At 57.9% G+C, this 113706-nt stretch carries 106 protein-coding genes and 1 pseudogene (2 of these 107 cut by a window edge); 58 read left to right on the plus strand and 49 right to left on the minus strand.

Annotated features, from left to right (window positions below; all coding sequences use genetic code 11):
• A protein-coding gene (locus CMQ96_RS18655; RefSeq protein WP_024358339.1) for an amino acid ABC transporter permease/ATP-binding protein crosses the window boundary here: on the minus strand, positions 1–634 show its 5' portion. 887 nt of this gene lie to the left of the window's left edge; 634 of the gene's 1521 nt are visible here — the first part of the coding sequence; its start codon is at positions 632–634; its stop codon lies beyond the left edge, outside the window.
• A 486-nt stretch (positions 635–1120) separates the two neighbouring features.
• Between CMQ96_RS18655 and CMQ96_RS18660 the strand changes: the two genes are divergently transcribed.
• The 6 genes from CMQ96_RS18660 to CMQ96_RS18685 all read left to right on the plus strand — a co-directional run bounded on the left by CMQ96_RS18660 (position 1121) and on the right by CMQ96_RS18685 (position 6597).
• The gene (locus CMQ96_RS18660; protein WP_004139133.1) at positions 1121–2038 is read left to right on the plus strand and encodes a LysR family transcriptional regulator; all 918 of its coding nucleotides are present in this window, start codon (positions 1121–1123) and stop codon (positions 2036–2038) included.
• A gap of 169 nt (positions 2039–2207) precedes the next feature.
• Positions 2208–3467, plus strand: coding sequence for an NAD(P)/FAD-dependent oxidoreductase (locus CMQ96_RS18665; RefSeq protein ID WP_098067140.1), 1260 nt, complete (start codon positions 2208–2210; stop codon positions 3465–3467).
• Between the two features lie 23 nt (positions 3468–3490).
• A complete protein-coding gene (locus CMQ96_RS18670; protein WP_004139129.1) occupies positions 3491–3925 on the plus strand; it encodes a RidA family protein in 435 nt (144 codons plus the stop codon).
• Positions 3922–4596, plus strand: coding sequence for a DUF1028 domain-containing protein (locus CMQ96_RS18675; protein ID WP_049090308.1), 675 nt, complete (start codon positions 3922–3924; stop codon positions 4594–4596). The genes CMQ96_RS18670 and CMQ96_RS18675 overlap by 4 nt, the downstream gene beginning before the upstream one ends.
• Positions 4589–5758 carry an acetylornithine deacetylase gene (gene argE, locus CMQ96_RS18680; protein ID WP_049090309.1) on the plus strand — a complete coding sequence of 390 codons (1170 nt, stop codon included), beginning with the start codon at positions 4589–4591 and terminating at the stop codon, positions 5756–5758. The genes CMQ96_RS18675 and argE overlap by 8 nt, the downstream gene beginning before the upstream one ends.
• A 23-nt stretch (positions 5759–5781) precedes the next feature.
• Entirely contained in the window at positions 5782–6597 is an 816-nt protein-coding gene (locus CMQ96_RS18685; protein WP_098067141.1) for a phytanoyl-CoA dioxygenase family protein, read from the plus strand.
• A gap of 159 nt (positions 6598–6756) precedes the next feature.
• On the opposite strand, the gene CMQ96_RS18695 is transcribed toward CMQ96_RS18685, so the two are convergent.
• The 6 genes and pseudogenes from CMQ96_RS18695 to CMQ96_RS18720 form a co-directional block, all read right to left on the minus strand.
• On the minus strand, positions 6757–7293 hold the full coding sequence (locus tag CMQ96_RS18695) for a dihydrofolate reductase family protein (RefSeq protein WP_098067142.1): 537 nt from the start codon (positions 7291–7293) through the stop codon (positions 6757–6759).
• 72 nt (positions 7294–7365) lie between these two features.
• A complete protein-coding gene (gene asd, locus CMQ96_RS18700; RefSeq protein ID WP_098067143.1) occupies positions 7366–8484 on the minus strand; it encodes an aspartate-semialdehyde dehydrogenase in 1119 nt (372 codons plus the stop codon).
• A gap of 125 nt (positions 8485–8609) precedes the next feature.
• Positions 8610–9120 (minus strand): annotated as a pseudogene (locus CMQ96_RS18705) (hypothetical protein).
• A 71-nt stretch (positions 9121–9191) separates the two neighbouring features.
• Positions 9192–10115 (minus strand): HlyD family secretion protein, encoded by a 924-nt coding sequence (locus CMQ96_RS18710; RefSeq protein ID WP_098067144.1) that lies wholly within the window; start codon positions 10113–10115, stop codon positions 9192–9194.
• Positions 10112–10327, minus strand: a complete 216-nt coding sequence (locus CMQ96_RS18715; protein WP_004121021.1) for a DUF1656 domain-containing protein — start codon at positions 10325–10327, stop codon at positions 10112–10114. The genes CMQ96_RS18710 and CMQ96_RS18715 overlap by 4 nt, the downstream gene beginning before the upstream one ends.
• Positions 10317–12356, minus strand: a complete 2040-nt coding sequence (locus tag CMQ96_RS18720) for an FUSC family protein (RefSeq protein ID WP_098067145.1) — start codon at positions 12354–12356, stop codon at positions 10317–10319. The genes CMQ96_RS18715 and CMQ96_RS18720 overlap by 11 nt, the downstream gene beginning before the upstream one ends.
• 77 nt (positions 12357–12433) lie before the next feature.
• Here CMQ96_RS18720 and CMQ96_RS18725 point away from each other — a divergent pair, with 77 nt between their 5' ends.
• Complete coding sequence (locus CMQ96_RS18725; protein WP_049087392.1) at positions 12434–13255, plus strand: helix-turn-helix domain-containing protein; 822 nt, start codon at positions 12434–12436, stop codon at positions 13253–13255.
• Positions 13256–13312: 57 nt separating this feature from the next.
• Here the strand turns inward: CMQ96_RS18725 and CMQ96_RS18730 are convergent, their stop codons facing one another.
• Positions 13313–13708 carry a helix-turn-helix domain-containing protein gene (locus CMQ96_RS18730; RefSeq protein ID WP_024358325.1) on the minus strand — a complete coding sequence of 132 codons (396 nt, stop codon included), beginning with the start codon at positions 13706–13708 and terminating at the stop codon, positions 13313–13315.
• Positions 13709–14042: 334 nt separating this feature from the next.
• Here CMQ96_RS18730 and CMQ96_RS18735 point away from each other — a divergent pair, with 334 nt between their 5' ends.
• Both CMQ96_RS18735 and oqxB read left to right on the plus strand, forming a co-directional pair.
• Positions 14043–15218 carry an efflux RND transporter periplasmic adaptor subunit gene (locus CMQ96_RS18735; protein WP_049086395.1) on the plus strand — a complete coding sequence of 392 codons (1176 nt, stop codon included), beginning with the start codon at positions 14043–14045 and terminating at the stop codon, positions 15216–15218.
• Positions 15219–15241: 23 nt separating this feature from the next.
• Positions 15242–18394 carry a multidrug efflux RND transporter permease subunit OqxB gene (gene oqxB / locus CMQ96_RS18740; protein WP_098067146.1) on the plus strand — a complete coding sequence of 1051 codons (3153 nt, stop codon included), beginning with the start codon at positions 15242–15244 and terminating at the stop codon, positions 18392–18394.
• 64 nt (positions 18395–18458) lie between these two features.
• Here the strand turns inward: oqxB and CMQ96_RS18745 are convergent, their stop codons facing one another.
• Positions 18459–18938, minus strand: coding sequence for an Rrf2 family transcriptional regulator (locus CMQ96_RS18745; protein WP_004121015.1), 480 nt, complete (start codon positions 18936–18938; stop codon positions 18459–18461).
• Between the two features lie 239 nt (positions 18939–19177).
• Positions 19178–20047, minus strand: a complete 870-nt coding sequence (locus CMQ96_RS18750) for a LysR family transcriptional regulator (RefSeq protein WP_049131852.1) — start codon at positions 20045–20047, stop codon at positions 19178–19180.
• Positions 20048–20158: 111 nt separating this feature from the next.
• On the opposite strand from CMQ96_RS18750, the gene CMQ96_RS18755 reads away from it, so the two are divergent.
• Positions 20159–21595, plus strand: a complete 1437-nt coding sequence (locus CMQ96_RS18755; RefSeq protein ID WP_098067147.1) for an MFS transporter — start codon at positions 20159–20161, stop codon at positions 21593–21595.
• A 55-nt stretch (positions 21596–21650) separates the two neighbouring features.
• Here the strand turns inward: CMQ96_RS18755 and gap (CMQ96_RS18760) are convergent, their stop codons facing one another.
• The 3 genes from gap (CMQ96_RS18760) to CMQ96_RS18770 form a co-directional block, all read right to left on the minus strand.
• A complete protein-coding gene (gene gap, locus CMQ96_RS18760; protein WP_004139087.1) occupies positions 21651–22661 on the minus strand; it encodes a type I glyceraldehyde-3-phosphate dehydrogenase in 1011 nt (336 codons plus the stop codon).
• A 78-nt stretch (positions 22662–22739) separates the two neighbouring features.
• Positions 22740–23720 carry a GlxA family transcriptional regulator gene (locus CMQ96_RS18765; protein ID WP_004139086.1) on the minus strand — a complete coding sequence of 327 codons (981 nt, stop codon included), beginning with the start codon at positions 23718–23720 and terminating at the stop codon, positions 22740–22742.
• A gap of 195 nt (positions 23721–23915) precedes the next feature.
• A complete protein-coding gene (locus tag CMQ96_RS18770) occupies positions 23916–25412 on the minus strand; it encodes a PLP-dependent aminotransferase family protein (RefSeq protein WP_098067148.1) in 1497 nt (498 codons plus the stop codon).
• Between the two features lie 38 nt (positions 25413–25450).
• On the opposite strand from CMQ96_RS18770, the gene CMQ96_RS18775 reads away from it, so the two are divergent.
• The gene (locus CMQ96_RS18775; protein ID WP_004139077.1) at positions 25451–26218 is read left to right on the plus strand and encodes an arylamine N-acetyltransferase; all 768 of its coding nucleotides are present in this window, start codon (positions 25451–25453) and stop codon (positions 26216–26218) included.
• A 583-nt stretch (positions 26219–26801) separates the two neighbouring features.
• A complete protein-coding gene (locus CMQ96_RS18780; protein WP_064371723.1) occupies positions 26802–27770 on the plus strand; it encodes a hypothetical protein in 969 nt (322 codons plus the stop codon).
• A 265-nt stretch (positions 27771–28035) separates the two neighbouring features.
• On the opposite strand, the gene CMQ96_RS18785 is transcribed toward CMQ96_RS18780, so the two are convergent.
• On the minus strand, positions 28036–28836 hold the full coding sequence (locus CMQ96_RS18785; protein WP_098067149.1) for a hypothetical protein: 801 nt from the start codon (positions 28834–28836) through the stop codon (positions 28036–28038).
• Positions 28837–29194: 358 nt separating this feature from the next.
• Between CMQ96_RS18785 and CMQ96_RS18790 the strand changes: the two genes are divergently transcribed.
• The gene (locus CMQ96_RS18790) at positions 29195–30889 is read left to right on the plus strand and encodes a thiamine pyrophosphate-binding protein (RefSeq protein WP_064410631.1); all 1695 of its coding nucleotides are present in this window, start codon (positions 29195–29197) and stop codon (positions 30887–30889) included.
• Here the strand turns inward: CMQ96_RS18790 and CMQ96_RS18795 are convergent.
• Both CMQ96_RS18795 and CMQ96_RS18800 read right to left on the minus strand, forming a co-directional pair.
• On the minus strand, positions 30886–31806 hold the full coding sequence (locus CMQ96_RS18795) for a LysR family transcriptional regulator (RefSeq protein ID WP_098067150.1): 921 nt from the start codon (positions 31804–31806) through the stop codon (positions 30886–30888). The two genes, CMQ96_RS18790 and CMQ96_RS18795, sit on opposite strands and share 4 nt — an antisense overlap.
• A 415-nt stretch (positions 31807–32221) precedes the next feature.
• Positions 32222–33133, minus strand: a complete 912-nt coding sequence (locus CMQ96_RS18800) for a LysR family transcriptional regulator (protein WP_049090318.1) — start codon at positions 33131–33133, stop codon at positions 32222–32224.
• A 96-nt stretch (positions 33134–33229) separates the two neighbouring features.
• On the opposite strand from CMQ96_RS18800, the gene CMQ96_RS18805 reads away from it, so the two are divergent.
• Entirely contained in the window at positions 33230–34219 is a 990-nt protein-coding gene (locus tag CMQ96_RS18805) for an NAD-dependent epimerase/dehydratase family protein (protein ID WP_098067151.1), read from the plus strand.
• Between the two features lie 137 nt (positions 34220–34356).
• Here CMQ96_RS18805 and CMQ96_RS18810 read toward each other — a convergent pair whose 3' ends face one another.
• The 3 genes from CMQ96_RS18810 to CMQ96_RS18820 all read right to left on the minus strand — a co-directional run bounded on the left by CMQ96_RS18810 (position 34357) and on the right by CMQ96_RS18820 (position 36232).
• Positions 34357–34977, minus strand: a complete 621-nt coding sequence (locus CMQ96_RS18810) for a histidine phosphatase family protein (protein WP_071830716.1) — start codon at positions 34975–34977, stop codon at positions 34357–34359.
• Positions 34978–35253: 276 nt separating this feature from the next.
• A complete protein-coding gene (locus CMQ96_RS18815) occupies positions 35254–35649 on the minus strand; it encodes a VOC family protein (RefSeq protein WP_098067152.1) in 396 nt (131 codons plus the stop codon).
• Positions 35650–35797: 148 nt separating this feature from the next.
• Positions 35798–36232 (minus strand): helix-turn-helix domain-containing protein, encoded by a 435-nt coding sequence (locus CMQ96_RS18820; protein ID WP_024358313.1) that lies wholly within the window; start codon positions 36230–36232, stop codon positions 35798–35800.
• 128 nt (positions 36233–36360) lie between these two features.
• Here CMQ96_RS18820 and CMQ96_RS18825 point away from each other — a divergent pair, with 128 nt between their 5' ends.
• Complete coding sequence (locus CMQ96_RS18825; protein WP_098067153.1) at positions 36361–37272, plus strand: NmrA/HSCARG family protein; 912 nt, start codon at positions 36361–36363, stop codon at positions 37270–37272.
• Positions 37273–37498: 226 nt separating this feature from the next.
• Here CMQ96_RS18825 and gstA read toward each other — a convergent pair whose 3' ends face one another.
• A complete protein-coding gene (gene gstA, locus CMQ96_RS18830) occupies positions 37499–38104 on the minus strand; it encodes a glutathione transferase GstA (protein WP_098067154.1) in 606 nt (201 codons plus the stop codon).
• Between the two features lie 120 nt (positions 38105–38224).
• On the opposite strand from gstA, the gene CMQ96_RS18835 reads away from it, so the two are divergent.
• Positions 38225–39100 (plus strand): LysR family transcriptional regulator, encoded by an 876-nt coding sequence (locus tag CMQ96_RS18835; protein ID WP_049085177.1) that lies wholly within the window; start codon positions 38225–38227, stop codon positions 39098–39100.
• Between the two features lie 47 nt (positions 39101–39147).
• On the opposite strand, the gene CMQ96_RS18840 is transcribed toward CMQ96_RS18835, so the two are convergent.
• The 4 genes from CMQ96_RS18840 to paaZ form a co-directional block, all read right to left on the minus strand.
• Positions 39148–39375, minus strand: coding sequence for a DUF1272 domain-containing protein (locus CMQ96_RS18840; RefSeq protein WP_071830717.1), 228 nt, complete (start codon positions 39373–39375; stop codon positions 39148–39150).
• Between the two features lie 231 nt (positions 39376–39606).
• A complete protein-coding gene (locus CMQ96_RS18845; RefSeq protein ID WP_004139027.1) occupies positions 39607–39939 on the minus strand; it encodes a cupin domain-containing protein in 333 nt (110 codons plus the stop codon).
• A 175-nt stretch (positions 39940–40114) separates the two neighbouring features.
• Positions 40115–42373 carry a primary-amine oxidase gene (gene tynA, locus CMQ96_RS18850; protein ID WP_098067155.1) on the minus strand — a complete coding sequence of 753 codons (2259 nt, stop codon included), beginning with the start codon at positions 42371–42373 and terminating at the stop codon, positions 40115–40117.
• A 190-nt stretch (positions 42374–42563) separates the two neighbouring features.
• Entirely contained in the window at positions 42564–44609 is a 2046-nt protein-coding gene (paaZ, locus tag CMQ96_RS18855; RefSeq protein ID WP_049133931.1) for a phenylacetic acid degradation bifunctional protein PaaZ, read from the minus strand.
• A gap of 286 nt (positions 44610–44895) precedes the next feature.
• Here paaZ and paaA point away from each other — a divergent pair, with 286 nt between their 5' ends.
• The 14 genes from paaA (at position 44896) to CMQ96_RS18925 (ending at position 56654) form a co-directional block, all read left to right on the plus strand.
• Entirely contained in the window at positions 44896–45825 is a 930-nt protein-coding gene (paaA, locus tag CMQ96_RS18860; protein ID WP_004139023.1) for a 1,2-phenylacetyl-CoA epoxidase subunit PaaA, read from the plus strand.
• Positions 45826–45836: 11 nt separating this feature from the next.
• Positions 45837–46124 (plus strand): 1,2-phenylacetyl-CoA epoxidase subunit PaaB, encoded by a 288-nt coding sequence (gene paaB / locus CMQ96_RS18865; protein ID WP_024358308.1) that lies wholly within the window; start codon positions 45837–45839, stop codon positions 46122–46124.
• Positions 46125–46131: 7 nt separating this feature from the next.
• Entirely contained in the window at positions 46132–46887 is a 756-nt protein-coding gene (gene paaC / locus CMQ96_RS18870; RefSeq protein ID WP_064410634.1) for a 1,2-phenylacetyl-CoA epoxidase subunit PaaC, read from the plus strand.
• Between the two features lie 12 nt (positions 46888–46899).
• Positions 46900–47397, plus strand: a complete 498-nt coding sequence (gene paaD, locus CMQ96_RS18875) for a 1,2-phenylacetyl-CoA epoxidase subunit PaaD (RefSeq protein ID WP_024358306.1) — start codon at positions 46900–46902, stop codon at positions 47395–47397.
• Positions 47398–47404: 7 nt separating this feature from the next.
• Positions 47405–48475, plus strand: coding sequence for a 1,2-phenylacetyl-CoA epoxidase subunit PaaE (paaE, locus tag CMQ96_RS18880; protein WP_098067156.1), 1071 nt, complete (start codon positions 47405–47407; stop codon positions 48473–48475).
• Entirely contained in the window at positions 48472–49239 is a 768-nt protein-coding gene (gene paaF / locus CMQ96_RS18885; RefSeq protein WP_004139016.1) for a 2,3-dehydroadipyl-CoA hydratase PaaF, read from the plus strand. Before paaE ends, paaF begins: the two co-directional genes overlap by 4 nt.
• A 2-nt stretch (positions 49240–49241) precedes the next feature.
• The gene (gene paaG / locus CMQ96_RS18890; RefSeq protein WP_004139014.1) at positions 49242–50030 is read left to right on the plus strand and encodes a 2-(1,2-epoxy-1,2-dihydrophenyl)acetyl-CoA isomerase PaaG; all 789 of its coding nucleotides are present in this window, start codon (positions 49242–49244) and stop codon (positions 50028–50030) included.
• A gap of 3 nt (positions 50031–50033) precedes the next feature.
• Positions 50034–51455: a 3-hydroxyacyl-CoA dehydrogenase gene (locus CMQ96_RS18895; protein WP_098067157.1), complete on the plus strand. Its 1422-nt coding sequence runs from the start codon at positions 50034–50036 to the stop codon at positions 51453–51455.
• On the plus strand, positions 51445–51867 hold the full coding sequence (gene paaI / locus CMQ96_RS18900) for a hydroxyphenylacetyl-CoA thioesterase PaaI (protein ID WP_098067158.1): 423 nt from the start codon (positions 51445–51447) through the stop codon (positions 51865–51867). The genes CMQ96_RS18895 and paaI overlap by 11 nt, the downstream gene beginning before the upstream one ends.
• Complete coding sequence (gene pcaF, locus CMQ96_RS18905) at positions 51867–53072, plus strand: 3-oxoadipyl-CoA thiolase (RefSeq protein ID WP_024358301.1); 1206 nt, start codon at positions 51867–51869, stop codon at positions 53070–53072. The genes paaI and pcaF overlap by 1 nt, the downstream gene beginning before the upstream one ends.
• 28 nt (positions 53073–53100) lie before the next feature.
• Positions 53101–54417, plus strand: a complete 1317-nt coding sequence (gene paaK / locus CMQ96_RS18910; RefSeq protein WP_098067159.1) for a phenylacetate--CoA ligase PaaK — start codon at positions 53101–53103, stop codon at positions 54415–54417.
• A 285-nt stretch (positions 54418–54702) separates the two neighbouring features.
• Positions 54703–55629 carry a phenylacetic acid degradation operon negative regulatory protein PaaX gene (gene paaX / locus CMQ96_RS18915; protein WP_176518993.1) on the plus strand — a complete coding sequence of 309 codons (927 nt, stop codon included), beginning with the start codon at positions 54703–54705 and terminating at the stop codon, positions 55627–55629.
• Positions 55630–55638: 9 nt separating this feature from the next.
• On the plus strand, positions 55639–56235 hold the full coding sequence (gene paaY / locus CMQ96_RS18920; RefSeq protein ID WP_049131065.1) for a phenylacetic acid degradation protein PaaY: 597 nt from the start codon (positions 55639–55641) through the stop codon (positions 56233–56235).
• Between the two features lie 8 nt (positions 56236–56243).
• Positions 56244–56654: a GFA family protein gene (locus CMQ96_RS18925; protein WP_098067161.1), complete on the plus strand. Its 411-nt coding sequence runs from the start codon at positions 56244–56246 to the stop codon at positions 56652–56654.
• 35 nt (positions 56655–56689) lie between these two features.
• Here the strand turns inward: CMQ96_RS18925 and azoR are convergent, their stop codons facing one another.
• Positions 56690–57295 (minus strand): FMN-dependent NADH-azoreductase, encoded by a 606-nt coding sequence (gene azoR, locus CMQ96_RS18930; protein WP_004120936.1) that lies wholly within the window; start codon positions 57293–57295, stop codon positions 56690–56692.
• 204 nt (positions 57296–57499) lie between these two features.
• Between azoR and hrpA the strand changes: the two genes are divergently transcribed.
• Positions 57500–61402 (plus strand): ATP-dependent RNA helicase HrpA, encoded by a 3903-nt coding sequence (gene hrpA, locus CMQ96_RS18935; protein WP_098067162.1) that lies wholly within the window; start codon positions 57500–57502, stop codon positions 61400–61402.
• A 48-nt stretch (positions 61403–61450) separates the two neighbouring features.
• On the opposite strand, the gene CMQ96_RS18940 is transcribed toward hrpA, so the two are convergent.
• The 6 genes from CMQ96_RS18940 to CMQ96_RS18965 all read right to left on the minus strand — a co-directional run bounded on the left by CMQ96_RS18940 (position 61451) and on the right by CMQ96_RS18965 (position 68142).
• The gene (locus tag CMQ96_RS18940) at positions 61451–62110 is read right to left on the minus strand and encodes an O-methyltransferase (RefSeq protein ID WP_024358296.1); all 660 of its coding nucleotides are present in this window, start codon (positions 62108–62110) and stop codon (positions 61451–61453) included.
• A 15-nt stretch (positions 62111–62125) separates the two neighbouring features.
• Positions 62126–63505 carry an efflux transporter outer membrane subunit gene (locus CMQ96_RS18945; RefSeq protein ID WP_024358295.1) on the minus strand — a complete coding sequence of 460 codons (1380 nt, stop codon included), beginning with the start codon at positions 63503–63505 and terminating at the stop codon, positions 62126–62128.
• Entirely contained in the window at positions 63502–64587 is a 1086-nt protein-coding gene (locus CMQ96_RS18950; RefSeq protein WP_004138997.1) for an HlyD family secretion protein, read from the minus strand. The genes CMQ96_RS18945 and CMQ96_RS18950 overlap by 4 nt, the downstream gene beginning before the upstream one ends.
• A 19-nt stretch (positions 64588–64606) precedes the next feature.
• Positions 64607–66259 carry an MFS transporter gene (locus tag CMQ96_RS18955; protein ID WP_024358294.1) on the minus strand — a complete coding sequence of 551 codons (1653 nt, stop codon included), beginning with the start codon at positions 66257–66259 and terminating at the stop codon, positions 64607–64609.
• The gene (locus CMQ96_RS18960; RefSeq protein ID WP_004138995.1) at positions 66259–66690 is read right to left on the minus strand and encodes a MarR family winged helix-turn-helix transcriptional regulator; all 432 of its coding nucleotides are present in this window, start codon (positions 66688–66690) and stop codon (positions 66259–66261) included. Before CMQ96_RS18960 ends, CMQ96_RS18955 begins: the two co-directional genes overlap by 1 nt.
• Before the next feature lie 177 nt (positions 66691–66867).
• Positions 66868–68142, minus strand: coding sequence for a Glu/Leu/Phe/Val dehydrogenase (locus tag CMQ96_RS18965; protein ID WP_004120918.1), 1275 nt, complete (start codon positions 68140–68142; stop codon positions 66868–66870).
• A gap of 410 nt (positions 68143–68552) precedes the next feature.
• On the opposite strand from CMQ96_RS18965, the gene CMQ96_RS18975 reads away from it, so the two are divergent.
• A complete protein-coding gene (locus tag CMQ96_RS18975; RefSeq protein ID WP_098067163.1) occupies positions 68553–69344 on the plus strand; it encodes a YdcF family protein in 792 nt (263 codons plus the stop codon).
• A 276-nt stretch (positions 69345–69620) separates the two neighbouring features.
• Positions 69621–71060: an aldehyde dehydrogenase gene (gene aldA / locus CMQ96_RS18980; protein ID WP_098067164.1), complete on the plus strand. Its 1440-nt coding sequence runs from the start codon at positions 69621–69623 to the stop codon at positions 71058–71060.
• Positions 71061–71523: 463 nt separating this feature from the next.
• Here the strand turns inward: aldA and gap (CMQ96_RS18985) are convergent, their stop codons facing one another.
• Together gap (CMQ96_RS18985) and CMQ96_RS18990 are read right to left on the minus strand one after the other, a co-directional pair.
• Positions 71524–72522 carry a type I glyceraldehyde-3-phosphate dehydrogenase gene (gene gap / locus CMQ96_RS18985; RefSeq protein WP_098067165.1) on the minus strand — a complete coding sequence of 333 codons (999 nt, stop codon included), beginning with the start codon at positions 72520–72522 and terminating at the stop codon, positions 71524–71526.
• A gap of 243 nt (positions 72523–72765) precedes the next feature.
• Positions 72766–73260, minus strand: a complete 495-nt coding sequence (locus CMQ96_RS18990) for a GNAT family N-acetyltransferase (protein ID WP_098067166.1) — start codon at positions 73258–73260, stop codon at positions 72766–72768.
• Between the two features lie 89 nt (positions 73261–73349).
• Between CMQ96_RS18990 and CMQ96_RS18995 the strand changes: the two genes are divergently transcribed.
• A complete protein-coding gene (locus CMQ96_RS18995) occupies positions 73350–74273 on the plus strand; it encodes a LysR family transcriptional regulator (protein WP_165775020.1) in 924 nt (307 codons plus the stop codon).
• Positions 74274–74405: 132 nt separating this feature from the next.
• A complete protein-coding gene (locus tag CMQ96_RS19000; RefSeq protein WP_098067167.1) occupies positions 74406–75377 on the plus strand; it encodes a diguanylate cyclase in 972 nt (323 codons plus the stop codon).
• Between the two features lie 66 nt (positions 75378–75443).
• On the opposite strand, the gene ydfZ is transcribed toward CMQ96_RS19000, so the two are convergent.
• Positions 75444–75647 carry a putative selenium delivery protein YdfZ gene (ydfZ, locus tag CMQ96_RS19005; RefSeq protein WP_004138983.1) on the minus strand — a complete coding sequence of 68 codons (204 nt, stop codon included), beginning with the start codon at positions 75645–75647 and terminating at the stop codon, positions 75444–75446.
• A 279-nt stretch (positions 75648–75926) separates the two neighbouring features.
• Here ydfZ and CMQ96_RS19010 point away from each other — a divergent pair, with 279 nt between their 5' ends.
• Complete coding sequence (locus CMQ96_RS19010; RefSeq protein WP_004138981.1) at positions 75927–76124, plus strand: hypothetical protein; 198 nt, start codon at positions 75927–75929, stop codon at positions 76122–76124.
• A 132-nt stretch (positions 76125–76256) separates the two neighbouring features.
• Here CMQ96_RS19010 and CMQ96_RS28685 read toward each other — a convergent pair whose 3' ends face one another.
• The gene (locus CMQ96_RS28685) at positions 76257–76421 is read right to left on the minus strand and encodes a hypothetical protein (RefSeq protein WP_004138979.1); all 165 of its coding nucleotides are present in this window, start codon (positions 76419–76421) and stop codon (positions 76257–76259) included.
• Positions 76422–76442: 21 nt separating this feature from the next.
• A complete protein-coding gene (locus CMQ96_RS19015) occupies positions 76443–76685 on the minus strand; it encodes a DinI-like family protein (protein WP_004120890.1) in 243 nt (80 codons plus the stop codon).
• Between the two features lie 225 nt (positions 76686–76910).
• Here CMQ96_RS19015 and cybB point away from each other — a divergent pair, with 225 nt between their 5' ends.
• The 3 genes from cybB to CMQ96_RS19030 all read left to right on the plus strand — a co-directional run bounded on the left by cybB (position 76911) and on the right by CMQ96_RS19030 (position 79024).
• On the plus strand, positions 76911–77438 hold the full coding sequence (cybB, locus tag CMQ96_RS19020) for a cytochrome b561 (RefSeq protein ID WP_004138977.1): 528 nt from the start codon (positions 76911–76913) through the stop codon (positions 77436–77438).
• 169 nt (positions 77439–77607) lie between these two features.
• Positions 77608–77883, plus strand: a complete 276-nt coding sequence (locus CMQ96_RS19025; RefSeq protein WP_004101746.1) for a metal/formaldehyde-sensitive transcriptional repressor — start codon at positions 77608–77610, stop codon at positions 77881–77883.
• Between the two features lie 22 nt (positions 77884–77905).
• On the plus strand, positions 77906–79024 hold the full coding sequence (locus CMQ96_RS19030; RefSeq protein WP_024358286.1) for an S-(hydroxymethyl)glutathione dehydrogenase/class III alcohol dehydrogenase: 1119 nt from the start codon (positions 77906–77908) through the stop codon (positions 79022–79024).
• Positions 79025–79075: 51 nt separating this feature from the next.
• Here CMQ96_RS19030 and CMQ96_RS19035 read toward each other — a convergent pair whose 3' ends face one another.
• The 5 genes from CMQ96_RS19035 to pcaH form a co-directional block, all read right to left on the minus strand.
• Positions 79076–79354, minus strand: a complete 279-nt coding sequence (locus CMQ96_RS19035) for a hypothetical protein (protein WP_064342604.1) — start codon at positions 79352–79354, stop codon at positions 79076–79078.
• Positions 79355–79526: 172 nt separating this feature from the next.
• Positions 79527–81899, minus strand: coding sequence for a glucose/quinate/shikimate family membrane-bound PQQ-dependent dehydrogenase (locus CMQ96_RS19040; protein WP_024358285.1), 2373 nt, complete (start codon positions 81897–81899; stop codon positions 79527–79529).
• Positions 81900–82191: 292 nt separating this feature from the next.
• A complete protein-coding gene (locus CMQ96_RS19050; RefSeq protein ID WP_004138972.1) occupies positions 82192–83115 on the minus strand; it encodes a LysR substrate-binding domain-containing protein in 924 nt (307 codons plus the stop codon).
• Positions 83116–83287: 172 nt separating this feature from the next.
• Positions 83288–83908 carry a protocatechuate 3,4-dioxygenase subunit alpha gene (gene pcaG, locus CMQ96_RS19055; protein ID WP_064342605.1) on the minus strand — a complete coding sequence of 207 codons (621 nt, stop codon included), beginning with the start codon at positions 83906–83908 and terminating at the stop codon, positions 83288–83290.
• Complete coding sequence (gene pcaH / locus CMQ96_RS19060) at positions 83905–84645, minus strand: protocatechuate 3,4-dioxygenase subunit beta (RefSeq protein ID WP_004850552.1); 741 nt, start codon at positions 84643–84645, stop codon at positions 83905–83907. The genes pcaG and pcaH overlap by 4 nt, the downstream gene beginning before the upstream one ends.
• A gap of 239 nt (positions 84646–84884) precedes the next feature.
• On the opposite strand from pcaH, the gene CMQ96_RS19065 reads away from it, so the two are divergent.
• From CMQ96_RS19065 to rimL, 5 genes are all read left to right on the plus strand, one after another.
• Positions 84885–86228: a VOC family protein gene (locus CMQ96_RS19065; RefSeq protein WP_049090336.1), complete on the plus strand. Its 1344-nt coding sequence runs from the start codon at positions 84885–84887 to the stop codon at positions 86226–86228.
• A gap of 42 nt (positions 86229–86270) precedes the next feature.
• Positions 86271–87779 (plus strand): carboxylesterase/lipase family protein, encoded by a 1509-nt coding sequence (locus tag CMQ96_RS19070; protein WP_024358282.1) that lies wholly within the window; start codon positions 86271–86273, stop codon positions 87777–87779.
• Positions 87780–87951: 172 nt separating this feature from the next.
• On the plus strand, positions 87952–88575 hold the full coding sequence (gene ycaC / locus CMQ96_RS19075; RefSeq protein WP_004138968.1) for an isochorismate family cysteine hydrolase YcaC: 624 nt from the start codon (positions 87952–87954) through the stop codon (positions 88573–88575).
• Positions 88576–88845: 270 nt separating this feature from the next.
• Positions 88846–90501, plus strand: a complete 1656-nt coding sequence (locus CMQ96_RS19080; RefSeq protein ID WP_049086041.1) for a glucan biosynthesis protein D — start codon at positions 88846–88848, stop codon at positions 90499–90501.
• A gap of 75 nt (positions 90502–90576) precedes the next feature.
• Positions 90577–91161 (plus strand): 50S ribosomal protein L7/L12-serine acetyltransferase, encoded by a 585-nt coding sequence (rimL, locus tag CMQ96_RS19085; protein WP_004138964.1) that lies wholly within the window; start codon positions 90577–90579, stop codon positions 91159–91161.
• Positions 91162–91256: 95 nt separating this feature from the next.
• Here the strand turns inward: rimL and ydcK are convergent, their stop codons facing one another.
• A complete protein-coding gene (ydcK, locus tag CMQ96_RS19090) occupies positions 91257–92237 on the minus strand; it encodes a YdcK family protein (protein ID WP_004138962.1) in 981 nt (326 codons plus the stop codon).
• Between the two features lie 110 nt (positions 92238–92347).
• Here ydcK and tehA point away from each other — a divergent pair, with 110 nt between their 5' ends.
• Positions 92348–93346, plus strand: coding sequence for a dicarboxylate transporter/tellurite-resistance protein TehA (tehA, locus tag CMQ96_RS19095; protein ID WP_082237206.1), 999 nt, complete (start codon positions 92348–92350; stop codon positions 93344–93346).
• Between the two features lie 2 nt (positions 93347–93348).
• Positions 93349–93945 carry a tellurite resistance methyltransferase TehB gene (gene tehB, locus CMQ96_RS19100; RefSeq protein ID WP_004138955.1) on the plus strand — a complete coding sequence of 199 codons (597 nt, stop codon included), beginning with the start codon at positions 93349–93351 and terminating at the stop codon, positions 93943–93945.
• On the opposite strand, the gene pepT is transcribed toward tehB, so the two are convergent.
• Positions 93942–95171: a peptidase T gene (gene pepT, locus CMQ96_RS19105; RefSeq protein WP_004138953.1), complete on the minus strand. Its 1230-nt coding sequence runs from the start codon at positions 95169–95171 to the stop codon at positions 93942–93944. The two genes, tehB and pepT, sit on opposite strands and share 4 nt — an antisense overlap.
• A gap of 113 nt (positions 95172–95284) precedes the next feature.
• On the opposite strand from pepT, the gene CMQ96_RS19110 reads away from it, so the two are divergent.
• Positions 95285–96877, plus strand: a complete 1593-nt coding sequence (locus CMQ96_RS19110) for an ABC transporter substrate-binding protein (protein WP_176518994.1) — start codon at positions 95285–95287, stop codon at positions 96875–96877.
• Positions 96878–97015: 138 nt separating this feature from the next.
• Positions 97016–97684, plus strand: coding sequence for a DUF3313 domain-containing protein (locus tag CMQ96_RS19115; RefSeq protein ID WP_024358276.1), 669 nt, complete (start codon positions 97016–97018; stop codon positions 97682–97684).
• Between the two features lie 88 nt (positions 97685–97772).
• On the opposite strand, the gene CMQ96_RS19120 is transcribed toward CMQ96_RS19115, so the two are convergent.
• Positions 97773–98681 (minus strand): DMT family transporter, encoded by a 909-nt coding sequence (locus tag CMQ96_RS19120; protein ID WP_098067168.1) that lies wholly within the window; start codon positions 98679–98681, stop codon positions 97773–97775.
• Positions 98682–98864: 183 nt separating this feature from the next.
• Between CMQ96_RS19120 and CMQ96_RS19125 the strand changes: the two genes are divergently transcribed.
• Positions 98865–99731, plus strand: a complete 867-nt coding sequence (locus tag CMQ96_RS19125; RefSeq protein ID WP_064371734.1) for a helix-turn-helix domain-containing protein — start codon at positions 98865–98867, stop codon at positions 99729–99731.
• Here CMQ96_RS19125 and CMQ96_RS19130 read toward each other — a convergent pair.
• A complete protein-coding gene (locus CMQ96_RS19130) occupies positions 99711–100877 on the minus strand; it encodes a benzoate/H(+) symporter BenE family transporter (protein WP_098067169.1) in 1167 nt (388 codons plus the stop codon). The genes CMQ96_RS19125 and CMQ96_RS19130 overlap by 21 nt on opposite strands.
• A 192-nt stretch (positions 100878–101069) precedes the next feature.
• Here CMQ96_RS19130 and CMQ96_RS19135 point away from each other — a divergent pair, with 192 nt between their 5' ends.
• The 3 genes from CMQ96_RS19135 to CMQ96_RS19145 all read left to right on the plus strand — a co-directional run bounded on the left by CMQ96_RS19135 (position 101070) and on the right by CMQ96_RS19145 (position 104339).
• Positions 101070–101495 carry a GNAT family N-acetyltransferase gene (locus CMQ96_RS19135; RefSeq protein WP_004138943.1) on the plus strand — a complete coding sequence of 142 codons (426 nt, stop codon included), beginning with the start codon at positions 101070–101072 and terminating at the stop codon, positions 101493–101495.
• 94 nt (positions 101496–101589) lie between these two features.
• Positions 101590–102126, plus strand: a complete 537-nt coding sequence (locus CMQ96_RS19140; RefSeq protein WP_049085274.1) for a helix-turn-helix domain-containing protein — start codon at positions 101590–101592, stop codon at positions 102124–102126.
• 248 nt (positions 102127–102374) lie between these two features.
• Entirely contained in the window at positions 102375–104339 is a 1965-nt protein-coding gene (locus tag CMQ96_RS19145; protein WP_098067170.1) for a U32 family peptidase, read from the plus strand.
• An 11-nt stretch (positions 104340–104350) separates the two neighbouring features.
• Here the strand turns inward: CMQ96_RS19145 and CMQ96_RS19150 are convergent, their stop codons facing one another.
• The 4 genes from CMQ96_RS19150 to CMQ96_RS19165 form a co-directional block, all read right to left on the minus strand.
• A complete protein-coding gene (locus tag CMQ96_RS19150; protein ID WP_004138937.1) occupies positions 104351–104584 on the minus strand; it encodes a DUF2554 family protein in 234 nt (77 codons plus the stop codon).
• Positions 104585–104752: 168 nt separating this feature from the next.
• Positions 104753–104878, minus strand: coding sequence for a DUF2474 domain-containing protein (locus CMQ96_RS19155; protein WP_064510575.1), 126 nt, complete (start codon positions 104876–104878; stop codon positions 104753–104755).
• The gene (cydB, locus tag CMQ96_RS19160; protein WP_024358272.1) at positions 104878–105888 is read right to left on the minus strand and encodes a cytochrome d ubiquinol oxidase subunit II; all 1011 of its coding nucleotides are present in this window, start codon (positions 105886–105888) and stop codon (positions 104878–104880) included. The genes CMQ96_RS19155 and cydB overlap by 1 nt, the downstream gene beginning before the upstream one ends.
• Complete coding sequence (locus CMQ96_RS19165; protein ID WP_098067171.1) at positions 105888–107285, minus strand: cytochrome ubiquinol oxidase subunit I; 1398 nt, start codon at positions 107283–107285, stop codon at positions 105888–105890. The genes cydB and CMQ96_RS19165 overlap by 1 nt, the downstream gene beginning before the upstream one ends.
• Before the next feature lie 323 nt (positions 107286–107608).
• Between CMQ96_RS19165 and CMQ96_RS19170 the strand changes: the two genes are divergently transcribed.
• The 6 genes from CMQ96_RS19170 to patD all read left to right on the plus strand — a co-directional run.
• Positions 107609–109021: a PLP-dependent aminotransferase family protein gene (locus CMQ96_RS19170; protein WP_049087246.1), complete on the plus strand. Its 1413-nt coding sequence runs from the start codon at positions 107609–107611 to the stop codon at positions 109019–109021.
• Between the two features lie 365 nt (positions 109022–109386).
• Positions 109387–110532: a putative ABC transporter substrate-binding protein YdcS gene (gene ydcS, locus CMQ96_RS19175; RefSeq protein ID WP_098067172.1), complete on the plus strand. Its 1146-nt coding sequence runs from the start codon at positions 109387–109389 to the stop codon at positions 110530–110532.
• Between the two features lie 19 nt (positions 110533–110551).
• The gene (locus tag CMQ96_RS19180; RefSeq protein ID WP_064342614.1) at positions 110552–111562 is read left to right on the plus strand and encodes an ABC transporter ATP-binding protein; all 1011 of its coding nucleotides are present in this window, start codon (positions 110552–110554) and stop codon (positions 111560–111562) included.
• Position 111563: 1 nt separating this feature from the next.
• Entirely contained in the window at positions 111564–112493 is a 930-nt protein-coding gene (locus CMQ96_RS19185; protein WP_004120810.1) for an ABC transporter permease, read from the plus strand.
• Positions 112483–113289: an ABC transporter permease gene (locus CMQ96_RS19190; RefSeq protein WP_004138923.1), complete on the plus strand. Its 807-nt coding sequence runs from the start codon at positions 112483–112485 to the stop codon at positions 113287–113289. The genes CMQ96_RS19185 and CMQ96_RS19190 overlap by 11 nt, the downstream gene beginning before the upstream one ends.
• A 22-nt stretch (positions 113290–113311) precedes the next feature.
• Positions 113312–113706, plus strand: the beginning of a protein-coding gene (patD, locus tag CMQ96_RS19195) for an aminobutyraldehyde dehydrogenase (RefSeq protein WP_049087248.1). 1033 nt of this gene lie beyond the right edge of the window; 395 of the gene's 1428 nt are visible here — the first part of the coding sequence; the start codon lies at positions 113312–113314; its stop codon lies off the right edge, out of view.

A 113706-nucleotide genomic window follows, 5' to 3' on the forward strand; every position in this document is an offset into this window, starting at 1 on the left:
GGAAATCAAACACCGTGACGATCAGGATGTAGTAAAACGCCACCGCCGCCATGGTCTCCATGACGAGGAAATTCTGCGAATAGAGGCGCTGGCCGACCATTAAGATCTCGGTCAGGGAGATAACCGACACCAGCGAGCTGAGCTTGACGATGGCGATATACTCATTGGCCAGCGCCGGTAGGGCGACGCGCAGCGCCTGCGGGATCACCACGCGCCACTGGGTACCGGCATAGCGCAACCCGAGCGCGCGGGCGGCTTCGCTCTGTCCTTTCGGAATCGACAGCAGCCCGCCGCGATGAATTTCAGCAATATAGGCGGCTTCGCTCAGCACCATCGCCAGCAGCCCGGCCCAGAACGGGTCGTTCAGCACCGGCGCGAAGGAGGGCAGCGCCTGCGGCATGTTGTAGACAAAAATCAGCAGCACCAGCAGCGGCATGCTGCGAAACAGCCAGATATAGAGGCGGGCAGGCGCGTTAAACAGCTTGCGCGGCGACTGTTTGGCCAGCGCCAGAATAAATCCCAGCACAATGCTGAAAGCCCAGGTCAGCAAACTTAATTTGATGACGGTCCAGGTGGCCTGCCAGAAATCGACATCGCTGAGCAGGCTTAACATATAGTTCCAGTTAAACGTCATGGGCTATTTCACTCGCCATAATTAACGGAAATTAAGGCGATTCCCCTGTTCTAAAATGGGGAGCCGCCGGCGTTCATCTTGCCCTGACACTATGCTGGCACTGTTCGACCGGTGGCAATTAGTAAATTTTTGGTCTTTAAGTTTAAAAAAACTATACAGCTATATTAACCCCAAGGAATTTAACGCAATTAATGAGAAACAGCATTGAAACAACTTAAAAACAATCGCCGTTATTTTTAAACCTGATTTTTGGCACAACGGTAATTTGTGCAATATTGGGGCGTGCCGCGGGCAAATAAGGTGCAGGGCGTTGCTTTATGGTGCAAAACGCGAAATCAGGCAAAAAAGAGGGCGGGTAATTAAATAGAGGCGGCGGTTATTTGCCGACGATATACAGCGCAAACGGTATGGCACGATGCTTGCAGGCTGCTTATTGTAAAACTAAGCCCGTTCGCAATAAGACAATATTTTATCAATGGTGACGCGATGAACCGATTTACCCTCAAACAGCTTAAGTATTTCGTGACGGTGGTGGAAACGGAGAGTATCGCCGAGGCTTCCCGCCAGCTGCATATTGCCCAACCGTCGATCTCCATTGCCATCAAAAACCTGGAAAGCACCTTCGACCAGCAGCTGTTTATTCGCCACCACGCGCAGGGTGTATCCCTGACCTCAAGCGGACGGCGCTTCTACGATAAAGCTAAAGAGCTGCTGCGGCTGTCGTACGAGTTTGAGCAGAACTCGCGGGCGGATAAAGAGCTGGTATCCGGGACGATTTCCGTCGGCTGCTTTGAATCCGTGGCGCCGCTGTATATGCCAAAACTGGTGGCGGGATTTAAAAAAATGTATCCCGAAATCACTCTCCAGCTCTACGACGGCGAACAACATGAGCTGATGCACGGCCTGCATCGCGGGCGTTTCGATCTGGCGCTGGTCTACGATCTGGAACTGGGTCATTCCATTCATAAAGAGCTGCTGAACGCTCCGCACAAGCCCTATGCTTTACTGCCTGCCTCTCATCCGCTGGCGCAGAAAAAAAGCGTCACGCTGCAAGAGTTAAGTCGTGAGCCGATGATTTTGCTCGATGCGGTTCCCAGCAAAAACTATTTTGTCTCAATATTTAAAGAGAAAGGTTATCACCCGGAAGTGGCCTACAGTTCACCCTCTATTGAAATGGTGCGCTGTATGGTCGGGCAGGGATTAGGCTTTTCGGTCCTCGTGACTCGTCCGCTATGCGATATGACCTATGACGGTGAAAAGCTGGTGCAGCTGGATATTGCCGACGAGATGCCCGCGTCGACATTAATTATGGCGCACCTTGCCAATAATGAACCCACGCGTCCGACGCAGCTGTTTATGGATTATTGCCGCAGCATAGAATTAACGCCCCATCAGCACGCGTAATGTAATTAACGCGGCCGCAAGCGTTATTTTCCCGCTGCGTTATCCAGCCTCGTAAATTTCTATTCAGACGATCGTTTTATAATAATTTACCATTTCATCACACTTACTTAACCTGAGTTCTGTCAATCCCGGCGGATAAGCCGGACAACCGTGCTTGAAGGACACAGACATGACAGAGCAGATTACAGAGATCGATACCCTGGTGGTGGGCGCGGGGCAGGCGGGCGTCGCGATGAGCGAGCATCTGACGCATCACGGCATTCCCCACCTGGTGCTGGAAAAAAAGCGCATCGCTGAGGCCTGGCGCAGCGGCCGCTGGGATTCGCTGGTGGCCAACGGCCCGGCCTGGCACGATCGGTTTCCCGGCATGACCTTTCCCGGCTGCGACGCCGACAGCTTTGTCGCCAAAGAGCAGATTGCCGACTACTTCGCCGCGTATGCCAAAACCTTTAATGCACCGATCAAAACCGGCGTTGAGGTCTTTAGCGCAGAGCGCTTAAACGGCCGTCCGGGGTTTCGCGTGGAAACCTCGCTGGGCGTGATTGAGGCGCAGCGTATTGTCGCCGCCACCGGGCCGTTCCAGCGCCCGGTGATACCGGCCATCGCGCCGCAGGATAGCGCAGTGGAGCAAATCCATTCCGCGCACTATTTCAACCCGCAGCAGCTTGCGGAAGGCGGCGTGCTGGTGGTTGGTGCGGGATCGTCCGGCGTACAAATCGCCGAAGAACTCCGCCGGGCGGGGCGCGCGGTGTGGCTCTCCGTCGGCGCCCACGATCGCCCGCCGCGCCGCTACCGCCAGCGCGATTTTTGCTGGTGGCTGGGGGTATTAGGCTTGTGGGACGCGGCGGCCAACCAGCCCGGTAAAGAGCACGTGACGATTGCGGTTAGCGGCGCGCGCGGCGGTCATACCGTTGACTTTCGCCAGCTGGCGCACCAGGGGATTACCCTGGTCGGGCAAACGCACGGCTTTACCGAGGGTAAGGCGGTGTTTCGCGACGATCTGGCGGACAACATTCGTCTCGGCGACGCTTCCTATCTGGCGCTGCTCGACGCTGCGGATGAGTACATTGCCCGCAACGGACTGATCCTGCCGGAAGAGCCGGAAGCGCGCTTCTTCCTGCCTGACCCCGATTGCCTGACCCAGCCGCTCCCCGAACTCGACCTGGCAAAAGCGGGCGTGCGCAACATTATCTGGGCCACCGGCTACACCACCGATTACCGCTGGCTGAAGGTTAACGCCTTTAATGAACAGCAGCGCCCGCAGCATCATCGCGGCGTTTCCAGCGAACCGGGCGTCTATTTCCTTGGCCTGCCTTGGCTCTCCCGCCGTGGCTCAACCTTTATCTGGGGCGTCTGGCACGATGCGAAATATATTGCCGATCAGATTGCCATTCAGCGCCAGTATCAACGCTACCAACCTTCCTGCTAACGCCTGATTTGAGGACGCGACCTATGCCAACCCATACCCGTATTCGGATGTTTAACACCAAAGAAACCTATCCCAATCAGACGCTCAATAACGATCTGTGCCAGGCGGTGCGCGCGGGAAATACCGTGTACGTTCGCGGCCAGGTGGGTACCGATTTTGACGGTAATTTGATCGGCCTGGGCGACCCGCGCGCCCAGGCGGAACAGGCGATGAAGAACGTTAAACAGCTGCTGGAAGAGGCCGGCAGCGATCTGACGCATATCGTGAAAACGACGACCTATCTGATCGACCCGCGCTACCGCGAACCGGTGTACCAGGAAGTGGGGAAATGGCTCAAAGGCGTGTTTCCCATTTCGACCGGCGTGGTGGTGTCGGCCCTCGCGCAGCCGCAGTGGCTGATGGAAATTGACGTCACGGCGGTGATCCCTGACGACTGGCATGCGCAGGAGGCACCATGACCCTTTCAATTTCCGCCCTGTGCCCGGAGTCGGGTCAACTGGGCATTGCGATTAGCTCATCCAGCATTGCGGTCGGCGCCCGCTGCCCGTGGCTGCTGGCGGGCGTTGGCGCGGTGTCCAGCCAGAACATCACGCTGCCCGCGCTCGGACCGCAGATCCTTGCCGGGCTTGAGGCGGGGCTCACGCCGCAGCAGGCCCTGACGCAGGCGCTGGGCGAAGACCGGTTTAGCGATTATCGCCAGGTGGCGGTCATCGACGCCAGCGGCGAGAGCGCCGTGTTCAGCGGCGAACATACGCTCGGCATCGGGCGAGTGGCGCAGGGTGAGAACTGCGTGGCGGCGGGGAATATGCTGGCCAGCCCGCAGGTGATTACCGCCATGACGACGGCGTTCGAAGCCGCCACCGGCGAACTGGCCAGCCGCCTGATTGCGGCTCTGCAGGCGGGCATCGATGCGGGCGGCGAAGCCGGGCCGGAGCACTCGGCGGCGCTGAAAGTGGTGGAGGATTACGCCTGGCCGGTGGTGGATTTACGCGTCGACTGGGCTGAGGATCGCCCGGTAGCGGCGCTGGAAGCGCTGTGGCTGGCCTATGAACCGCAGATGGAAGCGTACATCACCCGCGCGCTGGACCCGCGCGAAGCGCCGACCTACGGAGTGCCGGGCGATGAGTAACCGCCTGCGTGAGATCCTCGGGCAGCTGCTGGCGTTTGATACCACCAGCCGCGAGTCGAATCTGGCGCTGATTGCCTGGATCGGCGACTTTCTGCGCGCGCGCGGCGTGACGTCGCAGCTGTTTTATGACGACGAAGGGCGCAAGGCGAACCTCTATGCCCGCCTTGGGCCATCCGGCCCCGGCGGGGTGATGCTCTCCGGTCATACTGACGTGGTGCCGGTGGATGGCCAGGCGTGGACGGTGCCGCCGTTCGCCCTTACCGAACGCGACGGGCGCTACTACGGTCGCGGCAGCGCGGATATGAAAGGATTTATCGCCTGCGTGCTGGCGTCGCTGGAGGCGTTTCTGGCTGCGCCGCTGCGGATGCCGCTGCATCTGGCATTCTCTTATGATGAGGAAGTTGGCTGTCTGGGCGTGCGCAGCCTGGTGGATTTTCTCCGCGCCTCCGCCGAGAAACCGGCGCTGTGTATTATCGGCGAGCCGACCGATATGCGCCCAGTCTATGGGCATAAAGGCAAGCTCGCGGTGCGCTGTCGCGTGGAAGGCCACGCCTGCCATTCGGCCTACGCCCCGCAAGGGGTTAACGCGATTAGCTACGCGGCGAAGCTGATTTACCGGCTGGATGCGCTGGGCGAAAGCTTTTCGCAGCACCTGGACCGCCGGTTCTCGCCGCCGTCAGGCACGCTGCAGGTGGGGACGATCCGCGGCGGCGAGGCGCTGAATATCGTTCCGCAATCCTGCTGGTTCGACTTTGAAATTCGCTATTTACCCGGTACCCGTCCGCAGGTGGTCACCGACGCCCTGGGCGATTATGCCCGCGAGCAGCTGCTTCCGGCGATGCGCAAGGTGGCGCAGTGCAGCGACATTCATTTCCAGACGCTGAGCCACTATCCAGGTCTGCTGAGCGACCCGCAGTCAGCGTTCGCCCGCTGGCTGGCGCAGTGGTGCGGCAGCGATGATTTCACCACCGTCGCCTACGGCACCGAAGGCGGCCTGTTTGACGAGGCGGGCGTCGCGACGCTTATCTGCGGGCCGGGCAGCATGGCGCAGGGCCATAGGGCGGACGAATATATCAGCATCCCACAGACGGAACGCTGTCTGGCCATGCTGGATAACCTTTGCGCCTGGATGCGCGCCGATCCCTCCGATTCACTTCGCTGATTTATCAACACAGGATGGCGACTATGCAAAACCCGAATTCCTCGCTTATTGATCAACAGACCGTCGACCGCTGGCAGACCGACGGCGTCGTGCTACTCAAAGGCGTGTTCACGCCGTGGATAGACAGCCTGTCGCGCGGCGTCGCCGCGCTGATGGCGAACCCCAGCGAATATGGCCATGCGCGAACGGTAATCCCGGAAGACGGTTCGGCGCCGTTTTTTCAGGACTATTGCAACTGGCAACGAATCCCGGAATTTCGCGATTTCGTTTTTCAGTCGCCGGCGGCGGAGATCGCCGCGGTGCTGATGGGGTCGCAGACGGCGAAGTTTTTCCACGAGCACACGCTGGTGAAACAGCCCGGCGGCAGTACGGTGACGCCATGGCACCACGATCAGCCCTATTACTGCGTGGAAGGGCGGCAGAACGTGAGCCTGTGGATCCCGCTCGATCCGGTAGCGGAGGAGATTTCGCTGCGCTGCATTCGCGGTTCCCATCGCTGGGACGATGAGTTCAGCCCAACGCGGTTTAACGGTTCAAAGCTCTATTCCCACTCGCGTTTTAAAGAGCTGCCGGATATCGATGCCCATCAGGAGGATTACGATATCGTTAGCTGGGCGCTGGAACCGGGCGATGCAGTCGCTTTTCATTTCCGCACGCTGCATGGCGCCAGGGGTAATTCAAGCACCCGCGCGCGGCGGGTATTTTCCGCCCGTTGGGTAGGGGATGATGCGACATTCGCCGACCGCGGCGGCGTGACCTCGCCGCCGTTTCCGGGGCTTAAGCTTCGCGACGGAGAGCCGCTTGTCGCCGATGAGTTTCCGCTGGTCTGGCCGCGGTAGCGGGCCCAGACCACGTTGCGGATAGCGGTTTTCACTCACTGACCGAGGGGATTGAAGCCCATTCCCTCTTTTATTTTTTCAACATTCGCTCTGGGTGTCAGTTTTTCTATTAAAGTCACTGCCAGATTGAGAGCGGTCGCCGCTATGTTGATATACAGTTTATGACGTCAGCCGATAGTGCGACTGCACCAGTCCCGAAGGAAAGCTACGGCTTGATAACAGAGTCAAATCGATATCCCTGGTCAGGGAACCGAACAGCGGTTTTCCCGAACCGAGCAGGACAGGAACGGTAGTGATAATCATATCGGCGACCAGCCCTTCGCGCAGGAACGACTGTATTACCTGCCCGCCATCCAGATAGACGCGATGCGCGTTCTGTACCGTCAGGTCAGCAAGCACTTCCCCTGGCGTGCGGCTTGAGAACTGCACTTTGTCCTTCAACGCCTCGGGCACGGCGGTCGCGGTTAGCTGTCGGGAGAGAACCAGCACGGGGCGATCGTAAGGCCACTGGTCAAAGGTCAGCGCCTTCTCATAGCTGCCCCGACCCATAACGATCCAATCTTTGTCCGCGATGAATGCGGCATAGCCGTGATCTTCTGTCGGGTCATCGCGCTGCAACAGCCAGTCGATATCGTCATCCTGTCGGGCGATATAACCATCAAGACTGACCGCGATAAAAACATGTGTGGTGACCATCAAGTGCTCCGTATACAGCTTGTATTTATGCCGTTGAGTTTAGGGGGAGGTGTGTTGTCCACATAATATGATTCACGCTTTGCCAGACAGAATATTCAACATGCGGCGCAATGGTTCCGCTGCTCCCCACAATAGCTGATCGCCGACCGTCAGGACCGAGTAGATAGGTTCATTGTTTAGCGACATTTTCTTGTAACGGCCAATACCAACCTTAAGCGAACCGCTGATATAGGCTGGTGTCAGGGTACTGACACTCTCTTCCTTGTTATTGGGCACATAGTTAACCCAGGGGTGGGAATTCATCACTAATTCTGCAAATTCCTCTTCGTTGACTTCACGCTTGAGCTTAAGGGTTATAGCAGCGCTGTGGCAGCGGATCACGCCGACGCGTATGCATAAGCCGTTTACCGGGATCGTACCGGGAGACAGGCCTAAAATTTTGTTGGTTTCAGCCTCACCTTTCCATTCTTCACGGCTGTTGCCATCCCCTAAATCGCTGTCAATCCAGGGAATGATGCTGCCCATCAAAGGTGCACCGAAGTTCTGGGTCGGCATATCAGCGCTGTTAATCAATTCACTGACCTTATTAACTAACGGGAGCACTGAACCTGAGGATGCCAGCTCATCCGGAGATAAATGGCGGCTTATGTAAGCACTTTGCGCAATGAGTTCCCGTACATACTGTGCACCAGCACCCGATGCGGACTGGTAGGTCATCACACTCATCCATTCGATCAAGTCAGCCTTTATCAACCCAGCCAGCCCCATAAGACTCAGCGTAATGGAACAGTTGCCGCCGACAAAAAGTTTAATACCTTCTTTAATTGCACGATCGATATTGTTGCGGTTGACGGGGTCGAGAATAATGCAGGCTTTCTCATCCATCCGCAGCGCTGAGGCCGCGTCAATCCAGTAGCCTCCCCAGCCATGGTTAAGCAAATCAGGGTATATTGCTTTGGTATAATCCCCACCCTGGCAGGTTATGATGATGTCCATTTCGGCCAGCGCACTCACGGAATTAGCATCTTTAAGTGTGTAGCTGACGCCATCAATGACAGGGCCGGCGGCTCCCGCACTGGAGGTGCTGAAAAAATGCGCTGATATATTGTCGAAGTCGTTCTCTTCGATCATTCGCTGTAGCAAAACAGAACCGACCATTCCTCGCCAACCTACAATGCCAACCTGCTTCATTTGCTTAACCTTAATTACGTTATTAAAATGTTAATTTTCTTCGAAACACGTTATATCTCATCTCAAATTAAAGGTCATTACGAATAACATCCGATTTCGTCATTATTAAAATGTTTCATATAGCATCAGCGATTTTTATCTCTTTCACAGCTAAAAATCACTTCCGGAATAAGGAGAACATCAGCATGGCTGAAGTAGAAGTCTTTATTGCTGATATGTCTCGGTGCTGCGAAATGCTCAGGGCATACCACATCCGATTCCGGCACCGCGAACTGCACTTTTTGGTGTGCAGTGACATCGAATGGAAACACTTTCGTATAGATCTCCGTCGAGCTGATCGACTTCTGTCTCTGCAGGCTCAGCGGCGGCTGCAGCAACAGTTTCATTCAGTCAGGTGCGGACGTTCCGGTCGGTGATTTCCCCTCCGTTGTGCCTGCTTTTTCCGTGTGGTGTTTCAGCGTGGTCAGCTGAACAAAAGGACAGGGCGGCGCCCGTGAAACAGCGCCTGCGCTCCGTTAATCCGGGCGCCGGTGTTCCAGAGCGTGGCCAGAAGTATCTTACGATGAAGATCCGGCACGTAGTGGTGCAGAGCGCTGACTGTCGGCACCTGGGTAGTTCATCTTGCACTATGGCTATCTGCGTTGCCCGGCTGCCCGTGGAAGTGACTGAAGAAGTGAAGGCAGCCTCCGCCGCGCTGTCCGAACGCATCATGGGTGGATAGCCTGATCCACGTAGCCCGATCCTCCGCTATGTCCGCCGTCAGGGCTTTCAGGCACAATGGAAACGCTGGCGGATAACCCTGCCACTAGCTCAATCCCCTCTGGTATCTTATCTAGCTGGATACGGACGGGGACACGCTGCGCAAGCCGCACCCAGCTGAAGGTGGGATTGACATCCGGCAGTCCCAGCCCGCCCGTCTCGTCATTGTTATCGTCGATCCCCCGGCCGATACTCTCCACATGCCCGGTAATGAGCGGGTCAAACCCCATCAGCGAAATGCGCGCGGCGCTGCCGATGCGAATATGACGCAGCTTGGTCTCTTCAAAATAGCCCACCACCCAGAAACTGTGCGCATCGACCACGGCGACTTTTGTCTCTCCCGCCGTGGCGTAATCGCCGGGGCGAAGCCGAAGATGCGTGACGTAGCCGGCAACCGGTGCGCGCACCGTCGCATGGGATAAATTCAGCTGCGCCAGTTCCAGCGCCGCCAGCGCCCCCTGGTAATTGGCCGCCGCGACGCGCGCTGCGCTGCCTGTTTGCTGGATGTCCTCGCTGGAAATGACCCCTTTGATAAGGGCGCGTCGCCTGGCCGCATCCTGGCGCATCACCATCTCATGACGCTTTGCCTCGACGTCGGCCTGCGCGCTGAGCACCGCCAGCTTTAGCCAGCGCGGGTCGATGGCGTAAAGTACATCGCCACGGTTAACCCACTGATTATCCCGCACCGCTACGCTGGTTACCGGCCCGGAAACGTCCGGCGCAATCTGCACCACATCTGCCCGAACGCGGCCATCGCGCGTCCAGGGCGTCTGCGCATACTGTTTCCAGAAAATAAACGCCACGAAAGCCGCCACCGCCACTGCGATTAACGTCAGCGCGTAACGGCCGAGCAAAGAGAGTAAAGATTTCATGCGAATAACCCCAGTGTGGTCAGGCCCTGCAACAGCAGGAAAAAGGTCACGATATAGGTTGAGACATCAAGCAGCGGGCGTAAGGGCAGGCGGCGGTACAGCCTGCTGACAGAGAAAAGCGGCACGAGTAACAGCGTACAGACCAGGGCAATGAGCGCGGTCAGCAGCAGTCCGGGGATAAAAACCCCTCCGATATTGATGTCATTGATCATGCGTCGGTTCCTCGTTCTGCGCCCGTAACGCGCAGTGCAGATCGACCAGCCTGTCGACAAACTGGCGTGAATGTTCATCCGTCGCGGGCAAGCAGCGCTCCGTCATGGCGGCAATGCGCTCGCGTAAGGCTTCGGTCTCCGTTGTGCGGGTAAGAGGATAAAGCACCTCGTGGATATCGCTGCCGGCGGGCGTTTCGCAGCGGCGCAGGCGCATTACGCAGAGGCCAAGGCGCAGAAAGCGCAGCAGGTGTTCAAGCGCCCGCGCGGATGACCGCCCGCTGCGCGGCAAGCGCGGCAGCAGCAAGGCGGCCCGGTCGATCATCAGATTGGTCCAGCGCGTTTCATCGCCTCTAAACGCGTCGTTCACGCTGCGGCGAATATCGCGTTGGCACAGTTTCAGCAGACGGTTTATCGCCGCGTCCGCCTGCACGGTTTGCAGCAGACTCATGCCGATAACCGCAAAGCCGGTCGCCAAAAACAGGGCGATCGCGGTGTTGGCCGCCTCGGCAAAGTCGCCGCTGTAGCGCGCGCCCAGCTCGCAGAGCACAGGTAGCGTCAGGGTGATCCCCATCGCCATAAAGGTGGTGGGGGGCCGCGCCTGTAGCGATCCGGCAAGCAGATAGGCCGGGGCAAGCACCGCCGCCAGTACGGGGAAGTCGCTGAGCGGAGGAAGCAGGGCGAAGCTATAGAGCAGGCTTATTACGACGCCCCAGAAAGAGCCGATAATGTATTTCACAATATGCGGAGCCGGGGTGTCGAAACTGCCAAACAGCGTGCAGCAAACCCCCAGAATCGACACCGCCGTGCCACCATCCGGCCAGGCGGAATAAATCCATGCCAGACAGCCGCTCAGGATGATGACAAACGCGCCCAGCGCCGTTCGGGCGGCACTGAGGGGATCGCGATGGAAAACGTACCCTTTCGCCGCACGGTCTTCCGCCTGCATTGTTGCGGGTCTGGCGTGATGGATGGCCTCCGAAAGCCGCTCACACTGCTGCAGGAGGGCAATCGACTCAGCGAGGTAGCGTAAGAAATTCACCTGCAGCGCATCTTCAAAGGTCAGCGCCTGCGCGGCGTACCGCTGCGCTAACCGCTCGCCGCGTTGCTGTAGCGCATCGGCTGCGCTGTTGCATTTTCCGCTATCGTCGCAGGTCAGCCAGGCCTGAACATCATCCAGCAACGTCCGCGTATCAGCGGGCATCAGCGCGATCGCCTGCAAACGATCGCGTAATTCAACATTGACAATGACTAACCGCGCCAGCCGGTCATGGAGCGCTTTCCTGGCCTGGCGGACCGGTACCGAAAGAGCGAAATCATACGGGATGAGGTGGCTGATGCCCTGCAGGAACTGCAGCGCCAGCGCCAGATGCAGCGGTTCTGACTGCGCGTCGGACTTGCCTGCCAGCGTGTCGGCAATCCGCTGCCGCGCGGTGCCAAGCGTCTGCGCTAATTTGCTGTTGAACAACCCTGATATCCGGGTAGGCAGAATGTAGCGGTGAATCAGCGCGGCGCAGACGATACCGATCGCGATCTCCTGTACCCGGATGATGGCGATGCTAAACACCGTGCCTGGGTCGGCGACGGCGGGAAAACCAATCAGGCTTGCGGTGTAACCGGCCAGCACAAAAGCATAGGCACGAGGCGTGCGTTCAAGCAGGGACAAATAGAGGCAGAAGGTGATCCAGCCTGTCAGCATCACGCTGCATAAAATCGGCGTATTCACAAACGTGGGCACAATCAACACCGTGGCCCCGGCGCCGGCCACGGTACCCGCCAGGCGATAGAGGCTCCTGCTCAGGGAGGCGCCCACCGAGGTTTGCGACACGATATAGACGGTAATGATGGCCCACGAGGGGCGTTCAAGGCCAATCGCCAGGGCGAGGTAATAGGCGAGCATCGCGGCGGCAAAACTCCTGACCGAATAGAGCAGGGCATGGGCGTCGCTTAGCAGCGCGGGTGTGGCCATGCGGCCTGGCCAACGGCTTATCGCGTGCAAAAAATGGCTGTGAAGGGAAGTTAATTTATTCATGGCGGGAATTATTCCCGCTTTGCGTACGTCCTTAAATACCCTATTCTGTCAAAAAATACCTAAATGTTGCCAATGAGATGCCATCCAGACTCGCCCATACCCTGTTTGATCCCGATAGTACGCCGAGCCCGGCCGTCGCGCGGCATATCGATTTCGTTGATTACGCGGCAGAAGTGCCGGTTCATACTCACCGCAAAGGCCAGCTGATCGTGGCCCTGTACGGGGCGGTGATTTGTCGCGCGGAAAATGATATCTGGATAGTGCCGCCAGACTGCGCGGTGTGGATCCCCGGCGGGATCCCGCATAGCGCCAAAGCGACCTGGAATGCGCATCTCAACTATTTGTTTATTGAACCCGGCGCCGCCGCGCTGCCGGAGAAATGCTGCACCCTGGCGATTTCGCCGCTGATTAAAGAGCTCGTCGACCGCTTAACGAATGAGGAGGTTGATTACCCGGCGGAGAGCCACGTCGGCCGATTGATCAGAGTGACGCTCGATGAACTTGCCGCCATGCCGCAGCAGAAATTAAGCCTGCCGGTTTCGGCGCACCCTAAGATCCGCGCCATGGCGGATGCGCTGGTCAGCCACCCGGAGGATCGCAGCACCTTTAAAGTTTGGGCAAAACGGCTGGCGCTCAGCGAGCGCTCATTAGCCCGCCTGATGCTGCGTGAAACCGGGCTGACCTTCGGGCGATGGCGTCAGCAGCTGCATTTGATTATTGCCCTTCGGGAGCTGGCAAGCGGGGTATCGGTGCAAAACGTGGCGGCTAATCTGGGCTATGAGTCGGTCAACGCGTTTATCACTATGTTCAGAAAAACGATGGGCAGCACGCCCGCGCACTACTTTGCCGGTCGAAGAGCGGCAGAGCCCGCAGTGACGCCCATCTTTGATAAGGCGTGAGGCAAAGCTGGCAGTAAGCCGCCAGCCAAAATGTTCGGGGTAGGGACTGCAACGGGGTTAACGCTGCGAGCGTAAACCTTTTTCCGATAAGGGCGCTGATTGCTGGCGTAACCCCTGCGTTTGCGCGCAGCCGATGCTGCGACGCCATGCGCCGGGCGCCTGGCCAAACTGACGCTTGAAGCTGCGGTTGAAGGACTGCTGGGAGTCAAAGCCCAGGGCAATCGCCACGTTCAAAATCGGTTCGTCGCTTTGGGCTAAACGCTCAACCGATTTTTGCAGCTTTTGCGCGCGAATATACTCGGCGAGAGGATAGCCGGTATGCTCTTTGAATATCCGCTGCAGGTGCCATTTGGAATAGCCGGCTCGCCTGGAGACGGTGTCAATGTCCAGACGGCTATCAAGATTGTTGTCGATCCAGCCGAGTAAATCGTGAATGAATGCGCCAGTGTTCATCTTGTCTCCTCCACGCAGCGTCTTAAAGAGCATCTTTATCTGTTGCATTTAAAGGTGGCCCGTTTTTGAATTAATTGCAAGTTTTATTGTTGCATTTAAATCCCCGGTGAAAACGCGCCTTTTTCCAGTGCCAGGAATAGCACATAAAGTGCAACAATTATTCTTGCACTAAATTTAGCGCCTTCCTACAATCGCCGCGATAGTGTATTCGCAATTGTTACAGTTTTGTGGCGATGAACGTCACAAATGGCCTTAAGCCAGCCCGGACAAAGGAAGTGGTGCGGCGTCTTCCGCTGCGTCTTGCCCGGCGGCTACCAATACCGGAATAAAAATAATGAGCCTGCAAAAAACCTGGGGTAACTTTCATCTGACTGTGCCGGGCGTGATGTTACTCTCCGCGCTCCTCGTCGGATGCGATGAGGGAGTCGCGCAAAACGCCGCGCCGCAAGCGCCCGCGGTCAGCGCCGCTGACGTGGTCGTTAAATCCATCAGTCAGTGGGATAGCTTTAACGGTCGGATTGAAGCGGTGGAAAGCGTTCAGCTCCGTCCCCGCGTCTCCGGCTACATTGATAAAGTGAATTACACCGACGGTCAGGAGGTGAAAAAGGGCGAGGTGCTGTTCACTATCGATGACAGAACCTATCGCGCCGCGCTGGAACAGGCGCAGGCGACGCTGGCGAGAGCCAAAACCCAGGCCAGCCTGGCGCGAAGCGAGGCTAACCGTACCGATAAATTAGTCAATACCAACCTGGTTTCCCGCGAAGAGTGGGAGCAGCGCCGTGCGGCGGCCACCCAGGCGCAGGCCGACATCCGCGCCGCGCAGGCGGCGGTCGACGCCGCGCAGCTTAACCTGGATTTCACCAAAGTGACCGCGCCTATCGACGGCCGCGCCAGCCGCGCGTTGATCACCAGCGGTAACCTGGTCACCGCCGGCGACAGCGCCAGCGTACTGACCACGCTGGTATCGCAGAAGACGGTTTACGTCTACTTTGACGTGGACGAGTCGACCTACCTTCACTATCAAAATCTCGCCCGCAGCGGGCAGGGCGCGTCGAGCAATCACCTGGCGCTCCCGGTGGAGATTGGCCTTGTTGGCGAAGAGGGCTACCCCCATCAGGGTAAAGTGGATTTTCTGGATAATCAGTTAACGCCGAGCACCGGTACGATCCGGATGCGCGCGCTGCTGGATAACGCCCAGCGTCAGTTCACGCCGGGGCTTTTTGCCCGCGTCCGCCTGCCGGGCAGTGCCGAGTTCAACGCCACGCTTATCGATGACAAAGCGGTGTTGACCGATCAGGATCGTAAATATGTTTATGTCGTTGATAAAGAGGGTAAAGCGCAGCGTCGCGATATTACGCCGGGGCGTCTGGCGGACGGTCTGCGTATCGTGCAGCAGGGGCTGAAACCTGGCGATAAAGTCATCGTCGATGGTTTACAAAAAGTGTTTATGCCGGGGATGCCGGTTAACGCGAAAACCGTGGCCATGACCGCCAGCACCGCCCTTAACTGATCCCTTATCTGAGAATCCGACCCATGGACTTTTCCCGCTTTTTTATCGACAGGCCGATTTTCGCCGCGGTGCTGTCGATTCTGATTTTTATCACCGGATTAATCGCCATCCCGCTGCTGCCGGTCAGCGAATATCCTGACGTCGTGCCGCCCAGCGTGCAGGTGCGCGCGGAGTATCCTGGCGCCAACCCGAAAGTGATCGCTGAGACCGTGGCGACGCCGCTGGAAGAGGCGATCAACGGCGTTGAAAACATGATGTACATGAAATCCGTCGCTGGCTCCGACGGCGTGCTGGTAACTACCGTCACCTTCCGTCCGGGTACCGACCCGGATCAGGCGCAGGTCCAGGTGCAAAACCGGGTATCGCAGGCCGAAGCGCGTCTGCCGGAAGATGTGCGGCGTTTAGGGATTACCACCCAGAAGCAGTCGCCGACGCTGACGCTGGTGGTGCATCTGTTTTCGCCCGGCGGTAAATACGACTCTCTGTATATGCGTAACTACGCCACGCTAAAAGTGAAAGATGAGCTGGCGCGCCTGCCCGGCGTCGGCCAAATTCAGATTTTTGGCTCGGGCGAATACGCGATGCGCGTCTGGCTCGATCCCAATAAAGTGGCGGCGCGCGGGCTGACCGCCTCGGATGTGGTGACGGCGATGCAGGAGCAAAACGTCCAGGTTTCCGCCGGGCAGCTTGGCGCCGAGCCGCTGCCGAAAGAGAGCGATTTCCTGATCTCCATTAACGCCCAGGGGCGCCTGCACACCGAAGAAGAGTTTGGCAATATTATTCTCAAAACCGCGCAGGACGGCTCGCTGGTGCGCCTGCGCGATGTGGCGCGTATCGAAATGGGCTCCGGCAGCTATGCGCTGCGTTCCCAGTTGAACAACAAAGACGCGGTCGGGATTGGTATCTTCCAGTCGCCGGGGGCGAACGCGATCGATCTCTCGAACGCGGTGCGCGCCAAAATGGACGAGCTGTCGAAGCGTTTCCCGCAGGATATGCAATGGGCGGCGCCTTACGATCCGACGGTGTTTGTTCGCGACTCCATTCGCGCGGTCGTGCAAACGCTGCTGGAAGCGGTGGTGCTGGTGGTGCTGGTGGTGATCCTGTTCCTGCAAACCTGGCGCGCGTCGATTATTCCGCTGATCGCGGTGCCGGTCTCGGTGGTGGGGACCTTCAGCATTCTTTATCTGCTGGGCTTCTCGTTGAACACCCTGAGCCTGTTCGGGCTGGTACTGGCTATCGGCATCGTGGTGGATGACGCCATCGTCGTGGTGGAAAACGTCGAGCGAAATATCGAGGAGGGGCTGGCTCCGCTTGCCGCGGCGCATCAGGCGATGCGTGAAGTGTCCGGGCCGATCATCGCCATTGCGCTGGTGCTGTGCGCGGTGTTCGTGCCGATGGCGTTTCTCTCGGGCGTGACCGGTCAGTTCTACAAACAGTTTGCGGTAACGATCGCGATTTCCACGGTGATTTCGGCCATCAACTCGCTGACGCTCTCTCCGGCGCTGGCCGCGCTGCTGTTGAAGCCGCACGGCGCGCCGAAGGACTTCCCGACCCGGCTTATCGATCGTCTGTTCGGCTGGATTTTCCGTCCGTTTAACCGCTTTTTCCACCGCAGCTCGAACGGCTATCAGGGGTTGGTGGGCAAAACGCTTGGACGACGCGGAGCGGTGTTTGCGGTGTATCTGCTGCTGCTCTGCGCCGCGGGCGTCATGTTTAAAATCGTCCCCGGCGGGTTTATTCCGACCCAGGATAAGCTGTACTTAATCGGCGGCGTGAAAATGCCGGAAGGTTCTTCGCTGGCGCGCACCGATGCGGTGATCCGCAAAATGAGCGAAATCGGGATGAATACCGAAGGCGTGGACTATGCGGTCGCGTTCCCGGGGCTCAACGCGCTGCAGTTCACCAACACGCCGAATACCGGGACGGTCTTCTTTGGCCTGAAGCCGTTCGACCAGCGTCATCATTCGGCGGCGGAAATTAACGCCGAGATTAACGCCAAAATCGCGCAAATCCAGCAGGGCTTTGGCTTCTCGATTTTGCCGCCGCCGATTTTAGGACTGGGTCAGGGTTCCGGCTATTCGCTGTATATTCAGGACCGCGCTGGCCTTGGCTACGGCGCGCTGCAAAGCGCGGTGAACGCGATGTCCGGTACGATTATGCAGACGCCGGGGATGCATTTCCCGATCTCAACCTACCAGGCTAACGTTCCGCAGCTGGATGTGCAGGTCGACAGGGATAAGGCGAAAGCGCAGGGCGTGTCGCTGACCGATCTGTTCGGTACGCTGCAAACCTATCTGGGCTCCTCTTATGTCAATGACTTTAACCAGTTCGGGCGTACCTGGCGCGTGATGGCGCAGGCCGACGGGCCGTTCCGCGAAAGCGTGGAAGATATTGCCAATTTGCGCACCCGCAATAATCAGGGCGAAATGGTGCCGATCGGTAGTATGGTGAATATCAGCACCACCTACGGACCGGACCCGGTGATTCGCTACAATGGTTATCCGGCGGCGGATCTGATCGGCGACGCCGACCCTCGCGTACTTTCTTCCTCGCAGGCGATGACGCAGCTTGACGAGATGTCTAAACAGATACTGCCGAACGGGATGAATATTGAATGGACGGACCTGAGCTTCCAGCAGGCCACCCAGGGCAATACGGCGCTGATCGTCTTCCCGGTGGCGGTACTGCTGGCATTCCTGGTGCTGGCGGCGCTGTATGAAAGCTGGACGCTGCCGCTGGCGGTGATCCTTATCGTACCGATGACGATGCTCTCCGCGCTGTTTGGCGTCTGGCTGACCGGCGGCGATAACAACGTGTTCGTGCAGGTGGGGCTGGTGGTGCTGATGGGGCTGGCCTGTAAAAACGCGATTCTGATCGTCGAGTTTGCCCGCGAGCTGGAAATACAGGGGAAAGGGATCATGGAAGCGGCGCTGGAAGCGTGCCGTCTGCGTTTACGCCCGATCGTGATGACCTCCATCGCCTTTATCGCCGGGACCATCCCGCTGATCCTCGGCCACGGCGCGGGCGCGGAGGTCCGCGGCGTCACCGGGATCACGGTGTTCTCGGGGATGCTGGGCGTGACGCTGTTTGGTCTGTTCCTGACCCCGGTGTTCTATGTGACGCTGCGTAAATTCGTCACACGCGGCAAAGCGGTAAAGGACGTTTCGCCAGCGTAGGGAGCGGCAGATAACAAAAAACCGCCTTCACAGTGAAGGCGGTTTTTTTTGCGCTGAAGGAAAATTAATGAGCTTCTTTATACTTGGCGATAAGTTCAGGCACCGGATCGCACCCGCTGGTATCGGCTTTTTTCACTTCTTCCAGCGCGCTTGCCACGGTGTGGCGCGCCAGTACCTGTAGTGAAGCCTGCTCCGCTTCATCGGCGATAGATTTGAAGTACCAGCATGCGTTCGCGCTGACCACGCAGCGGGCAGGGACGTCAGGACGCGACGCCCACAGCTTTTTATCTTCGATGACGGAGACGTAGATATCGCGCAGGGTGATCTCTTCCGCCGGGCGGCCAAGATGAATAGAGCCGTTGCGGCCAAGGGTAGAGACGATGATGCCGTCACGGGTGAGAGGAACCATGAGTTTGCGGATAAAGCTCGGGTTCGCTTCCAGACCGTAGGCCAGAATCGCACTCGTTGAGCGTTCACCCAACTGCTCCGCCATTGCTACGCTGAGAACCATCTGCAAAGCTGTCGGGAAGCGGTAATCTAACATTTTCTTATCCTGGGTAGCGGTGAATCTTGTTCTTTTTGGCACCGCAGAGGTGAGTAAGCAATAAACAAACAATATACCAAATACGGTAATTTTTTTGAAGCAATCTGCGCTATGCCTGCGACTTAAAAAAGCGTTTCCGACCTGAACTGGAGGTTGGCGTCGCCTCCTTCCTGTCCCGGCCAAGGCGGTAAACAATGAAGAGGGGAGAGGGGGATGATGCGAACCGAACGTGGTGCTGTTCAGGTGCCGGCCGCAACAGGATCGGCAAGCATGGCATCGACGATATCCAGCATTGCCCGCAGGCGATCCATATGTCGGAGATCAGAGTGATACCCGACCCATATATCTTTGGATGGCGGTGGCGTCGGCGTGCCAATGCGCTGCAATCCGGAGAGGGCATCGCCAAGAGGCTGCGGTAGCACGGCCATCCCCATTCCCCGCTGACACATCTGCGCCTGAACGGCCCGACTGGTACTGGTGAACACCCGCCGCGACAGGGGGAAGCCGTCAAGCAGCCAGGCAACATCAGAAAAGTGAGATTGCGCCGTATTCATCAAAATAAGCCCCACGGCGGCCGGATCGTGCTGCACCGTCTGCGCGGTTTCCGCTGTTCCATACAGCGCATAGGGCATACTCATCAGGCGGCGCTGGACAATATCCGGTTCGGTAAACGGGACGATGCGAAACGCGATGTCGGCATCGCGGCGCGACAAATTGAGCAAGCGGTAGCTTGCAATGACTTCCGGCACAATGGCCGGGTGGCGGCGCGTCAGTTCGACAAGCACCGGGGCCAGAACATAGTTAGCGAACCATTCTGCTGAAGATATCCTTAATATCCCTTCAAGACGTTCATGATTCCCCGCCAGGCGTCGTTCCATTGCCAGCGCGGAGTTTTCCATCGCCTCAGCCAGCTTAAGAACTCTGTCGCCGGCGTCCGTTAGCACCAGACCCTCCCTTGTACGGCGGAACAGCGCCTGCTGGGCTTCATCTTCCAGCGCTTTTATCCTGCGTCCTACCGTCGGATGACTCACGCCAAGGCTTCGCGCTGCCTCACCGAAGGAGCCTTGACGAAGGACTGCAAGAAATACCCGGACGTCTCCCCATTCCATTTCATGGTCTCACCGTTCAAAAATGAACATCAAATATACAAAAGTGTCAGTTCCAAAACAACTTTGTAGGTATCACTATTGCCTCCTCGACCTAACCCTATGGAGTGTTCTATGTCGACCCATCGCATCACGCAAGCTGAGCCGCGCCGCTGGGCCATGTTCGTCATTTTGCTGGTCGGCGCGTTTTTGCCGCCGCTCGATTTTTTTATCGTCAATGTTGCGCTGCCTGCCATCCAGAGCGAGCTGGGCGCCTCTTTCTCCGCCGAACAGCTGGTCATTTCATCCTATGCGGCTGTGTATGCTGTCACCCTCATTACCGGAGGCCGCCTGGGCGATATTTATGGCCGCGGCAGGATGTTTTTCCTTGGGCTTATCGGTTTTGCTGCTGCATCGTTATTGTGCGGTTTAGCCTGGTCACCGTGGGTGATGATTATCGGACGCATTTTACAGGGTGCCACGGCTGCGATTATGGCCCCCCAGGCGCTGGCTTCCGTGCAGGCCATTTTCCCGGAAGCGGAAAAACCGTTCGCGCTGAGTCTGTATGGCGCAGTGTTTGGCCTGGCCTCCGTTATCGGCCAGGTATCAGGCGGCATTCTGATCTCAGCGAACCTGTTTGGCCTGGGATGGCGGACTATTTTTCTCGTTAACCTGCCGGTGGCGCTGCTGGTCATCCTCTTTGGCGTGCCGCTGCTGAAAGAGACGCGGGCGCAATCTGCACAGCGGCTGGACCCCGTCGGCACGCTGCTGACAACCGTGATGCTGAGCGCGGTGATTGTGCCGTTGACTGAAGGCCGAGAGGCAGGGTGGCCGTGGTGGACGTGGCTGTCATTGCTTGCTTTCCCACTGCTGGCCCGATTGTTATGGCGCTATGAGGATCGGCTTAGCCAGCATGGCGGTTCGCCGCTACTTAATCCTGCCGTGTTGCGCGCGCCGGGACTGGGCCAGGGACTGGCGATCGTATTGCTGTTTTATTCCATCGGCGCTTTCTTTCTTTTATTTTCCATTTATCTACAAGGCGCGTTGCATTTGAACGCCCTGACCGCGGGCCTGATTTTTCTGCCCTTTGGCGTCGGCTTTCTGATCGGACCGTTGCTGACGCCTTATCTCAGGCGCTTGGTTGGCAATTACCTGAGCGCAATCGGGATGGGATGCGAGACCTTAGGGCTGGCAGGTCTTGCAGGGGTCATTGCCAATACGCCGACGGGCAGTTCTCCCGCCGCGTTGCCGCTCGCCCTATTGCTTTTTGTTACCGGTCTCGGCCAGGGGCTGGCGATGCCAACGCTGGTCAGAATGGTAACCGGCCGCGTTGCGCCGGCGTTTTCGGGAATGATTGCCGGCGTGACCAGCTCGGCGCTGCAGCTCAGCACGGCGCTGAGCGTCGCGGTGATTGGCGGCCTTTTTTACAGCATGTTGGACAACGGGAAAAGCGCGGCGAATATCACCCAGGCTTTTATCGTCGCGCTGGCGGCGATGTCGCTCTGCCTTGCCGCGGGCGCCGGGTTAAGTTTCCGCCTTCTCCGGCGCTCTTCGGAATGGGACCGGCGATAGCGCTAAAAAAATCCACGCCGGGCGTGGATTTTAGAGGGGACGTGTGGGCAAGGAGCTAGCCTTCACGCTTTGCCATCAGCAGCGAAAGGTCGACGAGGCGATTGGAGAATCCCCACTCATTGTCGTACCACGCCAGAATTTTGACCATATTGCCGCCAATCACCAGCGTTGACAGACCATCGATAATGGAGGAACGCGGATCGCCCCGGTAGTCGCTTGAGACCAGCGGCTCATCGCTATAGCCGAGGATACCTTTCAGCGGCCCCGTCGCGGCGGCTTCACGAAACGCGTTATTGACCTCTTCAGCCGTGACATCCCGCTCGAGCGTTACGGTCAGATCGACAATCGACACCACCGGAACCGGTACGCGCAGCGAGTAACCGGTTAAGCGGCCGTCCAGCTCAGGGATAACTTTGCCAAGCGCCTTCGCGGCACCGCTGGAGTAGGGCACAATCGACAGCGCGGCGGCGCGGGCGCCACGGAGATCTTTTTCCGGCTGGTCGTGCAGCGCCTGGCTGTTGGTGTAGGCGTGGGTGGTGTTCATCAGGCCATGTTTAATACCGAAATGCTGGTGCAGCACCTGCGCGGCAGGCGCCAGGCCGTTGGTGGTGCAGCTACCGTTGCTGACCACGTAGTGCTTATCCGGTGAATAGAGGCCATCGTTAACACCCATCACGATGGTTAAATCCTCATTTTTACCGGGAGCGGAGATAATCACGCGCCTGGCGCCACCGCTGTGGATGTGTACCGCCGCCTTGTCGCGGTCAGTAAAGAAGCCTGTGGCCTCAATGACAATATCCACCTCGCTCTGACGCCACGGGATGCTCGCTGGGTCGCGTTCGCTGAAGACGGTAATGGTTTTTCCGTCAACCACAAGCTGCCCCTCACCGGCGGTGACGTCGGCGTCGAGTTTACCGAGCAGCGAGTCGTATTTCAGCAGATGGGCCAGCGTTTTACTGTCGGTCAGATCGTTGATGGCCACAATCTGAATCTCCGGGTTACCCTGGGCAGCACGCAGTACGTTGCGACCGATACGGCCAAAACCATTAATACCGACCTTTACCATGATCAACTCCTTAGTTGTTGTCTCTGAAGTTAATGTAGGCCGGTCGCTGGTTGGCGTAAATGACGGAAAAGGATCACTTTACGCCATTTTACGGCAATGAAAACGCTGGCGGTATTCACCCGGCGTCAGGTGAAGCTGTTTTTCAAACTGCCGTCGCAGGTTAATGCTGCTGCCAAATCCCGTTTGTTCGGCGATACGATCCAGCGTCTCGGCTGTCTGCTCCAGACGCTGCCGGGCCGCGGCCAGGCGGGCTTCGGCGACGTAGCGCGCCGGCGACGCGCCGGTTTCCCGGGTAAATACGCGGGTGAAATTACGTGGGCTCATGGCCACTTTTTCCGCCAGTTTTTCCACACAGAGGTCGGCGGTGAGGTTCTCAAGCACCCAGGCCAGCAGATCGTTTATGGGGCCCAGGGTACTGGTCTGCTGTAGGTTGTAGCGGCTAAACTGCAGCTGGCCTCCGGGACGGCGCAGGTACATGACGAAGTCCTGGGCGATATCGCGCGCCAGGCTGAAGCCGTAGTCCTCCTCAACCAGCGCTAGCGTCAGGTCAAAGCCGGAACTGACCCCGCCGGAGGTCCAGATATGCTCGTCCTGAATATAGAGCGGGCCGCCTTCCACGCGCACCTGAGGGAATTCCGCCTGCAGGGTTTCCAGCAGCTTCCAGTGGGTAGTGGCGCGTCTGCCGTCCAGTAACCCGGTTTGCGCCAGCAGCATCGCGCCGCCGCATATGGACGCAATGCGGCGGGCATGGGGGGCAGCCAGCCGCAGCCAGTCAACGACCGCGATCCCTTCCTGCGGGTTTTGACCTCTGCCGGTAATCATGATGGTATCAAGCGGCTCGCGGGGGTCTATCTCATGCAGGCGATGATCGGCCAGCAGATTTAAACCGGACTGACCATGGATCACCTGATGCGGCTGGGTTGTCGCGAGCTGCACCTGGTAACCGTTGCCCTTAGCGCCTTCCGGGTGCAGGCGGTTGGCCTGCATCAGAATGTCGGCAATACCGGCGGATTCAAACAGCATGCCGCCATCGGGGACAATAATAAGTATCTTCTTCATGTCCTGAAAAGTAATCTTTTTACAGAATAAGTCAACAGAACCGATTGGCCTGGGCGAAGGGCGTTGAACAGAGGCTTGCTCAGCCAGAGAGCGGCAGGGCGCCGGGAAAACCCGGGGGAAATATCGCCATGAATAGCATACAGCCAGCCAGATGCTCGCCTGTCAGCGTTGATAATTTGACGGAAATGTCCGGCGTCAACGGCCCCCGACCAGTTCATGGCATAAGCTACCGAGCTGCTCCACGGCCTGCAAAAGCGCGGGCGTGGGTTCGTTCGCACCGTTCAGGCGCAGGTAGTTTTGCAGTTCAGCTGCGCCCGGGGAAAACAGCGGCCCCGGACTGACGCCAATACCCAGGGCGAGGGCGCGACGATGGACTTCCAGGGCGTCGATCCCGGACGGCAGTTTGACCCAAATCAGAAAGCCGGCTTCGGGCGCCGCTACGCGCGTGCCCGGTGGGAAGCAGGCGTCAACCCTGGCGATAATGGCCCGCATACCTTCCGCAATCCGCAGCTTCAGGTGCCGCAGGTGCCGGTCATAATCTCCGCTGGCGAGGATCTCGTTCGCCGCGGCCTCTATCAGCGGCGCGCCCGCCCATTCCCCGGCCATGCGGGCCTGCAACACTGCCGGGTAATAGCGTCCGGCGGCAATCCAGCCAATTCGCCAGCCCGGCGCCAGGGTTTTCGACAGAGAACTGCAATAAATCACATTTCCGCCCTTGTCGAAGGCTTTACACGCGGGCGGACGCTGCGCGCCACCGGCCAGATCGCCGTAGACATCGTCCTCAATTAAAGGGATGCCCTGATCGGCAAGCAGGGCCACCAGCGCCTGCTTGCGCGCGACGGGCATGCTGGCGCCCAGCGGATTTTGCACCGTGGGTGAGGCCAGAACGGCTGCCGGACGGTGGTGCTTAATGGCCTCTTTAAGCGGCGCCAGTAATAACCCTTTAATCGGGTCCGTGGGGATCTGTAACGCCTTCAGCCCCAGATCTTCCAGCAGCAGAAGCGTGCCGAAATAGGCGGGCTGCTCAATCGCCACCGCATCGCCCGGCTGGCATACCGCGCGGAGCGCCAGGCGTAGCGCCTGGGTTGCGCCTGCGGTGATGATAAGGTCATCGGCGCCAAAAAGGGCGCCCCACTGCGCCGCGCGGGCGGCAATCTTTCTGCGCAGGTCCGCTCTTCCCGGGGGCAGGCTGTAGCTCTGCCCGCGCGCATCAAGCCGACGACCGGCAGTGTGCAACGCCCGCTGCAAAGCCTCGACGGGAAGCCAGGCGGGATCGGGTAGCGCGGCGCCAAGCGGCACCAGACGCGCTTCAGCGCTACCGAACAACGAGCGGGCGATGGCGGACATGGTCACCGGCACCGGGCCGGATAAAGATGCTGCGCGCTGCCCGTCTTTGGCGGTGTTTATCTGGCGGACAAAGTAGCCTGAACGCGGTCGGGCGACGATCAGCCCCTCCGCCTCAAGATAACGCAGGGCTTCCAGCGCCGTGGGAAGGCTGACCTGCTCGCGCTCGGCCAGTTTGCGCGCGGAGATAATGCGATCGCCTGCCCGCAAAGCGCCTGAAGTAAGCGTCAGCCGCAGCATATCGGCTATTCGGCGGTAGTGGAGAATCGGCGGGAGAGGGTCGGACATCGTCATCTGTATAGTCTGATTTTTGATAAATCTGACTATACAGGCGTTGCGGGGCGCCATCTATAGTGGGTTCAACACAATCCAGCCAAGGAAATAACATGCACAGCGACAGTTTTGACCTTTCCCTTTACTTCCGCCGCATAGGCTATAGCGGGCCTGCGGCTGCAGATACCGCGACGCTGCACGCGCTCATGCGCCACCAGCTCTTTTCGATCCCCTTCGAGAACCTGGACGTACAGGCAGGTAAAATCGTTTCGATGGAGCCCGATGATATTGCCAACAAGCTCTTACGGCAGAGACGGGGCGGCTACTGCTATGAACTCAACGGGCTGTTTACGATGGCGCTGGAAGCGCTGGGTATTGCCTGGCGGTTTGTCGCGGCGCGGCCCATGTTCTATCCTGCGCGCCGGCCTAAAACCCATATGGCGGTGGTCGCGGAAGTTGATGGCCGTCAGTGGCTTTGCGACCTTGGCTTTGGGAGCTACGGTATCCGCGCGCCGCTGGCCCTGGACGAACTTGATACGGACATCATCCAGGATTTTGATACGTTCCGGCTTACGCGTGATGCGAACGGAAGCTATCTGCTGCAGGCGAGGGTTGAGGGAAGCTGGGCCAATCAATACGGTTTTGACCTGTCACCTCAGGAGTGGATTGATTTTGTTCCGGCCAATTTTCTTAACTCCACGCATCCCGATGCGGTCTTTGTACAAAAGCTGCTGGTGATACAGCATCAGCCCGAGGGGCGTTTTATTCTGCTCGGCAATATGCTTAAGAGTATTACCGCCGACCGCGTAGAGAAGCAGTGGCTGACAGAAGATGAAATAGCGCATGCGCTTGAGAACCGCTTTGCTTTGTCTGCTCGCTAATTAGGCAAAAGGGCGAGCTAGCCCACGGCGAGACGAATACGAAGCCGATATAACGGGGAAGGGAAGCAAACCTTCCCCGCGTTCCTTTTGCTCAGTTGATATACTTCGATCGGCCGCCAGCTATGTATTACGGTTCAGGCCGTGGTATTAAATCGTCGATAATGCAAATCGTAAACGTACGCCACTTTTAATAACCAAGATCATTCAGTGAATTACCCGTATAAAATTAAGATAATTCCATAAAAACTGGGCAATATAGCTCCGCGAAAAATATTGTCGGCAAAATCTATCCTCACCAATATCCCCGTTATTTACAGTCGGTTACGGCTATGTGGTAATATTTTTGGCGATAAGTAATGGTTAAAACAAAATCATCTACTAAAATAAAATTGTTGATTAAATTCATACACTACCAATTTGTACTCATTTAGATAATTGGCCCCTGGTCAATCGCCCGCTATTTAAGCGGCGAGCGATAATTATCCCGCTCGATATTACCGTAGTTCTGGCGGGTTAATGTCTGCAGTGGACGTTTATAGCAAACGACGTCGGGGCTAATGAGTTATTTCAAAGGACAACGTAAATGACGAATATCTACGACTCTACCTCTATCAGTAGTCAGGTACCCGCGGCCGCGGTTAACAGCGCGAGCGCGGTATCATGGGGGGCGATATTTGCAGGCGCCGCCGCCGCGGCGTCGCTGGCGCTTATGCTGCTCATGCTTGGCGCCGGATTGGGCCTTACCTCAATTTCCCCGTGGGAAAATCAAGGACTTGCGGCGGGAACCGTCGGTATTGCCGCCATCGCATGGCTGACGTTTACCCAAATAGTGGCGTCAGGTATGGGCGGATACCTCGCCGGGCGGCTGCGGACTAAATGGGTAGACACTCATACCAATGAAATCTATTTCCGCGACACGGCGCATGGCTTTCTGACGTGGGCCGTGGCGCTGCTGGTCTCCGCTGTGCTGTTGACCACCACCATCAGTTCGCTGATCGGCGGTAGCGCAAAAGTGATAGGTTCCGTTGCCGGCGGCGCGACGGCAACCGCCATGAATAACGCGGGGGACGGAGCCTCTCTGTTATCGAAGTCATCGATGGAATATTTTACCCATTCACTGTTCAGGGCTACCGCTGCCACTCCGGCGGATAATAGCGGGCTGCCAGCAAATTCATCAGGCAATGACGTTATGGCAATGAATCATCCTGTGCCGCCAAAGGCGGAGTCACCGGCTCAATTAGCCGAGGTGACGGGTATTTTTGCTAATAGCATTAATTCTGGCGCGCTTCCCCAGGACGATCTGACGTATGTGGCGCAGCTGGTTTCTCAGAATACCGGCATCAGTCAGAAAGAGGCCGAACAGCGGGTACAGGCGGTTTATGATAAAGCCCAGGCCAATTTAAAAGAGGCAAAAGATAAAGCGCAGCAGACCGCAGACGCCGCCAGAAAAACCACTAGCTACGTCACCCTGTGGTCATTCATTTCTCTGTTAATCGGCGCTTTTGTTGCCAGTCTCTGCGCAACTTATGGCGGCCGTCAGCGTGATTTATAACGTCTAATACACATTATGCGGGAGGAACCTATGCGTTCAATATTGCTTTTCTTTTTGGGTGTGCCAATCCCTATCATTATTTTAATCGCGTTATTTATGCACTGAGTATTTTCAGGACGGCAAGAATATCTGACCTGTGAATATCGGCATGGTGGTCATTATCGTAAAAGCATAAATGCCTCCCGGGCATTTATGCTTTTTGCCATGCGGTCAGACGCGTTTTTCGCTGCCCCTGTCCGGCCATGTAAGCGATCGGAAGTCAGGATTAAACTTTGTCAGAATACGCTTTCAGCATGGCCAGCAGCGCCCGTTGCGCGGCATCGTCTGCGATATTTTCAGGCAGAGCATCCGCTCGCAGAGTGATATAAGCGTCAAGGGCCATTCTGATAGCAACGCTGACGGAGTCACGATCGTGCGTTGCCAGCGTGGAAGTCAGCAGGCCGTCAGGATCAATACCGCGCGATTCAATGCGGCGAACCCCACGTTGCGGTAAATTTGCACGGCGGTGCAGCATTGGCCCCAGTACCTGCTCGCGGAAGAATGACAGCATACCAATCGCCTCAAAGAGTTCGCCCCTTCCTAGTTTAGCCACCGCATAATGAAGCCAGATCCAGGCTCGGGACTCGAACCACTCCGGCGTCATATCAGGCCAGTGAGCACTGAATTTTGCCAGTTGTTGCTGCAGAGCACGGTTATCACGGGTAAATAACACGGCTGGCTCCTCAACGCGTTGAGTGAGCATTTCCAGGGTGACAAATTTCAGATCGACATGAAGGAGTTCAGGACCATACAGGCATATCAGCAGGCGAGGCTCTCCGACATGTTCCCCGCTGAAAGCATGCAGGAGATGGCCCAGCGTTCCGGCGAACGCCACACGCTGGGCCATGATTTCGTCATAGTAGAGGGGATCGACCACAACGACAAAATCCAAATCGGAGTATTTATCAAATCCGCCATGGATAATCGAGCCGCCGGCGAGAAGGGAGTGAATCCGCGAGTCAGACTGAAATTTAAGCTTGAGGTGCTCTGCAAAACTTCTGTGTAAATCGGGTAACGTATTAAGCATACTTTTTCCTGTTCACAAAAAACACAAAGCATTACAGGGTATCGAGTTCTCTATATTCAGGCTAGATATTTTTGAAGGAATAGTCATTTCTTCGAAGGGTTTCCCGAAGCGATAAATTGCCCTGTATAGTCCGGCGCTATTGATTGCGCCGTGTTTGTTACCTCTTCAATCATTGCCGCGTCAGGACGGTGCTGCTGTCATGCTTCAAACTGACCAAATGGAAAACGAATGACTTCCCATACCTTGAAGGGTATGGCTGGGCATCATTATAGTATTGGAAAGGATGTTATACCTGTTATTAAGATTGAATCACCCGCCAGACAGGGCGAACGAATACGCAGATAGAGGTGATCATTCTATGAGTAATGCAATAACTAAAGTGCAAAACGCCAATGCACGTCGTGGCGGTGATGTATTGTTAGAAGTTCTGGAAAGTGAAGGGGTGGAATATGTGTTTGGTAATCCAGGAACAACCGAACTGCCCTTCATGGATGCGCTGTTAAGAAAACCGTCAATTCAGTACGTATTAGCTCTGCAGGAAGCGAGTGCAGTAGCCATGGCGGACGGTTATGCGCAGGCAGCAAAAAAACCAGGATTTCTGAATCTGCATACCGCCGGTGGTTTAGGCCACGGCATGGGAAACCTGTTGAATGCAAAATGTTCACAGACACCACTTGTGGTGACAGCAGGGCAGCAGGATTTACGCCACACGACAACCGATCCGTTATTGTTGGGTGATCTGGTCGGAATGGGGAAAACGTTCGCTAAATGGTCACAGGAGGTTACCCACGTTGACCAGCTACCGGTATTAGTTCGCCGGGCTTTCCACGATTCAGACGCTGCACCGAAAGGCTCCGTTTTCCTGTCGCTTCCGATGGATGTGATGGAGGCGATGAGCTGTATCGGGATCGGGGCGCCTTCCACTATTGACCGCAATGCAATCGCGGGTTCGTTACCTTTGCTGGCAAGTAAGCTGGCGGCATTTACTCCGGGTAAAGTCGCACTGATTGCCGGCGACGAAATTTACCAAAGTGAAGCGGCCAGCGAGGTTGTTGCTCTTGCTGAGATGCTTGCCGCTGACGTATACGGTTCAACATGGCCAAACCGGATCCCCTACCCAACAGCACACCCTCTCTGGCGGGGTAATCTGTCCACTAAAGCGACGGAAATTAACAGAGCATTAGGCCAGTACGATGCTATTTTTGCACTTGGCGGTAAGTCGCTTATCACCATTCTTTATACAGAAGGTCAGGCAGTACCGGACCAGTGTAAAGTGTTCCAGTTATCAGCCGATGCGGGCGACCTGGGACGCACCTACAGTAGTGAACTCTCAGTGGTTGGCGATATTAAATCATCGTTAAGGGTGCTACTGCCCGAACTGGAAAAAGCCACGGCAAACCATCGCAGTGATTATCAACGTCGTTTTGAAAACGCGGTTAATGAGTTTGAATTGAGCAAAGAAAGTCTGCTCGGGCAGGTTAATGAACAACAATCTGCTACGGTAATTACGCCACTCGTGGCTGCGTTTGAGGCAGCAAGGGCGATCGGACCAGATGTGGCAATTGTTGACGAAGCGATTGCAACCAGCGGCTCGCTTCGCAAATCACTCAACAGTCGCCGTGCGGATCAGTATGCCTTTTTGCGCGGCGGTGGTCTGGGGTGGGGGATGCCTGCAGCTGTGGGCTATTCACTCGGTTTGGGAAGAGCGCCTGTGGTGTGCTTTGTGGGCGACGGCGCTGCGATGTACTCCCCTCAGGCTCTCTGGACGGCCGCACATGAAAAACTGCCGGTAACCTTTATTGTAATGAATAATACGGAATATAACGTATTGAAAAACTTCATGCGTTCACAGGCAGATTATACTTCGGCGCAAACAGAACGCTTTATCGCAATGGATTTGATTAATCCGGCAGTTGATTATCAGGCACTGGGTGCATCGATGGGACTGGAAACCAGAAAAGTTCTCCGTGCCGGAGATATCGCCCCGGCAGTTGAGGCCGCACTGGCGAGTGGCAAACCTAATGTGATCGAAATCATCATCAGTAAGAGTTAATCGTTAATCCGTCCGGACTGCGCTGCATCCAGTTTATCCCTGATACTGCGGCACAGGTTCACAAAACCCGGTAAAGCCGGGTTTTTGTTCTTTGTCGACCACATCAACATATTCTCCACCATATTCGGATTTTCCAGCCTCCGGTAAACCACACCACGCAATTGGGCATTCTCCATACTTGCGGGAATAAGCGCCACGCCAACGCCACGGGCCACAAAATTCATCACAGTCTGCTGTACGGAGGCTTCCAGTCCTATTTGCGGGCTAAATCCGGCCTTGAGGCACTGATGAAGGATGGAATCGTAGAGCATCGGTGCACTCTGGCGCGGAACAGTGATGAACGGGTCATCACAGAGTGATTCAAGTCTGAAATGCTCGCTTTGAATCTGGGGGTGATTGGCAGGAAGGGCGGCGATTAGCGGCTCACGCAAGAGTACCAGTGAATGAATTCCCGGAGTGGCCGTCTCGGAGAAGCTGATTGCCGCGTCTAATCTGCCATCCTCTAATGCGGCGTGTAAATCAGAGGGGACCATCTCCTGAAAATGCAATTCCACATCAGAATAGGTCTCCCGGTGCTGCATGGCAACATGAGGCACAACGCTATAGCTGGCATACATTGTTGCACCTAATTTCAGCACACCTTTCTGCCCTGATTCTACGGCCCGTACGTTATTACAGGCCAGCTCCAGCATTGCCAGCACCGCGCGGCAGTCCACCAGAAATTGCTCTCCGGCAAGGGTTAAACTGACACCTTTAGCGGCCCGGTTAAACAGCTTTGCACCGAGGATGGTTTCCAGCTGGGCTATTTGCCGGCTTAAGGGAGGCTGCGAGATATTGAGTTTACTGGCGGCTTTGCCGATGTTTCCGGTTTCAGCAACAGTGCAAAAGTTAATCAACTGATTAAGGGTCGGTTTCATGAGCATTCCTGAAGCAGGTTCATACCTTCTATGGTATCACTTGTTTGCAGGGCGGAGATGCACATGAAGTTAAGCGTTCTGGCGTTCGAGTTGAAGCTGGTGTGTGGCAATACCCCATGCTGTTCCTGAGGTGCAGAACCTGATGGCGCGCGGGAGAGGGGTAGGTGCATCCTCCCGGATAAACAGAAAATGGCGACAAACCCGGCACGAGCCATCCATACACCACACAGGTGGATTGCGCACGCTTTAACCGATGAATAAACTCGCCATAGGAAAAATCAGCTATGACGTCAGGGGGCGTCGCTATAGGGCAGCCGACGATGAATTGTGAGGATCAGCGACCCCCTGAGGTGCCAATCTCATTGGCGGCGTAAGCAGACTGAGTTCGAACTAGCGGCCTTTTCTCCATGGCGATTCACGGTTCCTGCCTCTGGCAGATATATTCCTCTAATCCCTTTGCCAGAATATCGAAAACCAGTTTGCAGCACAGACTATTGCGCAGGTCTTCGTGCATGACGATCCAGGTATCAAGATATAAAGAAAAGAAATTCGGCAGTAACCTCTGCAGTGGAATATAGCCATTGGCCAACTGCACCTGGCATATGCCAATGCCGGCACCGGCGCGAATAAGATTAAGCTGAGCCACATTGCTATCGGTGCGCATGGAAAATGAATCCCGGCTTAACTGAGGGTATTTTTCCAGTACCTTACGGATGAAAGGCGTATTCTGATCAAAGCCAACCAGCGCATGTTTCAGCAGTTCTTGGCTATTTTCAGGCGTGCCATGTCGTGCCAGATAGGAAGTCGATGCGTGTAGGCCAAGTTCAATCCGGCCTACACGACGCGCAATAAGCTGCTCCTGTACCGGCGTCGTCATGCGTACAGCAATATCAGCTTCCCTGTGCAGTAAATCCTGAACCCGGTTCGACAGAACTAATTCAATCGTTATTTGTGGGTGAGACTCCCGGAGCCTGGCAATAAGCGGCGGTAGCACCTCAACGCCGATAACGTCACTCGCGGAGACGCGGACGACGCCGCGAATGGACGCGCTGTTATGACTGAAGTTGGAGGCTGTGCGCGCTAGCGTATTCGCCGTGCTCTCCATCGCTTCGGCATGCACCCTCAGCGCCAGCGCCGTTTCAGTCGCCAGCAACCCCGTTTGCGAACGCGTGAACAATACCTGGCCAAGAGCCGACTCCAGCGCAGCGATATGCCGTCCTGCCGTGGGCTGCGTCATCGAAAGCCGGCGCGATGCGCCGGAAAGCGAGCCTTCCCTGAGCACAGCCAGAAATGTTCGGTACCACTCCCATGGGATAGATGTGTTCATACAAATTTGTATAGCTGCCCTATAAGGATATGCAATTCCATTTAGCTCTGCCTGTACGTACGCTGTCAAGGTCAAATCAGCAAAGAGGCAAACAATATGGTAACCCGAGGCAGGGTCTTAATACTTGGCGCAACCGGCGGTATTGGTGGTGAAACTGCTCGCCGGCTCATTCAGAAAAAATGGGACGTACGTGCGCTAAAACGAGGACTTCACGGCAGTGAACGAAGCGGTGACATCCAGTGGATAGGCGGCGACGCTCTCGACCCGGAGCAAGTCGCCGCTGCGGCAGCAGACTGTAGCGCGATCGTTCACGCCGTCAATCCGCCCGGCTACCGAAACTGGGAGCATCTGGTGCTGCCTATGCTGCGCAACACGATTGGCGCAGCAGAACGAACCGGCGCCTTAGTCGTGCTTCCCGGTACCGTTTACAACTATGGTCCTGACGCTTTTCCGCTAGTACGGGAAGGTGCTCAGCAGATGCCGGTCACAAAGAAGGGAGCGATCAGGGTACAAATGGAGAAAGAACTGGAGGCCTATTCGCAGCGGGGCGGGCGGGTATTAATCGTCCGCGCGGGGGATTTTTTTGGCCCACGCGCCGGTAATAACTGGTTTTCTCAAGGTCTGATTAAACCCGGCAAGCTGCCTGGCGTCATTACCAATCCTGGTTCGCCTGCAACCGGTCACCAGTGGGCTTATTTACCTGATGTCGCGGAAACGATAGCTGCGCTGCTGGAACGACGCGAGGAACTTGAGCCCTTTGCGCGCTTCCATATGCAAGGCCATTGGGATGCCGACGGCAGCGAAATGGTCAGCGCGATTCAACGCACTGCGGCGCGCTTTGGCGGCGTTGCCAAAATACGCTCATTTCCGTGGTGGTTTATGTACCTGGCTGCGCCTTTCAACGCAACCTTACGCGAACTTTTGGAGATGCGGTACCTGTGGCGCCAGTCGGTCCGCCTGGACAATACGAAGCTGGTGAATTTTTTAGGCGCTGAGCCTCATACCCCACTTGATGTAGCCGTCCATACGACGTTACAGGGCCTGGGCTGCATTGATAATACTGAGATGTCTCGTATCACAGTCTAGAGACGCGCCATGGTCGCTTCTGGCACGAAGCGGACAAGCTAACTGGGCGAAAGGTCCGCTATGAGCGAGGAGCGGACATTGTGCTTAAATAATGATGACTCTGGCAGGATGGGTTTTCAATGCTTGGAAGGTAGCCACTAATTCAGGTGACGTAAATGTGTAGCAATCCCCCACTTTAGGCCGATACATTTTCCATTAATCAGGTCGATAACAGAATAACTTGCATTGGGGTGAGCATAGCGAGGGAAACTATTGACAGTCCCTTCTTTAAGAATTGCCAGAGTGCCCTGACTGACATGCCCGTGAGACACAATACATATTGTTTGTTGATGTGATGAGGTATCTTCCAGGTTTTGTAAAAAACGCATAACTCGCTGAGAAGCATGCGCCAGTGACTCCCCCCCAGGTGGACAATACTCTGCATCAAGCCTGAATAACGCATTTGCATAGTTTGGATGTTTTTGTCTGAGTAGTTCTAACGGCATACCTTCAAACTGACCAAAGGCCTGCTCTTTAAGGGCCGGTTCAGCCGTCAGTGAACAATGAAAGTGTTCAGCCAGGCTTTGCCCCATTTGCCAGGCACGCCCAAGCGGAGAAGCGTAAACACGCTCTATTTGATACTCACTTGCACTAAACGCTGCTAGTAGGACGGATGTTTCACGCAAACCCCGACAGGTCAAGGAGCTATCGCTGTGCCCCTGAATAATTCCTTCCAAATTCCACTCTGTTTCTGCGTGTCGAACAAGTATCAATTTCATCGTTAGCTGGCCATGCTCGTTGTTGATCAAAATGTCCCAACTGCGCGATATCAAACACACACCGTTGAAGCAGCGGAAGGCTTTCCTGTTTTGGAAATAATGAACAAGTGTAGCTTATTGCCGTTATGCAGCGGCTCTGGGGGTGGGGCGCTGAATTTTATCCGTAGTTAACTTCCGCTCCTGGCACCAAGCGGACTGCCTGAAGCGCCGTGAGGTCAGCTATGAGCGAGAAACGAATGTTTATCTTGCGGCAGGATGGTGGCAGCATTGCAATATTTATTGGGGCAATACCCACGCCTTGTTTTGTATAACCACCCTATATCCATCGAGGTCAACAAATGTCCTTCCGTTCGCATCCCAGTAAGGATTGAATGACGTGGTCATTCTAAAGCCAGCACCGATCATTCTTTCACAGGCCGTATCCCATTCTTTTTCTTCAAAGTAATAAAGAACGAGTAAATCCTCTTCTGTGTGTAAAGGTTGAACGGGATGGTTTCGGCAAAAAGTGAATTCTATGTGCCAGTCTAAGTCTCCCCTCCCTAACATTATTCCATTGAAACCGTCATGATCGTTGAATTCAGCAATCTTATGCAGACCTAACCCATTGCTGTACATCAGAAATGATCTTTCGAGATTGGCGACGGGTTTAGCAATACGCATATGAGTAAACATCAGGGTTCTCCAGGGAAAGATACTGCTTTAATGTTAAAATCCCGCCTGAGTTTACATGTGATTATACATTTCATTTGTCCATACGAGCCTCCGAAATGTCCTGCTTCGGTTCGCTGACGGTTCTCTTCTGGCATAAGGTAGCCTACGACTACAAGCGGGTCATGGACGCGGCAGCCCGTTTGTCCTCTGAATCATCGAAGGCTTTCCGGGATGCCTCAATATCCTGCCAGGTATCCCTGATCCAGTCAGTGAACCCCGCCAGCGGCTCCAACATCGACCGGCCTCGGTCAGTCAGTTGATATTCCACCCGTGGTGGAAGCTCGGGGTAATAATACCGGGCAACCAGGCCATCCCTTTCGAGATTACGCAGAGTCAGGGTCAACATACGCTGCGAAATGTCAGGAATGCCGCGCCGAATGGCGCTAAAGCGCATAGGCGTCTCCTGTGAAAGTGCCAGTAGTGAGATAACGAGGATTGTCCATTTATCACCCAGTCTTGCCAGGACACTCCCCGGCGCACAGGGTGTCAGTTTTGGTCCATCCGGTGTTTCGAACACGGGTCTGCCATTAATCTCACGCGCCATAATTTTTCTCCGCTGGACATCCCTAATGGTTATCTTTGTGTAACTGAGGACCAAAAATGTGCCGTCTTGTGAACAGAATAGCACTGGTTCCATACTGTGACTGCCAATAGTTACACTAAGGAACCACCATGACACATACCGCAGAATTCCTCGTCTTTGGCGCCACCGGGCAGCAAGGTGGCGCAGTGGCCCGAGCGTTACGGCGGGCCGGACGTCAAGTCCGCGCTTTCGTACGGAATCCGCATAGCGAAGTGGCCAGAGCGCTGACGACAGAAGGAATCACGCTCGCCATCGGCGACTTGTTCGACCTCGCATCCATTGACCGTGCAATGTCGGGTATCCAGGGCGTATTTAGCGTTCAGACCAGTTCTCCGGCAGGCGAGATAAGCGACGAGCAGGAGGTTATGCAGGGAAAAGCCATTGCCGATAGCGCCCTGGCGGCTGGTATCCGCCATCTCGTCTATTCTTCGTCCGGGGCGGCTGGAAAAGCCCCAACCGGCATGGGGCACTTTGACAGTAAATCGACAATTGAAGATTACCTTCGCGCCTTGCCGCTCTCCACGACCATCACGCGCCCGGCAAGCTTTATGGAAATGATGCTGCTGCCCGGCATGGGACTAAACAGCGGCCATTTTTTCTTCTTCATGCAACGCCATCAGGCGATGCAGATGATTGCGCTGCAAGACCTGGGGCGCATTAATGCCCAGATTCTTTGTAATCCTGAACGTTATCGGGGGCAGACTCTGGAACTGGCCAGCCAGGCGTTGACCGGTGAAGACTTGCAGCGTGCTTTCTCAGATGCCGCCGGTCATCCTGTTCATTATCACCGCTTTCCTGACGAGCTGTTAGCGCAGAACACTTTTCTTCGCCAGCTCACGGCGTTGGTAGACAATGGCATTGTCGCAGGCTCGGCGGATATACCGACGCTTGAACAGGAGTTCGGTATGATGATGACGCTGGAACAATGGTTGGCAGGGCCAGCAAGGCAGAGCTTTAACGCGGCGCTTAACGCCCCACAGGCCAATCTTGTCCTGCGATAGGTCGATAGCCGGAGCTGCCCGCCTCCGGCTGTTTTCTCCTTGTACGTCTGTGGCACAAAATTATCCGCCATAACGCTCGGGCCTCAGCACCACCTTTCCTTAGCGGTTGCTGATCATCTGCCCGGTGTTATCCACCCCTTTTTCGTCGTCTTCTTTGATGAATGCCTGTTCATAAGGCTCTACGTTTTTACGCAGTAACGCCTGAACCCAAATCCCCACATCAACCTTAAAGCGACGCCTCGGCCAGTAATGCGGCCTGTACCGCAGGACGGGCATTGATCATTTCCCTGTACGCCAATAGCTCAGGCCAGCGATCCAGTGGGATTGAGAAGAATTTACACCAGCCCAGCACAGTGAAGAGGTAGGCATCAGCCACGCTGAAAGTGGGGCCAGTCAGATAGATTTTTTCGTTGAGAGTCGCCTGAAGAAAATCGAACTGTCGGAACAGCTTCTCACGAAAAATCGCTCTGACCTCTTCGGGCAGCGCGGGGTTGAACAACGGTGCCGAGCCAGCGTGTATTTCACTGGTGATAAAGTTAAGCCATTCCTGCAGACGCACCCGAGCCCAACTGTCCGCGCGCGGCGCCAGGCCGTATTCTGGTTTTAGGTCGGCGAGGTACTGCACGATGGCCGGACCCTCAGTGAGTATCTGCCCATCATCGAGTTCAAGGGCGGCGACATACCCTTTAGGGTTAATGGCGCGGAAGTCGCGACCATCAGCGGTGATCTTGCTTCTGTTGTTGACTCTAACCAGTTCAAACTCAAATTGCAGTTCGCGCAGCACGATGTGCGGCGATAACGAACAGGTATCCGGGGCGTAATAGAGTTTCATTTTGTCTCCGTGAAAGGTGAAAAGCCGTCGGGGGAGGTCCTGAATCCACTGTATTTGACGCGGAATGCGCTGTAAAATTAATGATAAAGAAACTAACTATTAGCTGAGCTACTGACAATCATGATGAATCTTTTACATTGGCGCTTACTGGTGGCCGTGGCGGATGCCGGCAACATCTCGCGTGCCGCAGAGGAGATAGGAATGACTCAGTCCGGCGCCAGCCAGGCCATCGCCCAGCTAGAGGCTGCACTGGGATTTCCGGTATTTACGCGTGAGCGACGATATATCGGGGTGACCGCGCTGGGCGGGCAGGTTGTTGAACACGCAAGAAACATGCTTTCGCAGCTGAATGCCATCCGCGAACTGGCCGATGAGAGCCGGGGTTTAAATCGCGGGCGCATTCGCCTGGCCAGCTTTCCATCAGTGACGTCCACCTTGTTGCCCGGCCTGCTGCGCGACTTTAAGCGTCTGCATCCGGGTATTGAGGTCGTCATCCTGGAAGGCTCGGACGAGGAGGTCGAGGAGTGGCTGGCCGCAGATACCGTTGAGCTGGGGGTGGTCATGAATCCCGACCCCGGGCGCGCAGACGTTGTATTAGGGCAGGATGCATGGGTAGCGGTACTGCCAGCCGCTCATCGGCTGGCACACCATGCCAGGACGTATGGCATAACGCTAAAGGCGCTGGCAGACCAGCCCTTTATTCTGGCGACAGGCGGATGCGTCGTTAATGGAAAAAGCCTGATGGAAAAGGCGGGTCTGCAACTTTCTGATATCCGCGTGACGGTACGTGACTGGATTAGCGCCTGTAAGCTGGTTGCGGAAGGGATGGGCGTCGCCCTTGTACCCGAATCAGCCCTGCCGGAGGCGTTGCGTAATCTGTGCGTGGTACCCGTGACGCCTGCCATACACCGTGAGTTTCGGCTGGTTTGTTCGTCATCCGGGACGTCTTCCGGCGCAACGCAGGCGCTACTTAACGCGCTACGTAAACGAGGATGAGCGGGCTCGCGGCGAACCGGAGCGTCAGCGATAAGCGACAAACTGGCTTATTGTTTATATCGGCGCTGGCTGGAGGCAGGGTGGCGAAGGAGGGCAGCTTCGGGGCGTACTGGACGGCGCACCAGCTCGCCCCCGCAGTTCGGGCACCATCCTTGAAGCCGCTGGGTCACGCAGTCAATGCAGAAGGTGCATTCGAATGAACAGATGTACGCATCCGCTGATTCTGGCGGCAGATCGTTATCACAGCATTCACAATTAGGGCGAAGTTCAAGCATGATGATCTCAGTGATTAAAGGGGCATCATGAAAAATAGCGCGTGTTATCTGCCCGGCCCGCATTCGCGCCGCTGCGCTTCACGTGCAAGATTTCAACGTTTATGGCGATCCCGCGACTAATACCTTCAACCCCACAGGAGCATACCCGGACATTGGCTATAACGTGGGCGCAATGGCTTAGTCAATCAAAATGAAATGATGACTCGCTTATCCTCCAAACGCGCATTTCACTTAATCAGCAGGGGATACGCCGCTGAAGCCGCTGTCTGGTAAATCTATAATCACCAGGGTGCCAAAGCTGCCGCCTTCCACCGTATGAGGAATGCCCGCTTTGGCTATATAAAGCTGGCCGGGCGCGACGGAGATTTTTTTCTCCTGTACGCTCAGTTCCAGACGACCGTCAATAACCAGTAATCCCTCGTCATATTCATGCACCTCCTCAGCGACTGAGTGGGCATCCATGCGCAGGACTTTGAGATTCGTTGCCCCAACGCGGCCCAGGATCCGGGAGTGCCAGGACTCCGGCAATGCCTGCGCTTCGGTTTTGAGATCGTAAAGCGACATAAAGCCATTCTCATTGATAATCGTTGCAGGCTTTTATGCCATATAAGTTTATCGTCGACTTCTAACATATATGGCAAAAGAAGTTGAAAAACAGACTATACCGGTCCTACTGCCCGCTGCATGTGCATTGGTCGCGGATAAATAAAACGGCCCCATCGCTGAGGCCGTGATGTGGTTACTGTTTCTTCTCGCCCAGCGTCGGCGTCTCGTCAAAGAAGTTCCACGGCTTCAGCAGCGCATGCGCCCACTCGGTAGGCATAATCGGCCACTCCTCGGCGCGGGCCACGTGGGTGGTGCCGGTGGTGATCCACACCACGTCATCATGGTTGTCCAGCGACTCGTCATCTTTCGCGTACTGGCCGAGGCCGGTGTCGTGAATCGAACGGTTAGGGTACTTGCCTTCCGGGAAGCGCTCGGTGGGATGGTAGCGGGTGACCCACAGCTGTTTATCCATAAAGCTCAAACGATGGTAAATCCACTCATCAGGGGCGAATTTCGCCCCGGTGGCGACCGGATGCGTGCCGCCCGCGTAGGGGATAATCTGATACGACACTGGGTTACCCATCCGGTTTTCTTTGGTGGTATTGCTCAGCAGACGAATGGTGCCTGGGTCAAATTTCTGCGCCGCTTTCTGCTCGCTAGCAATAGTGTACTGATTGATCTGCATGGTGCTGGTGCGCGGGCCGCCGGCGGTATTCGGCTTCACTTCCGGGTCCATGGCCACCAGCGTGTTGTTCTCGCCGTCGACGTCAAGATCGAGGCGGAAGTTGTAGATATGCTGGTGGGTGGTGCCGACAATATTATGGTCGATCAGCGTGCCGTAGCGGGTATCCTCTTTGGCGCTCGGGTCGTGCATGGTCTTCGCCTGTACGCCTTTGACCGCTTCGATGCCGGTCGCCCCGGCATCAATGCCGATGGTGCCGTTTTCGTGGAATACCCAGTCAAAGATGTAGTCGTAGTTGCCGACGGTGCTGATCCAGCGCACCACCAGCTCGCGGCGCTCGGTGCTGACGTTCGGTTTGCCCATCTCCAGGTGCTTATACTCCGGCCCGGCGTAGCGTTCGAAGATGGCGATCGCGCGCGGGATAGTGGTTGGCGTGCCGGTATAGTCGGCGATGGTTTCATCCAGCAGCACCGCGTTGGACGGCGCGTCTTTCCCGCGGACGATAGGCGAGGTCAGGGTGCCCATGCCGTAGTCGCCGGAATCCAGATAGGCTTTAAAATACCAGCCCACGTCCGGGTCGCCGTAGGGGACGATCATCCCGCCGAGCGATCCTTCATACATCACCTGGCGCTTTTTACCGTTGTCGTTCCAGGTCACGGTAGACAAAATCGGCCCGACGCGGGAGTTCATCCGCAGATGGAAATCCCAGTTACGCCAGTGGATCATATCGCCGGTGATGGTGTAGTTTTTGCCCTCTGGCTCAATGATCTCCAGCGGTTTCACCGTTGGCGCAACGCGGTCGCGGCCGTCATAGGGGCGGGCCGCCATCGGCACCGGGATCGTCGGCCCCTCTTCGATTTTGATGATCTTCTTCTGCTCGAGGTCGACCACCGCCACCAGGTTTTCAATCGGGTGCGCCCAGTAGTTCCCGTCGCCAACGTCAAGATAGCTCACTACTTTGAGCAGCCGCGCGTCCTGCTTGAGGCCATCTTTACCGTCGAAGTAGCCGACGGTCAGCGGGGTGGTAATCACCTTGCTCGGGTCGTCGATGCCGTGTTTTTTCAACACTTCGGCAAACTCGCTGCTGGCGTTGATGATGTTCTGCACGCTGGCGAAATCATCCAGCAGTACCATGCCGTGGGCGTCTTTAATCGGCGTCCATGAAAGGACCTTTTTATTCTGTAAATCCACCACCGCCTCAATAACGTGCTTGCCGTCGAGCATGATCACGTCGGCGGCGCGCGGGGCGTTGACCGGCGTGCCGTTGAGGGCAAAATCCCACACCGCTTTTTTATCCGGCTCGCGCAGGGAGATCTCGGTGAATCGGGTATTGGGCTTGAAATCCGCCGCGGCTTTAACGATGGCGACCGCTGCGCTGATTTCCGCCGCTGACAGCGAGTTCAGCGGGTGAGCGCGTTTTTCCACCTGGAAAGTCTGGTCAAGACCGGACTGAAACACGTCGTTGATAAAGGTATCAGAAACCCACGCTTTGCCGTCTTTCATCACTACCGGCACCTGCAGCTCCAGGGTTTTTCCATTGACGATGGCCGTTTTCGCCCCCGGTTTTACCTTCACGTAAGCGCCGTCTTTAATCAGGGTAAACATCTGCGCGTAGTCATCCCACTGAACGTCCGCGCCAAAATCCTGCAGGGTTTTATCCATCGGGACCATATGGGCTTCGCCGCCGTGGGCGAAAGCCGGGCTTTGCCAGGCGCAAAACAGGGCGACAGCCAACGCCAGAGCCGTCTTGCGGGGGGAAAGAATCGCCATTGAGACCTCACCTTATTGTTGTGTTGTGCAGTGCCGCTGCGAATGTCGGCTTGTGTATCCTTAACCTAACAGCGCTCTGCGCCCAGGCGTTTGCCTGCTTTTGCCAGGTTGTTTGTCAGTTTTGCCAGTTATAAAAAATGCCTCCGCAGAGGCATGAAGATGGCGATAAAGATGGGCGAATTTCTAACATTTACCCCGCAAAATCCCCCTGTTGGCGGGCCACCAGAGTCAGGATGGAGTAGAGCGCTACCGCCTGCTGGTGCTGGTTAAAAATCTCTACCGCCCACTCGACGACGCCGGTCGCTTTCTCCTCCGCGCTGCGCTGGCGTTTCACCGTTTTGCGCTTGCAGGTCAGGCGTACCTGGATGGTATCGCCCGGCTTCACCGGCTCGATAAAGCGCAGATTTTCCATCCCGTAGTTGGCGATCACCGGACCGACTCCGGCGTCAACAAACAGCCCGGCAGCGGCGGAAATCAGGAAATAGCCGTGCACCACGCGCTCGCCGAAAATCGACTCCGCGGCGGCAATCTTATCCATATGGGCGTAGAAGTGATCGCCGCTCAGGCAGGCGAAGTTGACGATATCCGCCTCGGTCAGCGTGCGGCGCGGAGTCAGCAGGCTGTCGCCCGGTTGGATCTCTTCGAAATATTTACGGAACGGGTGAATGCGGTCTTCCACCACCTCCGCGCCGCGTACCCACTGTTGGCCAATTGCCGCGAGCATCGTCGGGCTGCCCTGAATCGCGGTGCGCTGCATATAGTGCTTCACCGCCCGCAGGCCGCCCAGCTCTTCGCCGCCGCCGGCGCGCCCCGGGCCGCCGTGAACCAGCTGCGGCAGCGGGGAGCCGTGGCCGGTCGATTCTGCGGAAGAGGCTTCGTTCAGTATCTGAATACGCCCGTGGGTGCGGGCGGCGCCGAGAATAAACGCCCGCGCCAGTTCGCCGCTAGCGGTCACCAGGGTACCGGCCAGGCTACCTTCACCGGCCCGCGCCAGGCTCATGGCGTGCTCAATATTCTGATAGGGCATCAAGGTTGCGACGGGACCAAACGCTTCAATGGCGTGTACCGCCGGGGTTTCATCCGGCTGCGGGCAGAACAGCAGCGTTGGCGGGAAGAAGGCCCCGGCGGCGCGGAGATCGGCCTGGCCCCCCAGCAGCACGTCGCATCCGGCGGCTACCAGACGGTTGACATTATCCTGTACGTCCTGACGCTGCTCGTAGTTCACCAGCGCGCCCATTTTTACGCCTTCCTGCGCCGGGTCGCCGACCACCACGTTTTGCAGACGCGCAATCAGCGCATCGCTCACCGCTTTCACCTGCGCTTGTGGCACGATAATCCGCCGGATGGCGGTACATTTTTGCCCGGCTTTCGCCGTCATCTCTCGTACCACTTCGCGAATGAACAGCGCGAACTCCGGCTGCTCAGGCGTGACGTCGTCACCGAGCACGCAGCAGTTCAGCGAATCCGCTTCCATGGTGAAGGGAATGGACTTTGCGACCAGGTTGGGGTGCACCCGCAGCTGCTGTCCGGTACGAGCCGAGCCGGTAAAGGTGACAACGTCCTGGCTATCGAGATGGTCGAGCAGATCGCCCGCGCCGCCGCAGATCAGGCTGATTGCGCCCTCCGGCACCAGCCCGCTGTCGACAATCATTTTGACCATCGCCTGCGTTAGCTGCGCGGTGGCGGTGGCCGGTTTGATGATGGCGGGCATACCGGCAAGCCAGGTTGGCGCCAGTTTTTCCAGCATTCCCCAGCAGGGAAAGTTAAAAGCGTTGATGTGTACCGCCACGCCGGATTTCGACGTCAGAACGTGGCGGGCGGCGAAGCCTCCCTGTTTTGACAGCGGGATCAGCTCATCTTCGGGCCACAGGGTATCGTCCGGCAGTTCGCGGCTGCCGAGACCGGCGTAGGTGAAAAGGGTGCCAATGCCCCCTTCGATATCCACCCAGCTATCGCTGCGGGTGGCGCCGGTTTCGGCGGAGATGGCGTACAGCGCCGCCTTCTGTTCCAGCAGATGTCTGGCGACCGCTTTGAGCATCGCGCTGCGCTCAATAAAGGTCATCGCCTGTAGCGCTTTGCCGCCGCGCTCAATCGCGAAGCGCCGCGCCTGCGCCATATCCAGACCCGCGCTGGTGACTTCCCAGAGCGCGTCGCCGCTGATGGCATGATGGATGGTGCGCGCGTGGCCCCGGCCGGTCTGCCACGTGCCGGACAAGTAGCTGGCTAACTGCTGCATGGTTCATCTCCAGATGTGTTACGTGAAATATCTATAGATAGTTCTTTGATGAATCATAAAAATCAAGTTCAAATTTAATAATTTATTAACAATGCGATCGCTATCGATCTGCGCGATTTACTTAATTAGTTGTTATTAATGCATTTTACAAAAGCTTTTGCGGCGGGCGTCACAGAAAAGGCAAACAAATTTTGTGGTTTTATTTAACCTGGATGTAACTTTTATAAAACAAAGTGATTCATAAATTAATTTAAATCGAATTTGTTGGAATCATAAAGGTGATGACGTGACAGAAGAACAACGCTTTGAGCAGCGCATTGCACAGGAGACGGCCATCGAACCGCTGGACTGGATGCCGGAAGCCTACCGCAAAACGCTGATCCGCCAGATAGGCCAGCACGCGCACTCGGAAATTGTCGGCATGCTGCCGGAAGGCAACTGGATCGCTCGCGCGCCGACCCTTAGGCGCAAAGCGATTCTGCTGGCGAAAGTGCAGGATGAAGCCGGGCATGGTCTGTACCTCTACAGCGCGGCGGAAACCCTCGGCTGCGCCCGCGAAGACCTGTATCAGAAAATGCTCGACGGCAAGATGAAGTACTCCTCCATTTTCAACTACCCGACCCTGAGCTGGGCGGATATCGGCGTGATCGGCTGGCTGGTGGACGGCGCGGCCATCGTCAATCAGGTGGCGCTGTGCCGGACCTCCTACGGACCCTACGCCCGGGCCATGGTCAAGATCTGCAAAGAGGAGAGCTTTCACCAGCGTCAGGGGTTTGAAGCCTGCATGGCGCTGGCGCAGGGCAGCGACGCGCAGCGGCAGATGCTGCAGGACGCCATCAACCGCTTCTGGTGGCCGGCGCTGATGATGTTCGGTCCAAACGACGATAACTCGCCAAACAGCGCCCGCAGCATGGCGTGGAAAATCAAGCTCCACTCGAACGACGAACTGCGCCAGCGCTTTGTTGATAACACCATTCCGCAGGTGGAGATCCTCGGCATGACCGTGCCGGACCCGGATCTGCGGCTGGATGAAACCACCGGCCACTACCGCTTTGGCGCCATCGACTGGCAGGAATTTAACGAGACGATCGCCGGGCGCGGGATCTGCAACCACGAACGCCTGGCCGCTAAACGCAAGGCATGGGAAGAGGGCGCGTGGGTGCGGGAAGCCGCGCTGGCGCACGCGCAAAAACAACGGGCCCGCGACGCCGCGTAAGGAGAAGGAAGATGAGCAAAAACGACTGGCCGTTATATGAAGTGTTCGTTCGCAGCAAGCAGGGGCTGTCGCACCGCCACGTCGGCAGCCTGCACGCCGCCGATGATCAGATGGCGCTGGAAAACGCCCGCGATGCCTATACCCGCCGCAGCGAAGGCTGCTCAATCTGGGTGGTGAAGGCCCGCGAAATTGTCGCCTCGCAGCCTGAAGAGCGCGGTGAATTTTTCGATCCGGCGGAGAGCAAAATCTACCGCCATCCGACCTTCTACACCGTGCCCGACGGCATGGAACATATGTGAGGCGGCGATGAACAACGACAACCCCGTTGCAGCTTATGCCCTGCGCCTCGGCGATAACGGCCTGGTGCTGGCCCAGCGTCTGGGCGAGTGGTGCGGCCACGCGCCGGAGCTGGAGATCGATCTGGCGCTGGCCAATATCGGCCTCGACCTGCTGGGGCAGGCGCGCAATTTTCTTAGCTACGCCGCCGAACTGGCCGGCAGCGGCGATGAAGACACTCTGGCCTTTGGCCGCGACGAACGCCAGTTTTGCAATTTATTGCTGGCGGAGCAGCCAAACGGCAACTTTGCCGACACTCTTGCTCGCCAGTTTTTTATCGATGTCTGGCACGTGGCGCTCTATGGCCGCCTGGTCAGCAGTCGCGATACGCAGCTCGCCGCCATCGCCGCCAAGGCGCTGAAAGAGGTGCGCTACCATCAGCGCTTTAGCCGCGGCTGGCTGGAACGCCTCGGCAACGGCACGGCCCTTTCCGCGCAGAGAATGCAGGACGCGGTCGAGAACCTGTGGCGCTTTACCGGCGAGCTGTTCCAGGCCGATGCGCTGGAGATTGAGCTAAGCGCGCAGGGCATCGCCGTCGACCCGCGCGAGTTGCAGGCTGAATGGCAGGCGACGGTCCGCGCCGCGCTGAGCGATGCCGGTTTGCAGATCCCCGAGGAAGCGCCGTTTCGCCACGGCGGCAAGCAGGGGCTGCACAGCGAGCATCTCGGGCCGCTGCTGGCGGAGATGCAGTATTTACAGCGCGCCTATCCCGGTCAGCGTTGGTAGCAGGAGGGGATTATGCAACGTCTGGTTGATATCGCTCCTCCCGAGATCCACGCGGTGTGGGGCGTGTTAAGCGCGATTCCCGACCCGGAAGTCCCGGTGCTGACCATTACCGACCTCGGCATGGTGCGCAGCGTGGAGCGCCGCGGCGAGGGGTGGGTCATTGGCTTCACGCCAACCTACTCCGGCTGCCCGGCCACCGAACATCTGCTGGGGGAGATCCGCGCGGTGATGACGGCAAACGGCTTCGCGCCGGTGCATATCGTGCTGCAGCTTGACCCGCCGTGGACCACCGACTGGATGGGGCCTGAGGCCCGCGAACGTCTGCGCCAGTACGGCATCAGTCCGCCGCAGGATCATGCCTGCCATGCCCATATGCCAGACGAGGTGGTGTGCCCGCGCTGCGGTAGCCGCCACACCTCGCTAATTAGCGAATTCGGTTCCACGGCCTGCAAAGCGCTGTATCGCTGCGACAGCTGCCGGGAACCCTTTGATTACTTTAAATGTATTTGAGGTTGCGATGACGACATTTCATTCGCTTACCGTGGCGAAAGTGGAACCGGAAACCCGCGACGCGGTCACCATCACCTTTGCCATACCCGACGCGCTGCGCGACGCCTATGCCTTTCGTCCGGGCCAGCATCTGACGCTGAAGGCCCGCCTCGGCGGCGAAGAGCTTAGGCGCTGCTACTCCATTTGCCGCAGCCGCGCGCCGGGTGAAATCAGCGTGGCGGTTAAAGCTATCGACGGCGGGCGCTTCTCGCGCTATGCCCAGAGCGACATTCAACCGGGGATGGCGCTGGAGGTGATGGTGCCGCAGGGCCACTTTGGCTACCAGCCGCAGGCCGGGCGTCGGGCCGACTACCTGGCGATTGCCGCCGGCTCCGGGATTACGCCGATGATGGCGATCGTTGACGCCACTCTCGCCTGCGAAACCGACAGCCGCTTCACGCTGATTTACGGCAACCGCAGCAGCCACAGCATGATGTTCCGCCAGGCGCTGGCCGACCTGAAAGACCGCGATCCGCAGCGCCTGCAGGTGGTGCATCTGTTCAGCCAGGAGGCGATGGACAGCGACCTGCTGCAGGGGCGCATCGATGGCGACAAGCTGCGCGAACTGGCCGGCCATCTGCTGGACTTCAGCCGCTTTGACCATGCCTTTATTTGCGGCCCGGCGGCGATGATGGATGAAGCGGAAATGACCCTGCGCGAGCTGGGCGTCCCGGCGAAAGCCATCCATCTGGAACGTTTCAATACGCCGGGCAGCGGCGCCAGGCGGGCTGCCGGCGTACAGGCGGAGGGCCGCTCGGTCACGATTCGTCAGGATGGCCGCGACCGCACCATAGCCCTGAGCGCCGAGGACGACAGCATTCTTGACGCCGCGCTACGCCAGGGGGCGGACCTGCCGTTTGCCTGCAAGGGCGGCGTCTGCGCCACCTGTAAATGCAAAGTGCTGCGCGGCGAGGTGGCGATGGCCGCGAACTACAGCCTTGAAGCCGACGAGGTGGCGGCAGGCTACGTGCTGAGCTGCCAGGCGCTCCCCACCAGCGGCGATGTGATCGTCGACTTCGACGCGCGGGGGATGGCATGAGTGAACTGTTTATTGCCCGCCACGCGCGCGTACTGCAGCTGACGCTCAATCGCCCGCAGGCGCGCAACGCGCTCAATAACGCGCTGCTGATGCAGATCGCCGATGTGCTCGACGCGGCGGCGCTGGACCCGACGGTTGGCGTCTGCGTCATCAGCGGTAACGAACGCTTCTTTGCCGCAGGGGCCGACCTGAACGAAATGGCGGAAAACGATCTGCCCGCCACGCTCGATGATATTCGCCCGCGGCTGTGGGCGCGTATCGACGCCTTCAGCAAACCGCTGATCGCTTCGGTTAACGGCTATGCCCTCGGCGCCGGATGCGAGCTGGCGCTGATCTGCGATCTGATTGTCGCCGGCGATAACGCCCGCTTCGGCCTGCCGGAAATCACCCTCGGCATGATGCCGGGCGCGGGCGGCACCCAGCGTCTGATCCGCAGCGTCGGTAAGGCGCTGGCCAGCCGGATGGTCTTGAGCGGCGAAAGCATCGATGCCCATCAGGCGCTGCGGGCGGGGCTGGTGAGCGAGGTGTATCCGCCAGCGCTTACCGATGAATACGCGCTTAGCCTGGCGGCAACCGTGGCTCGCCACTCGCCGCTGGCGCTGCGCGCGGCTAAACAGTCCTTGCGGCTGTCGCAGGAGGTGAGTCTGCAGGCCGGGCTTCAGCAGGAGCGTCAGCTGTTTACCTTACTGAGCGCGACCGAAGATCGCCGCGAAGGTATTGACGCCTTTTTACATAAACGTACTGCGGAATTTAAAGGACGCTAATCGTGGAAGCTTTCATTCTCAGCGAAGTGGAACAGGGCGTGATGACGATTACCCTTAATCGCCCGGACCGCCTGAACAGTTTTAACGACCTGATGCACCAGCAGCTGGCGGCGTGCCTGAAGCAGGCGGAACGTGATGACGATGTGCGCTGTTTACTGCTGACCGGCGCCGGGCGCGGCTTTTGCGCCGGGCAGGATTTAAATGACCGCAACGTCGACCCCAGCGGTCCTGCGCCGGATCTCGGCCTGTCGGTTGAGCGTTTCTATAACCCGCTGGTGCGCCGTCTGGCGGCGCTGCCGAAACCGGTGATTTGCGCGGTAAACGGCGTCGCGGCGGGAGCGGGGGCCACGCTGGCGCTGGGCTGCGATATCGTTCTGGCGGCGCGTTCGGCGAAGTTCGTCATGGCGTTCAGCAAGCTCGGCCTGGTGCCTGACTGCGGCGGCAGCTGGTTTCTGCCGCGGGTGGCGGGTCGAGCGAGGGCGATGGGGCTGGCGCTGCTGGGCGATAGCCTGAGCGCAGAGCAGGCCGCGCAGTGGGGGATGATCTGGCAGGTGGTGGACGATGCCGAGCTGAAAGATACCGGACTGGCGCTGGCGCGGCACCTGGCCGCCCAGCCGACCTATGGCCTCGGTCTGATTAAGAAGGCGCTTCAGCTTGCGGAAACCCAGACCCTGGATCAGCAGCTCGATCTTGAGCGCGATTATCAGCGCCTGGCCGGACGCAGCGCCGACTATCGCGAAGGCGTCAGCGCCTTCCTCGCGAAGCGTCCACCTCAATTCAGCGGGAAATAGCCGATGAGCAAAACGTTACCTACCGTTGCGGTGATAGGCAGCGGCACCATGGGCGCCGGGATTGCCGAAGTGGCCGCCGCCGCCGGGCATCCGGTACTGATTTTCGACATCGCCCCTGAGGCGGTGGTTCGCGCCATCGACGGGATTCGCCAGCGGCTGGCCTCTCGCGTCAGCCGCGGCAAGCTGGCGACGGAACAGGCCGATGCGCTGCTGGCGCGTCTGGTTCCCGCGGCGGAGTTGAGCAACCTGGCTGACGCGCAGCTGGTTATCGAAGCGGCCTCCGAACGTCTGGAGGTCAAAAAGGCGCTGTTCGAACAGCTGGCGGCGATCTGCTCCCCGTCGACGTTGCTGGTTAGCAACACCTCGTCGATATCGATCACCGCCATCGCCGCCGGGATAAAACACCCGGAACGGGTCGCCGGGCTGCACTTCTTTAACCCGGCCCCGGTGATGAAGCTGGTGGAAGTGGTCAGCGGCCTGGCCACCTCGACGGAAGTCGTCGAACAGCTTTGTCAGTGGGTTAGCGACTGGGGAAAACAGCCGGTTCGCTGCCGCTCAACGCCCGGTTTTATCGTCAACCGCGTGGCGCGGCCTTTTTATGCCGAAGCGTGGCGAGCGCTGGAAGAGCAGGTTGCCGCGCCGGAGGTGATTGACGCCGCCCTGCGCGACGGCGGCGGTTTCCCCATGGGCCCGCTGGCGTTGACCGACCTGATAGGTCAGGAAGTCAACTTTGCGGTGACCTGTTCGGTGTTTAACGCCTGCTGGCAGGACCGTCGCTATCAGCCGTCGCTGCTGCAGCAGGAGCTGGCGCTGGCTGGGCGGTTGGGGAAAAAGAGCGGGCAGGGGGTATACCGCTGGCCTGCTGAGGCCCAACCCGAGCGGGCGCTGGCCGCCGTATCAGCAGAACGCGCAGCAAAACGCATAAAACGTGACGTTGTCACTGAGCTGGACGAGATATTGCTGCTGGAAACGACCGGTGAAACCGCCCTGGCGTTAAGCCTTCAGCACGGCCGACCGGTAGTGGTCTACGACCACAGCGCGGGTGATACGGTGGTGCTGGCCAGCGCGGAAACCACCTCACAGGCGGCGACCGATAAAGCAACTTTCTATTTTCAACAGCAGGGCAAAAAAGTGCTGCAGATCGCCGACTATCCCGGCCTGCTGGTGTGGCGTACGGTGGCGATGCTGGTTAACGAAGCGCTGGACGCGCTGCAAAAAGGGGTCGCCAGCGCGGAGGATATCGATACCGCCATGCGGCTGGGCGTTAACTACCCGCGCGGCCCGCTGGCGTGGGGAGAGTCACTTGGCTGGGGCCGGGTGCTGCGGCTGCTGGAAAACCTGCAGCGGCACTATGGTGAAGAGCGCTATCGCCCCTGTTCCCTGCTACGTCAGAAGGCGCTGATGGAGAAACATCATGAGCAATGAAGCCTGGCGCAACGCCCGCGCGATGTATGAGAACGATAACTGTGCGCAAGCGCTGGGGATCAAGATTATCGAGATGGATGACGGCTACGCGCAGATGACCATGGCGGTCACCCCGAACATGCTCAACGGCCACCACTCCTGCCACGGCGGACAGCTGTTTTCGCTCGCCGATACCGCCTTCGCTTACGCCTGCAACAGCCAGGGGCTGGCGGCGGTCGCCTCGGCGGCGAGCATCGATTTTCTCCGTCCGGCCTTTGTCGGCGAGCTGCTGACCGCCACGGCGAGGGTCAAGCAGCAGGGCAAACTGACCGGGGTCTATGACATTGAGATCGTTAACCAACAGCAAAAAGTGATCGCTCTGTTTCGCGGTAAATCGCACCGCATCGGCGGCACAATCATAGGAGAAGTCTGATGCGCGACGCCTTTATTTGTGACGGGATCCGCACGCCGATTGGCCGCTACGGCGGGGCGCTGGCCAGCATGCGCGCTGACGACCTGGCCGCTATCCCGTTGCGCGAGCTGCTGAGCCGTAACCCGAAGTTCGATCCGGCATCAATTGACGATGTAATTCTCGGCTGCGCCAACCAGGCCGGCGAAGACAACCGTAACGTGGCCCATATGGCGACGCTGCTGGCGGGCTATCCGCACACCGTACCCGGCACTACCGTTAACCGCCTGTGCGGCTCCGGTCTCGATGCTATCGGCTTCGCCGCCCGCGCCATCAAAGCCGGAGAGGCGGATCTGATGATTGCCGGCGGCGTCGAGTCGATGTCGCGCGCGCCGTTTGTGATGGGCAAAGCCAGCGCCGCGTATCAGCGCCAGGCCGAGCTGTTTGATACCACTATCGGCTGGCGTTTTGTGAACCCGCTCATGCAGCAGCGATTTGGCACTGACAGCATGCCGGAAACGGCGGAGAATGTAGCTGAATTGTTAAATATCAGCCGCGCCGATCAGGACGCTTTTGCGTACCGCAGCCAGCAGCGTACGGCCCGGGCCCAGCGCGACGGCATTCTGGCGCAGGAGATCGTGCCGGTACCGATTATCGGCGGCAAGGGGGCGGTGAGCACCGTGTATGAGGACGAGCATCCGCGGGCGGAGACCACCCTTGAACAGCTTTCGCGGCTGAAAACGCCGTTCCGCAAAGGGGGCGTGGTGACCGCGGGAAACGCCTCCGGCGTCAACGACGGCGCCGCGGCGCTGATTATCGCCAGCTCGCAGCAGGCCATCGCCCAGGGGCTAACGCCGCGGGCGCGTATTGTGGCCATGGCGACGGCGGGCGTCGAGCCGAAGCTGATGGGACTCGGGCCGGTGCCGGCGGTACGTAAAGTGCTGGAGCGCGCCGGACTGAGCATAAACGATATGGATCTGATTGAGCTGAATGAAGCCTTCGCCGCCCAGGCGCTGGGCGTGCTCAGACAGCTGGGGCTGGCGGATGACGCCCCGCATGTTAACCCCAACGGCGGCGCCATCGCCTTAGGCCATCCGTTGGGGATGAGCGGCGCCCGGCTGGCATTGAGCGCCAGCCTGGAGCTGCAGCGCCGCAGCGGGCGCTATGCGCTGTGTACGATGTGTATTGGCGTGGGTCAGGGCATTGCCATGATCCTTGAGCGAGTGTGAGCGAATCTACCTGCGAGTACCCTACAAAATGACAACGATAACGCAATTAGACCCGATTGAAAGCGCATCGCGCGACGAGCTGCAGGCCCTGCAAACCCAGCGTCTGAAGTGGACCCTGAAGCACGCCTACGACAATGTGCCGATGTATCGCCGTAAATTCGACGCGGCGGGCGTTCATCCTGACGATTTCCACGAACTGAGCGATCTGAGCAAGTTTCCCTGCACCACCAAGCAGGATCTGCGCGACAACTACCCCTTTGATACCTTTGCGGTGCCGATGGAGCAGGTGGTGCGCATCCACGCGTCCTCGGGGACTACCGGCAAGCCGACGGTGGTGGGCTATACGCAAAACGATATTGATAACTGGGCCAATATTGTCGCCCGCTCCCTGCGCGCGGCGGGCGGCACGGCGAAAGACAAAATCCATGTCGCCTACGGCTATGGCCTGTTTACCGGCGGACTGGGCGCCCACTACGGCGCGGAGCGTTTAGGCGCGACGGTGATACCGATGTCCGGCGGCCAGACCGAAAAGCAGGCCCAGCTGATCCGCGATTTTAAGCCGGATATGATTATGGTGACGCCGTCCTACTGCCTGAACCTGATTGAAGAGCTGGAGCGCCAGATGGGCGGCGACGCCAGCGGCTGCTCCCTGCGGGTGGGAGTGTTCGGCGCGGAGCCGTGGACCCGCGCGATGCGTACGGAAATCGAGCGTCGGCTGGGGATTTCGGCGCTGGATATCTACGGCCTGTCGGAGGTGATGGGGCCGGGGGTGGCGATGGAGTGTCTGGAGACCGCCGACGGTCCGACGATCTGGGAAGACCATTTCTACCCTGAAGTGGTGAATCCGGACAACGGTACGCCGCTGACGGACGGCGAACACGGCGAGCTGCTGTTCACTACCCTGACCAAAGAAGCGCTGCCGGTGATCCGCTATCGCACCCGCGACCTGACGCGTCTGCTGCCGGGCACCGCCCGTACCATGCGTCGGATGGATCGCATTAGCGGACGCAGCGACGATATGCTGATTATTCGCGGCGTAAACGTCTTCCCGTCGCAGCTGGAAGAGGAGATCCTCAAGTTCGAACATCTGGCGCCGCACTATCAGCTGGAAGTTAATCGCCGGGGCCATCTTGATTCACTTTCGGTGCGCGTGGAGCTAAAAGAGAGCGGTCTGGCGCTGAACCACGAGCAGCGCTGTCAGATATGCCATCAGTTGCGTCATCGGATCAAGTCGATGGTGGGGATCTCGACCGATATCAGCATCGTCAACTGCGGTAGCATCCCGCGTTCCGAGGGCAAGGCCTGTCGCGTGTTCGACCTGCGCAAGGTTGCCGCTAACGGATAACGTTTTCTCCCGGAGGCGGTGCATTGCGCCTGTCCGGGCCACACGACGACACAACTCCCTGTCCCGGACAGGGGTAGCCCGGGTAAGGCGTTTACGCCACGGCCCGGGGAGTGTGCCGGGATTGATGTATCAGCTCGGCCTCTTCCCGGCTTGCGCTGCGCTTAGCCGGGCTACGTGTTCATCGCCGTCTGCGGGCCGGTAGCCCGGACAGGTGCGCCAGCACCGCCTCCGGGATTTCCTGTGCTATGATTCAAAAAGGACAAAAATAACAACAGAATGAATCAGATGAGTAAACTCGATACCTTTATTCAACAGGCCACGGAAACGATGCCCATCAGTGGAACCTCGCTTATTGCTTCTTTATACGGCGACGCCTTGCTCCAACGAGGTGGGGAGGTCTGGCTCGGCAGCGTAGCGGCGCTGCTGGAAGGACTGGGCTTCGGCGAACGATTCGTGCGTACTGCGCTGTTCCGCCTGAATAAAGAAGAGTGGCTTGACGTGGTGCGCATTGGCCGCCGAAGCTTCTACCGTCTCAGCGACAAAGGTCTGCGCTTGACTCGCCGCGCCGAACATAAAATCTATCGCGCCAGCGCCCCGGAATGGGACGGCACCTGGCTACTGCTACTGTCGGAAGGGCTTGAGAAGAGCACGCTGGCGGAGGTCAAAAAACAGCTGCTATGGCAGGGATTTGGCGCGCTGGCGCCGAGCCTGCTGGCTTCACCGTCGCAAAAGCTGGCGGATGTGCAATCTCTGCTGCACGACGCGGGCGTGGCGGAAAATGTCATCTGCTTCGAAGCGCATTCCCCGCTGGCGCTCTCCCGGGCGGCGCTGCGCGCTCGCGTTGAAGAGTGCTGGCATCTTACCGATCAGAACGCGATGTATGAAACATTTATCACCCTGTTTCGACCGCTGCTGCCGCTGCTTCGCGACTGCGAGCCCGCGGAGCTGACGCCCGAACGCAGTTTCCAGATTCAACTCCTACTGATTCACTTCTATCGCCGGGTAGTGCTGAAAGACCCGCTGCTGCCCGAAGAGCTGCTCCCCGCGCACTGGGCCGGGCAAACCGCGCGCCAGCTGTGCATCAATATTTATCAACGCGTTGCCCCCGGCGCGCTGGCGTTTGTCGGCGAGAAGGGCGAAAGCTCGGTGGGGGAACTTCCCGCGCCGGGACCGCTCTATTTCCAGCGCTTTGGCGGACTCGCAGGCGTATAAGGAGAGGCTATGCCCATTTATCAAATTGACGGTATGACGCCGGTGGTACCGGATGAGAGCTACGTTCATCCCACCGCGGTGCTGATTGGCGACGTGATCCTCGGCAAAGGGGTCTACGTTGGCCCTAACGCCAGCCTGCGCGGCGATTTTGGCCGCATCGTGGTGAAAGATGGCGCCAACATCCAGGATAATTGCGTGATGCACGGCTTTCCCGGCCAGGATACGGTCGTGGAAGAAGAGGGGCATATCGGCCACGGCGCGATTCTGCACGGCTGCACCATCGGGCGCAACGCGCTGGTGGGCATGAGCGCGGTGATCATCGACGGGGCCAGCATTGGTGAAAACAGCATCGTCGGCGCTTCGGCCTTTGTCAAAGCCAACGCCGAAATGCCCGCCAACCATCTGATTGTCGGCAGTCCGGCGAAAGCCATTCGTACATTAAGCGAACAGGAGCTGGCCTGGAAGAAGCAGGGGACGCGGGAGTATCAGATGCTGGTGGAGCGCTGCAAACAGACGCTGCATCAGGTGGAACCGCTCAAAGAAGCAGAGCCGGACAGAAAGCGGCTGGCGTTTGATGAGAATTTACGGCCGAAATCTTCATCCTGAGGGGGAAAATCATGGCAGAGAAATTATCCGCTCAGTGCCAATGCGGCGCGGTGGCGTTTACCGTTGAGCTTAGCGATGGCTTCAACACCGTTCGCCGCTGTAACTGTTCATATTGCCGGATGCGTGGGGCGGTCGCGGTCTCCGCGCCGCTTTCAGGAATCGATGTTATCCGCGGACGGGATAAGCTCACGGAGTATCGTTTTAATACCGGTCAAGCCGTGCACTTTTTCTGCTCAGTGTGTGGGATCTATACTTTTCATCAACGGCGTTCAAACCCGCAGCAGTATGGCGTGAATGTGGCCTGCATTGACGGCGTGTCGCCTTTTGACTTTCCCTGCGTGGAGGTCAACGACGGCGTGAATCATCCAAAAGACGGCGGCGGTGGCGTGGTGGGGTATTTGCGCTACGAGAAAAAGTGAAACACTCCTCCCGCCGGGGCGGGAGGAGGCAAATCTTATGCGGCAACAACGCTGTCGATAGCGGCTTTCGCATCGGTCTGCGCTTTCGCTGCAACTTCCGGGCCGTAGGCGATGCCTTCAGCGAACACGAAGTTCACGTCGGTGATGCCGATAAAGCCAAGGAAAGTAGACAGGTACGGCGTTACCAGGTCAGTCGGGGTATCTTTATGGATACCGCCGCGGCTGGTGACGACGACCGCGCGTTTACCTTTCACCAGACCTTCCGGCCCTTTCTCGGTGTAGCGGAAAGTCACGCCAGCGCGCGCCACCAGGTCGAAGTAGTTTTTCAGCTGGGTCGGGATGTTGAAGTTGTACATCGGCGCCGCGATAACAATCACATCGTTCGCCTGCAGTTCAGCGATCAGTTCGTCGGAAAGCGCCAGCGCTTCCTGCTGACGCGGCGTCAGCGGCGCATCGCTCGGACGCAGAGCGCCAACCAGTTCCCCGTCCAGTACCGGGATTGGGTTTGCAGCCAGGTCGCGCACGGTGATAACGTCTTGCGCGTGCTTTTCACGCCATTGTTCAACAAAATAGTCGGACAGCTGACCAGATTGCGAGTACCCTGCCAGAATACTGGATTTCAGAACTAATACTTTGCTCATGGGTGTTTCCTTTTTTAATGTGATTGACGGGCCGTTGCCCTGGTGCTTGTTGACACTCTATTCACAATCATGCCGCAGAGAAAGCGCAATAAATCGAACTCTGTATTCAGTTTTTTTGAACAAGGCACGAATTGCGCGGATGTGGTACTCTAACGCAATACATCAAAAGAGATTTTTCCCGGCAGTGCGCTGCCCGATAACGCTATGACAGAACAACAAAAAATAACCTTCTCTCAGCTCGTTACACGGCTTGATGGCCTGATGCTGCGCGATAAGTCGCGCTTCGCCGGTCGCCTGCACGGCGTGAAGAAGGTTAAAAATCCTGATGCCCAGCAGGCCATCCTTCAGGAGATGGCGCAAGAAATTGAACAGGCGGCAGGGAGAGTCCTGCTGCGCGAAGCCGCTCGACCGGCGATAACCTACCCGGAAAACCTGCCGGTCAGCCAGAAAAAGCAGGAGATCCTCGACGCCGTGCGCGACCACCAGGTGGTGATTGTGGCGGGGGAGACCGGCTCGGGCAAAACCACCCAACTGCCGAAAATCTGTATGGAGCTGGGACGCGGCGTTAAAGGGTTAATCGGCCATACGCAGCCGCGCCGTCTGGCCGCGCGTACCGTCGCCAACCGTATTGCCGAAGAGCTACAAACGGAACCGGGCGGCTGCATCGGCTATAAAGTCCGCTTTAGCGATCACGTCAGCGATAACACCATGGTTAAGCTGATGACCGACGGTATTCTGCTGGCGGAAATCCAGCAGGATCGGCTGCTGATGCAGTACGACACCATTATTATCGATGAAGCGCACGAACGCAGCCTCAACATCGACTTCCTGCTTGGCTATTTGCGGGAACTGCTGCCCCGTCGCCCGGATCTGAAAATTATTATCACCTCGGCGACCATCGACCCGGAACGCTTCTCGCGCCACTTTAACAACGCGCCGATTATCGAAGTGTCCGGGCGCACCTACCCGGTAGAAGTGCGCTATCGACCCATCGTTGAAGACGCCGACGACACCGAGCGCGATCAGCTGCAGGCGATATTTGACGCCGTTGATGAGCTCGGGCGCGAAAGCCCCGGCGATATCCTTATTTTTATGAGCGGCGAGCGCGAAATCCGCGATACCGCCGATGCGCTCAATAAGCTGAATCTGCGCCATACCGAAGTGCTGCCGCTGTACGCGCGGTTGTCCAACAGTGAGCAGAACCGCGTGTTCCAGGCCCACAGCGGGCGGCGGATCGTGCTGGCCACCAACGTCGCGGAAACCTCGCTGACCGTGCCGGGCATCAAGTACGTTATCGATCCCGGTACCGCGCGTATCAGCCGCTATAGCTTCCGGACTAAAGTACAGCGCCTGCCTATTGAGCCTGTTTCCCAGGCGTCGGCTAACCAGCGTAAGGGCCGCTGCGGCCGCGTCTCCGAAGGGATCTGTATTCGTCTCTATTCGGAAGACGACTTCCTGTCGCGCCCGGCGTTTACCGACCCGGAAATTCTGCGCACCAACCTGGCGTCGGTTATTCTGCAAATGACCGCGCTGGGCCTGGGCGATATTGCCGCGTTCCCGTTTGTTGAAGCGCCGGATAAGCGCAATATTCAGGACGGCGTACGCCTGCTGGAGGAACTGGGGGCGATTACCACCGACGAACAGCAGACCGCCTATAAGCTGACGCCGATGGGCCGCCAGCTCAGCCAGCTACCGGTTGACCCGCGTCTGGCGCGGATGGTACTGGAGGCGCAAAAACACGGCTGCGTGCGCGAGGCGATGATTATCACCTCAGCGCTCTCTATCCAGGATCCGCGCGAGCGGCCGATGGACAAGCAGCAGGCCTCTGACGAGAAGCATCGTCGTTTCCACGATAAAGAGTCCGACTTCCTCGCCTTTGTGAATTTGTGGAACTACCTTGGCGAGCAGCAAAAAGCGCTCTCCTCGAACCAGTTCCGCCGCCAGTGCCGGGTCGATTTTCTCAACTACCTGCGCGTGCGCGAGTGGCAGGATATCTACACTCAGCTGCGTCAGGTGGTCAAAGAGCTCGGTCTGCCGGTGAACAGCGAGCCGGCGGAGTATCGCGAAATTCACACCGCGCTGCTGACCGGCCTGCTGTCGCACATCGGTATGAAAGACGCCGACAAGCAGGAGTTTACCGGCGCGCGTAACGCTCGCTTCTCCATCTTCCCCGGCTCCGGGTTGTTCAAAAAGCCGCCGAAATGGACGATGGTCGCCGAACTGGTGGAAACCAGCCGCCTGTGGGGGCGCATCGCCGCGCGCATTGAGCCGGAGTGGGTCGAGCCGGTGGCGCAGCATCTGATCAAACGCTCGTACAGCGAACCCCACTGGGAGCGCGGGCAGGGGGCGGTGATGGCGACGGAGAAGGTGACCGTTTACGGCCTGCCGATTGTCGCGGCCCGCAAGGTCAACTACAGCCAGATTGACCCGGCGCTGTGCCGCGAACTGTTTATCCGCCACGCGCTGGTGGAGGGCGACTGGCAGACTCGCCACGCCTTCTTCCGCGAAAACCTCAAGCTGCGTAACGAGATTGAAGAGCTGGAGCATAAATCGCGCCGCCGCGACATTCTCGTCGATGACGAAACGCTGTTTGAGTTCTACGACCAGCGCATCAGCCATGACGTCATCTCCGCGCGCCACTTCGATAAATGGTGGAAGCAGGCCAGCCGCGAGACGCCGGATCTGCTCAACTTTGAAAAGAGCATGCTGATTAAGGAAGGCGCGGAGCAGGTCAGCAAGCTCGACTATCCGAACTTCTGGCACCTGGGCAACCTGAAGCTGCGTCTCACCTATCAGTTTGAACCGGGCGCCGACGCCGACGGCGTAACGGTGCATATTCCGCTGCCGCTGCTCAACCAGGTGGAAGAAGCCGGATTTGAGTGGCAGATCCCGGGGCTGCGCCGTGAGCTGATTATCGCCCTGATTAAATCGCTGCCGAAGCCGGTACGGCGTAACTTCGTTCCTGCGCCGAACTACGCGGAGGCGTTTTTAGGCCGCGCGACGCCGCTGGAACTGCCGCTGCTGGATTCTCTGGAGCGCGAACTGCGGCGGATGACCGGCGTGACTATCGACCGCGAGGCCTGGCAGTGGGAGCAGGTGCCCGATCACCTGAAAATCACTTTCCGGGTGGTGGACGACAAAAACAAGAAGCTACATGAAGGGCGCTCGCTGCAGGATCTGAAAGATGCCTTGAAAGGCAAGGTACAGGAGACGCTGTCCGCGGTCGCCGATGACGGTATCGAGCAGAGCGGGCTGCATATCTGGAGCTTTGGCCGGCTACCGGAGAGCTACGAGCAGAAGCGCGGCAACTATAAAGTTAAGGCCTGGCCGGCGCTGGTGGACGAACGCGACAGCGTGGCGATCAAGCTGTTTGATAATCCGCTCGAGCAGCAGCAGGAGATGTGGCGCGGCCTGCGCCGCCTGCTGCTGCTGAATATCCCGTCGCCGATTAAATACCTGCACGAGAAGCTGCCGAATAAAGCCAAGCTGGGGCTCTATTTCAACCCCTACGGCAAAGTGCTGGATCTGATCGATGACTGTATCTCCTGCGGCGTGGATAAGCTGATCGATGAAGCGGGCGGGCCGGTATGGAGCGAAGAGGGCTTTGCCGCGCTGCATGAAAAGGTGCGCGCTGAACTCAACGAGACGGTGGTGGAAATCGCCAAACAGGTTGAGCAGATCCTGACCGCGGTGTTTAACATCAATAAACGCCTGAAAGGCCGCGTGGATATGACCATGGCGCTGGGGCTGTCGGATATCAAATCGCAGATGAGCGGGCTGGTGTATCGCGGCTTCGTCACCGGCAACGGCTTCCGCCGCCTGGGTGATACGCTGCGCTATCTGCAGGCGATTGAAAAGCGGCTGGAGAAAATGGCGATCGATCCGCACCGCGATCGCGCGCAGATGCTCAAAGTGGAGAGCCTCCAGCAGAGGTGGCAGCAGTGGTTGAATAAGCTACCGCCTCGGCGCCGTCAGGATGACGATGTGCAGGAGATCCGCTGGATGATTGAAGAGCTGCGCGTCAGCCTGTTCGCCCAGCAGCTCGGCACGCCGTATCCGATTTCCGATAAGCGGGTGCTGCAGGCGATGGAGCAGATCGCGGCCTAAGCCGTCACTGACCCCGGTGGCGCGGGCTGCCGGGGTCAGCGAGTCACGTCAGGCGTTCACCCACGCGAGGGTGAACCCGTCCCAGCCTTTGCTGCCCACCGTTTGCAGGGCCGTGACCGTCAGCCGTGGGTCGCTGCCCATCATGTCGATAAACGCTCTGACCCCCTGCACCCGGTCGTCCGCGCTATCCGGGTTCGTCACTTCGCCGTCGCGCACTACGTTATCGCCCACAATCACTGTCCCCGGGCGGGAATAGCGCAACGCCCAGCGCAGATAGTTGGGGTTATTCGGCTTATCCGCGTCGATAAAAATGAGATCGAACGGCGGGCGATCGCCCAGTTTTTCGAGGCTGGTCAGCGCCGGGCCTTCCAGCACCGCAACGCGATCGTCCACGCCCGCCAGACGGAGGTTCTCGCGCGCGACGGCGGCATGATGCGCGTCGGCCTCCAGGGTGAGCAATTCACCATCGGCGGGCAACTCCCGGGCCATCCAGATAGTGCTGTAGCCGCCGAGCGTGCCGATCTCCAGGATGCGTTTGGCGCCCGTCATGCGCACCAGCAGGGCCAGGAACTGCCCCTGATTGGCGGCGACGTCGATCGCCGGAAGACCGGCGCGCTGGTTATTCTCCAGGACCTGGCTGAGGAGCGGATCGTTGGGAATTAACGCTTCCACGAGATAATTATCTACTGCCGACCACTGTTGTTGCATGTCAGATTTCCCGTCTTACGTCCCTGATGAATCAGACCAGCCGCCTCCCAGCGACCGGTACAAATCGACTTGCGCCAGCAGCAGGTTGTTTTTCACCTGTACCACGCTGAGCTGGGTGGAAAACAGCGTACGCTGGGCGTCGAGTACGTCCAGATAGGATGAATAACCGTTGCGATAGCGGTTTTGCGCGATGCGCAGCGTCTCCTGGGCCACCTTCTCCTGCGCCTGTAGCTCCGAGAGCTGCTCGCCGTAGCGGCCAATCGCATCGAGACTGTCATTGACCTCTTTAAACGCGCCGCGCACCGTTTTTTCATAGCTATACAGCGCCTGATTGCGCTGGGCCATCGATACGTCGACCTGGGCATTCAGCGCCTGGCGGTTAAGCAGCGGCGCCAGAATGCTGCCGCCGAGGCTCCATAAGCGTAGCGGATTATCCAGTAGGTCCGGCAGGGTGCGATCCTGCAGGCTGCCGGTGGCGGTAAGGTTGATGGACGGCAGCAGCTGCGCCTGCGATGACGCCAGGGTGGCGTCGGCGGCCACCAGCTGACGCTGGGCCTGAACGATATCCGGTCGGCGGTTGAGCAGGGTTGACGGCAGTTGGGACGGTAGCGATAGCGGCGAAAGCTGCGCGAACGCGTTGCGCTTAACGGCGCCAGGATTGGCGCCGAGCAAAAGGCTGAGCGCATTTTCCTGCTGGGCGATTTGATGGCGCAACGGCGGGATTTGCGCGCGCGTGGAGCGCAGTTCGGAGTCCGCCTGCATCAGCTCCAGGCGTGAGGTATAGCCCGTCTCAAACTGGCGCTTCGCCAGATTGAATGCATCTTCGCGCGATTTTAGCGTTTGCTGCGTCACCCGCAGCTGTTCATCCAGCGACAGCAGGGTGATGTAGCCGACCGCCACCGAAGAGGCGACGGTCAGGTTCGCCGCGGCGGCCGCGGCTTTTTGCGCTTCCAGGCTGGCCTGCGCCGCGCTGGCGGCGCTGCGGTTGGCGCCCCAGATATCGACATCGTAGCTGGCGGTCAGCGCGCCTTTATACACCGTACTGTGAACGGGCAGGCCGGTAGCGGCCGACTGAGACCGCGCGCGGGTGCCGGTCAGTCCGGCGTCAAGCGAGGGAAACAGGCTGCTATCGGCGGCGTAGGCCCGGGCCTGGTACTCATTGACTCGTTCGCGAGCCATCAACACGTCGCTGTTGTAGCGCAGCGCCTGGTCAACGTAGAGATTGAGCGTACTGTCGTGGAAGTTGCGCCACCACACGCCCTCAACGGGGCTGGAGGGTCCGACATCCGCCCGCCAGGCGGCGGGGATCTGTAGACCGGGCGCGGCCTGCTGAACGTCGGCGGACTGGCAGCCGGCCAGCGCAAGGATAACGGCGAGAGCGAGCGGGCGGATCATTGCTGTTTCTCCGCGCGGGTATCGATGGTGACCTGCACCGACATCCCCGGCCGCAGACGCTGGCCGTTCTTCTGCCCCTCATCAACGGCGATGCGTACCGGAATGCGCTGGGCGATTTTGACAAAGTTACCGGTGGCGTTATCCGGGGAAATGGCGCTGAACTCGACGCCGGTCGCCGGCGAGATGCTCTGCACCGTGCCGGTGAATTTCTCGCTGTTCAGCGCATCAACGGTAAAAGTTACCCGCTGTCCGACGCGCACCTGCGCCAGCTGGGTCTCTTTCAGATTCGCGATCAGCCAGTGCTGCGGCGGCACCAGCGAGGTGAGATGCGTCCCGGCGGTGACGTAAGCGCCAAGGCGGACGGAGATTTGCCCGAGCTGTCCATCCGTCGGCGCGATAATCCGGGTGTTTTGCAGGTCGATCTGCGCCAGCTCCAGCGCCGCTTTTGCGCTGGCGACGTCGGCGAGCAGCGAATCGCGGTTAACGATGGTGGATTGCAGATCCTGGCGCGACATTTCCAGCGTCGCTTTGGCCTGCTCGATATCCGCGGTGCCCTGCGCCGCGCTGGCGCGGGCGGAATCGCGTTCGCGAATCGATAGCGAGCCGTCGGCGGTCAGCTCCTGAACGCGTTTTAAATCCGCCTGGGTTTTCAGATTCTGCGCGCGGGCGTTCTGCAGCGCCGCTTCGTTACGTGCGATAACCGCCTCGGCGCTTCTGCGCTGCTGCTGATTGTTCTTCAGCGCCGCCTCTTTCATCGCCAGCGTTGCTTGTGCCTGATGGACGCGCTGCTTATAGATGCGCTCGTCAATCTGGAACAGCACGTCGCCGGCTTTAACCTGATTAAAATCCTGAACCTTCACCTCGGTGATATAACCGTTGACCTGCGGGCTGATAAACGTGGTTTGCCCGCGAACGTAGGCGTTATCGGTAAACTGGCTTTCACGGGTAAACGGCGGCAGTTGCCAGGCGTAGAGAATAACCAGTACGCCAACGATGCCAATGGCGGCGGCGGTGAAAATCGAGACGATGCGAATATTATTTCGGGTGTTGGCCTGTTGTTTGGCCGCATCCTGCTGACTCATAATGACTCCAGAGTAAATTTTATTTGCTACCCGTCGCGCGTTTCAGCGCGATGCGGGCGGTAATACGTAATCTTATTAAGCGCCAGAAAACCCATACCAGCGTGGCGGCTGAAATCGCCGCCGTCAGCAGATAGGTATCATTGTAAGCCAGAATATTAGCCTGCAGCGTGGCGGCGTTTTGCAGCAGCGTGGTGGCCTGAACGTTGAGCAGGGTGCTGTCGCCAATCTGGCTTTGATACATCTGGCTGTACTGCTGCAAACGCTCGGTAATCAGCGGATTGAGCGTGGTGAGCTGGTCGGCGAGCTGGCTGGAGTGAAACTTTTCCCGCCAGGTCTGGAAAGTACCGAGAATGGCGGAGCCCAGCAGGCCGCCGATATTCTGGCTCATGCCGAACAGCACCGAGAAGCTCACCAGGTTGCGCTGGTCGGCAATGACCCCGCCAATCCCCGCCAGCATCGCCGGGGCGAGGAAGAAGGCGCTGCCGAAGCCCAGCAGAAACTGGCTGAACATCAGCTGCTCCGGGCGGGTGAGGATCGTCGACTGGCTGTCGAGCAGCGATCCAACCATAATTAACGCCAGCGCCGTGGCGGTAGGCCAGTAGAGACGCTGCGGGTTGAGCGTCAGGCAGCTGGCGACGATGCCGCAAAGGATCCCGGCGAAAATCGACCACGCCAGGTTGGTCATCTGTTCATTCTGCAGGCCGACGTACTGCAGCCAGCCGATGACGCCGGTATTCTGCTCCGCCAGCACGATACGGATCAGCAGCATAATCAGCCCGAGGCGCAGAATACTGCCGCTGGAGAGCCATTTGATATTGAGCAGCGGGTTGCTGCGGTTATGCTCAAAGGCAATCGCGGAGACAATCAGCACCACCGCCCCCGCCAGCGCCCAGCCGATCCACGGCGCTTCGAACCACCAGTCCAGCCGTCCCAGCGACAGTACCGCGGTGACCAGCGCCATCCCCGGCGCCAGCAGGAAGAAGGTGATGAAGTCTTTTTTCTCAAACACCTTTTTCCGATCGCTTGGCGGCAGCTTGAGGGCGATTACGCAGGCCAGCGACACCAGCGCCAGCCCCAGTTCAAAGAAGTACAGCCCGCGCCACTCGTCAATTTGCAGCAGCTCGGTTGAAAACAGGCGCGCCAGCGGGATCGCCAGCGATGAACCGGTGATGCCGATGGTCAGCGCTTTGAGCCGATGGCGGGCGGGCCAGGCCTGCACTTGATAATAAATCCCCAGCGAACTTAGCGCCGCGGCCACCATGCCGTGGGCGGCGCGCACCATCAGCGCGGAACTGAGGTCGTTGACGAACAGGTGGAAGAAGGTCACCAGCACGTAGAGGACGAGAAAACCTTCGGTAAAAGCGCGCAGGCCGAACTGCTGGCGGAACTTCACCAGCAGCAGGTTGATGGAGACGTTGGTCATTACGTAGACCGCCGGGAGCCAGGCAATCTCCGTCGACCAGGCAGCAAAGGTCCCCTGCAACAGCTGTAGATTGGCGGTCACCACCGCGTTGCCCAGCGCGCCGGTCAGGCAGACCAGCAGCCCGACGATCCCGTAGGCAATCCGTTTTGGCGTACTGTGGATCGGGGTGGACGGCGAACCGAGGATCGCCGGTTTTTCGTGCGGGGCCCAGTCGTGGGGCACATAGGGATTGTCTTTACGGCGAGGCATTATTTTTTCTCGACCTCGCGCAGCAGCTTCTCCAGGACCCGCTGCGTCTGCCGCTGTTCCTCGGGGGTGATGGCGGTGAGGATCTCCTCACGTAAATCATCGGCCACCGTTTTCACCTGCTGATACACCTCAAGGCCTTTAGCGGTGGCGATCAGCAGCCGTTTGCGTTTATCGCGCTCGGTTTTAATCCGCTCGACCAGGCCAACATCGACCAGACGGTTGAGCAGCGGCACGAGAGTTGCGCTTTCGACGCCCAGCTCCTGGGCCAGCTCGCTTTGCGATAGCGGCTGTTCGTGGCGCGCGATGGCGGAAACGGCGACCCAACTGGCCTGGCTCATGCCGAGGCCCTTAAGCCGGCGGTTGACCGCCAGCCGCCAATGGTGGGCGGTGAGATACAAAAGATGGGAAAAGTTAAGCTGTCGGCTATCCATAGGTCAATCTGCAATATCGTTAGAACTCTAATGATTTTTGCCTGGCAAAAACGAGAATTCAAGCCCGTTTGATAAAAACAGGTTAACGGTATGTGCGTTTATTGTGGAAGAAGCCTTGGGAAGGGAAAGGAGGAGCCTGGTCTCAAGCCCGGCATTCACCGGGCTGAGAAGGGGGGATTATCCCGGATATATACCGCGATCTTTACGCGCCATCAGGATCCGCTCACAGGCCACGATATAGGCGGCGGTGCGTAAAGAGCACGCTTTTTCCACGGCTTTTTCGTAAACGTGAACGATCGCATCGGTCATGATGCGGTCCATTTTGGCGTTGATCTCTTCTTCGCTCCAGAAGAAGCTGGCCATATCCTGCACCCATTCGAAGTAGCTCACGGTGACGCCGCCGGCGTTACAGATAACGTCAGGCACCACCACGATGCCGCGCTCGGCCAGCACGTCGTCCGCTTCCGGATAGGTCGGGCCGTTAGCGCCTTCGAGCACCAGTTTGCAGCTGAGGGTTTCGGCGCGCTCGCGCGTAATCTGGCCTTCCAGCGCCGCCGGGATCAGAATATCCATCGGCGTCGTCCAGAACGCTTCTTTGGCAATTTCGCGGGCGCCAGGGAAACCGGCGATTTGCTTGTTCTCGGCCTGCCATGCGGTCAGCGCGGCCATATCAATACCGCCCTCGTTATACAGGGTGGCGGTGTGGTCCTGAATCACCACAATCCGCGCGCCGACGCCTGCAAACAGGCGGGCCGCTTCGCTACCCACGTTACCAAAACCCTGTAGCGCGACTTTGGCACCCTCGATTTCGATACCGCTGCGGCGAGCCACTTCGCGACCGGTGACGAATACGCCGCGGCCGGTGGCTTTTTCACGGCCCAGCGAACCGCCGAGGTGAATCGGCTTGCCGGTGACCACGCCGGTGATGGTAGTGCCGTGGTTCATGGAGTAGGTATCCATCATCCAGGCCATCACTTTGCCGTTGGTGCCGACGTCCGGCGCCGGAATATCTTTTTGCGGCCCGATAATAATGCCGATCTCGCTGGTATAGCGGCGGGTCAAACGCTCCAGTTCACCTTCCGACAATGAGAACGGGTCGACGCGGATGCCGCCTTTGGCGCCGCCGTAGGGAATATTAACTGCCGCACACTTGATGGTCATCCAGGCTGAAAGCGCCATCACTTCATTCAGATCAACATCAGGATGGTAGCGCACGCCGCCTTTACCCGGTCCGCGCGAGAGGTTGTGCTGAACGCGATAGCCTTCGAAGTGGCGGATAGTACCATCGTCCATTTGCACCGGGATATCAACGATGAGCGCGCGTTTCGGATGGCGCAGGGTTTCAATCCAGAAAGCGAGATCGCCGAGGTAGGGCGCGACGCGATCGATTTGACGCAGGTAGGTGGTCCATGGAGATGTACTACTTTCAGAAGCGTAAGATAACTTTTCCATAAGAGTCCTGTTTCGCAGTGATAATTATTTTGTTAACCGTGGAAAGGTACAGCTATAAACTCTGTAACGAGAATGTTATCACCAATTTAATGGGACGGTATTTGGCAAAAATGCAGAATATGCTGTTGTTGCGGCTGGGATTCAGCTTTTTATGAATAAAAAAACGCAAAACAAGGCTCTTCATGGATGAATATGCATTTTTGTGCATTAAAGCCGTAGTTGTAACCCTTTCTCCCTATTTATTAGATTCTTGACCCTCTTCAAAAAGTGAATAAAACGCTATTCAGATGTGTTGACTTTGTTGCTTAAGAGGCGTGGGTGCGCTATTTGCGCTTTATTACCCAAAGTTCGCGCCAGCGTCTAAGATGGTGGCCGCTAATCTACGGCTGAGAGTGTTAACAGGAGAGAACATGTCAGAACATTTTCCATCGCTACCCGAGGCGGTACTGGCCGCGGCGAACCAGCTGGGCGCCTGGCTGGCGCAGGATGATTTGCCCCGTGACCCGCACATAGAGGTGGTGGTGCTGGCTGGCAACGCGGTGATCCCGACCATCGATTTCGCCTGCCAGCTGGCGGCGCGGCACGCGGTTCCGCTGCTGATCAGCGGCGGTATCGGTCACTCCACTTCGTTTTTATACCAGTCGGTGTTGAACGACCCGCGCTACCGCGCCATTGCGGTAAGGGATCGCGCCGAAGCGCATATCCTGGCCGACATCGCCCATCAGTTCTGGGCTATTCCGCGCGAACACATCGTGGTGGAGGATCGCTCCACCAACTGCGGAGAGAACGCGCACTTTACCCGGCAAATGCTTGAGGAGAGGGGCATTGCCCATCGTACGGGCGTGGTGATTCAGGATCCGACCATGCAGCGCAGAACGATGGCGACGTTTGCCCGCGTCTGGCAAGACGCCCCGCGAGCGCCGACGTGGTACAGCACGCCGGGGTGCGCGCCAGTATTGTGCAACGGGCGTGACGGTGTCACGTTTTGCGGGGAAGATAGTGGGCTGTGGCCGGTGGGGCGCTATCTGGCGCTGATCCTCGGCGAGCCGCCGCGGCTGGCGGATAACCCGCAGGGTTACGGCCCGTTGGGCAAGGGTTTTATCGCCCATGTGGATATTCCGCCGCACATTGCTCAGGCGTGGCAGACGCTGCGCGACGACCGCCTGCTCTCCGATGCGCTAAGCGCGCGGCAGCTGGCTTAGGTAACCATAAAGCGCTTTTCATCGCTGCCGCTCCGCGTTTCTCCCTTCTCTGGACGCATGGCCTGGTCGTCGCGTCGGGAAATTTGCCCGTTTGCGTTGGCGGTATCGCAAACGGGCAGCTCGTGTTATTGAATTGTGATTTTTTGCGCGTTAGTTTCGTCTCTTTTTATGAAATATCTCACAAAAACAAGCCCTCATGCTGTCTCTTTGCCTGACGGACGATAATTTTTAACATCTAGTTCACCTGTTAAAAACAATAATCCTGAGGAGCAGACCATGACAGCACCCGTTCAACACCCTATGTATATTGACGGCCAGTTTGAACCCGGCCGCGGTGATGCGTGGATTGATGTGATCAACCCGGCAACGGAAGCGCTGCTTTCGCGGATCCCCGACGGCAGCGCGGAGGATGCGCGGCGCGCGATTCTCGCCGCCGAGCGCGCGCAGCCGGGCTGGGAGGCCCTGCCAGCGATTGAGCGCGCGGGATGGCTGCGCAAAATCGCCGCCGGTATCCGCGAACGTGCGGAAGAGATCGCCGCGCTGATCGTCGCTGAGGGCGGAAAAATCCAGCAGCTGGCGGCGGTGGAGGTCTCTTTTACCGCCGATTATCTTGATTATATGGCCGAGTGGGCGCGCCGTTATGAAGGTGAAATTGTGCAGAGCGACCGCCCGGGGGAGAACATTCTGGTATTTAAGCGCGCGCTGGGTGTGACGACCGGCATCCTGCCGTGGAATTTTCCGTTCTTCCTGATTGCCCGTAAGCTGGCGCCGGCGCTGATTACCGGCAATACCATCGTCATTAAACCGAGTGAATTTACGCCGAATAACGCCATCGCTTTTGCGCAAATCGTCCATGATATCGGTCTGCCGAAAGGGGTCTTTAACCTGGTGCTGGGCCGCGGAGAAACCGTAGGCCAGGAGCTGGCAGGCAATCCGAAAGTGGCGATGGTCAGCATGACCGGCAGCGTTGCCGCGGGCGAGAAGATTATGGCCGCGGCGGCGAAAAACATCACTAAAGTGTGTCTGGAGCTGGGCGGGAAAGCGCCCGCTATCGTGATGGACGATGCGGATCTGGAGCTGGCGGTTAAGGCGGTGGTGGATTCTCGGGTCATTAATAGCGGGCAGGTGTGCAACTGCGTCGAGCGCGTGTACGTGCAAAAGGGCATTTACGATCGCTTCGTTAATCGCCTTGGCGAAGCGCTGAAGGCGGTACAGTTTGGCGATCCGGCGGCACGGGACGATTTCGCGATGGGGCCGTTGATTAACGCCGCCGCGCTGGCGCGCGTTGAGCAGAAGGTGGCAAAAGCGGTCGCCCAGGGCGCGCGCGTCGCCCTTGGCGGGAAAGCGGTGACGGGCAGGGGCTATTTTTATCCGCCGACGCTGCTGCTGGACGTGCGCCAGGAGATGGATATCGTGCATGAAGAGACATTCGGTCCGGTGCTACCGGTGGTGGCGTTTGATACCCTTGAAGAGGCGCTGGCGATGGCCAACGACAGCGATTATGGGCTGACGTCGTCAATCTATACCCGCGACCTGAACGTCGCGATGAAGGCGATTAAGGGGCTGAAGTTTGGCGAAACCTATATTAACCGCGAAAACTTCGAAGCGATGCAGGGTTTCCATGCCGGATGGCGTAAATCGGGCATCGGCGGCGCCGACGGACGTCACGGCCTGAATGAGTATCTGCAAACTCAGGTGGTCTATCTGCAGGCCTGATTTAGCAGAGGAGCGGCGCGTTTCCCGGAGGCGATGCTGCGCATCTGTCCGGGCTACCCAGCCCGCAGGCTGTCCCCCGGGTCGTGGCTGACGCCTTACCCGGGCTACCCAAACGCAGGCCGCACGTACCTGTAGCCCGGGCAAGGCGCTCCGCGCCGCCCCCGGGAGCAGAGCGCGGAGTAGCAGAATTTCCCGGAGGCGTTGCTGTGTATCTGTCCGGCTACCCAGCCCGCAGACTGCCCCCCGGGTCGCGGCTGACGCCTTACCCGGGCTACCCAAACGCAGGCCGCACGTACCTGTAGCCCGGGCAAGGCGCTTTGCGCCGCCCCCGGGAGCAGAGCGCGGAGTAGCAGAATTTCCCGGAGGCGTTGCTGTGTATCTGTCCGGCTACCCAGCCCGCAGACTGCCCCCCGGGTCGCGGCTGACGCCTTACCCGGGCTATGCGTGCCGAGTAGTCTGCGCCTTACTTCGCGAATTTATCCAGCACCCGGATAAGCTGGGTAACGAAGCCATACTCGTTATCGTACCAGGCCACGGTTTTCACTAGCTGCAGATCGCCAACCTCAGCAATCTCCAGCTGCGTGGCATCATAAATGGAACCGAAATGGCTGCCGATAACGTCCGACGAAACGATCTCCTCTTCGGTATAACCGAATGATTCGTTGTTCACCGCCGCGTTTTTCATCGCCTGATTGACTTCTTCGGCGGAGACCTTTTTCTCCAGCACTGACACCAGCTCAGTCACCGACCCGGTTTTGGTCGGTACGCGCTGGGCGTGACCCTTCAGCTTGCCGCTAAGCTCGGGAATAACCAGCCCAATGGCTTTCGCCGCCCCGGTAGTATGCGGAATGATATTTTCCGCCGCGGCGCGGGAAGCGCGCAAATCCTTGCCGCGCGGGCCGTCAACCAGCGATTGCGTACCGGTATAGGCGTGAATAGTGGTCATGGTCCCCACCTTTATACCAAAGGCGTCATGGAGCACTTTCGCCATCGGCGCCAGGCAGTTGGTGGTGCACGAGGCCACGGAAATAATCGTATCGTTGGCGTCCAGCGTGTCGTCGTTAACGTTATAGACAATGGTTTTCATGTCGCCAGCGGGCGCGGAGATCAGCACTTTTTTAGCCCCGGCGGTAAGATGCGCTTGCGCTTTCTCCGCGGAGGTATAAAAACCCGTACACTCGACAATCAGCTCGGCGCCTACCGCTTTCCACGGAATATGCTGAGCCTCTTTTTCCGCATAAACGGTAATTTTTTTGCCATCAACGATCAGCGCATCTTCCGTAAAATCCACGCTCCATGGGAAAGGACCGTAGTTTGAATCATGCTTTAACAGGTAGGCCAGCACTTTAGGTGATGTCAGGTCGTTAATCGCCACGACCTCTAAAGGGCTGTCGACCTCCAGTAACCGGCGCAGTACTAAACGTCCAATACGCCCAAATCCATTAATCCCAAGTTTGCTCATGAAGAATCTCCAGGTCAGGTGAAAACTTCTCCAGGCTTAGTCCAGCCGTCGGGATAGGGCAACCAGCGATTTATTTGGCGCCGTTAAATGCTGATAAAAACGCGAACGGAAAAGTGAATAAATTCGGCGGGTTGCGGGCGGGGCGTTAAGGGGTAATAATTTTTTGTTTCAGCTTTATACGCCAGGGGCATATTGGCAACGGAGTGAAAAGGCGGGCCAGAGAAGGACCCGCCTGATGGCGGACTAGTCGGCGGCCCTGCCCAGTTCAGCAAAAGCGGTAAGCGCAGCGCCGTCAAGGCGATAGCGAACCCACTCACTTTGCGCAACGGCGCCAATGCTCAGATAAAAATCAATGGCCGGCTGGTTCCAGTCGAGCACGCTCCACTCCAGGCGACCGCACTCTCTTTTTACCGCCAGCTGAGCGATGGTTTTCAGGAGCGCTTTTCCTGCGCCGCGGCCGCGAAACTCGGGGGTGATGTAGAGATCTTCCATATAGATGCCGTTGCGGCCGAGCCAGGTGGAATAGCTGGTAAAGAACACCGCGTAGCCGGAGATCTTATTGTCAATCTCGCAGATTAACGCTTCCGTTTTGCTGTCGCTGGCGAAAAGCGATGCCTGGATTTCCTCAACCGTGGTGACCACCTGTTCCGGCGCCTTTTCATACACCGCCAGCTCGTAAATCATGTCATAAATTGCTTTTGCGTCCGCCGGGCTGGCCTGACGAATGGTCATATTCATTGGATTACCTGTTGTGCCATCGTAAGTTTGATACCGCAAAGCATAAACGTTAAGGTTAGAAGAATTAAGTGCAATGAAATCACGTAATGATGAATATTATGCATCCAGCCCTTCGCCGTCTTGATTTGAACCTGCTGCCGGTATTCGAGGCGGTCTACCGCTATCGTTCTGTGCGCCTGGCGGCGGAAGAGCTGGCGATGAGCACCTCGGCGTTAAGCCACGCGCTGTCCAGGCTGCGCGCCGCGCTCAATGACCCGCTTTTCTATCGCGAAGGGCATCGTATGTGCCCCAGCGTGTTCGCCACCCAGCTCGCGCCTTCTATTGCCTCGGCGTTAACGTTTTTAGATCAGGAGCTGACCCCGCAGCCGAAGTTTGTCGCCTCAGCCAGTACCGACTGCTTACAGATAGCGATCACGGATTTCACCGCGCAGTGCGTTTTCCCGACGCTGATGCCCAGGCTACAGCAACAGGCGCCCGGCCTGCGTTTCGAGCTGCGCTATCTGCCGCACAGCCCGGCGCTGACGGAACTGCTGGCCGGCGAGGTGGATTTAGCGCTGGGGTTTAGCGCCCTGAATGAAGCAGAGCATCCGGAGCTGGATGAGATCTGCTGGCTGAAAGATGATTATGTTGCGATAAGCCACGCCGGCCGGTCCCGGCTAACGCTGGCGGATTACCTGGCAGCCCAGCATCTGGTGGTTACCCCGTGGAATGAAAGCCAGGGGGTTCTCGACGTACAGCTCGCGAAAATGGGGTTTGCGCGGCATATCACCATCAAAACGCCCTCTATGCTGAGCGCGCCCTTCATTATTGCGCAAAGTGAACTGCTTATGGCGATACCGCGCTCGGCAGCGGAAAAAATGCTCGGCGCGGCGAAGTTGAAGGTTTTTGAACTACCGTTTGAGGTTCCGCCATTCGAGGTGAAAATCTATTCACATAAGCGGAGCGGGCAGCGCGGCGCGAGCCAGTGGCTGAAAGCGAAGCTGAGGGAGTGGGCCGCGGCGGAGCGCGCCTGAAGTCTCGTTTGACGAGCCAGCGATATATGCTTAACTCATCAGATAACACATGTGAATCGTCTGTTAACAGCCTGATGCGCGTTTCATTGGTAAGCGCTGCGTCATCTATCCTGATAACGTAAGAGAGAAAAATTGAAATTAGCCGGACTTCATCCAGATGAACTGCGCCGTCTGCAATCGCTGCGGACATCCGGATTATTAAACAGCGGAAAAGAAGAGCGTTTCGATCGCCTGACCAGGCTTGCGCGTACGCTCTACGATCTACCGGTGGCTTCGATTAGCCTCGTGGGGGAAAATACCCTGCACGTAAAATCCTGCGCCGGACTGGAAGTGGATACCCTGCCGAGGGATATCACATTCTGCGCGCATACTATCCTGCAGACCGACCCTTTAATCGTCAACGACCTGCAGCAGGACCTGCGCTTTCACGATAACCCGCTGGTCACCGAAGCGCCTTTTATCCGCTTTTATGCCGGCTACCCGGTGCAACTGCCTGACGGCGCGACGGTAGGCGCGTTCTGTCTGATGGATCACAAGCCGCGCGCTTTCTCCGTTCATGAAATACAAATCTTAAGCGACCTGGCCGCCATCGTTGAAGATGAATTCAAGGTGCTGGACGCGGCGACCGCCGACGAGCTGACGGGGCTGTTCAACCGCCGGGGCTTTATGTCGTTAGCGGAGTACGCGCTGCTGACCGCCAGACGGCGGAATGAACCAGCGAGCCTCATCTTTATCGATCTCGATCGCTTTAAGCTGATTAACGATACCTGGGGTCATGAACAGGGAGATAAAGCCCTGAGGGCGATTGCCGATTTGATGAAGGCCACCTTCAGAGAGTCGGATTTAATTGCCAGGCAGGGCGGCGACGAATTTATCATCCTGCTTGCCAATACCTCGCAGCAGGCCGCGGGCCTGGCGATGGAGCAGCTTAGCAAGAACGTCGCGGAGTACAATCAGCAGGCGGGCAATCCGTGGCAGCTGGCGTTCTCATGGGGCTGCGTTGAATACGATCCCGCTGCGCATCATAGCCTCAATGAGATCGTCGCGGTGGCGGACCGGCGCATGTATCAGGCGAAGAGCAGCCATGGCGCGGAACGTCGGTAGTAGAACCGCCGGGCGTCGCCAGCCGATAGTCGGCGTTTGGGCGATGCCGCAGCGGCTGTCGCCTCCTTAGTGGAGGCCAAGGCGGATCAGTTCAACCGGTTCGAACTTCCCTTCAGCCCCTTCAACTTCAACAGTCTTATTACGACGCAGCTGGGCTGGGGTCAAACCCGTAGAATGGATAGCGATAATTTTACCGGTTTTGCCCGTCCCATTAATCATCACCTGGCTGCCGTTGGTAATAGGATTGCGGTTACGATCGTATGTGATCATGGTTTTTTCTCCTTTTCATCATCGTGTCGTCACGCTCCGGGCTGTCCCGGCGCGGCGGTAATACAAATACGCCTCTCAGAGCGTCATTTCGTTGTTTTTGATCAACTTCACACTTTTTAGCGTCCCGCAACAGGCTAACGAGCCGGAGGCTGGCTTTGTCTGACCCGGCATCCGCATGTCCTCTGAAGCCGTTTTCGCTGGCGCCAAAGCCTGCGGATGCTCGGGTTGCAGTCGCGGATGCGGCTGCTAAACTTTTTTCGGGCATAACGGAGCGGAACGATGAAGAACAAAGACGAACAAACGGGGCTGATTGGTCTTGCCATCGGCGCGGCGGTCATTGGTCTGGTTTCTGAGCAGAAGCCGATTAACCGGGAAAGTATTGTCGAAGAACTGGTGAGGTTGGGAAGACAGAAAGGGGACGGCGTCGAGGATGAGATTTTTAAACAGGCGGCGACGCTGGTGCGTAAGGGGTTATGATCCCGCCGGTAAAAAGAACGCTATTTGAAGCCCGGGTATGCGCAAACCCGGGGTTAAACAGGAAGGAAGCGCATCATGAGATACGCGATCGCAACGCATATCAGCGCCATGTACCAAACAAAACTCATTCTGTTACCCGCCCTGTAGCGCCATGCCCGTCACCGCGTTTACCACGGTCGCGGCCAGCAAAACGCCGCCCACGATAGCGCAGGCACGACTTTTCCTGGTTGCCCCCAGCGTCAGCATAACGATCGCTGCGGCGAAGAAGGGGATAGCCATGATGGTGAAGGTATTCATTATTTCCTCGAATGTCGCCCGTTAATCTTCCTGCATCCACATGTCAGCTTCTTCGAACATTTCCTGCACGGCGCGGCTGATCTGCTCTTTCTCGTGCTTGCTGGCGTCGGTATTGATGGAGGCCAGCGTCATCATCGGTTTAACGCGAACGTCGGCATCGGGAAAAATGCGATGCACTCGCTTCGTCAATTCCGTCAGAATGATCTCTTTAGCGCCGGCTAATCCTTCGAAATTTCTCTTGTCATAAATCAGCTCTACGAACATTTTTTATCCCATTAATGGTAATAGCAGACCGTATTGTACTGTGATTATATACAGCGTCAAGGTTGAGGTATAGGTTCCTCGTATTGCCGCGCCGCAGGTAACCCGCTGCTTTTGCTTTATCTGCGCGAAACCGACAATTGTTTTTTTATAAGTACGTAAAAGTTAATGAATTTTTAATAAAAGGTGTTTATGTTGGCGATATCACCGTTTTATTAAGGGTTTCTCATGCGCGATAAATACTCTGGTCTGCAAATAGGCATCCACTGGCTGGTCTTTTTTTTAGTGATTGGCGCTTACGCGGCGATGGAGCTACGGGGCTTTTTCCCCCGCAGCGCGCGGCCCGTGATTAATATGATCCACGTCTCCTGCGGGATTTCAATTTTTGTTCTGATGGCGGTGCGTCTGTTGGTGCGCCTCAAATCCCCGACGCCGCCGATTGTGCCTAAACCGTCGCCGATGATGACCGGCTTCGCGCATCTTGGGCATCTGGTTATCTATCTGCTGTTTATCGCGCTGCCGGCCATCGGCATGGTCATGATGTACTACCGCGGCAACCCCTGGTTCGCTTTTGGCCTGACCATGCCGCACGCGGCGGAAAGCGACTTTGAGCTGGTGGATACCCTGAAAGCGTGGCATGAGCTGCTGGCCAATACCGGCTACTTTATTATCGGCCTGCACGCGCTGGCGGCGCTGATGCACCACTATTTGTGGAAAGATAACACGCTGCTGCGGATGATGCCGCGCAGGCGTTAAACCTCGATAAACCCGCTTCGGCGGGTTTTTTTGTCTCTTTCTTCGGGATCCTCAACTTCAGCTAAGCGCAAATTCTCGCCGCTATGCTACGGTTAAAGCGGCGAACGCATTTGCCTCACGGCAATAATAAATATAGTATACCCCCCTATATGATATGGAGGGCGTCACCATGCCACATTCACCTGAAGATAAAAAGCGAGCCCTCAGCCGGGTAAGGCGCATTCGTGGCCAGGTTGAAGCGCTCGAGCGGGCGCTGGAATCCGGCGAACCCTGTATGACCATTCTGCAGCAAATCGCCTCAATACGCGGCGCCGCTAACGGCCTGATGGGGGAGATGGTGGAAATTCACCTGCAGGATGAACTGGTTAGCGGCGAAACGACGCCCGATCAGCGCGCCGCCAGAATGGCGGAAGTCGGGCATCTGCTACGATCCTATTTAAAATAAAATCACCACGAGGAAGAGAGATATGAAATCACGTGCAGCCGTCGCGTTTGGCCCGGGCCAGCCGCTTTCAATCGTTGAGATTGACGTCGCGCCGCCGAAAAAAGGCGAAGTGCTGGTCAAGATCACCCATACCGGCGTATGCCACACCGATGCCTTTACCCTCTCAGGCGACGATCCGGAAGGCGTTTTCCCGGCGGTGCTGGGCCATGAAGGCGGCGGGATTGTCGTCGAAGTCGGGGAAGGCGTGACCAGCCTGCAGCCGGGCGACCACGTTATTCCTTTGTATACCGCTGAATGCCGCGAATGTAAGTTCTGTAAATCAGGCAAAACCAACCTCTGCCAGGCGGTCCGCGCCACCCAGGGTAAGGGCCTGATGCCGGACGGCACCACGCGTTTCTCCTACAACGGCGAACCGATTTATCACTATATGGGCACCAGCACCTTCAGCGAATACACCGTGGTGGCTGAAATTTCGCTGGCGAAAGTGAACCCGCAGGCGCCGCTGGACAAAGTTTGCCTGCTGGGCTGCGGCGTCACGACCGGCATCGGCGCGGTGCACAATACGGCGAAAGTAAAAGAGGGCGATACCGTCGCCGTCTTCGGCCTCGGCGGGATCGGCCTGGCGGTGATCCAGGGGGCGGTACAGGCGAAAGCCGGGCGCATTCTGGCGGTGGATACCAACCCGGAAAAATTCACCCTCGCGAGAGAGATGGGTGCCACCGACTTTATCAACCCGAATGATTACGATAAGCCGGTTCAGGATGTGATTGTTGAACTCACCGACGGCGGCGTCGACTTCAGCTTCGAGTGTATCGGTAACGTCAACGTGATGCGCGCCGCGCTGGAGTGCTGCCACAAAGGCTGGGGCGAAAGCGTGATTATCGGCGTCGCTGGCGCGGGTCAGGAGATTAAAACCCGTCCATTCCAACTGGTGACCGGGCGCGTCTGGCGCGGCTCCGCGTTCGGCGGCGTGAAAGGGCGCACGCAGCTGCCGGGAATGGTAGAAGAGGCGATGGCGGGCAAAATTCGCCTCGACCCGTTTATTACCCACCGCATGCCGCTGGACCGCATCAACGAAGCCTTTGACCTGATGCACGAAGGTAAATCCATTCGTACCGTTATTCATTTCGGCGAGAATTGATTTTCAGGTAATAAATAACCCGGGCGTGCCCGGGTTATCGTTTAAGCGGGATTATTCCCGCCGCAGGTTTTCATAACCATTCTGCCAGCGCCGCTGTTCCCGCCGCTCTCGTTCGCGCTGAATATCCGACTTCTCATCATCCCAGACCGCGCAGTGCGGGCCGCTGAACACCTCGCAGGGCTGCGGGTGAGCGGTGAGCGGAGACGCCGCTTTCTCCTCCCAAATCGCCGGATCGCGCAGGTCCACTTCCGGGGCTTGTAACGCCTGAGCTGAGGTGGCCGCTATCGACATGATGGCGCCTGCGAGCAGGCGGCAGGTTGAACGCTTCATCCATTATCCTTGTTCAGTATTTATTATTGATAACCATTCGCAATAATAACATGACGGAATAAGAATGGCTTGCTGGGGGGAGATGCGAAGACGATTTTTATATCGCGCTATCGGGCAATGCCCTGGCTACGTACTTTGCCAGCAAAAAGGGCCCCGATTGGGGCCCTGAGGGTTACTTCTGCTCCGGGAGCGCGTAGGCGATGATGTAATCGCCGCGATCCGGCGACTGGCGAGCGCCGCCCGCGTTGATGATGATGTACTGTTTACCGGTTTTCGGCGATACGTAGGTCATCGGCCCGGACTGGCTGCCGACCGGCAGACGCGATTTCCAGATCTCTTTCCCGTTGGCGGTATCAAACGCGCGCAGGTAGAAGTCCTGCGTGCCCGCAAAGAACAGCAGACCGGACTGGGTTGATAACGACGCGCCCAGCGTCGGCATGCCGATAGGGATTGGCATATGCATGCGGATCCCCAGCGGGCCGGTGTCCTCAACGGTGCCTACCGGAACCTGCCACACCAGTTTGCCGGTTTTCAAATCAACCGCTGACAGAGTGCCGAACGGTGGTTTCTGGCATGGAATGCCCAGCGGCGACAGGAAACGCTCGCGCATGGCGCCGAACGGCGTGCCTTCCATCGGCACGATCCCCATTTCGATACCGCTGGCGTCCTTCGCCACTTTGGCGCGCGGCACCATATAGTTGGCGAGGCCAAGGCGCATATCGTTGACGAATATCAGGCTGTTATTCGGGTCAACCGACACGCTGCCCCAGTTCATCCCGCCCAGCGAGCCGGGATACTGCAGCGAACGATCCTCGCCCGGCGGGGTGAAGACGCCCTGGTGGCGCATCTCTTTAAACTGGATGCGGCACAGCAGCAGGTCGACAGGCGTCGCGCCCCACATATCCGACTCGGTCAGCGTCTCGTTGCCAATCATCGGCATACCGACGGAGTAAGGCTGGGTAGGCGAGTAACGCTCGCCTTTAACGTTGCCGGCCGGTACCGGACGTTCTTCGACTTTAGCGACCGGTTCACCGGTGGCGCGGTTAAGCATAAAGATCATGCCCTGCTTACTGGTTTGCACCAGCACCGGCGTGGTGCCGCCTTTACCGTCAGGCAGATCGTACAGCAGCGGCTGGGAAGGCAGGTCGAAGTCCCACAGATCGTGATGGGTGGTCTGATAATGCCAGCGGACCTGGCCGGTCGTGGCGTCAACGGCCACGATGGATGAACTGTATTTATCGTCAAGTGCGGTACGTTCGCCGCCAAAGAAGTCCGGCGTCGCGTTACCGGTCGGCAGATAAATCAGATTCAGCTTCGCGTCGTAGGACATGGCCGACCAGACGTTCGGCGTGCCGCGCGTATAGGTCTGGCCTGCCGGCGGTTCGCCGGTCAGCGCCGGGTTGCCCGGATCCCATGCCCACGCCAGTTTCCCGGTGTGGACGTCATAGGCGCGAACGACGCCCGGAGGCTCGCCGGTGGAGAAGTTATCCGCCACGCGACCGCCAACGACCACGACATTACCCGCCACCAGCGGCGTGGAGGTTTGCTGGTAGTAACCCGCTTTGATCTCGCCCATGCCAATGCTCAGATCAACGATACCGTGGTCGCCAAAGGCGTCGCACAGTTTGCCGTTGTCGGCATCAATAGCGATCAGACGGGCGTCGGTGGTAGGCAGGAACAGGCGACGGGAGCAGGCGGCCGGCTGCGCGTCGGCGGCCGGGGAAACCTGAGCCTGGCTATCTTCGTAATAGCCTAAACCACGGCAGCGCTGCCAGTTGGGGGCGGTGGCTTTTGAATCGTAGCGCCACTTCTCTTTGCCGCTATCGACATCCAGCGCCAGCACTTTACTGTAGGGCGTACAGACGTAAAGCGTATCGCCAATCTGCAGCGGGGTGTTCTGATCTTCCGCGCCGGAGCCATTGCTCTGCGGAATATCGCCGGTATGGGCGATCCAGGCGACCTGCAGCTGGTCGACGTTCTGTTTGTTAATCTGGTCGAGGGCGGCGAAACGGTCGCCGTGGGTGGTGTTGCCCCAGTGCGCCCAGTTTTTCTGCTGCTCGTCCGCGGCGACCGGTTTGACCGGCACCGCTTCGCTGGCGCTGACCAGCGGCTGGGATTTGAACATCCAGGCGAAACTGACCAGCAGTGCCACGGCGATCACCGCAGCCAGGCCAAACGCCGGCCCTTTTTTCGCCGGCTGGCGGGAAAGGAACGGCCAGACCAGCGCGCAAAGGAAGGCCAGGACCCCGAGCGCGAACAGGCGGGAAAATAGCGGCCAGTAGGTCCAGCCCGCGTCGCTAATCGCCCAGACGATCGATGCGACAAACGCAACGGCGTACAGCATGATGCCGCCGCGGCGGCTGCGGAAGATGAGCACCGCGGCGATAACCATCACCAGGCCCATCAGCGCAAAATAGAACGTCCCGCCGACGGAGGCGAGCTTCGCACCAAGAATACCGATAGCCAGACCGATGATCAGCATCAGCCCGGCGAGAAGCCACTGCAGGATCCGGGGGAACCCTCGCGGCGCGTTGTCAGTTGCCATTTTTTCTCCTTAACCACCCCTGAACAGGCGTGAACCAGATGAATCAATTTTTCAAGTGAACTCTTTTGAATGAAGTGATAGTAGCCTTCATAAAAGCGGTATTTTTACTGTTATTGATTTCATGTGAACCATTTGGTGAAATCGCGGATATGATAGATCTGTTAAAGAAATTTACGCAATTGTTAATGAATGATTTCGCACTAATTGATTATTGTGATGAATAATACCGGGCAGCAGCAGGGAAAACGGGCGGATTATCTCTCCCCGACGGGCGAAGCCGGGGAGATCGTGTTCAGACGGGCATGGATTTACGAATGGCGCTGAGCAGGGTTTGCGTACCCGCAGTGAGCGTGGCGTCCACCCGCGTGAGGATCCCTATTGGTTCACCCGCGCCCTGGGTGGGCACCGGTAACGCGGCCAGCATCCCACGACGCAGGTCGTCTTTAACCGCGCCGGAGGGGACAAACCATACGTAGTCGTAGTCGACGGTGAGCTGGCGCGACAGGGAAGCCGACAGCGTCTCGATGCAGCCAGTGGGAATTTTGCAGCCCTGGCTTTGCAGCAGGGTTTCGGCGTTCTGTCGCGGCAGCGTGCCTTTAGGCGAAACCACTACCGGCCACTCCATGACCCGACTCAGCGTGACGGTTTCCTGCAGCAGCGGGTGACCCGGACGAACCACCAGCTTCAGGGATTCGAGAAATAGCAGTTCATAGTTCAACCCGCTCATCAACTCCGGATCGGACATCCGCCCGATGCCGATATCGATTTCTCCCGATTTTAGCCCCGCCAGCAGCATGGTGTTATTCATGGTGGCGACCTGAAGGGTGATATCTTTTTGCTGCTGATGGAATTGGCCGATCACCGAGGGCAGGATCCCCAGCGCGGCGGTGGGGAGCGCTCCGATGCGTACGATATCGCTGTTGAGGCCTTCTTTACGATTGAGCGCCTGACCCGCGGTATTGAGCGCGTCGAGCACTTTAACCGCATGGGTGAGAAACTGTTCGCCGACCAGCGTCAGCTGCGCGCCCAGCCGCCCACGCTCAAACAGCCGCGTGCCGGTGAGCTGCTCCAGTTCGTTCAGCGTTTTGGATAAGGCCGGTTGGCTCAGATTGAGGGTTTCAGCCGCGCGCCCAAGAGTTCCCTGTTGAGCGACGGCCACGAAGGTATGTAGATGGCGCAAGCGAATGCGCTGACTGAAAAGACCATTTTTTTGCATAATCAATGTTAAAAACAGAGGTGTACCGGTGACAAGTAAGGGTGTTTAAAATTGTTAACTTCATAGCAAAATATTATTAACATTTTATATTATTATTTTACAAGTTGATTTTATTGGCATTGCCGTAAAGTACCGCCCCCGGCCAACAGGGGCGGAAAAAGGAAGTGAAAACTCAGATATCGAAGAAGACGGTTTCGTTTTCGCCCTGCAGATGAATATCGAAGCGATAGACGATCTCCGTCCCGCGCACCTCGCGCTGGGCGATGAGGGTCTGGCGGCGCACTTCCCACTCAATCAGATTCAGCACCGGGTCGGCCTGGTTGGCATCCTGTTCGTCGGAGAAGTACATCCGCGTGTTGAGGCCAATATTAATCCCGCGGGCGACCACCCATAAATTGACGTGCGGCGCCATGGTGCGACCATCGCGGCCCACAACGGCCCCGGGTTTAATGGTTTCGAAGCGCCAGACGCCGCTGGTGAAGTCCGAGCAACTGCGTCCCCAGCCGCGAAACGCCGTATCCAGCTTCTTACCCTGCTGTCGGTCGTCGGGATGGTTATAGCGCCCGGCGGCGTTGGCCTGCCAGATTTCCAGCAGCACATCGCGCACCGGGGTGCCCGAGCCGTCGATGACTCTGCCTTCAATAGTAATGCGTTCGCCCTCGGTGTCGGCCGTCGTCAGCGTCGGGCCAAAGTTTCTCTCAAAGATATGAAAGCCCGCGGCGTCCGGCGCCAGGCCGATATGCACATAAGGACCGGCGGTTTGCGAAGCGGTTTCAGGTAAAAAATCTCTCATCGGGCGGCCCCCTGCGTGCGGTTTTCAAACAGCGTTGCGCGATGACCGCGCAGCACGAGATCAAAACGGTAGGCCAGAGAGTCCAGCGGGACGGCGGCATGGGTATCCAGCTCGGCGATCAGCGTTCTGATGGCATCATCGTTATTGATGGTTTTGACAATAGGGCACTGTTTAATCAGCGGATCGCCCTCGAAATACATCTGGGTGATCAGACGCTGCGCCCAGGCGTCGCCGGAAAGCGAAAAGTGAATATGCGCCGGACGCCAGTCGCTGACCTGGTTGCGCCACGGGTAGGGGCCGGGCTTGATGGTGCGGAAACAATAGTAGCCGTTCTCGTCGGTCAGCACGCGTCCGCAGCCGCCAAAGTTCGGGTCGATAGGCGCCAGATATTGATCTTTCTTATGCCGGTAGCGGCCGCCCGCGTTAGCCTGCCAGACTTCGACCAGCGTATTTTTCATCGGCCGGCCAAACCCATCGCGAACGTAGCCGTGCACGATAATCCGCTCGCCAATCGGCAGGCCGTCTTTGGCGTAGTTGAGGATCAGGTCGTTATCCAGCGCGCCGAGATCGTCGCTGCTGAACACCGGGCCGGTGATCTCCGAAAGTGAATTCTGCAGGGAAATGAGCGCATTGCGCGGCGAGCGCAGTACGCTGGTTTTATAGCCCGGCGCGTAGGCGGGTGGATGGCTACTGTAGTCGCGATGCAGGACCTCGCGCGGTGACCATTTATCATTCATGAGGGGACTCCGTGTTATCGGTAGAGAGGCATGTTGTTGTAATGTCGCCACTTGCAGTGTGTGTAAATGCTTTGTTAATTTAAAGTGAAATTAAAGGGTGTTTAACATAACCGGTGGTTATGAAGTGAGCGGGTGAAAAGAAACCGGCCAGCTACCGGCATCACAGTTTGTAAATTCTTCCCGCCGTCTTCAGAGAGCTTTCCTACACTCCAGGGAGAATTCACTGGAGGTAAGACATCATGGCGAACACCATCACGGCTGATGAGATTCGGGAAAGCTTTTCGCAGGCGATGTCGGCGATGTACCAGCAGGAAGTTCCGCAGTACGGGACGCTACTGGAGCTGGTGGCCGACGTTAACCTGGCCATACTGGAGAATAACCCGACGCTGCACGAACAACTGGCCAACGCCGATGAGCTGGCGCGGCTAAACGTTGAGCGCCACGGCGCGATCCGCGTCGGTACGGCGGAGGAACTGGCGACCCTGCGTCGCATGTTTGCCATTATGGGCATGTATCCCGTTAGCTATTACGATCTGTCGCAGGCTGGCGTGCCGGTTCACTCCACCGCGTTTCGCCCCATCGATGACGCGGCGCTGGCGCGCAATCCGTTTCGCGTTTTTACCTCGCTCCTGCGTCTTGAGCTGATCGCCGATGAGGCGTTGCGCAAGCGGGCGGCGGAAATTCTTGCCCGGCGCGATATCTTCACGTCGCGCTGTCGCGAACTGATCGCGCTTCATGAACAGAAGGGGGAGTTCACCGCCGCGGAGGCGCGTGAATTTGTGCAGCAGGCGCTGGAAACCTTTCGCTGGCATCGACATGCCACCGTCGATGAGGAAACCTACCACGCGCTGCACGAAGAGCACCGGCTGATTGCCGATGTGGTTTGTTTCCCCGGTTGCCACATTAATCATCTGACGCCGCGCACGCTGGATATCGACCGGGTTCAGGCGCTGATGCCCGAATGCGGTATCGCGCCGAAAGCGTTAATAGAAGGCCCGCCGCGCCGCGATGTGCCGATTTTGCTGCGCCAGACCAGCTTTAAGGCCCTTGAAGAGCCGGTGATGTTTGCCGGGGAGCATCGAGGCACCCATACGGCGCGCTTTGGCGAAATAGAGCAGCGCGGCATCGCCTTGACGCCCAAGGGCCGCGCTCTGTACGACCGACTGCTTAGCGAGGCGGGGGTGGGCAAAGATAATCTTAACCATCAGCGTCATCTGCAGGAGGTGTTTAGCCCGTTCCCGGACAGCGAATTCCTGCTGCGTCAGCAGGGGCTGGCGTACTTTCGCTACCGCCTGACGCCCGCCGGCGAGGCGCACCGCCAGGCCTTTCGTCCGGGCGACGATCCGCAGCCGTTGATTGAGCGCGGCTGGGTTATCGCACAACCGATTATTTATGAAGACTTTTTACCGGTCAGCGCCGCCGGGATTTTTCAGTCTAACCTGGGTAACGAGATACAGGCCCGCAGCCACGGCAACGCCAGCCGCGAGGCCTTTGAGGAGGCGCTGGGCTGTGCGGTTTACGATGAGTTTGCCCTTTATCAGCAGGCGGAAGAGCGCAGTAAACGACGTTGCGGTCTGCTGTAAAATCAGTACTCTGCTGGCATGAGTCGTTAAAGGAAGCAGGCCATGCAGAATCCGTCTACCCCGCTGGTGAAAACCCGGCAGGGCACTCTATCCGGCACCTCGGAAGAGAACATTCATATCTGGCGCGGTATTCCCTATGCCGCGCCGCCCGTCGGCGATCTCCGCTGGCGCGCGCCGCAGCCTGCCGCCCGCTGGCAGGGCGTACGCCGGGCGGAGACTTTCTCGGCCTCCAGCTGGCAGGATATTGAATACTGTCGTGAACTCGGCGGCGGCGATCCCGGCAGCTTCTCCGAGGATTGCCTTTACCTTAACGTCTGGTCGCCCGCTTCGCGCGCGCAGCCGCTGCCGGTGATGGTCTGGCTGCACGGCGGCGGCTATACCATCGGCGCGGGAAGTTTACCGCCGTATGACGGCAAAGCCTTAGCCTCCCGTGACGTCGTCGTGGTGACCGTCAACTACCGGCTGGGGCACCTGGGCTTTTTTGCCCATCCGGCGCTGGAGGAAGAGGAGGGCGAGCGCATCTATAATTTCGCGCTGCTTGACCAAATTGCCGCCCTGCAATGGGTTCAGGAGAACATTCACGCTTTCGGCGGCGATGCGGCCAACGTCACCCTGTTCGGCGAGTCCGCCGGGGCGCGCAGCGTGCTGTCGCTCATGGTTTCGCCGAAATCCCGGGGACTGTTCCATAAAGCGATTATCCAGAGCGGCTATACCTTGCCGGATCTGCCGCGGGAAAAGGCGCTGGCCAAAGGGCAGCTTATCGCTGAGCACTTCGCTCTACCGCAGGCCAGCGCCGAACAGCTGCGGGCGATTCCGGCAGAGGCGTTCTGGTCGCTAACCGCGCCGCTGACCATCGGCCCGGCGCCGATCGTTGGCGATACCGTGCTGCCCCAGCCGATGCTGGAAACTTTTTTTAGCGGGCGTCAGCATCCGCTGCCGGTGATGATAGGTTCAAACAGCGATGAGGCCAGCGTTATGGCGGTGTTTGGCGTCGATATCGCCGGACAGATCCAGAAGCTTCGCCGCGAACGCCGCTTGGGTCTCGGACTGATTAAACTGCTGTATCCCGGCGTCAAAGGCGATGAAGCGCTGGGGCGCGAAGTCTGCCGCGATATGGCGTTCACCACTCTGGGCTACGTGGTGATGCAGGCGCAGCAGCGGGTAGGACAACCGTGCTGGCGCTACTGGTTTGACTACGTTGCCGAGGCGGAACATCAGACCTATCCGCACGGCGCATGGCACGGGAATGAAGTGGCATACGTTTTTGACAACCTCGATCTTGCCGAGCCGGTACGCCAGTATGCTAACGATCGCGACCGGACCTTTGCCGGCCAGGTCGCCGACTATTGGGCTAACTTCGCCCGCATGGCCGGTAACGGCTGCCACGATCTCCAGGGGCCGGTGCGCTGGCCCGCCAGCGTACGCGGTCGGGATCGTTTGTTGCGTATTGGCCTGCATAAACGCGCTGGTTTTAAGGTGGAAAACCGCTTTATGCGCGCGCGGCTGGCGCTGTTTCGTCGGGTGATGAAGCATCATGTGACCCTGGACTAACGTTGCCTGGAAGATGCCCTGAGCCGCTGCGCGTTCTGTCAGTGGGACGATGCGTCCCACTTTCGGCGGCTAATCCTCAGCCAGTGGTTACACTATGATCGGTGCTGTTAACCCTACATCCGCGGAACCGGGGTTCTGACGGAAAATGTGCTGCTGAAATGAGGATGAAATCATGGCCAAACCGTATGTTCGTCTGGATAAAAATGATGCCGCCGTGCTGCTGGTCGATCACCAGACCGGATTGCTCTCTCTCGTGCGCGATATCGATCCCGATAAATTCAAGAACAACGTCCTTGCCCTTGGCGACCTGGCGAAGTACTTCGCTCTGCCGACCATCTTAACCACCAGCTTCGAGAACGGTCCGAACGGTCCGCTGGTGCCGGAGTTAAAAGCGCAGTTTCCGGATGCGCCCTATATCGCGCGGCCGGGCAATATTAACGCCTGGGATAACGACGATTTTGTGAAGGCGGTGAAAGCGACGGGCAAGAAGCAGCTGATCATCGCCGGGGTGGTGACGGAAGTCTGCGTGGCATTTCCGGCGCTGTCGGCCATCGAAGAGGGCTTTGATGTCTTTGTCGTGACCGACGCTTCCGGTACCTTCAACCCCATTACCCGCGATGCCGCCTGGGATCGTATGTCGCAGGCTGGGGTGCAGCTGATGTCGTGGTTTGGCGTTGCCTGCGAACTACACCGCGACTGGCGGAATGATGTTGAAGGGCTAGGGACGCTGTTCTCTAACCATATCCCGGACTATCGCAACCTGATGACCAGTTTTAACCTTCTGCAGCAAAAATAGTCGCTCTCGCGGTCAGCGTTCGTCTGGCCGCTTCCCTTCAGGTTTCGCTGGCGCTGTATTTCGTATGAAGCGTCGCCGCCTGGCGGAATCATCGCCGCCCTGTGGATATCGGCAATTCGGTCTGGTCCGGTGGACATATTTTTTTCACGCATTTCTGCCGTCAACAATTGGATTATCAATCGTTTTTGTCTAGAGTGAGCGACATTCACGACGCATGGGTTTGTTACGTCGCGTCTCAATTCACATATGAAGAAGGATGCTCTCTCAGGCATGAACCGCAGACGTTTTCTCAAATCCTCCATGGCTGTTGCCGCCGTATGCGGAACGTCAGGAGTCGCCTCTCTATTCTCGAAAGCCGCATTCGCCGAGGACTCAGGAATTGCCGACGGTCAGACCCGTCGCTTTGACTACTCCGTACTCCAGTCGATGGCCCACGATCTTGCGCGTCAGCCCTGGGGCGGCGCGCCGCGCGATCTGCCGCCAACCCTGGCAAACCTGACCCCCCAGGCCTACAACAGCATTCAGTACGACGCTGCGCATTCGCTGTGGAATAATATTGAAGAGCGCAAGCTGGACATTCAGTTCTTCCACGTGGGGATGGGGTTCCGCCGCCGCGTGCGGATGTTCTCCCTGGATTCACAAACCCAGCAGGCGCGGGAAATTCACTTCCGCCCTGAGCTGTTTAAATATAATGACGCCGGCGTCGACACCAAACAGCTGGAAGGCCAGAGCGATCTCGGCTTTGCCGGATTCCGCGTATTTAAAGCGCCGGAGCTGGCGCGTCGCGATATCGTCGCCTTCCTCGGCGCGAGCTATTTCCGCGCGGTGGACAGCACGTATCAATACGGACTGTCAGCCCGCGGCCTGGCGATCGATACCTTTACCGATACGCCGGAAGAGTTCCCTGACTTCACCTCTTTCTGGTTTGAGACCGTTAAACCGGGGGCGACGGTATTTACCGTCTATGCGCTGCTCGACAGCCCAAGCGTCACCGGCGCCTATAAGTTCGTCGTGAACTGTCAGGAGACGCAGGTGATTATGGATGTGGAAAACCACATCTACGCGCGTAAAGACATCAAACAGCTGGGCATCGCGCCGATGACCAGTATGTTCAGCTGCGGCAATAACGAACGGCGGATGTGCGACACTATCCATCCGCAGATCCACGACTCCGACCGCCTGTCGATGTGGCTGGGCAACGGCGAATGGGTGTGCCGTCCGCTGAACAACCCGCAGAAGCTGCAGTTCAACGCTTTCCAGGATAAAAATCCGCGTGGTTTTGGCCTGCTGCAGCTGGACCGTGACTTCTCCCACTATCAGGACATTATGGGCTGGTATAACAAACGCCCAAGCCTGTGGGTGGAGCCGCGCAACCAGTGGGGCAAAGGGGCCGTCAACCTGATGGAGATCCCGACGACCGGCGAAACGCTGGACAATATCGTGTGCTTCTGGCAGCCGGAGAAACCGGTGAAGGCCGGGGATGAACTGGACTTCCGCTATCGTCTCTACTGGAGCGCGCAGCCGCCGGTCCGTTCGCCGCTGGCGCGGGTGCTGGCGACGCGTACCGGCATGGGCGGTTTCCCTGAAGGCTGGGCGCCGGGTGAGCATTACCCGGATAAATGGACCCGTCGTTTTGCCATTGATTTTGTCGGCGGAGACCTGAAGGCCGCTGCGCCAAGAGGCATCGAGCCGGTGATTACCCTGTCGAGCGGCGAAGCTAAGCAGATAGAGATTCTCTACGTGGAACCGTTTGATGGCTATCGTATCCAGTTTGACTGGTACCCGACCTCTGATTCGACCGATCCCGTCGAGATGCGCATGTTCCTGCGCTGTCAGGGGGAGGCGATCAGCGAAACCTGGCTGTATCAGTACTTCCCGCCAGCGCCGGATAAACGCAACTATGTCGATGACCGGGTCATGAAGTAATAGCCCGTCACTCCGCCCGCCGAGGTGACTCTGCGGGCGTTTCTCTTTTTATCAGACGATTAATCAGAGTGCGCCATGTCTGCCGAAAATACCGCTTCGATCGAACGCATTCCCGTCACCGCATCGCTCTCTCTGCGCGCGGTGGATGAGCGCTACGTGACGGAACTGCACCAATTGGTGATGAAAAACCAGCGCTGGCTCCAGCAATCGCTGAGCTGGCCCGCTGACGTGAGTCACGAAGACGAAACCCGCCGCCACGTGCAGGGCAACGTGATGCTGCACCAGCGCGGCTACGCCAAAATGTTTTTGCTCTTTCTGCAGGAAGAGATCGTCGGCGTGCTGTCGTTTAACCAGATTGAGCCGATCAATAAGACCGCCTACATCGGCTACTGGATTGATGAGAGCCATCAGGGGCAGGGGCTGCTCTCTCAGGCGCTACAGGCGCTGATGGACTCTTTTGCCCGCAGCGGGACGGTCCGACGCTTCGTCATTAAATGTCGGGTAGCAAACCAGAGAAGCAATCAGGTCGCCCTGCGTAACGGTTTCACCCTCGAAGGGTGTCTGAAGCAGGCCGAGTATCTGAACGGTTCGTATGATGACCAGAATATCTACGGGCGCATTATTGATTGTCGCTCTGAGCAGTTCCCGGGTCGCGGCTGACGCCTTACCCGGGCTACAGGCCGTCCGGACATGCAGCCCGGGCAAGGCGCGTTGAGCGCCGCCCCCGGGAACCAGAGCGCATAATAAACCACGCGTTAAAGAAAGCCGACGATGGGCGTGCGGGTAAAATGCTCGTCGCCGTTTATCACTTTCTCCCCGCGGATATAAATGGCGTCGCCCGCGCTGGCCTCAATTCGCGCCCGATCGCCGATCGTCACCTGATGTTCAATCACCACATCGCCGCAAATGACCGCATGGCCTTCAATTAACACGCTATCGTCAAGCAGGATCGGCCCGCCGCGCAGGTGCGCATGCCCGCCGACCATCACCCGATGCTTCAGCAGGCAATTTCCTTCGACCACCGCGTGCTCAGCCACCTGTGAACTGTAGCGCAGGGTGGGGATGGCGTCCTCTTCACGACCGGCGATAATCTTCGCGTTCCCGTATACCCTGGCGTTATCGCAGACCCAGACGTCGTTCTCATCGTTGCCTTCCAGCCGCGCCTGGTCGAAGATTTCCGCCCGATGCTCAACAAACGCGTGTTCGACAAAGGCGTCGCCGTAAATTTGCGCCTGGTGAACGATTCGCGATGCGCTGACCGTCGCCCGCTGATAAATGCGCAGGATTTTATCATTGTCGGCGGTCAGGCCTCGGGCGGCGATAATATGACAATGGGGGAGGATGCGCGCATTGTCGGCCAGGTGACAATAACCGCGAATCTGCGAATGCGAAGCGGTGACGTTGTCACTTAATCGCGCACAGTGGCTAACGTGTACGCTATCCAGTCGGGCATTATCGCTAACGATCGCCCCCATGCTGATAATGCACTCGCCGGTTAAGCGCGCGTTGCCCTCGATTTTCGCACCGGCAAAAACGGCGCTATTGGCGTCATAAATCCAGCACTCGCCGTCGTGGCTCAGGGCGGCCTCATCATCGATCCAGCCGCCTTCGTCGCCGGTTTTCACATCGGCGAAATCTCGCAAGGCGACAATTTGCCGCAGATTAACGCTATGTTTAATGCCGTCTGTCTGGTAGTGAAACGGGCGAACCTGTTCGCTGAGGGAATATTTGCGCATCGGCCTTACTCATTACATATGGTTAACATAAACATAGCAAAAAACGCCGTAGCGCGTTTTTGAAGGTTCTTTTAGAATGCAACTTAAGATAAATTGAAAGTTTAAACAAAATGAATAAAAAGCAGGGCGCGAGCCGGGTGCTGAATCTTCCGGCGGGCTATTTTGGTATGGTTCTGGGTCTTATCGGCATGGGCTTCGCCTGGCGCTACGCCAGCACGATCTGGCCGGTGAGCCGGATCGTCGGCGACGGTCTGGTGGTCGCGGCGACGGTTGTCTGGGTGCTGCTGGCGCTGGCGTTTATCGGCCGGGCAGTCCGTTTCCCGCACAGCGTACTACAGGAGATGCGCCATCCGGTCGCCAGCAGTTTTGTCAGCCTGTTTCCGGCCACCACGATGCTGGTCGCTATCGGTTTCGTACCCTGGCTGCGTCCGCTGTCTCTGGTGTTATTCAGCATTGGCGTAGTATTGCAACTGAGCTACGCGGCCTGGCAGAGCGCCGGGCTATGGCGGGGGAGCCATCCCAGCGAGGCGACCACCCCGGGCCTCTATCTGCCGACGGTGGCAAACAACTTTATCAGCGCTATGGCCTGCGGCGCGCTGGGCTTTACCGACGCCGGGCTGGTGTTTCTCGGCGCCGGCTTATTCTCCTGGCTTAGCCTTGAACCGGTGATTCTGCAACGCCTGCGCAGCGACGGCGAACTGCCGATGGCCATACGCACCTCGCTCGGCATTCAGCTGGCTCCGGCGCTGGTGGCGTGCAGCGCCTGGCTGAGCGTGAACGGCGGCGAGGCGGATACCTTTGCTAAGCTGCTGTTCGGCTATGGTCTGCTCCAGCTGCTGTTTATGCTGCGTCTGATGCCGTGGTACCTGCGCCAGCCGTTTAACGCCTCGTTCTGGAGCTTCTCGTTCGGCGTTTCCGCGCTGGCGACCACCGGCCTGCATCTCGGTCATCAGCATCCGGACGGCTTTTTCCACATCCTCGCGCTCCCGCTGTTTCTCTTTACCAATCTGATCGTTGGGCTGCTGCTGATTCGTACCTTCCTGCTGCTGATGCGCGGTAAACTGCTGATTCGCGTCGAACGCGACACGTTATTAAAAAACAAGGATTAACCATGACTCTTCGCGACGAAAATTACTTCACCGACAAATACGGAATGACCCGCACCCACTCCGAGGTGCTGCACGCCGCCACGCTGATCGCGCCGGGCAAGGCGCTGGATCTGGGCTGCGGCAACGGGCGCAATAGCCTCTACCTGGCGGCCAACGGGTTTGACGTTACCGCGTGGGATAAAAATCCGGCCAGCATCAGCAATCTTGAACGTATTCGTCAGGCGGAAGGGCTGGAGAATCTGCGGACGGCGATTAAGGACCTTAACGCCCTCAGCTTTGACGGCGAGTATGACTTTATTCTTTCGACCGTGGTGATGATGTTCCTGGAAGCGAAGACTATACCGGGTCTGATTGCCAACATGCAGCGCTGCACCCGTCCCGGCGGCTACAATCTGATTGTTGCGGCTATGGATACCGACGATTTTCCGTGCACCGTTGGTTTCCCGTTCGCGTTTAAACCGGAAGAACTGCGCAACTATTATGCAGGCTGGGCGTTGCTCAAATATAACGAAGACGTCGGTGAACTCCACCGCACCGACGCCAGCGGTAAGCGGATTAAGCTGCGTTTCGCCACGATGCTGGCGCGCAAGCCGGCTTAACGCGCCGCTAACAGGCAGAGCTGTAGCGCGGTCTGATAAGAGGCCTCAAAGGCGCGCAGCGGCAGAAACTCAAATTTTGAGTGGAAGTTGTGCGCGCCGGTAAAGAAATTGGGCGTTAATATGCCTTTTGCCGACAGGGCCGCGCCGTCGGTGCCGCCGCGCATCGGCGTCGGTTTTGGCGTGATGCCCAAGCTTTCCATCGCTTCAAATAGCAGGTCAATCGCGCGGCGGTCTTCGCCAACGGCGTTGCTGATATTGCTGTAAATATCGCTCACCTGGTATTCCACATTGCCCGTGGGATACTGCGCGGCGATTTTCTGCGCCACCTCGCCAATCTGCTGCTTACGGCGAGTAAAGCTTTCAAGGTCGAAATCGCGAATGCTGGCCTGCAGCAGGGTGCTGTTCTGATCGCCCTGGATGCCGTTAAACCACACGTAGCCCTCACGTCCGGCGGTATGCTCCGGCGTTTGCTGGCGATCGAAATGGCTCATGTAATCGGTGGCCATCAGCAGCGGATTCACCAGCACCCCTTTTGACGACATCGGGTGGGCGGTCACGCCGGTAAAGCGAATTTCCGCGGCGGCGGCGTTAAAGTTCTCATAGACGATCTCCCCGAGCTCGCAGCAGTCGATGGTCCAGGCAAAATCGACGGCAAAACGCGAGAGATCCAGCGCTTTCGCACCGCGCAGGCCCACTTCCTCATCCGGCACAAACGCCACCACGATATCGCCGTGGCGGTGCTCTGGCGTCAGGTTCTCCAGTACCGTCATCACTACCGTCACGGCGGATTTGTTATCCGCCCCGAGCACGCTGGTACCGTCGCTAAAAATAATCTCTTCATCGGGATAAGCGAGGATTTCGGGATGCTCAGCGACGCGCAGCCAGATCTCTTTTTCTCTGTTCAAACAGAGGTCTTCACCAGTAAAACGCAGGATTTGTGGATGAATATCCGGCGACAGCCCGACGTCAACGGTATCGATATGGGTAATAAAGCCAATCCGCGGCGCGTCTGCGACATTGCCTCTTTTCACCGCCGTGACGGTAGCGTGCTCGTCGATCACAATCTCATCCAGCCCCAGCTGGCGTAGCTCATCCGCAAGGGCCCGCGCCATCGCGTGTTGCCCGGCGGTGGTGGGCAAAGTCGCGGCTCGCGGGTCGCTTTGGCTGGTGATCGCCAGGTAGCGAAAGAAGCGTTGGGTTAATTGACTGGCCAGGGCTGATGACATAGTGATTCCTTCTTTATTCGAGTTTTCAGGTGTTTGCAATCAGTCTTTAGTGTTATGTATGGAAGGGAAAACAACAAGCTATTCATTAGCTGACAAATTAAAAAGGAAAACCTATGCAACGCAGATTCACGACGCTTGCTCTGGCGTTAGCGGCCCTGACGGCCAGCTCGGCCATTAGCGCAAAAACGCTGGTCTACTGTTCAGAAGGGTCGCCGGAAAATTTTAACCCTCAACTCTACACCTCCGGGACCAGCGTGGACGCCAGCGCGGTGCCCGTTTATAACCGGCTGGTCGATTTTAAATCCGGCACCACGGAACTGGTGCCGAGCCTCGCCGAAAGCTGGGAAGTCAGCGAAGATGGCAAAGTTTATACTTTCCATTTACGCAAAGGCGTTAAATTCCAGAGCAATAAATATTTTAAACCCAGCCGAGATTTTAATGCCGATGACGTTATTTTTTCGTTTATGCGGCAAAAGGATCCTCAACACCCTTATCACAATATCTCCAGCGGTAATTATTCTAATTTTGAGAGCCTGGAATTTGGCCAGTTAATTACCGCAATTGATAAGCCCGATGAATATACGGTGCGTTTCACGCTGGCCCATGCCGAAGCGCCATTTGTCGCCGATCTTGCCTGGTATTTCGCCTCTATTTTATCAGCGGAATATGCCGATGCGATGTTAAAAGCCGGTACGCCAGAGCGCGTGGATATGGATCCGATTGGCACCGGTCCTTTCAAACTCGCTCAATATCAAAAAGATTCCCGTATTCTTTTCACCGCGTTCCCGGAATACTGGCAGGGGAAGGCGCATATTGATCGTCTCATCTTTAGCATCACGCCGGATGCCTCGGTACGTTACGCCAAACTGGAGAAAAATGAGTGTCAGGTGATGCCGTTCCCCAATCCGGCCGATCTGCCGCGAATGAAAGAGAACAAGGCGATCAACCTGATGAGCAAAGCGGGCCTTAACACCGGCTTTCTTGCTTTTAACACCCAAAAAGCGCCGCTGGACAACGTTAAGGTGCGCCAGGCCTTAGCGATGGCGATTAATAAACCGGCGATCATTGAAGCGGTGTTCCACGGTACCGGTACGGCGGCGAAAAACCTGCTGCCGCCGGGCGTATGGAGCGCGAATAGCCAGCTTAAGGATTATGAATACGACCCGCAGAAGGCCAAAGCGCTGCTGGCGGAGTCAGGCGTTGCGGGGCCAATTAGCATCGATCTGTGGGCAATGCCGGTGCAGCGGCCCTATAATCCGAACGCCAAACGTATGGCCGAGATGATTCAGGCCGACTGGGCGAAAATCGGCGTGCAAACTAAAATCACAACCTATGAGTGGGGTGAATACTTAAAGCGGGTGAAGGATGGCGAACATCAGGCGGCGCTGATGGGCTGGACCACCGCCACCGGTGACCCGGATAACTTCTTTGGCCCATTATTTACCTGCCAGTCGGCGAATGGCGGGTCTAACTCGGCAAAATGGTGCTATCAGCCGTTTGATAAAATTATTGCCGAAGCAAAATCGATAACCGATCGCCAAAAACGCGAAGCGCTCTATCTTCAGGCGCAGCAGATGATGCATGACCAGATGCCGGCCGTGATGATTGCCCACTCAACAATATTCGAACCGGTACGTAAAAACGTCTCCGGTTATGAAATTGATCCCTTTGGCAAGCATATTTTTTATCAGGTTGATATTAAATAAACAGCTAAAGACAACCCGCCAGCAACGGCGGGTTTATTTTATTGTGCTACTTGACGTAGCACCACTTTTGCCACAAAACTTACCCCTGTTATTTGCTATAACTCTTACCAAAAATGGTATTCACAGGGATTAACCTATATGCGAACTCAGTTATTTTTTAAAGTCGCCGCGCTCGCTGGCCTGTTAGCATTGGCCGGCTGCTCATCAAAAATCGCTAAGCCGGAACAATATTCGGGATTTTTAAAAGATTACTCTAACTTAAAAGAAACCACCTCGGCGTCCGGCAAACCGGAACTGCGCTGGATTTCTCCGGATTACAATCCGAGCAACTATGACAACGTTGTTTATAATCCAATCACCTACTACCCGGTACCGAAACCGACCACTCAGGTGGGCGAGAAGGCGCTCAGCGACATCCTGAATTACACCAATAAAGAGATGAAACAGGCGATTTCCGAGCGTAAACCGCTGGCCACCACCGCAGGTAAGCGCAGCCTGATCTTCCGCGGCGCCATCACCGGCGTGGATTCCAGCAAAGAAGGCCTGCAGTTCTACGAAGTGATCCCGGTCGCGATGATTATCGCCGGTACCCAGGCGGCTACCGGTCACCGTACTATGGATACCAACCTGTACTTCGAAGGTGAACTGATTGATGCGGCGACCAAAAAGCCGGTCATCAAAGTGGTCCGTAAAGGCGAAGGTAAAAACTTGTCCAACGAAAATACGCCGCTCACCGTCGAGACGCTGAAGCAGGTGATTGACGATATGGCGATTGACGCGGTGAAATTCGATCCGAATAACCGCTAAGCAAGGGGCGTCGTCAAGTAAAGGCGCTATTCGTTGATAGCGCCTTTTTTATTGGCTTACCCTCAGCCTCAACGCAGCGTCCACGCCGTTACGAGCGAACCTGGGCCGGCCTGCGACGTAGCAGCCACTGCTCCGGACGCGCAAACATCACCAGATTTCCCACCAGGATCAGCGCCAGCCCGGCCACGGCGTTACTATGCCAGACGTAGCCTTCATAAAAGGTGGAAATCGTCAGGGCGACGAGCGGAAACAGCAGGGTGCTGTATGCCGCTTTCCCTGCGCCGATGCGCCCCACCAGGGTGAAGTAGGCGCCAAAAGCTATCACCGAGCCAAAAACGGCCAGATACAGTAGCGCTCCCATATAGCTCAGCGTCCACTGCGGGGCAAAATTATCACCACGTATCAGGGCGATAGCGCCCATGACCAGGGTGCCGTAAAGCATGGCCCAGCTGTTGGTGGTCAAGGTCTCCAGGCCGCGGCGCTGGTGGCGGATGCTGAGCATATTGCCGAGTGAAAAGCCATAGGTTCCCAGCGCGCTGAGGGTGATACCCAGCAGCAGCGAGGCGTTCAGGCCGCTGGCCCATAAATCATCCCAGAATAGCGTCACGATCCCCGCCAGGCCCAGCGCGGCGGCCAGCCAGAAACGCCCAGGAGGCTGCTGGCGATAGAAGAGAAAGCTGTTGATCGCGTTAAACAGCACCGCCATAGAGAATATCACCGACTCAAGGCCGGTATTGATATACGCGGCGGCGGTATAGAAACACCAGAAATTAAAACAGAAGACGCAGCAGCCCTGCAGCAGACAGAAGACATGGTCGCGCGCGGCCAACGGGCGCAGGCGGCGGGTAACCAGCAAAATGGTCAGCATCGCGACGCTGGCGACGGCAAAACGCCAGAAAATGGACACCGGCGCGGCAACCGGCCCCTGCTGTAAAAAGATAGCAATCCATGTCGTGCCCCAGATAACCACGACCAACCCGTAGAGTAATGCGTTCAAAATGTCTCTCCTGTGAGTGTTGTCGCGATCATTCTGCGGCCTGGCACCGCGCGGCGCTGTCATCTGCTTGTTGCCGACTTGCAAATTCTTGCGCTTATTTTTAGCCAGCGGCGGGGGAATGCTGGTATCTGCCAGCGACTCTTCATAGACTAGAGATCTGCGGAATCAGAAGTGTGAAGGGCTATGGCTTACGGGACTTTCGAAACATTGCGTCAAAAAAATGCCGTGCTGCGCGAGACGGTGAAGCTCAACTCCGGTATTCAGCTGGCGGCATGGTATAACAATCTTGATACTATTACGGTACAAAGCGACCACCATACCCTGAGTCTGTATATTGCCGATGGCTACGAAAGTTACCAAAAAACGCCCCACGGCTGGAAAAACGGCGGCGGGCCGGACCGTTTCTGCTTGATGCCAAAAGGCGATGAGAGCACCTGGGATATCCGCGGCGATCTCTCTTTTGTACATCTTTACTGCACCGATGAACACCTGCGCCGGGTAGGCGAGCAGATTTGGGATCGCAGCCCGGCCTCGTTCACGCTGCAGGAAAAAACGTTCTCCAGCGATGACAAAATCACCGCTGTCTATCGCCAGTTTCTTCTCGACAACGACTGGCAGCAGCAGGCGAATCAGCTGACGTTGAGTTCGGCCAGCACGCTGCTGCTCACTCACCTGATTCAGCACTATTCGAACGTCCAGTGGCGTCTACCGACGGTGACCGGCGGGTTGGCGCCGCACGTCTTGCGCAATCTGCTGGCATGGATTGAGGAGCATCTGGATCGGCCGCTCACTCTCGCCGATCTGGCGCAGGAAGCGGCGCTGAGCGAATACCATTTTGCGCGGATGTTTCGCCAGTCGATGAAGATGGCGCCGCATCAGTACGTGATGCAGCGCCGGATGGTGAAAGCGCAGGAGTTGATTTACTGCAGCCAGATGTCGTTAACCGATATTGCGATGGCCTGCGGGTTTAGTACGGCCAGCCACTTTAGTAACCGGGTGAAAAGCGCCACCGGCCTGACGCCATCGCAGCTACGCGCGGCGCAGCGTTGAGAGCAAAACGTAGCTGACGCCGCCGAGAGCCAGTCCCCAAAATGCAGAACCGACACCGCCCAGCGTCACGCCGCTGGCGGTGACCAGAAAAGTCACCACCGCCGCATCGCGCTCACTCTCCTGATTCAACGCCTGAAACAGACTGCCGCTGATGGTACCGAGCAGCGCCAGCCCGGCAAGCATCTGGATCCACGCCATCGGCAGCGCCGACATCAGCGAGGTGATAGAGCCGCCAAATATCCCCGCCAACAGGTAAAAAACGCCCGCCGCCGCTGCCGCGAGCCAGCGCTTTTGCGGGTCCGGATGGGCTTCCGGGCTCTGGCAAATCGCAGCCGTTATCGCGGCGATGCAGATCGAGTAGACGCCAAAGGGCGACAGCAGCAGCGCCAGGCCGCCGGTGGCGACAATCAGCGGCGAAACCGGGACCCGGTAGCCCGAGGCCTGAAGGGTGGCGAATCCGGGGGCGTTTTGCGACGCCATGGTGACGAGGAAAAACGGCACGCCGACGCTGAGCAACAGCGCTGGCGTAAATTCAGGCGCAATCCAGGACGGAGCGACGAAGCTGAAAGCTATTTGTGACGTTGTCACTTCTCCGCTAAACCCGGCTACCGCGCCGCCTGCCAGCAGGGCGGCCACCACCGCGAAGCGGGGAAGCCAGACTTTGCACAGCAACCAGACGGCGAACATACTGCCGCAGAGCAGCAAATTTCCCTGCAGGCTGGCGAAAGCCTGCATGCCGAAGCGCAGCAAAATCCCGGCCAGCATCGCCGCCGCCAGCGAATGAGGGATGATTTTCATTAGCCTGGCAAAGATGCCGGTGACGCCGCAAAGCACGATTAAGGCGTTGGCAAAAATAAAGACGCCAACCGCCTGGGAGAGTGTGACCCCCTGCAGGCCGGTGACCAGCAGCGCGGCGCCTGGCGTCGACCACGCGGTCAGGATGGGCACCTTCCGCCACAGGGTGAGCGCCAGCGTACTGACGCCCATCCCCAGGCCTAAGGCGGTCATCCAGCCCGCGATTTGCGAAGCATCGGCGCCCGCTGCCGCCGCGGCCTGCCAGATGATCGCCGCGGAGCTGGCGTAGCCGACCAGTACGGCAACGAAGCCGGCCAGCAGGGTCGGGAAAGGGAGAGTAAAAGAGCGCATGGTTGTGCCTTGTGCGTTATAACGGTCGATGTAATTTAGCATTGTGCGCTATAGCGCACAACCGGCTTTGTTTGGGTTCTGCGCTGGGGACGGCGGGGTGGGACAGAACAAGCGAGGCTATCCGATCTTGACATTACCGAGCGAAACGCAATAGATATCTCTGCAAATCAATCACCAGGGAAACAAGCCACCATGGTTACGACCAGAACAGCGAAGGAGGTCGATGCGCCCGGCCTGCTCGTGCTTTTTCAACAGCTCGGCTATTCGGTAGATTTAGACAACCTGCAATCCTCATTACGGGAATATAATCCCTGCCGCTACGCGTTGATTGCCGAGGTAAAAGAACGCTTATCCGGGGTGATTGTGGTGAACCTGATTGAACCGATGCATGAAAAAGGACGCTGGGGGCTAATTTCGGCGCTGGTGATTGATGAGTCGTGCCGGGGCATGGGAGTGGGGCGAATATTACTGGCTGAAGCCGAACGGATCGCTGCCGCCAGCGGTTGTAGCCAAATTGAACTCTCCAGCAGCGAACGACGAGAACAGGCGCATAAGTTTTATCAGAACAACGGCTATAAAGAAGTCAGAAAACGCTTTTTAAAATCGCTTATCTCATGAAAGCCAGAAGGGTTGTGAAAACGCCTACTCGGTTAGCCCCTGTAGAATCAGACGAATGCGCGTATAATTCCCGCAGAGATGATTGGGAGGTTGAATGGATATTGCGCAACACCTGTCGGCAACGTTAAAAACGCAGCGTCAGCTGCGCGGCTGGAGCCTGTCGCGCCTGGCGGAAGAGACCGGCGTGTCGAAGGCGATGCTGGGCCAGATTGAACGCAACGAATCGAGTCCGACGGTGGCGACGTTATGGAAAATCGCCACCGGGCTTAACGTGCCGTTTTCCGCCTTTATCGTTGCCGATGACGCCGTCGAACCGACGGCTTTTGATCCCCAGCAGCAGGCCATGGTGGTGACGCCGCTCTTCCCGTGGGACCCGGTGCTGCGTTTCGACCACTTCTCCATTACCCTTGCCCCCGGCGCGCTGAGCGAGTCAACGCCACATGAGCAAGGGGTTATCGAACATGTGGTGGTGATTAGCGGCGTGCTGGATCTTTGCCTGCAGGGGGCGTGGCTGACGCTGCAGCCCGGTGAAGGGCGGCGCTTCGCCGGCGATTTAGCGCACGCCTATCGCAATAGCGGGGCGCAGACCGCCCATTTCCATTCGCTGATCCACTATCCGAAAGAGAAATAAAAAAGCCGCGAGCAAACTCGCGGCCAGGCAAATGACTGAGACAGCAAATCACAACGTGACGAGGAAAATCCGGAATACGTGATGACTCTATCCTCAGGCGCTTTTTCTGGGAAATATCTTTTCCTTCAATGCTTTGCTAAAAACTGAAAATTCCTCCCGCCGCGGCGATGGAAAATGTTTTGGTCTGTGCCCAGTTCTGACTACAATAGCCGCCATTTCGACCCCCTATAATGGATAACGACGAGCGTATGCGCCTGCAAAACCATCATCTTGAACTACTGAGTCCCGCCCGCGATGCCGGGATCGCCCGTGAAGCGATTTTACACGGCGCGGATGCGGTCTATATCGGCGGGCCGGGCTTTGGCGCGCGCCACAACGCCAGCAATAGCCTGAGCGATATCGCCGACCTGGTACCGTTTGCCCATCGCTACGGCGCGAAAGTGTTCGTGACCCTGAACACTATTCTTCATGATGATGAACTGGAACCGGCGCAGCGCCTGATAACCGACCTGTATGAAACCGGCGTGGACGCGCTGATTGTCCAGGACATGGGGGTGATGGAGCTGGATATTCCGCCGATAGAGCTGCACGCCAGCACCCAGTGCGATATCCGCAGCGTCGAGAAAGCGAAGTTTCTCTCTGACGTCGGCTTCAGCCAAATCGTGCTTGCCCGCGAGCTGAATCTTCAGCAGATCAAAGCGATTTACGATAATACCGACGCGACCATTGAATTCTTTATCCACGGCGCGCTGTGCGTGGCCTATTCCGGGCAGTGCAATATTTCCCATGCCCAGACCGGGCGCAGCGCCAACCGCGGCGACTGCTCGCAGGCCTGCCGTCTGCCCTATACCCTGAAAGATGACCAGGGCCGCGTGGTGGCGTACGAAAAGCATCTGCTGTCGATGAAGGACAACGATCAGACCGCCAACCTGGCCGCGCTGATCGATGCCGGGGTGCGCTCCTTCAAGATTGAAGGCCGCTACAAAGATATGAGCTATGTGAAGAACATCACCGCGCACTATCGCCAGATGCTCGACGCCATTATTGACGATCGCGGCGACCTGGCCCGCGCCTCGTCGGGGCGGACCGAACACTTCTTTGTCCCGTCGACGGACAAGACCTTCCATCGCGGCAGCACCGACTATTTTGTCAATGCGCGCAAAGGCGACATTGGGGCTTTTGATTCACCGAAGTTTATTGGCCTGCCGGTGGGTGAAGTCCTGAAAGTCGGCAAAGATTTTCTCGACGTTGAAGTGAGCGAAGCGCTGACCAACGGCGATGGCCTGAACGTGATGATTAAACGTGAAATCGTCGGCTTTCGCGCCAACACGGTGGAGAAAACCGGCGAAAATCGCTATCGCGTATGGCCGAATGAGATGCCCGCGGATTTATACAAAGTGCGTCCGCACCAGCCGTTAAACCGCAACCTCGATCATAACTGGCAGCAGGCGCTGCTGAAAACCTCCAGCGAGCGCCGCATCGCCGTCGATATCGAGCTGAGCGGCTGGCAGGAGCAGCTGGTCCTGACGATGACCAGCGAAGAGGGCGTCAGCGTCACCCACACGCTGGACGGCGAGTTTGCCGAGGCGACCCAGGCGGAGAAAGCGCTGGCGAACCTGCGCGATGGCGTGGCGAAGCTTGGCCAGACCCTTTACTATTCGCGCAAGGTCGAGATTAACCTGCCGGGCGCGCTGTTTGTGCCAAACAGCCTGCTCAACCAGCTGCGCCGTGAAACGGCTGAAATGCTCGATGATGCCCGTCTGAAGGCCGTGGCGCGCGGCAGCCGCAAGCCGGTTTCCGTTCCGCCGCCGGTCTATCCGGAAACGCATCTGTCGTTTCTGGCTAACGTTTACAACCACAAAGCGCGCGAGTTTTATCAACGTTACGGCGTACAGCTGATCGACGCCGCCTATGAAGCCCACGAAGAGAAGGGCGATGTGCCGGTGATGATTACCAAGCACTGCCTGCGCTTTGCCTTCAACCTGTGTCCGAAACAGGCCAAAGGCTCGATAAAGAGCTGGAAAGCGACGCCGATGCAGCTTATCCACGGTGATGAAGTGCTGACGCTGAAGTTCGATTGCCGTCCGTGCGAAATGCACGTGGTTGGTAAGATAAAAAATCATATTCTGAAAATGCCGCTGCCGGGCAGCATCGTGGCGTCCGTGAGCCCCGATGAGCTGATGAAAACGCTGCCGAAACGCAAGGGCGCCTGATAACGAAATCGCTACTGGTAGTGATGCATTTTCGGTTTTCGCGCATTCTGCCAGCGGTGATGTTCGCGCAGGTCGGAGGCGGCTTCTTCCGCCTGGCTGCGCAGTTCATCGCTATCGGCCTCGTGCTGTAACTGCTGTTCGAGACTCTGTACCGGGAAGAAATCGTGCCCTTGTTTGCGGGCCAGCACGTGCCCGGAAAACAGGGCGCATACCAGCAGTAACGTCGAAACGCTTCTCCTGAACATCTCTTTTTCCATGCTATCGGCGAATGGGGTTACTATGCCCGGAATGGGTTGAGTTTATCTCTGCGGTTATCAAAGAAGAGAAAAGCCTTTGTCAGCGGCAGCTGACGGAGGGCGAAAAAAAGCCCGACGGCGTGCCGTCGGGCCGAACTCACAACGATACGCGCGCGATCACGATTTCAATCCGGCGGCCGTCATCAGCAGCCGAAATCCCATGCTCACCGCCGCCAGCGCCAGCACGCTGCCTCCCCATAGGGCGACCATCCATAATGTCCGCTTAAGCCATACTCGTTGCATCAGTGATACCCCTCGCCGTGTTGAACTTTGCCGCGAAAAACGTAGTAGCTCCAGAAGGTATAGCCGAGGATCACCGGCAGAATCAGCAGCGCGCCGACCAGCATAAAGCCCTGACTTTGCGGCGGCGCGGCGGCCTGCCAGAGGGTAATGCCCGGCGGAATAATATGCGGCCAGATACTGATCCCCAGTCCGCTAAAGCCGAGAAAGATCAGCCCCAGCGTAAGAACGAACGGTAGCAGGTGGCTGGCGCTGTTGCGAAGCGCTCGCCATAGCCAGGCGCTTATCGCCGCGACCAGCAGAGGCACCGGCAGCAGGAAGAACAGGTTAGGCAAGCTAAACCAGCGCTCGGCGATGGCCGGCTGCGCCAGCGGCGTCCAGATACTGATGGCGACGATTGCCGCCAGCAGCGCCAGCAGCAAACCGCGCGCGGTGACGCGCATATTGTGGTGCAGCGCATTCTCGCTCTTCATCACCAGCCAGCTGGCCCCCAGTAGCGCATAGGCAATGCACAACCCCAGGCCGCAGAACAGGGTAAACGGCGTCAACCAGTCAAACATTCCGCCGCTGAAGCTGCGGCCGCTGACCGCGAAGCCGTTGATCACCGCCCCGACGACCATCCCCTGGGTGAAGGTGGCCAGAATCGACCCGCCCATAAAGGCGCGATCCCAGAACGGGCGGTGCGATGGCGTCGCGTTAAAGCGGAATTCAAAGGCGACGCCGCGGAAAATAAGCCCGATCAGCATCAGGGTGAGCGGGATCGCCAGCGCGTCGATAATCACCGCATAGGCCAGCGGAAACGCGCCGAACAGGCCCGCGCCGCCGAGTACCAGCCAGGTCTCGTTGCCATCCCAGACCGGCGCGACGCTGTTCACCATGACGTCGCGGTCGGAAGCGTCCCGCGTGGTAGCAAATAAAATGCCGATGCCCAGATCGAAGCCGTCCATCACGATATACATCAGGGTGGCGAAGACGATAATCACAAACCAAATAACCGATAAATCGATACCCATTACCAGGACTCCTTCTGCTGTGCATGATCGGTAGCGGCGGAAAGGGGGCGCGCTGGCGTCCCTGACGCGGGCGGCTGCGCTTCCTGCGGCCCTTTGCGAATCAGACGCAGCATATAGCTATAGCCGACGCCGAATACCGAACCGTAGACGACGATAAACGTCAGCAGACTGATCGACATATGCAGGTCGCCGTGCGCCGAGACGGCATCCGCGGTGCGTTGTACCCCGTAGACAACCCACGGCTGGCGGCCCACCTCGGTGGTCACCCAGCCCGCGAGGATAGCGATAAGTCCCGATGGCCCCATCCACAGCGCAAAGCGTAAAAAGGGTCTGGAACGATACAGGCGGCCGTGATAGCGCAGCCACAGCGCCAGCGCGCCGAGCAGGATCATCAGCATCCCTAGCCCGGCCATCAGGCGGAAGGACCAGAATACGATGGTGGCGTTAGGCCGATCTTCCGCGGCGAACTCCTTCAGCGCGGGCACCTGTTTATCCAGGCTGTGGGTGAGGATCAGGCTGCCGAGGACCGGGATTTCCAGACCATAGCGGGTACGCTCCTGCTGCATATCCGGCCAGCCGAACAGCAGCAGCGGGGTGGGCTCACCGGGGATATTTTCCCAGTGGCCTTCAATCGCCGCGATCTTCGCCGGCTGGTGCTTGAGCGTATTCAGCCCGTGCATATCGCCAATCATGGCCTGAATGGGGGCGACAATCAGCGTCATCCACAGCGCCATGGAGAACATCGCGCGAACGGCGGGCGTATTGTTGCCCCGCAGCAGGTGCCAGGCTGCCGAGGCGCCGACGAACAGCGCGCTGCTGAGAAAGGCCGCCACCGACATATGCAGCAGGCGGTAGGGGAATGACGGGTTAAAGATCACCGCGAACCAGTCCACCGGCACCACCTGGCCATTGACGATCTCAAACCCCTGCGGCGTTTGCATCCAGCTATTGGAGGCGAGGATCCAGAAGGTGGAGATAATCGTCCCCAGCGCGACCATACAGGTGGCGAAGAAGTGCAGGCCCGGCCCGACGCGGTTCCAGCCGAATAGCATGACGCCGAGGAATCCGGCTTCCAGGAAGAAGGCGGTCAGGACTTCATAGGTCAGCAGCGGGCCGGTAATGCTCCCGGCAAACTCGGAGAACCCGCTCCAGTTGGTGCCAAACTGGTAGGCCATCACCAGGCCGGAGACCACCCCCATACCGAAGTTGACGGCGAATATTTTCGACCAGAAGTGGTACAGCGAGCGCCAGGTCGGGTTTTTCGTTTTTAACCATAAGCCTTCGAGTACCGCCAGGTAGCTGGCTAATCCGATGGTAATGGCGGGGAAGATAATATGAAATGACACGGTGAAAGCGAACTGGATCCGCGCCAGGTGAAATGCATCAAGACCGAACATGCAGAGCTCCGCAACAAAATTGATTCAGCGCAATTCTAGGCTTCGTTGATAACGGGTTGCAGGAACAGAAACGCTGTTTTTCCCTATAACAGTTGGGGTCTGTTATGACATTTTGGCAAAACGCAGAATGGCGCTCTCCCGGCCTGCGCTGCGCTTAGCCGGGCTACGGGCTCGCCGTCTGCGGGGCGGTAACCCGGACAGGCGCGTCAGCGCCGCCTCCGGGAATGTGTTATTTCACTACACACCATAACAGTTTTTATAAACCACCATCATTTCTCATCTGATATATTATTGACCCTACGAATCGCAACACGGATCGACTAATGAAAAAGTACCAGCGGCTGGCGCAGCAGATTACCGAACAGATCGCGCTTGGGGTGTGGTTACCCGGCGACAGGCTGCCCTCGCTGCGCGAACAGGTGGTAAGCAGCGGAATGAGTTTTATGACCGTCAGCCACGCCTATCAGCTGCTGGAGAGCCAGGGACGTATCATCGCCCGCCCGCAGTCCGGCTATTATGTCGCGCCGCAGCCCACTAAACCGCGTCAGCCCGCTCCGCCTGCGCAGGTAACGCGTGATGAGGCGGTGGATATCAATACCTACATTTTCGAGGTGCTGCAGGCCAGCCGTCAGGCATCGATGCTGCCCTTTGCCTCCGCGTTTCCCGACCCGCGCCTGTTCCCGCTGCCGCAGCTCAACCGATCGCTGGCGCAGGTGAGCAAAACCGCTACCGCCATGAGCGTGATTGAAAATCTGCCGCCGGGGAATGATGAACTTCGCCACGCCATTGCCCGACGCTACGCGCTGCAGGGAATGAATATCTCGCCGGATGAAATCGTCATTACCGCCGGGGCGCTGGAGGCGTTAAACCTTAGCCTGCAGGCCGTCACCGAACCCGGCGATTGGGTGGTGGTGGAAAACCCCTGCTTCTACGGGGCGCTGCAGGCGCTGGAGAGGCTGCGCCTCAAGGCGCTGTCGGTGGCGACCGACGTCAAAGAGGGGATTGATCTCGACGCGCTGGAGCAGGCATTGCAGAACTATCCGGTTAAAGCCTGCTGGCTGATGACCAACGGGCAAAACCCGCTCGGTTTTACCCTCAGCGCGGGGAAAAAAGCGCGGCTGGTGGCGCTGCTGGCGCGCTATAACGTGATGCTGATTGAAGATGATGTGTACAGCGAGCTCTACTTTGGCCGTGAGAAACCGCTGCCGGCAAAGTACTGGGATCGCGACGATATGACGCTGCACTGCAGCTCCTTCTCCAAATGTCTGGTCCCCGGATTCCGTATCGGCTGGGTGGCGGCGGGTAAGCACGCCCGACGTATTCAGCAGCTACAGCTGATGAGCACCCTCTCTACCAGTTCGCCAATGCAGCTGGCGCTGGTGGATTACCTCTCGACCAAGCGCTATGACGCCCATTTGCGGCGTTTGCGCCGCCAGCTTGCCGAGCGCAAGCAGCTGGCCTGGCAGGCGCTGCTGCGTCATCTTCCGGCAGAGGTGAAAATTCATCATAGCGATAGCGGCTATTTTCTCTGGCTTGAGCTCCCCGCCGGGAGCGATGCGGGGGAGCTGAGCGCCCGCGCGCTGGCGTATAACATCAGCATTGCGCCGGGGAAAATGTTTTCCACCACCGCCAGCTGGACCGCATTTTTCCGCTTTAATACCGCCTGGGGCTGGGGCGAAAAAGAAGAACAGGGGGTTAAACGGCTGGGCGAACTGATTCGCGAGATGCTGACCTGACTAAAACTGCGCCCGTCAGGCATGCGCGGCAGCGGTTAAAAGGGAGGGCACCACGCTGCGGTTCTGTTTATATCCGGCAATTATCCGCTGCCGAAAAATAAGCCACGGAAGGCTCTCAGGTATCATGCCGGTTATTATTTTACCGGCACGAGCCATAGGAAATTTGCATAGTCGTATTATCTCGCTAACTCCTTGTCTATAATCCATAAAGTTATCGCGTGAATCTCGTTTTTTGCGTAATGCGCCCCTTGTCACAACCTGAATAAATTTCCCCGGGGGGCCATAGCGCGCCGTCTACTGTTATTAAGGGAGATATTTTTACGGCACGGCTGCCGCTCATTTTCTTGTGACAGGAGTAAGACCCGATGAGCAATAAAATTGCCCGTGGCAGCCTATGCGTGCTGGGTATGGTTTTCCTGACGGCGCAGGGCGCCGAGCCGCCGACTTCTCTCGATAAAGGCGAAGGCCGTCTCGATATTATCGCCTGGCCGGGATACATCGAACGGGGACAGACCGATAAAAGCTACGACTGGGTCAGCCAGTTTGAAAAAGAGTCAGGCTGTCAGGTCAATGTTAAAACCGCCGCCACATCCGACGAGATGGTCAGCCTGATGGCGAAAGGCGGTTATGACCTGGTCACCGCCTCCGGCGACGCTTCGTTGCGCCTGATTATGGGCAAACGCGTACAGCCGATTAACACCGCGCTGATCGCCAACTGGAAGTCCCTCGACCCGCGGGTGGAAAAAGGCGCGTGGTTCAACGTCAACGGTAAGGTTTACGGCACTCCGTACCAGTGGGGGCCGAACCTGCTGATGTACAACACGAAAACCTTCCCGACGCCGCCGGATAGCTGGAGCGCGGTGTTCGTCAAACAAAACCTGCCGGACGGCAAAACCAACCTGGGCCGGGTGCAGGCCTATGACGGGCCGATCTATATTGCCGACGCTGCGCTGTTTGTCAAAGCCACTCAGCCGCAGCTCGGCATCACCGATCCCTATCAGCTCACTGAAGCGCAATATCGGGCGGTACTCAAAGTTCTGCGCGATCAGCACGCCCTGATTCATCGCTACTGGCACGATACCACCGTACAGATGAGTGATTTTAAAAACGAAGGCGTCGTGGCCTCCAGCGCCTGGCCGTATCAGGCCAACGGCCTGAAAGCGGAAGGCCAGCCGATTGCCACCGTTTTCCCGAAAGAGGGCGTCACCGGCTGGGCGGATACCACCATGCTGCATAGCGACGCCAAACATCCGGTCTGCGCCTATAAATGGATGAACTGGTCACTGACGCCGAAAGTCCAGGGCGATGTCGCCGCCTGGTTTGGTTCGCTGCCGGTGGTTCCAGCAGGGTGTAAAGCCAGTACGCTACTGGGAGATAAGGGCTGCGAGACCAACGGCTACAACGAGTTCTCCAAAATCGCGTTCTGGAAAACGCCGGTCGCGGAAGGCGGGAAATTCGTGCCCTACAGCCGCTGGACCCAGGACTACATCGCGATTATGGGCGGTCGTTAAGTGGCCGGAGGCGAACAATATGCACGCGGTAGAGTTCGATAATGTTTCGCGGCTGTACGGCGACGTACGGGCGGTGGATGGCGTCAGCATCGCCATTCGCGACGGTGAGTTTTTCTCCATGTTGGGGCCCTCCGGCTCCGGCAAAACCACCTGCCTGCGCCTGATTGCCGGGTTTGAACAGCTCTCTGGCGGCGCGATTCGCATTTTTAATAAACCGGCCAGCGAGCTGCCGCCGTGGCAGCGCGACGTCAATACCGTTTTTCAGGATTACGCGCTGTTTCCGCATATGTCGGTGCTCGATAACGTCGCCTACGGGCTGATGGTCAAAGGGATCGGCAAAAAGGAGCGGCACGCCCGCGCGATGGAGGCGCTGGAGAGGGTCGCGCTCGCGTTTGTGCACGCGCGCAGGCCATCGCAGCTTTCCGGCGGCCAACGCCAGCGGGTGGCGATCGCCCGCGCGCTGGTAAATCAGCCGCGGGTCCTGCTGCTGGATGAGCCGCTCGGCGCGCTGGATTTAAAACTGCGTGAACAGATGCAGCTGGAGCTGAAAAAACTGCAGCAGGCGCTGGGCATCACCTTTATTTTTGTGACCCATGACCAGGGGGAAGCGCTGTCGATGTCCGATCGCGTGGCGGTGTTTAATAACGGGCGAATCGAACAGATTGATGCGCCCCAGGACCTCTATCTGCGGCCGAAAACGGCGTTTGTGGCTGGCTTTGTCGGTACGGCCAACGTGTTCAGCGGAGAACGGGCGCACAAGCTCTGCGCGATGGCGGGATCCTGGTCGCTGCGTCCGGAGCATATTCGCCTGAATGCCGCCGGCGAGATCCAGATTGCGGGCGTGGTGCAGGCGGTACAGTATCAGGGGGCCGCGACCCGGGTCGAACTCAAGCTGGCCGATGGCGGGAAGCTGCTGGTGAGCCAGGCGAACGTTGATGGTCACGCCGCGTTAAACGCGCCGCCGGTGGGGCAAACGGTGCTGGCTTCGTGGTCGCGCGCGGCGATGGTGCCGCTGGAGAGCGGGGGCTGATATGACGATGGCGATTCCGTCCGCTTCTCCCGGGCGCTTATCCGCGCTGTTTTGGCGTAAACCCTCGCTGGCCCTGTTTTTGCTTCTACTTGGCCCACTGATGTGGTTCGGCATTGTCTATCTGGGATCGTTGTTGACCCTGCTATGGCAAAGTTTCTACACCTTCGACGATTTCACCATGTCGGTGACCCAGGACCTGACGCTGGCCAATTTGCGGGCGCTGTTTAACCCGGCAAACTACGACATCATTCTCCGTACCCTGATGATGGCGCTGTCGGTAACGATCGCCAGCGCGATCCTGGCATTGCCTATGGCCTGGTATATGGCCCGCTATACCCGCGGCAAGATGAAGGCGTTTTTCTATATCGCCGTGATGCTGCCGATGTGGGCGAGCTATATCGTCAAAGCCTATGCCTGGACGCTGCTGCTGGCGAAAGATGGCGTCGCGCAGTGGTTTCTGCGCCATCTGGGGCTGGAAAGCCTGCTGAGCCTGGTGCTGACGATCCCGGCGGTAGGCGGCAATACGCTGTCGACTTCCGGTCTGGGCCGCTTTCTGGTGTTCGTCTATATCTGGCTGCCGTTTATGATCCTGCCGGTGCAGGCCGCGCTGGAGCGCCTGCCGCCGTCGCTGCTTCAGGCCTCCGCCGATCTTGGCGCCCGTCCGCGCCAGACCTTCCGCTACGTGGTGCTGCCGCTGGCGATTCCCGGCATTGCCGCGGGATCGATTTTTACCTTTTCCCTGACGCTCGGCGATTTTATCGTCCCACAGCTGGTGGGGCCGCCGGGGTTCTTTATCGGCAATATGGTCTATTCCCAGCAGGGGGCGATTGGCAATATGCCGATGGCGGCGGCCTTTACCCTCGTGCCGATCGTGCTAATTGCCCTTTATCTGGCGTTCGTGAAACGTCTGGGAGCGTTTGATGCACTCTGAACGCGCGCCGCTGCTCCTGAAGGTGGCAACCTGGGGCGGGGTGATCTTCCTGCATTTCCCGCTGCTGATTATCGCCCTCTATGCGTTTAATACCGAAGACGCCGCCTTCAGCTTTCCGCCGCAGGGCCTGACGCTGCGCTGGTTTAGCGCAGCGGCGGGGCGCGGCGATATTATCGAGTCCGTGACGTTGTCACTTAAGATCGCCGCGCTTTCCACCACCATCGCGCTGGTCCTTGGCACGTTGGCTGCAGGTGCGCTGTGGCGCAGCGCGTTTTTTGGCAAGAACGCCGTGTCGTTGCTGCTGCTGTTGCCGATAGCGTTGCCGGGCATTATTACCGGACTGGCGCTGCTTACCGCCTTTAAGGCCGTCAATCTGGAGCCGGGACTGCTGACGATAGTCGTGGGCCACGCGACCTTCTGCGTCGTGGTGGTGTTTAACAACGTGATTGCCCGCTTTCGCCGGACCTCCTGGAGCCTGGTGGAAGCGTCGATGGACTTAGGCGCAACGGGCTGGCAAACCTTTCGCTACGTGGTGCTGCCCAATCTGGGTTCGGCGCTGCTGGCGGGGGGGATGCTGGCGTTTGCCCTGTCGTTTGATGAAATTATCGTTACCACCTTTACCGCCGGACACGAGCGTACGCTGCCGCTCTGGCTGCTCAATCAGCTCGGACGCCCGCGCGATGTCCCGGTCACCAACGTGGTCGCGCTGCTGGTGATGGTGGTGACGATGATTCCGATTCTGGGGGCCTGGTGGCTCACCCGTGACGGCGACATCAGCGCTGAAAACGGAAAATAAAATACCGATACAGGATAATGCTATGCAAAATAACCTTTTGATTAACGGTAAGTTAGTGGCTGGGGAAGGCGAGGCTGTGCCGGTGTTTAATCCTGCCACCGGTGAAGAGATCGTGTCGATTGCCGAAGCCACGGCGGCGCAGGTTGAGGCCGCGGTTGAGGCCGCAGACCAGGCCTTTATCAGCTGGAGCCAGACCACTCCCAGGAGCCGCGCCGAATGCCTGCTGGCGCTGGCGGACGTGATTGACGAACATGCGCAGACGCTGGCTAAGCTTGAGTCGCTCAACTGCGGCAAGCCTCTGCACTGCGTGATCAACGATGAACTGCCGGCGGTCGCCGATGTGTTCCGCTTCTTTGCCGGGGCGGCGCGCTGTCTGCCGGGTATGGCGGCGGGTGAGTATCTCGAAGGCCACACCTC

This window comes from Klebsiella sp. MBT K-1, assembly GCF_002556465.1.
Lineage (GTDB): Bacteria > Pseudomonadota > Gammaproteobacteria > Enterobacterales > Enterobacteriaceae > Klebsiella > Klebsiella grimontii.

What these genes read in the sequence shown, in the direction of transcription:
- CMQ96_RS18660 (WP_004139133.1), top strand. Translation starts at nt 1,121, where the DNA reads ATGAACCGATTTACCCTCAAACAGCTTAAGTATTTCGTGACGGTGGTG.
- CMQ96_RS18665 (WP_098067140.1), top strand. Translation starts at nt 2,208, where the DNA reads ATGACAGAGCAGATTACAGAGATCGATACCCTGGTGGTGGGCGCGGGG.
- CMQ96_RS18670 (WP_004139129.1), top strand. Translation starts at nt 3,491, where the DNA reads ATGCCAACCCATACCCGTATTCGGATGTTTAACACCAAAGAAACCTAT.
- CMQ96_RS18675 (WP_049090308.1), top strand. Translation starts at nt 3,922, where the DNA reads ATGACCCTTTCAATTTCCGCCCTGTGCCCGGAGTCGGGTCAACTGGGC.
- argE (WP_049090309.1), top strand. Translation starts at nt 4,589, where the DNA reads ATGAGTAACCGCCTGCGTGAGATCCTCGGGCAGCTGCTGGCGTTTGAT.
- CMQ96_RS18685 (WP_098067141.1), top strand. Translation starts at nt 5,782, where the DNA reads ATGCAAAACCCGAATTCCTCGCTTATTGATCAACAGACCGTCGACCGC.
- CMQ96_RS18695 (WP_098067142.1), bottom strand. Translation starts at nt 7,293, where the DNA reads ATGGTCACCACACATGTTTTTATCGCGGTCAGTCTTGATGGTTATATC.
- asd (WP_098067143.1), bottom strand. Translation starts at nt 8,484, where the DNA reads ATGAAGCAGGTTGGCATTGTAGGTTGGCGAGGAATGGTCGGTTCTGTT.
- CMQ96_RS18710 (WP_098067144.1), bottom strand. Translation starts at nt 10,115, where the DNA reads ATGAAATCTTTACTCTCTTTGCTCGGCCGTTACGCGCTGACGTTAATC.
- CMQ96_RS18715 (WP_004121021.1), bottom strand. Translation starts at nt 10,327, where the DNA reads ATGATCAATGACATCAATATCGGAGGGGTTTTTATCCCCGGACTGCTG.
- CMQ96_RS18720 (WP_098067145.1), bottom strand. Translation starts at nt 12,356, where the DNA reads ATGAATAAATTAACTTCCCTTCACAGCCATTTTTTGCACGCGATAAGC.
- CMQ96_RS18725 (WP_049087392.1), top strand. Translation starts at nt 12,434, where the DNA reads ATGCCATCCAGACTCGCCCATACCCTGTTTGATCCCGATAGTACGCCG.
- CMQ96_RS18730 (WP_024358325.1), bottom strand. Translation starts at nt 13,708, where the DNA reads ATGAACACTGGCGCATTCATTCACGATTTACTCGGCTGGATCGACAAC.
- CMQ96_RS18735 (WP_049086395.1), top strand. Translation starts at nt 14,043, where the DNA reads ATGAGCCTGCAAAAAACCTGGGGTAACTTTCATCTGACTGTGCCGGGC.
- oqxB (WP_098067146.1), top strand. Translation starts at nt 15,242, where the DNA reads ATGGACTTTTCCCGCTTTTTTATCGACAGGCCGATTTTCGCCGCGGTG.
- CMQ96_RS18745 (WP_004121015.1), bottom strand. Translation starts at nt 18,938, where the DNA reads ATGTTAGATTACCGCTTCCCGACAGCTTTGCAGATGGTTCTCAGCGTA.
- CMQ96_RS18750 (WP_049131852.1), bottom strand. Translation starts at nt 20,047, where the DNA reads ATGGAATGGGGAGACGTCCGGGTATTTCTTGCAGTCCTTCGTCAAGGC.
- CMQ96_RS18755 (WP_098067147.1), top strand. Translation starts at nt 20,159, where the DNA reads ATGTCGACCCATCGCATCACGCAAGCTGAGCCGCGCCGCTGGGCCATG.
- gap (WP_004139087.1), bottom strand. Translation starts at nt 22,661, where the DNA reads ATGGTAAAGGTCGGTATTAATGGTTTTGGCCGTATCGGTCGCAACGTA.
- CMQ96_RS18765 (WP_004139086.1), bottom strand. Translation starts at nt 23,720, where the DNA reads ATGAAGAAGATACTTATTATTGTCCCCGATGGCGGCATGCTGTTTGAA.
- CMQ96_RS18770 (WP_098067148.1), bottom strand. Translation starts at nt 25,412, where the DNA reads ATGGCGCCCCGCAACGCCTGTATAGTCAGATTTATCAAAAATCAGACT.
- CMQ96_RS18775 (WP_004139077.1), top strand. Translation starts at nt 25,451, where the DNA reads ATGCACAGCGACAGTTTTGACCTTTCCCTTTACTTCCGCCGCATAGGC.
- CMQ96_RS18780 (WP_064371723.1), top strand. Translation starts at nt 26,802, where the DNA reads ATGACGAATATCTACGACTCTACCTCTATCAGTAGTCAGGTACCCGCG.
- CMQ96_RS18785 (WP_098067149.1), bottom strand. Translation starts at nt 28,836, where the DNA reads ATGCTTAATACGTTACCCGATTTACACAGAAGTTTTGCAGAGCACCTC.
- CMQ96_RS18790 (WP_064410631.1), top strand. Translation starts at nt 29,195, where the DNA reads ATGAGTAATGCAATAACTAAAGTGCAAAACGCCAATGCACGTCGTGGC.
- CMQ96_RS18795 (WP_098067150.1), bottom strand. Translation starts at nt 31,806, where the DNA reads ATGAAACCGACCCTTAATCAGTTGATTAACTTTTGCACTGTTGCTGAA.
- CMQ96_RS18800 (WP_049090318.1), bottom strand. Translation starts at nt 33,133, where the DNA reads ATGAACACATCTATCCCATGGGAGTGGTACCGAACATTTCTGGCTGTG.
- CMQ96_RS18805 (WP_098067151.1), top strand. Translation starts at nt 33,230, where the DNA reads ATGGTAACCCGAGGCAGGGTCTTAATACTTGGCGCAACCGGCGGTATT.
- CMQ96_RS18810 (WP_071830716.1), bottom strand. Translation starts at nt 34,977, where the DNA reads ATGAAATTGATACTTGTTCGACACGCAGAAACAGAGTGGAATTTGGAA.
- CMQ96_RS18815 (WP_098067152.1), bottom strand. Translation starts at nt 35,649, where the DNA reads ATGTTTACTCATATGCGTATTGCTAAACCCGTCGCCAATCTCGAAAGA.
- CMQ96_RS18820 (WP_024358313.1), bottom strand. Translation starts at nt 36,232, where the DNA reads ATGGCGCGTGAGATTAATGGCAGACCCGTGTTCGAAACACCGGATGGA.
- CMQ96_RS18825 (WP_098067153.1), top strand. Translation starts at nt 36,361, where the DNA reads ATGACACATACCGCAGAATTCCTCGTCTTTGGCGCCACCGGGCAGCAA.
- gstA (WP_098067154.1), bottom strand. Translation starts at nt 38,104, where the DNA reads ATGAAACTCTATTACGCCCCGGATACCTGTTCGTTATCGCCGCACATC.
- CMQ96_RS18835 (WP_049085177.1), top strand. Translation starts at nt 38,225, where the DNA reads ATGATGAATCTTTTACATTGGCGCTTACTGGTGGCCGTGGCGGATGCC.
- CMQ96_RS18840 (WP_071830717.1), bottom strand. Translation starts at nt 39,375, where the DNA reads ATGCTTGAACTTCGCCCTAATTGTGAATGCTGTGATAACGATCTGCCG.
- CMQ96_RS18845 (WP_004139027.1), bottom strand. Translation starts at nt 39,939, where the DNA reads ATGTCGCTTTACGATCTCAAAACCGAAGCGCAGGCATTGCCGGAGTCC.
- tynA (WP_098067155.1), bottom strand. Translation starts at nt 42,373, where the DNA reads ATGGCGATTCTTTCCCCCCGCAAGACGGCTCTGGCGTTGGCTGTCGCC.
- paaZ (WP_049133931.1), bottom strand. Translation starts at nt 44,609, where the DNA reads ATGCAGCAGTTAGCCAGCTACTTGTCCGGCACGTGGCAGACCGGCCGG.
- paaB (WP_024358308.1), top strand. Translation starts at nt 45,837, where the DNA reads ATGAGCAAAAACGACTGGCCGTTATATGAAGTGTTCGTTCGCAGCAAG.
- paaC (WP_064410634.1), top strand. Translation starts at nt 46,132, where the DNA reads ATGAACAACGACAACCCCGTTGCAGCTTATGCCCTGCGCCTCGGCGAT.
- paaD (WP_024358306.1), top strand. Translation starts at nt 46,900, where the DNA reads ATGCAACGTCTGGTTGATATCGCTCCTCCCGAGATCCACGCGGTGTGG.
- paaE (WP_098067156.1), top strand. Translation starts at nt 47,405, where the DNA reads ATGACGACATTTCATTCGCTTACCGTGGCGAAAGTGGAACCGGAAACC.
- paaF (WP_004139016.1), top strand. Translation starts at nt 48,472, where the DNA reads ATGAGTGAACTGTTTATTGCCCGCCACGCGCGCGTACTGCAGCTGACG.
- CMQ96_RS18895 (WP_098067157.1), top strand. Translation starts at nt 50,034, where the DNA reads ATGAGCAAAACGTTACCTACCGTTGCGGTGATAGGCAGCGGCACCATG.
- paaI (WP_098067158.1), top strand. Translation starts at nt 51,445, where the DNA reads ATGAGCAATGAAGCCTGGCGCAACGCCCGCGCGATGTATGAGAACGAT.
- pcaF (WP_024358301.1), top strand. Translation starts at nt 51,867, where the DNA reads ATGCGCGACGCCTTTATTTGTGACGGGATCCGCACGCCGATTGGCCGC.
- paaK (WP_098067159.1), top strand. Translation starts at nt 53,101, where the DNA reads ATGACAACGATAACGCAATTAGACCCGATTGAAAGCGCATCGCGCGAC.
- paaX (WP_176518993.1), top strand. Translation starts at nt 54,703, where the DNA reads ATGAGTAAACTCGATACCTTTATTCAACAGGCCACGGAAACGATGCCC.
- paaY (WP_049131065.1), top strand. Translation starts at nt 55,639, where the DNA reads ATGCCCATTTATCAAATTGACGGTATGACGCCGGTGGTACCGGATGAG.
- azoR (WP_004120936.1), bottom strand. Translation starts at nt 57,295, where the DNA reads ATGAGCAAAGTATTAGTTCTGAAATCCAGTATTCTGGCAGGGTACTCG.
- hrpA (WP_098067162.1), top strand. Translation starts at nt 57,500, where the DNA reads ATGACAGAACAACAAAAAATAACCTTCTCTCAGCTCGTTACACGGCTT.
- CMQ96_RS18940 (WP_024358296.1), bottom strand. Translation starts at nt 62,110, where the DNA reads ATGCAACAACAGTGGTCGGCAGTAGATAATTATCTCGTGGAAGCGTTA.
- CMQ96_RS18945 (WP_024358295.1), bottom strand. Translation starts at nt 63,505, where the DNA reads ATGATCCGCCCGCTCGCTCTCGCCGTTATCCTTGCGCTGGCCGGCTGC.
- CMQ96_RS18950 (WP_004138997.1), bottom strand. Translation starts at nt 64,587, where the DNA reads ATGAGTCAGCAGGATGCGGCCAAACAACAGGCCAACACCCGAAATAAT.
- CMQ96_RS18955 (WP_024358294.1), bottom strand. Translation starts at nt 66,259, where the DNA reads ATGCCTCGCCGTAAAGACAATCCCTATGTGCCCCACGACTGGGCCCCG.
- CMQ96_RS18960 (WP_004138995.1), bottom strand. Translation starts at nt 66,690, where the DNA reads ATGGATAGCCGACAGCTTAACTTTTCCCATCTTTTGTATCTCACCGCC.
- CMQ96_RS18965 (WP_004120918.1), bottom strand. Translation starts at nt 68,142, where the DNA reads ATGGAAAAGTTATCTTACGCTTCTGAAAGTAGTACATCTCCATGGACC.
- CMQ96_RS18975 (WP_098067163.1), top strand. Translation starts at nt 68,553, where the DNA reads ATGTCAGAACATTTTCCATCGCTACCCGAGGCGGTACTGGCCGCGGCG.
- aldA (WP_098067164.1), top strand. Translation starts at nt 69,621, where the DNA reads ATGACAGCACCCGTTCAACACCCTATGTATATTGACGGCCAGTTTGAA.
- gap (WP_098067165.1), bottom strand. Translation starts at nt 72,522, where the DNA reads ATGAGCAAACTTGGGATTAATGGATTTGGGCGTATTGGACGTTTAGTA.
- CMQ96_RS18990 (WP_098067166.1), bottom strand. Translation starts at nt 73,260, where the DNA reads ATGAATATGACCATTCGTCAGGCCAGCCCGGCGGACGCAAAAGCAATT.
- CMQ96_RS18995 (WP_165775020.1), top strand. Translation starts at nt 73,350, where the DNA reads ATGAATATTATGCATCCAGCCCTTCGCCGTCTTGATTTGAACCTGCTG.
- ydfZ (WP_004138983.1), bottom strand. Translation starts at nt 75,647, where the DNA reads ATGATCACATACGATCGTAACCGCAATCCTATTACCAACGGCAGCCAG.
- CMQ96_RS19010 (WP_004138981.1), top strand. Translation starts at nt 75,927, where the DNA reads ATGAAGAACAAAGACGAACAAACGGGGCTGATTGGTCTTGCCATCGGC.
- CMQ96_RS28685 (WP_004138979.1), bottom strand. Translation starts at nt 76,421, where the DNA reads ATGAATACCTTCACCATCATGGCTATCCCCTTCTTCGCCGCAGCGATC.
- CMQ96_RS19015 (WP_004120890.1), bottom strand. Translation starts at nt 76,685, where the DNA reads ATGTTCGTAGAGCTGATTTATGACAAGAGAAATTTCGAAGGATTAGCC.
- cybB (WP_004138977.1), top strand. Translation starts at nt 76,911, where the DNA reads ATGCGCGATAAATACTCTGGTCTGCAAATAGGCATCCACTGGCTGGTC.
- CMQ96_RS19025 (WP_004101746.1), top strand. Translation starts at nt 77,608, where the DNA reads ATGCCACATTCACCTGAAGATAAAAAGCGAGCCCTCAGCCGGGTAAGG.
- CMQ96_RS19030 (WP_024358286.1), top strand. Translation starts at nt 77,906, where the DNA reads ATGAAATCACGTGCAGCCGTCGCGTTTGGCCCGGGCCAGCCGCTTTCA.
- CMQ96_RS19035 (WP_064342604.1), bottom strand. Translation starts at nt 79,354, where the DNA reads ATGAAGCGTTCAACCTGCCGCCTGCTCGCAGGCGCCATCATGTCGATA.
- CMQ96_RS19040 (WP_024358285.1), bottom strand. Translation starts at nt 81,899, where the DNA reads ATGGCAACTGACAACGCGCCGCGAGGGTTCCCCCGGATCCTGCAGTGG.
- CMQ96_RS19050 (WP_004138972.1), bottom strand. Translation starts at nt 83,115, where the DNA reads ATGCAAAAAAATGGTCTTTTCAGTCAGCGCATTCGCTTGCGCCATCTA.
- pcaG (WP_064342605.1), bottom strand. Translation starts at nt 83,908, where the DNA reads ATGAGAGATTTTTTACCTGAAACCGCTTCGCAAACCGCCGGTCCTTAT.
- pcaH (WP_004850552.1), bottom strand. Translation starts at nt 84,645, where the DNA reads ATGAATGATAAATGGTCACCGCGCGAGGTCCTGCATCGCGACTACAGT.
- CMQ96_RS19065 (WP_049090336.1), top strand. Translation starts at nt 84,885, where the DNA reads ATGGCGAACACCATCACGGCTGATGAGATTCGGGAAAGCTTTTCGCAG.
- CMQ96_RS19070 (WP_024358282.1), top strand. Translation starts at nt 86,271, where the DNA reads ATGCAGAATCCGTCTACCCCGCTGGTGAAAACCCGGCAGGGCACTCTA.
- ycaC (WP_004138968.1), top strand. Translation starts at nt 87,952, where the DNA reads ATGGCCAAACCGTATGTTCGTCTGGATAAAAATGATGCCGCCGTGCTG.
- CMQ96_RS19080 (WP_049086041.1), top strand. Translation starts at nt 88,846, where the DNA reads ATGAACCGCAGACGTTTTCTCAAATCCTCCATGGCTGTTGCCGCCGTA.
- rimL (WP_004138964.1), top strand. Translation starts at nt 90,577, where the DNA reads ATGTCTGCCGAAAATACCGCTTCGATCGAACGCATTCCCGTCACCGCA.
- ydcK (WP_004138962.1), bottom strand. Translation starts at nt 92,237, where the DNA reads ATGCGCAAATATTCCCTCAGCGAACAGGTTCGCCCGTTTCACTACCAG.
- tehA (WP_082237206.1), top strand. Translation starts at nt 92,348, where the DNA reads ATGAATAAAAAGCAGGGCGCGAGCCGGGTGCTGAATCTTCCGGCGGGC.
- tehB (WP_004138955.1), top strand. Translation starts at nt 93,349, where the DNA reads ATGACTCTTCGCGACGAAAATTACTTCACCGACAAATACGGAATGACC.
- pepT (WP_004138953.1), bottom strand. Translation starts at nt 95,171, where the DNA reads ATGTCATCAGCCCTGGCCAGTCAATTAACCCAACGCTTCTTTCGCTAC.
- CMQ96_RS19110 (WP_176518994.1), top strand. Translation starts at nt 95,285, where the DNA reads ATGCAACGCAGATTCACGACGCTTGCTCTGGCGTTAGCGGCCCTGACG.
- CMQ96_RS19115 (WP_024358276.1), top strand. Translation starts at nt 97,016, where the DNA reads ATGCGAACTCAGTTATTTTTTAAAGTCGCCGCGCTCGCTGGCCTGTTA.
- CMQ96_RS19125 (WP_064371734.1), top strand. Translation starts at nt 98,865, where the DNA reads ATGGCTTACGGGACTTTCGAAACATTGCGTCAAAAAAATGCCGTGCTG.
- CMQ96_RS19130 (WP_098067169.1), bottom strand. Translation starts at nt 100,877, where the DNA reads ATGCGCTCTTTTACTCTCCCTTTCCCGACCCTGCTGGCCGGCTTCGTT.
- CMQ96_RS19135 (WP_004138943.1), top strand. Translation starts at nt 101,070, where the DNA reads ATGGTTACGACCAGAACAGCGAAGGAGGTCGATGCGCCCGGCCTGCTC.
- CMQ96_RS19140 (WP_049085274.1), top strand. Translation starts at nt 101,590, where the DNA reads ATGGATATTGCGCAACACCTGTCGGCAACGTTAAAAACGCAGCGTCAG.
- CMQ96_RS19145 (WP_098067170.1), top strand. Translation starts at nt 102,375, where the DNA reads ATGCGCCTGCAAAACCATCATCTTGAACTACTGAGTCCCGCCCGCGAT.
- CMQ96_RS19150 (WP_004138937.1), bottom strand. Translation starts at nt 104,584, where the DNA reads ATGTTCAGGAGAAGCGTTTCGACGTTACTGCTGGTATGCGCCCTGTTT.
- CMQ96_RS19155 (WP_064510575.1), bottom strand. Translation starts at nt 104,878, where the DNA reads ATGCAACGAGTATGGCTTAAGCGGACATTATGGATGGTCGCCCTATGG.
- cydB (WP_024358272.1), bottom strand. Translation starts at nt 105,888, where the DNA reads ATGGGTATCGATTTATCGGTTATTTGGTTTGTGATTATCGTCTTCGCC.
- CMQ96_RS19165 (WP_098067171.1), bottom strand. Translation starts at nt 107,285, where the DNA reads ATGTTCGGTCTTGATGCATTTCACCTGGCGCGGATCCAGTTCGCTTTC.
- CMQ96_RS19170 (WP_049087246.1), top strand. Translation starts at nt 107,609, where the DNA reads ATGAAAAAGTACCAGCGGCTGGCGCAGCAGATTACCGAACAGATCGCG.
- ydcS (WP_098067172.1), top strand. Translation starts at nt 109,387, where the DNA reads ATGAGCAATAAAATTGCCCGTGGCAGCCTATGCGTGCTGGGTATGGTT.
- CMQ96_RS19180 (WP_064342614.1), top strand. Translation starts at nt 110,552, where the DNA reads ATGCACGCGGTAGAGTTCGATAATGTTTCGCGGCTGTACGGCGACGTA.
- CMQ96_RS19185 (WP_004120810.1), top strand. Translation starts at nt 111,564, where the DNA reads ATGACGATGGCGATTCCGTCCGCTTCTCCCGGGCGCTTATCCGCGCTG.
- CMQ96_RS19190 (WP_004138923.1), top strand. Translation starts at nt 112,483, where the DNA reads ATGCACTCTGAACGCGCGCCGCTGCTCCTGAAGGTGGCAACCTGGGGC.